This is a genomic window from Streptomyces sp. NPDC038707 (genome assembly GCF_040636485.1).
In the GTDB taxonomy this organism is placed as follows: domain Bacteria; phylum Actinomycetota; class Actinomycetes; order Streptomycetales; family Streptomycetaceae; genus Streptomyces.
On sequence record NZ_JBEZUP010000035.1, the window covers coordinates 1 to 83,432 of the forward strand.

Consider the following 83,432-nt stretch of genomic DNA (forward strand, 5'->3'; position numbering starts at 1 on the left):
AACAACGACGGCTGCGACCACCCCGTACGGTCCAGCACCGACGCATCCTCACCCCACATCACCCCCCGCACATCCGCACCCAACTCCGCGATCACAGCATCAAAAGCCTCCGCGAACACCGGGAACCGCGCATACAACCCACGCCCCATCCCCAACCGCTGCGAACCCTGACCCGTGAACACAACCCCCAACCGACCATCACCGGCTTCCCCTTCGATGCCGGTCCAGGACGCCAGCTTCGCCGCCAGGTCGGCGCCGTCACGGCCGACGAACGCGGCCCGGTGCGCGAGGTGTGCCCGGCCGGTGGCCAGGGTGAGGCCGACGTCCGCCGGGTGCGCACCCGTGTCCAGCCGCAGTGCCAGCTGCTCCGCCTGTGCGCGCAGCGCCGTCGGCGTGTGCCCGGACAGCACCCACGGCACCACTGCGTCGACCGGCGCTTCGGCGCGCGGCCCGGCGTCCGGCGCCTGCTCCAGGATGGTGTGCGCGTTGGTGCCGGAGATCCCGAACGAGGACACCGCCGCCCGCCGCGGCCGGTCCACCGCCGGCCACGGGCTCGCCTCCGCCGCGAGTGTCACCGCACCCGCCGACCAGTCGACATGGGACGACGGTGTGTCGGCGTGGAGCGACTTCGGCACGAGCCCGTGCCGCATCGCCATCACCATCTTGATCACGCCGGCGACACCCGCCGCCGCCTGCGTGTGCCCGATGTTCGACTTCACCGAACCCAGCAGCAGCGGCGTCTCACGGTCACGGCCGTAGGTCGCCAGCAGCGCCTGTGCCTCGATCGGGTCGCCCAGCTCCGTGCCCGTGCCGTGCGCCTCGACGACGTCCACATCGGAGGCTGCCAGCCCGGCGCTGTCCAGCGCCAGCTTGATGACTCGCTGCTGCGACGGGCCGTTCGGTGCGGTGAGTCCGTTCGACGCACCGTCCTGGTTCACCGCCGAACCCCGCACCACCGCGAGCACCGGGTGGCCGAGCCGCTGTGCGTCCGACAGGCGCTCCAGCACGAGCACGCCGACGCCCTCGGCCCAGCCGGTGCCGTCGGCGGCGTCGGAGAACGCCTTGCAGCGGCCGTCCGCGGAGAGGGCGCGCTGGCGCGAGAACTCCACGAAAGTGCTGGGCGTGGACATCACCGTCACGCCGCCGGCCAGCGCCAGCGTGCAGTCGCCGTTGCGCAGCGCCTGCGCGGCCAGGTGCAGCGTCACCAGCGACGACGAACACGCCGTGTCGACCGTGACCGCCGGACCCTCGAGCCCCAGCGTGTAGGCCACGCGGCCCGAGGCGACGCTGGGCAGGCTGCCGTTGGTGCGGTAGCCCTCGAAGCCGTCGTCGGCGAGCAGTTCCCGGTAGTCGCTGTACATCACGCCCGCGTACACGCCGGCGCGGCTGCCGCGCAGCGACACCGGGTCGATACCCGCCCGCTCCAGCGCCTCCCACGACGTCTCCAGCAGCAGCCGCTGCTGCGCGTCCGTCGCCATGGCCTCCCGCGGGCTCATCCCGAAGAACTCGGCGTCGAAGTCGCCCGCGTCGTGGAGGAAGCCACCGGACCGCGCGTAGGACGTGCCCACGTGCCCGGGATCGGCGTCGTAGAGGGCATCGAGGTCCCAGCCGCGGTCCGCCGGGAACTCGGTGACCGCGTCGATGCCGTCCACGACCAGTTGCCACAGGTCCTCCGGCGAGCGCACACCGCCCGGGTACCGGCACGCCATGCCAACGATCGCGATCGGCTCGCGTCCCTTCAGCTCCATTTCCTCGATGCGCTGGCGGGCGGTGCGCAGGTCGACCGTGACACGCCTCAGATACTCGACAACCTTTTCCTGCTGGCCGTGGTCATCCATCGCAGGTCCTCTTCTCCATCAACGAACGGGGGGCGGTGGGCGGGTTCAGTCCTGGGGGATGCCCAGCTCGCCATCGATGATCGTGAACAGCTCGTCGACCGAAACCGAGTTGATCTTGTCGGCATCGATCTCGTCGACGTGTCCGGCCGTGTCCGTCTGCGCCTGCCGCAGCCGCCGGCCGAGCTGCTCGAGCCGGTCGGCCAGCGTCGCGTGGTCGGCCGTGGGGCCGGCGGCCGCGAGGGCCGCCTCCAGCCGGTCCAGCTCCTGAAGGGGCGTGCCGGTCCCGGCCGCCTCGGGCCCGGCGGAGGGCGCCAGTTCGTCCCGCAGGTACTCCGCGAGTGCCGACGGAGTCGGGTAGTCGAACAGCAGCGTGGACGGCAGCCGGCGGCCGGTGACCGTGTTGAGCCGGTTGCGCAGCTCGACGCCGGTGAGCGAGTCGAAGCCGAGTTGCCGGAACTCGCGGGACTGCTCGATCGCGGCCGGCGAGCCGTGGCCCAGGACGGCGGCGGCCTCGGTCCGGACGGTGCCGAGCACCAGCCGGAGGCGTTCGTCGGGAGCCGCGCCGGCGAGGCGCGATGCGAAGGTGGCGACCTCCGCCGCCGCGGTGGAGGCGGTGGTACGGCGGCCGGTTCCGGCAAGACCCCGCAACACGGCCGGTGCGTCGCTCCTCGTGCGCAGCCTGGACGGCTCCAGCCGCATCGGCACCAGCACCGGGGCGTCGACGGCCAGCGCCGCGTCGAACAACGCCATGCCCTGCTCCGTCGTCAGCGGGGCCATGCCGTCGCGGGCCATGCGCGCGAGGTCCGCATCGGACAGCGTCGCGGTCATGCCGGCGCCCGGTGCCCACGCGCCCCAGGCCAGTGAGAGGGCCGGCAGCCCCGCCGAACGGCGGTGTGCGGCCAGTGCGTCGAGAAAGGCGTTGGCGGCAGCGTAGTTGGCCTGGCCGGCGCCGCCGATGACACCCATGACCGAGGAGAACGTCACGAAGTGGGCGAGTTGCCGGTCCTTGGTCGCCTCGTGCAGGTTCCAGGCCGCGTCGGCCTTCGCCCGCAGCACGGTCGCCAGCCGCTGCGGTGTGAGCGAGCCGACCACGCCGTCGTCGAGCACGCCCGCGGCGTGCACGACCGTCGTGAGATCGGGGATGCCCGCGACCAGTTCACGGGTGGCGTCGCCGTCCGCGATGTCGCAGGCGACCACCCGCACCTGAGCACCCAGGCCCGCCAGTTCCTCGCGCAGCCTTGTCACGCCGTCCGCCGCCGGGCCGCGGCGTGAGGCGAGCACCATACGGGCCACGCCCTGGCCGGCCAGATACAGGGCGAGCCTGCTGCCGAGGCCGCCCGTGCCGCCGGTGACGAGGACCGTGCCGCCGGTGGCGGGCCCGGCCGGCATGGTGAGGGTGATCTTGCCGATGTGCCTGGCCTGGCTCATGTAGCGGAACGCGTCGCGCGCACGCCGCACGTCCCACGATCGCACCGGGAGCGGCGCCAGTGCCCCGGCCTCGAACAGCTCACGCAGTTCGCCGAGCATGCCGGCGATGCGGTCCGGGTCCACCACCATCAAGTCGAACGGCAGGTATCTCACACCGGGCAGGCCGGCGGGGTCACGCAGGTCCGTCTTGCCCATCTCCACGAAACGGCCGCCCTCGGCGAGCAGGCCCAGGGACGCGTCGATGAACTCCCCGGCCAGCGAGTTGAGCACGACGTCGATCCGCTGCTCGCCCAGCACCCTGCCGAACGTCCCGGCGAAGTCGGGTGTCCGGGAGGAGGCGATGTGGTCGTCCGCGACGCCGAGGGAGCGCAGGGTGTCCCACTTGCCCTCGCTCGCCGTGGCGAACACCTCGGCGCCCAGGTGCCGCGCCAGCTGGATCGCGGCCATGCCCACACCTCCGGCACCGGCGTGGACGAGTACGCGTTCGCCGCCGCGCAGTCCCGCCAGGTCGACGAGACCGTGGTAGGCGGTGAGGAACACCAGCGGGACGGCTGCGGCCACTTCGTCCGGCCAGGCCCTCGGCACGGGCGTGAGCAACCGCTCGTCCACGACCGCCAGCGGGCCGAAGCCACCCGTGATCATGCCCATGACGCGGTCGCCGACGCGCACGCCCGTCACCTCGGGGCCGACCTCGACGACCTCGCCCATGCCCTCGGCGCCGGGCGCGCCCGGGTCGCCGGGGTACATGCCCAGGACGTTGAGTACGTCCCGGAAGTTGACGCCCGCCGCGCGCACCCGTACGCGCACGTGCCGGTCGGCCAGTTCGCGCTCGGCCTCGGGATACGGGACGAGTGCGATCTCGTCGATGCTGCCCCGCTCCGGGATGTCCAGCCGCCATCCGCTGCCGCCGGGCGGCAGCAGGCCCGCGTCCGCGCCGAGGCGCGCCAGCCGGGCGGCGTGCACGACGCCGTCCCGCACCCAGCCCTGCGGTTCGCCGGACGCCGCCAGCACGCCGTACGCCGCCGGGAGGTCCGCGCCCTCCGGCAGATCCAGCAGCAGGAAGCGGCCGGGGTTCTCGGTCTGAGCGGTCCGTACCAGGCCCCACACGGCGGCCGAGGCCGGATCGTCGCCCGACACCGCGCCGTGTGTCACGAACAGCAGCGGTTCCTCGCTGTCGCGGGACAGCCGCTCCTGCACGGCTTCGAGCGCCCTGGCCGCCGCCGCGTGCGCCGCCGCCGCCATGTCGCCGGTGGCCGGCCCGAACTCCAGCACCGCGGCGGGCTCGGCCGCCCCGGCCTCCGGCAGCGGCGTCCAGTCCAGCGCGAACAGCGAGTCGTACGCGAGAACCCCGGCGGGCGTGCCGGCCGCCCGCAACGTCAGCGACTCGACGGCCGCGACCGGTTCACCGAACACGTCCGCGGCCGTGATGGACACGCCCGGGCCGTTCGGGGCCAGGCGGACCCGCAGCGCTGCCGCGCCGGCGGCCGGCAGGGACACTCCCTCCCAGGCGAACGGCAGGGCACCGGGCGGCACGCCCATGCCGCCGAGGAACGCGACCTGCACGGCGGCGTCGAGCAGCGCCGGGTGCAGGCCGAAGGCGCCCTCCCGGTCGGCCACCGCCTCGGGCAGCGCCACCTCCGCGAACACCTCGGCGTCCCGCTGCCACACCGCGCGCACGCCCCGGAACGCCGGGCCGTAGTCGAGGTTCATCGCGGCCAGCCGCTCGTAGCAGTCGACCAGCGGCAGGGCCTGCGCGCCGGCCGGCGGCCACTGGTCCCGCGCGAACGCCGTGTCCGCCGCGGGAGCGTTTGCCGCGAGGTGTCCGGTGGCGTGCAGCGTCCAGGTGCCGTCGGCCCACGAGGACACCTTCACCGGGCGGCGGCCGTCCTCGGCCGCACCGACCGCGACCTGTACGGGGACCGAGCCGCGCGCGGGCAGCACCAGCGGTACGGCCAGCGTCAGCTCGTCCAGCCGTCCGCAGCCGGCCTCCTCGCCGGCGCGCAGCGCCAGCTCCACGAAGCCTGTGCCCGGGAACAGGATCCGGCCGCCGACCACGTGGTCCGCGAGCCAGGGTTGCACGGTGACGGACAGCCGGCCGGTGAGCAGCACACCGCCGCCGTCCGCCAGTCGGACGACCGCACCGAGCAACGGGTGGCCTGCCTGTTCGAGACCCGCGCCGACGACGTCACCGGTCTCGCCGTCGTCCGGCCAGAAGCGCTGATGACGGAACGCATAGGTGGGAAGGGCCACGGTTCGCGCCCCCGTGTCCGCCAGGAAGGCCGCCCAGTCCACCTCCGTGCCGCGCACGTGCAGCTCCGTCAGCGCGGTGACGGCCCGTTCCTCCTCGGGCCGGTCACGACGCAGCAGCGGGATCGCCCTGACGTCGGCGTCGCCGACGGCGTCGGGCACCAGGGCGCTGAGCGTGCCGTCCGGTCCGAGTTCGAGCACGGTGCGGACACCCGCGTCGGCCATCGCCCGTACGGCGTCCGTGAACAGCACCGGTTGCCGTACGTGCTGCACCCAGTAGATGCCGCTGTCCGGCGCGTCGATCCGTCCGGTGAGCGCCGACACGAACGGGATGCGCGGCTCCTGGAACGTCAGACCCTCCAGCGCCTCGCCGAAGGCTGCCAGCATCGGGTCCATCAGCGGCGAGTGGTAGGCGTGGGAGACCGGCAGCAGCTTCGTGCGGCGGCCCTGCTCGGTGAAGGTGTCGCGGATCTTCGCGACCACCTCGCCGACGCCGGCCACCACGACGGACGCCGGCCCGTTCACGGCCGCGACGGACACTCCTTCTATCAGCAGCGGGCAGACCTCGCGCATGGTCGCCTCTACGGCGAGCATCGCCCCGCCCTCGGGCAGGGCCTGCATCAGGCCGGCCCGGGTGAGCACGAGCGTCGCCGCGTCGGCCAGCGACAGCACACCGGCGACGTGCGCGGCGGCGATCTCGCCGACCGAGTGGCCGCCGACCATGTCCGGCTCGACGCCCCACGACTCCACGAGCCGGTACAGGGCGACCTCCAGCGCGAACAGCGCGGGCTGTGTCCAACGGGTCCGGTCGAGTTCCGCCGCGTCCTCGCCCCACATGACGTCCCGCACCTCGGTGCCCAGTGCCGCGATCACCTCGTCGTACGCCGTGGCGAACGCGGGGAACCGCTCGTACAGGCCGCGGCCCATGCCGAGGCGTTGCGAGCCCTGGCCGGTGAACAGCACGCCCAGCTTGCCCTGGACGACCGAGCCCTGGACCGCGTCGGTCGGGCCGGCCAGCGTGGCCCGCAGGGTGTCGCCGTCCCGGCCGGTCACGGCGAGACGATGCGCGAAGTGCGTGCGGGTGCCGGCCAGGGACAGCGCCACGTCGGCCGCACCGCCGGACGCGGTCGCGACCCGCGCCGCCTGCGCGCGCAGCGCCTCCGGCGTGGGCGCCGACACCACCCAGGGAACCAGGACACCGTTGGTCTCGGACGCGGGCTCCGGCTGGGCGGCCTGCTCCAGGATGACGTGGGCGTTCGTGCCGGAAATGCCGAACGACGAGACCGCCGCGCGTCTCGGCCGGTCCGTGTCGGGCCACGGTGCGGCCTCGGTGAGCAGGTTCACCGCACCCGCCGACCAGTCCACGTGCGACGACGGCTGTTCGACGTGCAGGGTCTGCGGCAGCATGCCGTGCTGCATGGCCTGCACCATCTTGATGACGCCCGCGATACCCGCGGCGGCCTGCGTGTGGCCGATGTTGGACTTCAGGGAGCCGAGCAGCAGCGGCGTCTCCCGGTCCCGGCCGTAGGCCGCCAGCAGGGCCTGGGCTTCGATCGGGTCGCCGAGCCTCGTGCCGGTGCCGTGTGCCTCGACCGCGTCCACGTCGGACGGACGCAGGCCCGCGTTGGCCAGCGCGGCACGGATCACCCGCTGCTGCGAGGGCCCGTTCGGTGCGGTGAGGCCGTTGGAGGCGCCGTCCTGGTTGACGGCCGAGCCACGTACGACGGCGAGTACCCGGTGTCCGTTCGCGCGGGCGGCGGACAGCCGCTCCAGTACCAGCACGCCGACGCCCTCGGACCAGCCGGTACCGTCGGCCGTGTCGGAGAACGACTTGCACCGGCCGTCGGCGGCCAGGCCGCCCTGCCGCGTGAACTCCACGAAGTTGTCGGGCGTGGACATGATGGTCACGCCGCCCGCCAGCGCGAGCCCGCACTCCCCGGCCCGCAGTGCCTGTGCGGCCAGATGCAGCGCCACCAGCGACGACGAACACGCGGTGTCGACGGTCAGTGCCGGGCCCTCCAGGCCGAGCACGTACGCCGTCCGGCCCGACATGACACTCGGCGTCGTACCGGTCATGACGAAGCCGCGGGCGTCGTCACGCCGGCCGAGCAACGATTCGTAGCTGCCGCCGAAGGTGCCGACGAACACGCCGGTCCGGGTACCGCGCAGGGAGGCCGGGTCGAGGCCGGCGCGCTCCAGCGCCTCCCAGGTGGTCTCCAGCAGCTGGCGCTGCTGGGGATCCATCGCCTTGGCCTCACGCGGCGAGATACCGAAGAACTCGGCGTCGAAGCCCGCCGCGTCGGGGAGGAAGCCGCCCGAGCGGGTGGCGACGGCGGGTGTGCCGTCCGGGCCGGGGCCGAACAGTGCGTCCAGGTCCCAGCCGCGGTCGGTCGGGAAGTCGCCGACCACGCACCGCCCCTCGGCGGCGACCCGCCACAGGTCCTCGGGGCCGGCGATGCCGCCCGGGAAGCGGCACGCCATGCCGACGATCGCGATCGGCTCGTCGGCGGCGACCGGGGTGCCGGTGGCTTCCTCGGTCTCGCCGGTGACGGAGGCGAGCAGGAAGTCGGCGAGCCGGTCGGGCGTCGGGTGGTCGTAGACGACGGACGTGGGCAGCGCGATGCCGAGTGCGGCGACGAGCCGCTCCCGGAGGTCGACGGCGGTGATCGAGTCGAAGCCGAGGGCACGGAACTCACGGGAGGTGTCGATCGCGGCCGCGTCCGTGTGCCCCAGCACGGTGGCGGCCTGTGCCCGGACGGTGTCGAGGAGCGCCGTGCGTTCGAGCGCCGGGACCTCGACCACGGCGGCGGGCTCCGGTTCGCGCACGGGCGCGGCCGTGGCACCGGGACCGGCCATCCAGTACCGGCGGCGGTCGAACGCGTACGTGGGCAGGTCGATCCGGCGGCCGCCCTCGTACAGGCCGGCCCAGTCCACCGGCACACCCCGCACGAACGCCTCGGCGAACGACGCGTACACGCGGTCCAGGCCGTCCTCGCCACGGCGCAGCGTGCCCGTCACGACGGCCCGCACGCCGGCCGCTTCGATCGCCTCGGCGATGCCGACGCGCAGCACGGGGTGCGGGCTGCACTCGATGAACGCGCGGTGCCCCTCGTCGAGCAGCGTGGCGATCGCGGGCCCGAAGTTCACCGTGCTGCGCAGGTTCCGGTACCAGTAGTCGCCGTCCATCGTCTCGGTGTCCAGCCACTCGCCGGTCACCGTCGAGAAGAACGGCACCTCCGCGGTGCGGGAGCGGACCGGTGCGAGCAGTTCGAGCAGTTCCTCCTGGATCTTCTCGACCTGCGCCGTGTGCGAGGCGTAGTCGACATCGATACGCCGCACTCGCACACCGTCGGCGGTCAAGGTGTCGAACAGCGTCTCCAGCGCGGCGGGCGCACCGGCGACGACGACCGAGGCCGGCCCGTTGACGGCCGCGATCTGCGCGGACCCGTCCGCGGGCAGCAGCGACTCGACGCGCTCCACCGGCAGCGGCACCGACATCATGACGCCCTCGCCCGCGATCCGGCGGGCGATGGCCCGGCTGCGCAGCGCGACCACCCGCGCACCGTCCTCGAGAGACAGTGCTCCGGCGACGACGGCGGCGGCGATCTCACCCTGCGAATGACCGACGACCGCGTCCGGACGCACACCCCGCGCACGCCACAAGGCCGCCAGCGACACCATCACCGCGAAGGACACCGGCTGCACCACGTCCACGCGATCGAGGTTCGGCGCGCCCTCGGCCTGACGCAGCACGTCCACCAGCGACCAGTCGGTGAACTCCGACAGCGCCGCCGCGCACGCGCCGATCCGCTCGGCGAACACCGGCGACTCGTCCAGCAGCCGTGCGCCCATGCCGGCCCACTGGGCGCCCTGGCCGGGGAACACGAAGACGGTCCGGCCCTCGGCGTCCGCCACACCGTGGACGGCAGCGGGTGTTTCCTCGCCCCGGGCGAACGCCTCCAGCCCGTCACGGTCGACGACCACCGCCCGGTGCTCGAACAGCGAACGCGTCGTCACCAGCGAATGTCCGAGGTCCCGTGGATCGGCCTCCAGCCCGACCAGGCCGGCGGCCTGGCCGCGCAACGCCGCGGCGGAGCGTGCCGACAGCACCAGCGGCAACGCGGCCGGGTCCGACACGGTCTCCCGTTGCGCCGGGGCGGGCGCGGGCGGGGCCTCCTCCAGCAGGACATGGGCGTTGGAGCCGCTGAACCCGAAGGACGACACGCCGCACCGTCGCGGGGCGTCACCGCTCGTCCAGTCACGCTGCCGTGTCAGCAGCTCGACCGCACCGGACGACCAGTCCACGTGCGGCGTCGGCGGTTCGGCGCGCAGGGTGGCGGGCAGGACGCCGTGCCGCAGGGCCTCGACCATCTTCACCACGCCGAGCACGCCGGCCGCGGCCTGGGTGTGGCCCAGGTTGGACTTGAGCGACCCCGTCCACAACGGCCGGTCGCGGTCCTGTCCGTAGGTGGCGATGAGCGCACGGGCCTCGATCGGGTCGCCGAGCGGGGTGCCGGTGCCGTGCGCCTCCACGGCATCCACCTCGGACGGAAGCATGCCCGCGTCGGCGAGTGCCGCGACGACGACCTCGCGCTGCGCCTCTTCGCTCGGAGCGGTGAGTCCCGCTGAGGCACCGTCGGAGTTGATCGCCGAACCCCGCACCACGGCCAGCACCTGATGCCCCTCGGCGCGTGCCGTCGACAGGCGCTCCACGAACAGCACACCGGCACCCTCGCTCCACGCGGTGCCGTTCGCGTCCGCGCCGAAGGGCTTCGGCCGCGCGTCGGGCGACAGTGCGCGCTGCCGGCTGAACGCGACGAAGGCGGCCGGGGTCGGCATGACCGTGACGCCGCCGACGATGGCCTGCGCGCATTCCCCGCCGCGTACCGACCGCACCGCGAGGTGCAGGGCGACCAGCGAGCTGGACGACGCCGTGTCGACGGTGAGCACGGGTCCGCGCAGGCCCAGTTCGTAGGCGATACGGCCGGAGGCGACGCTGCCCGCGGTGCCCGTGTGCAGATGGCCCTCGGCGCCGTGCGCATTGGTCAGTCCCGGCCCGTACTCATGCGCTTCCGCGCCGACGAACACGCCGGTGGCGGTGTTGCGCAGCGTCACCGGGTCCACGCCCGCGCGCTCCAGCGCCTCCCACACGACCTCCAGCAGCACTCTTTGCTGCGGGTGCATCGCCTCGGCCTCACGGGGTGAGATCCCGAAGAACGGGGCGTCGAACTCGGCGGCGCCGGCGAGGAACCCGCCCTCGCGCACGTAACTCCGGCCCGGCGCCGTGGGGTCGGGGTCGTACAGCGCGTCGAGGTCCCAGCCGCGGTCCGTCGGGAACGGGCCGAGGACGTCCTCACCGTCGCACAGCAGGCGCCACAGCTCCTCCGGCGAGTCGATACCGCCGGGAAGGCGGCACGCGGTACCGACGATGACCACCGGGTCGATCACTTCCGGGTTCTCGTTGCCGGCTTCGCTCATGACGCGGGACCACCTCAGACCGGTAGGTACGACAGGGACTCAGCGGTGGAGCGTAGGCGCGGCCCAACCCGTTTTTCCCTACAGGTGCGACGGCGGCGCGGGTGACCTGCGCCGCCGTCGCCGATCTAGGGAATTCCGGCCGCCGGCGATGGGATAAACGGGTTCTCGGGGGCGCAACACCGGTCCCGCCCGTGGATAAGCCCGCCCGAAAGGTATTGCTCATGTCATCCAGCTCGCGGCCGATCCTGTTCGTCAGCCTCCCCGAGAGCGGTCTGTTCAACCCGGTCCAGACGATCGCGGGCGAGTTCGCCCGGCGCGGTGTCCCGGACCTGTGGTTCGCCACCGACGAAGAACGCCGGGGCGACATCGAGGCGCTGGCCGGCGAGTCGACGGTACGGTTCGCCCCACTCGGCGACGTGGTGCCGGAGCTGTCGGCCCTGACGTGGGACGAGGACGTCTACGCCGAGGTCACGGGCCCCAAGCGGTTCGCCGCGCACGCCGCCATCATCCGTCACACCTACGATCCGGCGCTGCACGTCGACAAGTACAGGCGGCTCCTCGAGATCGTCGAGGAGATGAAGCCCGCGCTGATGATCATCGAAAGCCTCACCGCGTACGCCATTGACGTCGCGATCACCCGCAAGATCCCGTACGTGCTGGTCGTGCCGTTCCTGCCCAGCAACTACGTCACTTCCTACACCCCGTTCGGCAAGGCGTACACGAACGCCGACTTCCCGGTGCCGCACTCGGGGCTGTCCGTGAACATGACCCTGCGCCAGCGCATCGAGAACCGACTGTTCCGGTGGCGCACCATGGGGATCTTCCTCCGTCCCTCCATGATGCGGATGCTCAGGAAGGACAAGCTCACCCGTGAGGAGCTCGGTATCGACCCGGAGGCGCGTCGCTTCATGGCGAAGATCGACCGGGCCGAGCTCGTGCTGGTCACCTCGCTTGCCGAGCTGGACTACCCGTTCACGGTGCCGGACAACATGCGGATGGTGGGCGCACTGATCCCGCCGCTGCCGCAGGCTCCCGACGACGAGGGCCTCGGCGACTGGCTGTCGGAGCGCGAGTCCGTCACGTTCGTCGGCCTCGGCACGACCACACGCCTGACCGCCGCGCATGTCTCGGACGTGCTGGAGGTGGCTCGCAGGCTCGCCGATCGGACCCACTTCCTGTGGAAGCTGCCGAAGGGCCAGCAGCACCTGCTGCCCGACGGGCCGCTGCCGGCGAACGTACGCATAGAGAGCTGGGTTCCCTCACAGCTGGACGTGCTCGCGCATCCGAATGTGAAGCTGTTCGTCACCCATGGAGGCGGCAACGGCTTCCACGAGGGGTTGTACTTCGGGAAGCCGATGGTGGTCCGTCCGCTGTGGGTCGACTGCCACGACCAAGCGGTGCGCGGCCAGGACTTCGGCGTGAGCCTCACGATCGATCCGCACCGGACCGGCGTCGACGACATCGAGCGGGCCATCGCCCGGGTGCTGGACGAGCCGTCGTTCGGCGAGCGCGCACGCCACTTCGGCGAACTCCTGCGGGCGGCAGGCGGCGCGGCCGCCGCCACGGACCTGGTGCTGAATCTGCCTGCCCTGACCGGACATCCGGCCACCGACGAACAAGCGAGGACCTGATGGGAATCAAGTACCCGGTCTCCCGGCCGAGCATGACAGGGGCCGAACTGGCGTACGTGACCGAAGCGGTCGACAGCGGGTGGATCTCCGCGCACGGGGCCCACGTCCGGCGCTTCGAGGAGACGTTCGCCCGGTACAACGACATGGCGCACGGCGTAGCGTGCTCGTCGGGCACCGCGGCGCTCACCCTTGCTCTGCGCGCCCTGGGCATCGGCCCCGGTGACGAGGTCATCGTGCCGGAGATGACGTTCGTCGCCTCCGCGTGGGCGGTCACCTACACCGGCGCCACCCCGGTGTTCGTGGACTGCCGGGACGACCTGAACATCGACCCGGACCTGATCGAGGAGAAGATCACCTCCAGCACCAGAGCGATCATGCCGGTGCACGTCGACGGCCGGCGCTGCGCGATGGACCAGATCATGGACATCGCCTTCGAGTACAACCTGCGGGTGGTGGAGGACTTCGCGGAGGCGCACGGCATCATGCCGGTCGGCGACGTCGCGTGCTACTCACTGTTCGCCAACAAGATCATAACCGCGGGCGAGGGCGGCGTCTGCCTCACCAACGACCCCCGGCTGGCCGGACAGATGGCGCACCTGCGCTCCATGGCGTTCACCAAGGACCGCAGTTACCTGCACAAGAGGATCGGCTACAACTTCCGGATGACCGCGCTGCAGGGTGCGGTGGCGCTCGCCCAGGCGGAACGGATCGACGAGATCCTGAGCGCCCGCAAGGAGATCGAACGCCGTTACGACGAGGGACTGGCCGGCATCGACGGGATCACCCTGATGCCGCCGCGTGACGTGCTGTGGTTGTACGACCTGCGGGCGGAGCGGCGCGAGGAGCTGTGCCGGCACCTGGCCGCCGAGGGCATCGAGACCCGCGTGTTCTTCAATCCCATGAGCCGGCAGCCCATGTACCGCGACCCGGTGTGGCCGACGCTCAACGCCACCCGGTTCAGTCTGGACGGCGTGTACCTGCCGACCTACACCGATCTGACCGCGAGCGACCAGGAATTCATCGTCAGCCAGGTCCGTGCTTTCTACGGCGCCGGCTGACCGGCGCCCCGATCCCGATGAGACGAGTGCACATGACGCTGTCCGAACCCGAAGTGACGGAGTTCCCGGTACGGCTGCCCGGCGAACCCTTCCCGCCACGTCAGTACGCCGACTTCCGCGAGCGGCCCGGTCTGATCCGCTCGGTGCTGCCGACGGGCAGCCCCGTGTGGCTGGTGTCGCGGCACGAGGACGTGCGCACCGTGCTGACCGACCGCCGGATCAGCTCCAATCCCGCGCGCGAGGGCTTCCCCGACGTCGCGCGGACGGGCGGCGTGCCGACGCAGGAGCAGATCCCCGGCTGGTTCGTCGGCATCGATCCGCCGGAGCACGGCAGGTTCCGCAAGGCACTGATCCCCGAGTTCAGCGTGCGGCGTATCAGGGAGTGGCGGCCGCTCATCCAGGAGACCGTGGACCGCTGCGTCGACCACCTGCTGTCCCTCGGTGACTCCGCCGACCTGGTCGCCGAGTTCGCGCTGCCGGTGCCGTCACTGGTGATCTCGACGATACTGGGCGTGCCGTTCGTGGACCGGGAGTTCTTCGAGTCACGCACCAAGACGCTGGTGAATCTGAAGACCACCACCGAGGACGAGCGGAGTGCGGCCGTCCGGGAACTGCTGCGCTACATCGGCAGGCTCATCAAGGTCAAGCAGAAGCGGCCGGGCGACGACCTGGTCTCCCGGCTGTTGGAGTCCGCGGTACTGACCCCGCAGGAGCTGACCGGCGTCATCATGCTGCTGCTGATCGCCGGGCACGAGACCACGGCGAACAACATCGCGCTCGGTGTGGTGACCCTGCTGTCGAATCCGCAGTGGATCGGCGACGACCGCTCGGTGGACGAGCTGCTGCGCTACCACTCGGTCGCGGACCTGGTCGCGCTGCGCGTGGCGGTCGAGGACGTCGAGATCGGCGGCCAGCTCATCAGGGCCGGGGAGGGTGTCATCCCGCTCATCGCCGGCGCGAACCACGACCTGGACAGCTTCGAGCGGCCCGACGAGTTCGACCCGGGCCGGGCCGCGCGCCACCACGTCGCGTTCGGCTACGGCGTGCACCAGTGCCTCGGGCAGAACCTGGTGCGTGCCGAGATGGAGATCGTCTACCAGACGTTGTTCCGCCGGGTGCCGACGCTCGCGATCGACGCGGACGTCGCGGCCCTGCCGTTCAAGTACGACGGCACCCTGTTCGGCCTGCACGAGCTGCCCGTCCGTTGGTGAGTCCGCTGAGTCCGGGAGGAACGAAGTCATGAAGATCAATGTGGACAGGAGCCGGTGCGTCGGTGCGGGCCAGTGCGTACTGACGGCACCGGCGCTGTTCGACCAGGGCGAGGAGGACGGCCTGGTGGAGGTGCTGGACGCCGAGCCGGACGACACGCAGGCCGCCGCCGCGAAGATGGCGGCGCAGGTCTGCCCGTCCGGCACGATCACTCTCATCCGCTAGGGAGTTCTCCCACTCCCACGGCCGCGGCAGGGCCGGGGACCAGCGCGGCGGCCTGTGCTCCGCTTCCGGTCCCCGGCCCTCCTCGGTTCCCTGCCGCACAGCGTGCGCCCGCGTCTGGCTCGCGGGCGCACGCTGTGTCTTTCGTGCGGCTGTCTTTCCTGCGGCTGCCTGTCGTGCGTCGTGTGCGTCCGAGCCGTGGCGGAGTCCTCGACGAGCGGTGCCACGCGCGGACCGCGGTCGGCCGGGGCGCCGGCCACGGCGCCCCGGCCGACCGCGGTCACGGAGTCACAGTGTGGCCAGCCACTCCTTCATGACGGTCGCCGTGACGTGGGAGTCCCGCTGCGCCAGCGAGAAGTGGTCGGCGTCGATGGTGCGGACCGTCTCCGCGGGGACGAGCAACTCCTGCTGCCCGTGCTCCACGCTCGCGTCGGGGTCACCGAGCAGGGGCACGCTGCAACGCACCAGCAACGTCGGCGCGGTGGTCGGCGGAACCTCCAGGGCGGACATGCGGTTGAGGTAGTGCGCCATGGCCGACAGCCGGTTGCTGTCCACCGTCACGGTGGCCGAGTCCGTCTCGCCCATGAACCTCCTGGCCAGTTGCCGGTAGTCCACGCTGTCCCCGTGCTCGTGCCGCAGGCTGAGCGTGTCCAGCATGATCACGCCGTCGGCGCGCACACCCCACATGCTCTCCAGCAGCCCGGCCACCGCCAGGGCCAGCGCACCGCCCGACGAGTGACCGACCAGCACGAACGGGTTCCCGTCGCCGGCGTGCAGCACACTTTCCGCGACGGCCCGTGTGATGGCCTGTGCCGAGCCGGGCAGGCTCTCCCCCGCCGCGAACCCGACCAGTGGCAACGCCTGCACACCGCGGTCGCCGCGGAAGTGGGCGGCGATACGGGCGTACTGGTGCGCACCGCCGACGGACACGGGTGAGCTGATGCAGATCAGCCGCGGCCCGGCCGGCCCGTCCGCGAGGGTGACGGGCTCGGGCAGCTCCTCCAGTTCGGCGGGCGCCTCGAACAGCGGCCGGGTGAGGGCGATGGCCTTGAGCAGCTCCCAGCCCTCGTCGACCTTGCCCGCCCGGACCGCGTCGAAGTACACCTTGCCGACGGTGTCGCCGGACTGCCCGGACGTGGTCGCCGGGGCCGGGATGACGTGCTCGGCGAGCTGGCCACGCAGCCACCGGGCCAGCTCGGCAGGCGTCTTGTGGTCGAGTACGACCGTGCCGGGCAGCCGGAGACCGACCGTGTCGGCGAGCCGGTTGCGCAGCTCCACCGACATCAGCGAGTCGAAGCCGGCCTCCAGGAAGTCACGCTCCGGGTCCATGTCGCTCGCGTCGGCATGGCCGAGCACGGCCGCCGCGTAGTCGGTGATCAACTCACCCAGCACCGTTTCCTGGTCAGCGGCGGAGAGCCCGCTCAGCCGGTCGCGCAGCGTCGCCGTGGACACCTCGGACGCGTCCGCGGCGGCGCGGCGGCGCGGTGCCCTCAGCAGGCCGCGCAGGATCGGGTGCGTGGCCGGTCCGCCCTTCGCGCCGGGCTTCACCGCGAACGGCACGAGCAGCGCCTCGTCGGTGGCGGACGCTGCGTCGAACAGGGCCATGCCCTGCGCCACGGTGAGCGGCATCGAGCCCGAGTTCGCCATCCGCCGCATCTCGGCCTGCGACAGCGCTTCCGTCATGCCGGCGTCCTGCGCCCAGGCGCCCCATGCCAGCGACAACGCGGGGCGTCCGGCGGCGCGGCGCCGGGCCGCGATGGCGTCCAGGGCGGCATTGGCGGCCGCGTAGTTGCCCTGGCCGGCGCCGCCCATCACGCCCGAGAGCGAGGAGTACAGCACGAACACGTCCACGTCGCCGACGAGTTCGTCGAGGTGCTGCGCCGCGTCCACCTTCGGCCGCAGCACGGCCGCCAGCCGCTCCGGCGTCAGCGTGTCGAGCACGCCGTCGTCCAGCACGCCCGCCGTGTGCACGACCGCCCGGACCGGGTGCCCGGCCAGGAGGGCGGCCACCGCGTCGCGGTCGGCCACGTCGCACGCCGCCAGCGTGACGTCGGCGCCCTGCTCGATCAGCTCGTCCGCCAGCTCCCGCGCTCCCGGCGCCTCCGGGCCGCGCCGGCTGACCAGCAGCAGCTTGCGCACGCCCCGTTCCGCGACGAGGTGCCGGGCCAGCGCACTGCCGAGGCCACCGGTGCCGCCGGTGATGAGGACCGTGCCGTCCGGATCCCACGCCCGGGGCTCCGGCGCGGTGCCGAACCGCGCCAGCCGTGCGACGGCGGCCGCGCCGTCGGTGAGGACGGCCTGTCTCTCACCGTCGTCCAGCAGGCCGGGCGCCGCGGCGACGAGCAGCCGTGACGCTTCCGTGTCGTCGACGTCGAGCAGCAGGAACCTGCCCGGGTTCTCGGCCTGGGCCGCCCGCACGAGGCCCCACACGCCCGCCGCGGGAACGTCCGCGCCGGCCACCGCACCGGAGGTGACCAGCACGAGCGGCACGTCGTCGGCATGCTCGTCGGCCAGCCAGGACGTGAGCAGGCCGAGCGCCGCTGCGGTGGCCTCCTGCACCGAGTCACCCGTGACGGGCGCGAGCACGAGGTCGGGCCGAGTGGCCAGTGCTGCGTCAACGGTGTCGCCGTAGCCGACGACGTCGCAGCCCGCGCCCACCAGCGCGGCACCGAGGCCGATGGTGTCGGCGCCGAGCACCGCCCATCGCCCGCCCGTCACCGGGGCGACATCGACCGGCGTCCAGTCGAGGCGGAACAGCCAGTCGGACTCCGGCCGCACCGGCCCGGCGGCGACGTGCTCACGCAGTGCCAGCGACGCCACGGACACCGCGGGGCGGCCGGTCGCGTCGACCGCCGTGACGGAGACGGCGTCGCCGCCGAGTGACGTGATCGCCACGCGCAGCAGCGCCGCCCCGGAGGCGTGCAGCGTGGCGCCCTCCCACGAGAACGGCGCCAGCACGCGGCCGGCGGCCTCCGGCAGGAACGCGACCGCCTGCACCACGGAATCGAGCAGTGCCGGGTGCACGCCGAAGTCCGCGGCGTCCCCGATCGAGTTCGGCAGCGCCACCTCGGCGTACACGGTGTCGCCGGCCCGCCGGACCTCGCGCAGGCACTGGAACGCCGGGCCGTAGCCGGAGCCGTCGTAGTGCGCGCCGATGTCCACGGGTTCGGCGTCGCGCGGCGGCCACGCCACGGTCGCGCCGTGCACGCCGCCGGAGGTGAGGGTGCCGGTGGCGTGGGGCAGCCACTCGCCGCCGATCGCGTCCTGGCGGGAGAACACGCCTATGCGGCGGCGTCCCCGCTCGTCGGCCGCGGCGACCCGTACCTGCACCGCGACCGCGCCGGTCTCGGGCAGAGCGAGCGGGGCCGCGATGGTGAGTTCCTCGACGGTGTCGCAGCCGGCCTCGTCGGCCGCACGGAACGCCAGCTCCGCGAAGGCGGTGGCCGGGAGCACGACGGTGCCGGCCACGACGTGATCCGCCAGCCACGGATGGGTGCGCAGGGACAGCCGTCCGGTCAGCAGGGTGTCACCGTCGGCGAGTCCGACGGCCGCACCGAGGAGCGGGTGGGCCACCGAGTCGAGACCGGCGCCCGTGACGTCGGCCACGCCGGAGCGGGCCTGTGGCCAGTAGCGGACGTACTGGAAGGGGTAGGTCGGCAGATCCACCGGCCGCGCCGGCGGCAGCACCGCGCGCAGATCGACGGCGACGCCGCGGGTGTGCAGGGTGGCGAGCGCGGTGACGGCCGACTCCTCCTCCGGACGGTCCCGCCGCAGCATCGGCACCGTGGCGCCGGCGTCGACCGTCGCCGCGATCATCGCGGAGAGTGTGCCGTCGGGCCCCAGCTCCAGGAAGGTGGTCACGCCCTCCTCGGCCATGGCGGTGACGGTGTCCGTGAACCGGACCGGCTCCCGGACGTGCCGCACCCAGTAGCCGGGGTCGGTCGGGGCGCCGGATACGAGGCCGGTCGTCGGCCGCGCGAACGTGATGTCGGCGAGGGCGGCGGCGAAGCCGTCGAGCATCGGGTCCATCAACGCCGAGTGGAACGCGTGCGACACCGGCAGCCGCTTGTGCTTCCAGCCCTTCTCGGCCGCCGCGGCGGCGACCCGCTCCACCGCTTCCGTCTCGCCCGCTACGACGGTCGCCGCCGGCCCGTTCACCGCCGCGACGGTCGCCCCCTCGCCGAGCACGGCGACCACGTCGGCCTCCGCCGCCGATACGGCGAGCATCGCGCCGCCCTCCGGCAGCGCACCCATCAGCTCCGCCCGCGCGGTCACGAGGCGGCAGGCGTCGGCCAGCGACAGGACACCCGCGACATGTGCGGCGGTGATCTCGCCCAGCGAGTGACCGCCCAGGGAGTCAGGGCGCACGCCCCACGACTCCACCAGCCGGTAGAGCGCCACCTCCAGCGCGAACAACGCCGGCTGCGACCAGCGCGTGCGGGCGAGCACCTCGGCGTCCTCGCCCCACATCACGTCGCGGACCTCTGTGCCCAACTCCTTGACGACGGCGTCGAACGCCTCGGCGAAGACCGGGAAGCGTTCGTACAGCTCGCGGCCCATGCCCAGGCGCTGCGAGCCCTGTCCGGTGAAGACGATCCCCAACCGCCCGCGCGCCACCGTGCCGGCCACGGCGCCCCGCGCCGCGCCGCCGGCGGCCCACTCCGAGAGCGCCTCGGCCAGCTCGCGCCGCGTGCGGCCGGTCGTCACCACGCGGTGTTCGAACCGGGTGCGTGCGGTGAGCGCCGCCGCGACGTCCGCGGCGTTCCAGTCCGGCTCCCGCCCGACGCGCTCCACCAGCGCGGTCGCCTGATCGCGGAGTGCCGCGGCGGTCCTCGCCGACAGCGCCCACGGGATCACCGGCGTCTCCGGCGCGCTCTCCGGCGTGTCCTGCGTGGCCGCGTCCTCCGTGGGCGCCTGTTCCAGGATCGTGTGCGCGTTGGTGCCGCTCACGCCGAACGACGACACACCGGCCCGGCGCGGACGTCCGGTCTCCGGCCACGGCGTGGCGGCCGTCGCCAGCTCGACCGCGCCCTCCGTCCAGTCCACGTGGGACGAGGGCGCGTCCACGTGCAGCGTCCGCGGGACGACGCCGTGCCGCATCGCCATGACCATCTTCATGATGCCGGCCGCGCCTGCCGCGGCCTGCGTGTGCCCGATGTTGGACTTCACCGAGCCGAGCAGCACCGGCCGCTCGCGGTCCTGGCCGTAGGTGGCGAGCAGGCTCTGCGCCTCGATCGGGTCGCCGAGCCGGGTGCCGGTGCCGTGCGCCTCGACCACGTCGACATCGCCGGCGGACAGGCCGGCGGCGGCCAGCGCCTGCTCGATGACCCGTCGCTGGGACGGGCCGTTGGGAGCGGTGAAGCCGTTGGACGCACCGTCCTGGTTGACGGCGGAGCCGCGCACCACGGCCCAGACCGGGTGGCCCAGCCGCTGCGCGTCGGACAGCTTCTCCACCACGAACATGCCGACGCCCTCGGACCAGCCGGTGCCGTCGGCGGCGTCCGCGAACGCCTTGCAGCGCCCGTCCGACGCCAGCGCGCCCTGGCGGGTGAAGCCGGCGAACCGGAGCGCGGTCGACATCACGGTGACGCCGCCGGCCAACGCGAGGTCGCACTCCCCCGCCCGCAGCGCCTGCGCCGCCAGGTGCAGCGCCACCAGCGACGACGAGCACGCGGTGTCCACGGTGACCGCGGGGCCCTCGAGGCCGAAGGTGTAGGACAGGCGGCCGGCGATCGCGCTCGCCGCGATGCCCGTGCCGGCGTGCCCCTCCGCATCCTCGACGGAATCGAGCACCAGCGAGGCGTAGTCCTGTCCGTCGGTGCCGGCGAACACCGCGGTGCGGCTGCCGCGCAGCGACGCCGGATCGATGCCGGCCCGCTCGAACGCCTCCCACGACGTCTGCAGCAGCAGCCGCTGCTGCGGGTCGAGCACCACGGCCTCACGCGGCGAGATACCGAAGAAGCCCGCGTCGAATCCGGCGACGTCGTGCAGGAAGCCGCCACGGAGCGTGGCGCTGTGCCCGGGGCCCTCGCCGGAGAGCAGGTCCAGGTCCCAGCCGCGGTCGGCCGGGAAGGGAACGATCCCCTCGCGGCCCTCGGCGACCAGCTCCCAGAGCTGCTCGGGGGTGGTGACGCCGCCGGGGAACCGGCAGGCCATGCCCACGATGGCGACGGGCTCGTGGTGGCCGGACTCGGCCTCTTCCAGTCGGCGCCGGGTCCGGTGCAGATCGGCCGTCACCCATTTCAGGTACTCGACCAGCTTTTTGTCGTCCGCCATCGCGATGGCTGCCTTTCGGTGCGGAGTGAGGGGTGTTCACCGGTCGTTGATCCGGCCGAGCTCGTTGTCGATGAAGGCGAAGATCTCGTCGGTGCTGGCCGAGGAGATCTGTTCCGTGACGGCCTCGCCGCCGGGTGCCGCGTCGGCCGTGGCCCACTGCGCTGCAAGGCCCCGCAGCCGGGCCGTGATGCCGGCGCGGGTGATCGGGTCGGGATCGGCGCCCGCGAGCGCGGACTCCAGCCGGTCCAGCTCCGCGAGCAGGTTCGGGGCCTGCGCCTCGGCGGTGGCCGTGCCGCCGAGCCGGGACAGCAGGTGGCCGGCGAGCGCGGCGGGGGTCGGGTAGTCGAACACCAGGGTCGCGGACATCCGCAGCCCGGTGGCCGCCGCGAGCCGGTTGCGCAGTTCCACGGCGGTCAGCGAGTCCATGCCCAGGTCGCGGAACTCGCGGTCGTCGGCGATGTCGTCCGTGGAGTCGTGCGCCAGCACTGCCGCCACCTCGGCGCGCATCAGGTCCAGGACGAACCGCGTACGCGCCTGCTCGTCCAGCCCCGCGAGCCGGTCCGTGACCGGCACCGGCGGTGTCGCGTCGGCCGCCGGGCGCCGGCGTCGCGTGCGCACGAGGTCACGCAGGAGCGGATGCGGCGCGCCGCCGTGGGCGCCGGGGCGTACCGCCAGCGGCACGAGCACCGGCTCGTCGGCGGCGACGGCCGCGTCGAAGAGGGCGAGCCCCTGCGGCACGGTGAGCGGCGCGGAGCCGGAATCCGCCATGCGTTTGATGTCGGCCTCGGTCAGCGCACCGGTCATACCGGCGTCCTGCGACCACGGACCCCACGCCAGCGACAGCGCCTTCAGACCGTCCGCGTGCCGCTCGCGGGCGAGCGCGTCGAGGGCGGCGTTCGCCGCTGAGTAGTTGCCCTGGCCGGAGCTGCCGAGCGTGCCCGCGACGGAGGAGAACAGCACGAACGCGTCCAGGTCGGCCGTCAGCTCGTGCAGGTGCCGGGCGGCGTCCACCTTGGGCCGCAGCACGCCGTCGAGCCGCTCCGGGGTGAGCGCGGTGACGACGCCGTCGTCCAGCAGACCCGCGGTGTGCACCACGGCGGTGACGGTGCGTCCCTGGAGGACGGCGGCCAGGGCGTCGCGGTCCGCGACGTCGCAGGCGACGATGTCGACGTCCGCGCCGTGCCCGGTGAGCTCGGCCGCCAGCTCACTCGCACCCGGCGTCTTCGGGCCGCGCCTGCTGAGCAGCAGCAGCTTCCGCACACCGTGCTCCGCGACGAGGTGCCGGGCCAGCTGCGCGCCGAGGCCACCGGTCCCGCCGGTGATGAGCACCGTGCCGTCCGGGTTCCACTCGGAGGGCCGCTCCTCACCGGCGAACCGGGCCAGCCGGCCGGCCTTCACGGTGCCGTCCTCGATGACGGCCTGGGTCTCCCCCGCCGCCACCAGTTCCGGTGCCACCGCGAGCAGCGGCCACTCCTCGGCGGCGGCGTCGAGCAGCACGAAGCGTCCCGGGTTCTCGGCCTGTGCGGTCCGCACCAGGCCCCACACCCCGGCGCCGGGGACGTCCGCCCCGGACACGGCGCCGTCGGTGACGAACACCAGCGGCACGTCCTCGGCGCGCAGGTCGGCGAGCCATTCCTGGACCAGGCCGAGCGCCCGCGTCGTCGCGTCGAGCACGGAAGCACCCGTGAGCGGCGCGAACACCACGTCCGGTCCGGCGGCGAGCGCGGCGTCGACGGTGTCGTGCCGCACCGCGCCGGCGAGTCCACCCGGCTCGGCGCCGAGCACCACGAAGGTACCGGTCACCGGCCGGACGGCGAGCGGTGTCCAGTCGACGCGGAACAGCCAGTCGGGACGGTGCGCCGTGTCCTCCTGCGACGGCGCACGGAGCACCAGCCTGCCCACGGACACCACGGGCCGGCCCGCGCCGTCCACCGCCTCGATGCCGACGGCCTCGTGGCCGCCGCGGGTGAGCCGCACGCGCAGCGTGGTCGCGCCCGTGCGGTGCAGGGTCACGTCCTCCCACGAGAACGGCAGCACGCCACGGCCGCCGTCCGCGGACTCGACCCAGCCGACGGCGTGCAGCACGGCGTCCAGCAGCGCCGGGTGGATGCCCATACGGTCCGCACCCCGGGCCGTGGCGGGCAGCGCCACCTCCGCGAACGCCTCGCCGTCCCGCCGCCACACCGCGCGCAGTCCCTGGAAGGCGGGCCCGTAGTCACCGCCGTCGTAGAAGCCCGCCAGGTCGACCTGGCCGGTGCCGGGCGGCGGCCACGCCGCCGCGAAGTCCGTACCGGTGCCGGGCCTTGTGGCGCCGAGCGTGCCCGCGGCGTGCCGGAGCCACTCGCCGGCGTGCTCGGCGTCGCGGGACCAGACGCCCACCGAACGCCGGCCGTCCTCGCCGGCGGCGCCCACCCGCACCTGGACGGCGACGGCGCCGTGCCGGGGCAGTTCCAACGGCACCGACAGGGTCAGCTCCTCGACGACGCCCGCGCCGACCTCGTCGGCGGCGCGCAGCGCCAGCTCGGCGAACCCTGTGCCGGGGAACAGGATCCGGCCCAGGATGACGTGGTCCGCCAGCCACGGCTGGGTGGCCAGGGAGAGCCGGCCGGTGAGCACCACGCCGCCGTCGCCGGCCAGTTCCACGGACGAGCCGAGCAGCGCGTGGCCGAGCGCCGACTGCCCGGCCGACGCGACGTCGCCTCCCACACCGCCGTCCGGCCAGAACCGGGAGCGCTGGAACGCGGAGGTGGGCAGGTCCACCGGACGCGTCCCGAGCGGCGCGAAGAACGCGTCCCACGCGACGTGCTCACCGCGTGCGAACAGCCTCGCGAGCGCGCCCACCACGGTGGTCTCCTCGTCGCGGCCCGCACGCAGCACGGGTATGGCGGTGACGGGATCCGGCGCGATGCCCTCGACCAACGCGCACAGCGTGGCGTCGGGGCCCAGTTCCAGGAAGGTCGTCGCCCCGGCGGCGAGCAGCGCGCGGACGCCGTCGGCGAACCGGACCGGCCGCCGCACGTGCGCCACCCAGTAGGCGACGTCGCGGATCCGCGCCGCCTCGGCGACCGTTCCGGACACCGACGACACCAGCGGGATCCGTGCGTCGCCGAACTCGATGCCCGCGATGGCGTCGGCGAAGTCGCTCAGTATCGGGTCCATGTGCGCCGAGTGGAAGGCGTGCGACACCGTGAGCCGCTTGTGCTTCCACCCTCGCTCGTCGGCCGCGGCGGCGACGCGCTCGACCGCGTCCTCGTCGCCGGCGACGATCACCGCCGTCGGACCGTTGACCGCCGCCACCGACACCGCGCTGTCCAGCAGCGGCGCGACCTCCTCCTCGGTCGCCGCCACGGCGAGCATCGCGCCGCCGTCCGGCAGCGCACCCATCAGCACGGCGCGGGTGGCGACCAGCCGACAGGCGTCGGCCAGGTTCAGCACCCCGGCCACGTGTGCGGCGGTGATCTCGCCCAGCGAGTGGCCGGCGACGAGGTCGGCCCGCACACCCCAGGACTCGACGAGCCGGTAGAGCGCCACTTCGACGGCGAACAGGGCGGGCTGCGACCAGTTCGTGCTGTTCAGGGTGTCGGCGTCGGCGCCCCAGGAGACGTCACGGACCGATCCGGGCAGGTGCCGGTCCAGCTCGGCGACGACCTCGTCGAAGGCCTCGGCGAACACCGGGAACCGGGCGTGCAGGTCGCGGCCCATGCCGAGCCGCTGCGAGCCCTGGCCGGTGAACAGCACGGCCAGCTTCCCGGTCCGCGCGGCGGTGTCCGACACCACGCCCGGCGCGGGGTCGCCCGACACCCACGCCGACAGCGCCGCCGCGAGGTCCGCGGTGTCACGGCCGACGGCGGCGACACGGTGTTCGTGGGCGGTGCGGCCGGTGGCCAGTACGGCGGCCACGTCGGCGGCGCTCGTCGTCGCCCCGACGTGCGCGACCAGCCGCGCGACCTGTTCCCGCAGTGCGGGCGGCGTACGGGCGGACACGATCCACGGCACCACCGCGTCGGGCACGGGGCTCTGCCCGGCCGGCGGCGGCTCGGGCGCCTGCTCCAGGACGGCGTGCGCGTTGGTGCCGGAGATGCCGAACGCCGACACGGCGGCACGGCGCGGCCGTCCCGTCTCCGGCCAGGGCGTCTCCTCGGTCAGCAGCTCGACCGAGCCCGCCGACCAGTCCACGTGCGAGGACGGATTGCGGGCATGCAGGGTGCGCGGGAGCACGCCGTGCCGCATCGCCTGCACCATCTTGATCACGCCTGCGACGCCCGCGGCGGCCTGGGTGTGCCCGAGGTTCGACTTCACGGAGCCCAGCAGCAGCGGGCGTTCCCGGTCACGGCCATAGGTCGCCAGCAGTGCCTGCGCCTCGATCGGGTCGCCGAGCGCGGTACCCGTGCCGTGCGCCTCCACGGCATCGACGTCGTCCTCGGTGAGCCGGGCGTTGGCCAGCGCCGCGCGGATCACCCGCTGCTGCGACGGCCCGCTCGGCGCGGTGAAGCCGTTGGACGCGCCGTCCTGGTTGACGGCCGAGCCGCGCACCACCGCGAGCACCCGGTGGTTGTTGCGGCGGGCGTCGGACAGCCGCTCCAGCAGGAGCATGCCGACGCCCTCGGCCCACCCGGTACCGTCGGCCTCGTCGGCGAACGCCTTGCAGCGCCCGTCCGGAGCGAGGCCGCCCTGCTTGGAGAACTCGACCAGCGCGCCGGGCGTGCTCATCACGTTCACACCACCGGCCAGCGCCAGCGTGCACTCGCCGGCGCGCAGGGCCTGTGCCGCCCAGTGCAGCGCCACCAGCGACGACGAACACGCCGTGTCCACCGTGATCGACGGCCCCTCGAGGCCCAGCGTGTAGGAGAGCCGGCCGGACATGGCGCTGGCCGCGATGCCGGTGCCCACCTCACCCGTACTCTCCGCGGGTGAGCGCACCATCAGGTACGCGTAGTCCTGGCCGTTGGTGCCGACGAACACGCCGGTCCGGCTGCCGCGCAGTGACGCCGGGTCGACGCCGGCCCGCTCGAACGCCTCCCACGAGGTCTCCAGCAGCAGCCGCTGCTGCGGATCCATCGTCAGCGCCTCGCGCGGCGAGATGCCGAAGAAGGCGGGGTCGAAGTCGGCGGCGTCCGGCAGGAAGCCGCCGAGCAGCGTGGTGTCGCCGCCCGTCAGTTCCCCGATGTCCCAGCCGCGGTCGGCGGGGACCGGCGTGATGGCGTCGTCGCCGGCGGCGACGAGCCGCCACAGATCCTCGGGCGACGCGACGCCGCCCGGGAACCGGCACGCCATGCCGACGATCGCGATCGGCTCGGTGGCGGCCGAGACCAGCCGCTGGTTCTGCGTACGCAGCCGCTCGGTCTCCTTCACGGCCGCCCGCAACGCCTCGACGACCTTGTCGGTGCTGTCCTTGGGTGTGGTCACCGAAAATCTCCCTCCCTCAGTCGAGCGTCAGGTCGGACGAGCCGTTCAGCGCGGCTCGGACCAGGTCGTCCACGGTCATCTCGTCGACATCCACCTTCTCGGCGGCGTCGTCCGGCTCGCTGCCGCCCGCCGGTCCGGTGCTCTGTCCTGCCAGTTGCAGCAGGGGTTCCAGCACACCGATCTCGCGGAGCCGGCCGAGCGACACGGAGGCGAGCAGCGCGCGGACGGCCGCCTCGTCGCCGTCGGCCACCGCGCCGTCGGTCTCCTCGTCGAGCCCGAGCTCGTCGAGCAGGTAGGCGGTCATCGCCGAGGGCGTCGGCTGGTCGAACACCAGCGTGGACGGCAACGTCAGCCCGGTAGCGGCGGTGAGCCGGTTGCGCAGTTCCACGCCGCTCAGCGAGTCGAACCCCAGGTCCCGGAATGCCCTGTCGGGTCCGAGCAGTTCGGCGTCGGCGTGGCCGAGCACCGCCGACGCGCTGTCCTGCACCAGCTGCAGCATCTCCTCCCGGCGCTGTACCGGCGTCAGGGCGGCGAGCCGCGTCAGCAGCTGCGGCGCCTCCTCCTGCCGCGGCGCCGGGGCCTCGAGGGCCTCGCTGCCGGGCAGTTCCTGGAGCAACGTCCGCAGGCGGGACCCCGTGGCGCCGCGCAGGAACGCCGCGGCTGTCACCTGGGCCACCACCGCGGTCGCCACCGGCTCCGCGACAAGCTGCCGCAGCGCCAGCACGGCCGACGCCGGGTCCATCGCGCCGACGCCGGTACGCCGCGCGCCCTCGTCGGCGCGTGCGGTGGCGGCCATGCCGTCGCCGCCCCAGGCGCCCCACGCGATCGACGTGGCCGGGAGGTTCTCCGCGCGGCGCCGGTCGGCCAGCGCGTCGAGCACGGCGTTCGCGGCGGCGTAGTTGGCCTGGCCGCGGTTGCCCACCGCGCCCGATGCCGACGAGAACAGTACGAAGCCGCTCAGGTCGAGATCACGTGTCAGCTCGTCGAGCAGCAGCGCTGAGGTCACCTTGGCACGGAACACGTCCTGGAAGCGGTCCGGCGTCAGGGCGTCGACCACGCCGTCGTCCAGCACACCCGCCGTGTGCACGACCGCGGTCAGCGGGTGCTCGGCCGGGATACTGTCCAGCAGCGCGGTCAGGCCGTCGCGGTCGGCCACGTCGCACGCCGCGAGGGTGACCCGTGTGCCGAGCCCCTCCAGTTCCGCCCGCAGTCCGGCGGCGCCGGGCGCGGCCTCGCCGCGGCGGCTGGCGAGCAGCACGTGCGGCACGCCCTCCGCGGCGAGCGACCTGGCGACGTGCCCGGCCAGCGCGCCGGTGCCGCCGGTCACCAGGACCGTGCCGTCCGGCGTCCACAGGCGGTCCGGATCGGCCGCCGGCGCCGCGACGAGCCGGCGGCCGAACACCGCGCCCGGCCGCACCGCGACCTGGTCCTCGCCGCCCTCGCCGGACAGCGCTCCCGGGAGCCGGGCGGCCGCGGCCCCGTCCAGCGGGGACGGCAGGTCCACGAGACCGCCCCAGCGGTCGGGGTGTTCGAGGGCCACGATGCGCCCGAGGCCCCACACCGCCGCCTGCACCGGGCGCGCCGGCGGCTCGCCCGCGTCCACCGACACCGCGCCACGGGTGGCGCACCACAGCGGCGCGGTGATGCCGGCGTCGCCGAGGGCCTGCACGAGCGCGGTGGTCAGCAGCACGCCGTTCGGTACGGCGCCGACCATCGTCTCGTCCAGCGCCAGCAGCGAGAGGACGCCCGCGATGTGCGTACCGTCCACGACCTCGCGCAGCCGTGCGGCCACCCGCTCACGGTCGGTGTCGCCGATCTCGACCCGGACGGTGTCCGTGCCGAGCGCGCCGACCACGCTGTCCGCCCAGGCGTCGTCGGCCGGGCCGGCCGGCAGCACCGCGAGCCAGGTACCCGTGACGGCGGCACGGCGTCCGGCGACGGGGCGCCACACGATCCGGTGCCGCCAGCTGTCCACCGTGGCCTGCTCGTCCTTCGCGCGCCGCCAGTCGAGCAGCTTCGGCATGACCTTCGCCAGTGCCTCGCCGTCGACGTCGAGCAGGGACTGAAGCGATGCGAGGTCGGTGTCCTGGACGGCCGCCCAGAACCGGTCGTCGTCGCGCCGGCCGGCGGGCAGGGCCGTGGTCGCCGTGGTCTGCGGCCAGAACCTCTCGTGCTGGAAGGGGTACGTGGGCAGCCCGATCCGGCCGGCGCCGGCGTGCACGCCGGCCCAGTCGATGCGGACGCCGCGCGTGAACAGCGTGCCGAGGGCCGCGGCCAGTGCCGTGTCCTCGTCCCGGTCGCGGCGCAGCGAGGCCACCGCGACCGGTCCCGCGCCGTTCATCGCGATGGTGTCCTGCGCCATCGCGGTGAGCACGGCGTCGGGGCCGATCTCCAGGAACGTCGTGACACCACGGGCCAGCAGGGTCCGCACCCCGTCGGCGAACCGGACCGCGTCGCGGACGTGCCGGACCCAGTACGCCGGGTCGGTGACGAGGCCACCCGGCTCGACGACCACGCCGGTGAGCGTGGAGACCAGCCGTGTCGTCGGAACGTGGTAGGTCACCCGGTGGGCGACGCGCTCGAAGTCGGCGAGCATCGCGTCCATGTGCGGGGAGTGGAACGCGTGGCTGACGTTCAGCCGCCTGGTCCTGCGTCCCTGCCGCGCGAAGTGCGCGGCGAGCGCCTCGGCCGCGTCGGCGTCACCGGCGATCACCACCGCCTGCGGGCCGTTCACCGCCGCGATGGACACGGCATCGGTGAGCAGCGGGATCACCTCGTCCTCGGACGCCTGTACGGAGACCATCGCGCCGCCGGCCGGCAGCGCCTGCATCAGCCGCCCGCGGGCAGTGACCAGTGCCACCGCGTCGGCCAGCGAGAACACGCCGGCGACGTGGGCCGCGGCCAGCTCGCCGACGGAGTGCCCGACCAGGAAGTCGGGCCTGACGCCCCAGGACTCCACCAGCCGGTACAGGGCCACTTCCAGCGCGAACAGCGCGGGCTGGGTGAACTCCGTACGGTCGAGCGCGCCGTCCGTGCCTTCCCACATCACCTCACGCAGCGGCCGTGCCAGAAGCGGGTCCAGCTCCGCGACGACCTCGTCGAACGCCTCTGCGAACACCGGGTACAGCTCGTGCAGGCGACGGCCCATGCCGACGCGCTGCGCGCCCTGCCCGGTGAACAGGAACGCCACGTGGCCGCTGCCGGCGCGGTCCGTGACCACGGCCGCCGACCGCGTTCCCTCGGCGAGGGCGGTGAGTCCGGCCCGCAGGGCGTCGACGTCGGCCGCGAGCACGGCGGCGCGCCGGTCGAACACGCTGCGGGTGGTGCCGAGGGAGAGACCCAGGTCCGGCAGCGAGGTGATGTCCGTGTCGAGCAGCCGGCGGGCCTGGTCGCGCAGCGCCGCACCGGTCACCGCGGAGAGCGGCAGCGCCAGCATGCCGTGCGGACGCTCGGGCACCGTCTCGGTCACGACCGGCGGCGCCTGTTCCAGGATCAGGTGCGCGTTGGTGCCGCTGGCGCCGAAGGACGACACCGCCGCGCGGCGGGCCCGGCCGGCCGCCGGCCAGGCCGTCGCCTCGGTGACGAGCCGTACCGCGCCGGACGACCAGTCCACGTGCGAGGACGGTGTGCCGGCGTGCAGGGTCCGCGGCAGCATGCCGTGCCGCATGGCCATCACCATCTTGATGACACCGGCGACACCGGACGCGGCCTGGGTGTGGCCGATGTTCGACTTCACGGAACCCAGCAGCAGCGGGGTCTCCCGGTCACGGCCGTAGGTCGCCAGCAGCGCCTGCGCCTCGATCGGGTCGCCCAGCCTGGTGCCGGTGCCGTGCGCCTCCACGGCGTCCACGTCGGACGGTGCCAGGCCGGCGGCGGCCAGCGCCCGGCGGATGACCCGCTGCTGCGCGGGGCCGCTCGGCGCGGTCAGGCCGTTGGAGGCGCCGTCCTGGTTGATCGCCGAGCCGCGCAGGACCGCCAGCACCTCGTGGCCGTTGCGCCGCGCGTCGGACAGCCGCTCCAGGACGATCATGCCCACGCCCTCGGCCCAGCCGGTGCCGTCCGCGGCGTCGGAGAACGCCTTGCAGCGGCCGTCCGGCGACAGCGCGCCGAGGTCGGTGAATTCCACGAAGTTGACCGGTGTGGACATCACCGTCACACCGCCGGCCAGCGCCAGGCCGGTCTCGCCGGACCGCAGCGCCTGAGCCGCCAGGTGCATCGCGACCAGCGACGACGAGCACGCCGTGTCCACCGAGACGGTCGGTCCCTCCAGGCCGAAGGTGTAGGCGAGGCGGCCGGACAGCAGGCTCGCCGACTGCGCGGTCTGCCAGTCGCGCCCGTCGGCGACGGGCCGGTAGTCGCCGCTGATGCCGCCGACGTACACGCCCGTGTCCGAGCCGCGCAGACCGGCCGGGTCGAGGCCGGCCCGCTCCAGCGCCTCCCACGCCGACTCCAGCACCAACCGCTGCTGCGGGTCCATGATGAGCGCCTCGCGCGGCGAGATGCCGAAGACCGCCGGGTCGAAGTCGGCCGCTCCGGGCAGGAAACCGCCGCCGCGCGCCACCGTGCGCGGCCGGCCGTCCGGTCCCGGCCCGAACAGTCCTGCCAGGTCCCAGCCGCGGTCCGTGGGCATGGGGCCGATGGCGTCGGCGCCCGCGACGATCAGGTCCCACAGATCTTCCGGCGAGCCGACACCGCCCGGGTAGCGGCAGGCCATGCCGACGATGACCACCGGGTCGTCGTCGGCGACGACGGCGCGCACCGGCGCAAGGTCCTCGGTCCGTTCCCCGAGCAGCTCGGCGAGCAGGTGGTCGGCCAGCGCGGCAGGCGTCGGATGGTCGAAGGCCAGAGTGGCCGGCAGCGGCAGCCCGCTCAGCTCGGTGAGCTGGTTGCGCAGGTCCACCGCGGTCAGCGAGTCGATGCCGAGGTCCTTGAACGGCAGGTCCGGCTCGATCGCCGTACCGCCCGCGTGGCCGAGCACCGCGGCCACCCGGTCACGGACCAGGCTGCGCACCTCGGGGGCGCGGTCCTGCTCGGGCAGGGCGAGCAGGCGGTCGCGCAGACCACCCGCCGGTCGTGCGACGGCGGCCTCCGGCAGCTCGCTGAACAGCCCGCTGCGCCGGGTGCGCAGGAAGGCGGGAGCGAAGGTCTCCCACGCCACGTCGGCGACCGTGACATCGACGGTGCCGCCGAGCACGCCGTCCAGGGCGGCGAGCGCCCGGCCGGGTTCCATGGCCGGCAGGCCGTTGAGCTCCAGGTGCCGGGCCATCCCGTCGCGCTCGCTGCCGGCCCAGGCACCGAACGCCACGGCGACACCGGCCAGGCCGCGGGCCCGCCGCTCGGCGGCGACGGCCTCGCGCCGCGCGTCGGCGGCGGCCTGCCCGGCCCGGTCACGCACGCCCCAGGTGCCGGCGACCGATCCGAACAGCACGAACGCGTCGAGCGGGGTGTCGTGCAGCAGTGCGGCCAGGTGGTCGGTTCCGGCGTCACCCGTGACGAACACCGTCGAGACGGCGTGCTCGGCAAGCAGTGCGGCCAGCGCGTCCCGGTCCCCGGGGTCCACGTCGGACGCCGTGACCGGCACGCCCAGGTCGCCGGGGTCGCCGCCGAGCAGCAGCAGGCCGGGCACACGACGGTCGGCCAGCCAGCGCGCCACGCGGGCCCCCTCGGGGGTGTCCGCGCCGGTGACGAGCACCGTGCCGGTGGCGGTCCACTCCGCGGTGAGGCCCGCGGCACGGACCAGTCTGCGGGCCAGGACGCCGGGCTCGCGCACGGCGACGTTGTCCTCCGCGCCGCCGAGCGCGGACCTGAGGTGTCCGGCGGTGGTGGTCGTCACCGGGCCGGCCAGGTCGAGCAGGCCGCCCCAGCGGTCGGCGTGGTCGAGGGCCGCGACCCGGCCGGCACCCCAGAGCGCGGCGCGGGCGGGCACCGGTCGCTCGCCGTCGTCGACGGCGACGGCCCCGCGCGTCACGAGCCAGACCGGCAAGCCGGTCCCCTCGGACGCGGCCAGCAGCGCCTCGGGCCACGCCTCGTCGGGCACGTCGTCGCCGTCGGTGGCGGCGAGCAGGGACACGATCCCGGCGAAGCCGTCGGTGTCGGGCAGGTCCGCGCCCGGCACCACGGGCACCGCGTCCAGCGCCGCCACTGCGGAGGCCACGGTCCCGTCCGCCTCCCAGCCCGCCGGCACGAGTGCCAGCCACCGCCCGTCGCCGGGTTCCTGCCGGACGGGACGCCATGTGACGCGGTAGCGCAGGCCGACCGTGGCCGCGCGGTCGCGCCGGCGGCGGCGCCACTGCGACAGCGCCGGCACCACCGCGGACAGTTCCGTGCCTTCGAGCTCCAGGGTCGACGCCAGCGTGTCGAGGTCGGCGCGCTCGACCGCCGCCCAGAACTCCGCGTCCACGGGATCGGTGGCGGTGACGGGCGCCGCGGTCGGCCAGAACCGCTCGCGCTGGAAGGGGTAGGTGGGCAGGTCGACGGTGCGTGCGCCGCTGCCGGCGAAGAACGCCGACCAGTCGATGTCGACGCCCTGCGTGTAGAGGCGGGCCAGCGCCGTGACGACAGCGCGTTCCTCACCCCGGTCGCGGCGCAGCGCCGCCACGACGGTGGCCTCGGCGCCCCGCTCCAGCACGGTCTCGGCCGCCATCGCGGACAGCACCCCGTCCGGGCCGAGTTCGAGCAGGGTCGACACTCCCGCGTCGAGCAGTGTCGCCACGCCGTCGCCGAACCGCACCGCCTCGCGGACGTGCCGGACCCAGTACCCCGGCGTGGCCAGCTCGTCGCCGGCGATGCCGCCGGTCACGTTGGACACCACCGGGATCTGCGCCGGGCCGAAGGACAGTCCCTCGACCACGGAGCGGAACCCGTCCAGCATCGGGTCCATCAGCGGCGAGTGGAACGCGTGCGACACCCGCAGTTCCCGGGATCTCGCGAACCGCGCCGCCACCGTGGCGACCGCCTCGCTCTCACCGGCGACGACAACGGCCCGCGGGCCGTTGACCGCCGCGATCGCCGTACCGTCGACGAGCGCGGCGCGCACCTCGTCCTCGCCGGCCTCGATCGCCGTCATACCGCCACCGGCCGGCAGCGCGGCCATCAGCCGCGCCCGTGCCGACACCAGCGCCGCCGCGTCGGCCAGTGACAGCACACCGGCGACGTGGGCCGCCGCGATCTCGCCGACGGAGTGACCGGCGACGAAGCCGGGGGTGATGCCCCATGACTCGATCAGGCGGTACAGCGCCACTTCCACCGCGAACAGCGCCGGCTGCGTCCACCCGGTGTCGTTCAGGGCGTCGGCGTCCGAGCTCCACATCACCTCACGGACATCGGCCTCCAGCTCCGCGACGACCCCGTCGAGCGCCGCCCGGAACACCGGGAACCGTGCGTACAGCTCACGTCCCATGCCCAGCCGCTGCGAACCCTGGCCGGAGAACATGACCGCCAGTGAGCCGCCGCCTGCCATGCCGGTGACCGTCTCCGCGACACCGTCCGGAGTGGACAGCAGCACCGCGCGGTGGGCGAGGTGGGCGCGGGTGCTGACCAGCGACCACGCCACGTCGACCCGCTCGTGCCCGGTGGCGAAGGCCGCCAGCCGCTCCCGCTGCGCGTCCAGCGCCTCACGGGTGCGCCCCGACACCGGCCACGGCAGGACCTCGGGGCTGACGGAGTCGGCAGCCGGCTCCGGGGCCCGCTCCGCTTCCGGAGTCTGCTCCTCCTCCGGCGCCTGCTCGATGACCACGTGCGCGTTGGTGCCGGAGATGCCGAACGCCGACACTCCGGCCCGGCGCGGACGGCCGGTCTCCGGCCACGCGACCGGGTCGGTGACAAGCTCGACCGCGCCGGACGACCAGTCGACGTGCGAGGACGGCGTGCCCGCGTGCAGGGTCGGCGGCACGGTGCCGTGCCGCATCGCCAGCACCATCTTGATGACGGCGGCGGCACCCGCGGCGGCCTGGGTGTGACCGAGGTTCGACTTCACGGAGCCGAGCAGCAGCGGCGTCTCGCGGCCCTGGCCGTAGGTGGCCAGCAGCGCGTGCGCCTCGATCGGGTCGCCGAGCGAGGTGCCGGTGCCGTGCGCCTCGACCGCGTCCACGTCCTGTGCGGTCAGACCGGCGTCGGCGAGCGCGGCGCGGATCACCCGCTGCTGCGACGGGCCACTGGGCGCGGTCAGACCGTTGGACGCGCCGTCCTGGTTGATGGCCGTGCCGCGCACCAGGCCCAGCACGTGGTGGCCGTTGGCCCGCGCGTCGGACAGCCGCTCCAGCACCAGGACGCCTACGCCCTCGGCCCAGGCGGTGCCGTCCGCGTCGTCGGCGAACGACCGGCACCGGCCGGTCGGCGACAGCCCGCCCTGGGTGGTGAACTCCATGATCGAGTCCGGTGTGGACATCACGGACACGCCACCCGCCACCACGAGCGAGCATTCGCCGGAGCGCAGCGCGCGCGTGCCCCAGTGCAGCGACACCAGCGACGAGGAGCACGCCGTGTCGACGGTGACGGCCGGGCCCTCCAGCCCCAGCGTGTACGACAGGCGGCCGGACAGGACGCTCGCCGTGTTGCCGGTGGCGGCGTGGCCGCGCACGTCCTCGGTGGCGGTGCGCAGGACGGTCAGGTAGTCCTGTCCGTTGGTGCCGACGAACACGCCGGTCTGCGAGCCGCGAAGCGCTGTCGGGTCGATGCCCGCGCGCTCCACCGCCTCCCACGCCGTCTCCAGCAGCAGCCGCTGCTGCGGGTCCATCGCCAGGGCCTCGCGCGGCGAGATGCCGAAGAACGCCGCGTCGAAGTCGGCGACGCCCTCGAGGAAGCCTCCCTCCATGGTGGCCGACGCGCCCGCCGCGAGGGCGGCCAGGTCCCAGCCGCGGTCCGTGGGGAACGCTCCGATGCCGTCCCTGCCGCCGGCGACGAGCTGCCACAGTTCCTCGGGCGAGTCGACGCCCCCCGGGAAGCGGCAGGCCATGCCGACGATGGCGATCGGTTCGTCGTCCACGGGGCGCGTGGCGACCACGGCCGCCGGCACCTCCGCGGTGCCGAGGATCTCGGCGAGCAGGAAGTCCACCAGCTCCGCCGGTGTCGGGTGGTCGTAGACGAGCGACGCGGGCAGCGTGGTGCCGGTCGCCGCGGCCAGGCCGTTGCGCAGCTCCAGCGTCGTCACCGAGTCGAAGCCCAGGTCCCGGAACGCGCGGTCGTGTTCGATCCGGCCCGCGTCGGAGTGCCCGAGCACGGCGGCGATCTGCGCCCGTACCAGCTCCAGCAGCACCTTCTTGCGGTCGCTCTCCCTGCGGCTCAGCAGGTCCGCGCGCAGGCCGGACTCGGACGGCCGCTCGACGGCCGGGCCCGTGCGCAGCGCCCTGACCGCCGGCAGGTCCTCGACCAGCCGGGTGGGCCGCATGAGCGCGAACGCGGGCACGAACGTCGCCCAGTCGACATCGGCGACGGCCACCGCCACGTCGTCCAGCTCGATGGCCCGGCGCAGCGCGCCGACACCCGTCAGCGGGGGCAGCGGCTCGAACCCGCCGCGCCGCACCCGGGCGGCCAGCCGGCCGTCGGCGGCCATGCCCGCCTCGGCCCACGGGCCCCAGGCGATCGAGGTCGCCACCCGGCCCTGCGCCCGCCGCCACTCGGCGAAGGCGTCCAGCCAGGCGTTCGCGGCGGCGTAGTTCGCCTGCCCCGGCGCGCCGATGGTTCCGGTGGTGGACGAGAACAGCACGAACGCGTCGAGTTCCAGCCCCGCGGTGAGCTCGTCCAGGTTCCGGGCCGCCGTCGCCTTGGCGTGCAGCACGGTCGCGAACGACTCCGGCGTGAGCGCGTCCAGCACGCCGTCGGCCAGCACGCCCGCGGTGTGGAAGACCGCGGTCGGCGTGACGTCGGCGAGCAGCGCGGCCAGCGCCTCGCGGTCGCCGGCATCGCAGGCGGCGACGGTGACCCGCGCGCCGAGTTCCTGCAGTTCCCCGGCGAGTTCCACGGCACCGGGCGCGTCCGGGCCGCGCCGGCTCGTCAGTACGAGGTGCTCGGCACCGGCCCCGGCCAGCCAGCGGGCGACGTGCCCGGCGATGCCGCCGGTACCGCCCGTGATGAGCACGGTGCCACGCGGGCTGTACGACTGCCCCGCGCAGGTGGTGGCGTGGGCGAGCCGGCGGACGAACGCACCCGCCACGCGCACGGCGATCTGGTCCTCGCCGTCCCCGGCGAGCACGCCGCCCAGCCTCTGTGCGGTGACGGCGTCGAGTCGTGCCGGCAGGTCGATCAGACCGCCCCAGGTGGCGGGCTGTTCCAGCGCCGCCACCCTGCCGAGGCCCCACACCGCGGCCTGGTCGGGGTCGGGGATCTCCGTGCTGTCGACGGCGACGGCGGCGCGCGTGACGCACCACAGGGGTGCGGTGATCCCGGCGTCGCCGAGCGCCTGCACGGCGACGGTGGTCAGCGCCAGGCCCGCGGGTACCTCGCCGTCGCCGGGCGCGGTGGCCGACAGCAGCGACACCACGCCCGCGAAGCCGCCCCCGGCGGCCTGTTCGCGCAGCGCGTCGGCGAGCGCGGCCCGGTCGTGCTCCGTGACGTCGAGCCGGACGGTGTGCGTCCCGGCGGCGACGAGCCCGCCGATGGCCGCGGTGACCCACTCCGAGTCGCCGGGCGCGAGCACCAGCCAGGTGCCGCCGGGCGATGTGGAGCTGCCGGGCATCGGGGCCCAGACGACGCGGTAGCGCAGGGAGTCCGCGGTGGACTCCTCGTCGCGGCGGCGACGCCAGGCCGACAGCGCGGGCACCATCGCCGAGACGGTGCCGGCGGGCAGGCCGAGGTCGGTGGCGAGGGAGTCGACGTCCGCCTCCGCGACGGCCGCCCAGAACGCGGCGTCGACGGTGTCGCCGGGCGTCAGCGCCGGGTCGGCGTCCCGCTCGGGCCAGAAGCGCTCGTGCTGGAACGCGTAGGTCGGCACGTCGATCCGGCGGGCACCGCTGTCCGCGAAGAACGCCGTCCACTCGACGGGGACGCCGTGGACGTGCAGGGCCGCGACCGCCGCGCCGACGGCGGCGGTCTCGGAGCGGTCGCGCCGCTGTGAAGCCACCACCGCGACGCCGTCCTCGGGCAGGCTCTCCCGCGCCATGCCGGTCAGCACCGCGTCCGGGCCGAGCTCCAGGAAGGCGCGTACGCCCTGTCCGGCCAGCCAGGTGACGCCGTCGGCGAACCGCACCGCGGCGCGCACGTGCCGCACCCAGTACTCGGGGTCGCAGACCTGCTCGGCGGTGACCGGCTCGCCGGTCACGTTGGACAGGACCGGGATGCGCGGCGGCCGGTACGTCAGGGTCGCCGCGACCCGGCGGAAGTCGTCGAGCACCGCGTCCATGCGCGGCGAGTGGAAGGCATGGCTCACCCGCAGCCGCCGCGTACGGTACCCGTCGGCCTCGAAGCCCTCGGCCAGTGCCAGCACCACGTCCTCGTCACCGGCGATCACCACGGACTCCGGACCGTTGATCGCGGCGAGGGACACGCGCCGCTCGTCGAGGCGCGGCGCGACGACCGCCTCGGACGCCCGTACGGAGACCATCGCGCCGCCCTCGGGCAGCGCCTGCATCAGCCGTCCGCGCGCGGCGACGAGCTTCGTGGCGTCGGCCAGCGACAGCACGCCGGCGACGTGCGCGGCGGCGAGCTCGCCGACCGAGTGGCCGGCGAGGTGGTCCGGCCGTACGCCCCAGGACTCCACGAGCCGGTAGAGGGCCACCTCCACGGCGAACAGCGCCGGCTGGGTGTAGCCGGTGCGGTCCAGCTCCGTGGTGTCGTCCGCCCACATCACGTCCCGCAGCGGGCGGTCCAGCTCGCTGTCGAGGTGCAGCAGCACCTCGTCGAGGGCGTCGGCGAACACCGGGAAGCGCTCGTACAGTTCACGGCCCATGCCGCCGCGCTGCGCGCCCTGGCCGGTGAACAGCACGGCCAGGCCGCCGCGCTCCGCCGAGCCGCGCACCACGCCCGCGCCCGGCACCCCGTCCCGCACGGCCGTCAGGCCGCTGCCCAGCTCGGCCAGGTCCGTCGCGACGACGGCGGCGCGCCGCTCGAACGCCGAGCGGCCGGTCGCCAGCGAGTACGCGAGGTCGGCCGGGTGCGTGTCGGGCCGGGTGCGCAGGAGGTCGAGCAGCCGCCCGGCCTGCGCCCGCAGCGCGGCGTCGGTCCGTGCGGACAGGACGAACGGCACCGCGCCGTCGGTGCGCGGCGCGGCCGGCTCCTCCACGACCGGCGCCTGTTCCAGGATCGCGTGCACGTTCGTGCCGCTGAGCCCGAACGACGACACGGCGGCGCGGCGCGCCCGGCCCGTCTCCGGCCACGGCACCTGCTCGGTCAGCAGGCTGATGGCACCACTGGACCAGTCGACGTGCGTGGACGGCGTCTCCGCGTGCAGGGTCCGCGGCAGTACGCCCTGCTGCATGGCCAGCACGAGCTTGATCACGCTGGCCACGCCGGAGGCCATCTGGGTGTGGCCGATGTTGGACTTCACGGAGCCGAGCAGCAGCGGCCGCTGCGGATCGCGGTCCCGGCCGTAGGTCCCGAACAGCGCCTGCGCCTCGATCGGGTCGCCGAGCGCGGTGCCGGTGCCGTGGCCCTCGATCACGTCGACGTCGGACGCCGTCAGCCGGGCGTTGGCCAGCGCCGCCCGGATGACCCGCTGCTGCGAGGGCCCGTTCGGCGCGGTCAGGCCGTTGGACGCGCCGTCCTGGTTCACCGCCGAGCCCTTGAGCACGGCGAGCACCTTGTGCCCGTTGGCCTGCGCGTCGGACAGCTTCTCCAGCAGCACCACGCCGACGCCCTCGGCGAGGGTCATGCCGTCGGCGTCGTCGGAGTACGCCTTGCACCGTCCGTCCACGGCGAGCGCCCGCTGCCGGGAGAACCCGATGAACGCACCCGGGTTGGACATGATGCTCACGCCGCCGGCCAGCGCCATCGTGCTCTCCCCGTTGCGCAGCGACTGCGCGGCGAGGTGGATCGCCACCAGCGACGACGAGCAGGCGGTGTCCAGCGTGACGGCGGGGCCCTCCAGGCCGAGCAGGTACGCCAGGCGGCCGGACAGGATGCTGCCCAGCGAACCGGTGACCATGTGGCCCTCGGAGCTGTCCGCGGTGCGCGACACCGACGCCGTGTAGTCCTGGTAGCTGGCGCCGATGAACGTGCCGGTGAGGCTGCCGTGCAGAGCGTGCGGGTCGAGGCCGGCCCGTTCGAAGGCCTCCCACGCCGTCTCCAGCAGCAGCCGCTGCTGCGGGTCCATGGCCAGCGCCTCACGCGGCGAGATGCCGAAGAAGTCCGCGTCGAACTCCGCGGCGTCCCGCAGGAAGCCGCCCTGCACCGAGTACGTCTTCCCGGCGCGGTCGGGGTCCGGGTCGTACAGCTCGTCCGCGTGCCAGCCGCGGTCCGCGGGGAAGCCGCTGATCGCGTCGACGCCCTCGGTGACCAGCCGCCACAGATCCTCGGGCGAGTTGGCCCCGCCCGGGTAGCGGCAGCTCATGCCGATGACGGCGATGGGCTCGTCGACCGCGGCCGCCGAGGCGGCGGTGCCCGTGGCCGCCGGCGCGTCGCCGGCGATCTCCGACAGCAGGAACTCGGTCAGCGCGACCGGGTTCGGGTAGTCGAAGACGATGGTGCTGGGCAGCGTGAGGCCGGTCGCGTCGGCGATCCGGGTACGCAGGTCGATCGCCGTCACGGAGTCGAAGCCGGCGTCGCGGAACGCCCGCTGTTCGCCGAGCGCGTCGCCGGAGGTGTAGCCGAGCACGGTGGCGGCCAGGCCGCGCACCAGGTCCAGCAGTGTGCGCTGCCGCTCCGCGGCGGGCAGCGCCCGCAGCCCGGCGGCGAACTCGCCGTCGGCACCCTCGGTCGCGGTCTGCTGTTCCCGGACCTCGGTGAGCGCCTTGACCTCAGGGATCTCGTCGAACAGCGTCGTCGGCCTGGTGGCGGTGAACACCTCGTGGTAGCGGTCCCAGTCGATGTCGGCGATCGCGAGTGCGGTGGCGTCCCCGTCCAGGGCGTTCCGCAGTGCCGCCAGCGCGAGCGGCGGCTCCATGAACACGAGGCCGCTGCGCAGGATCTGCTCCGGGTCGACCCGGCCGAGCTTCATGTCGTCCGCCCAGATGCCCCACGACAGGGACCTGGCCGGCAGTCCGCGGGCGCGGCGGCGCTCGGCCAGCGCGTGCAGGTACGCGTTGCCCGCGACGTACGCGGCGTGCGCGCCGGAGCCCCACATGCCCGCGGTGGACGAGTAGAGCACGAAGTCGTCCAGCTCGTCCGCGGCGAGCAGCTCGTCGAGGATGCGGGCACCGGTCACCTTCGCGTCCAGCACCCGCTCGAACTGGTCGAGGGTGGTGTCGGCGATGGTGTGGAGCTCGATCACCGCGGCCGTGTGCACCACGGTCCGCAGCGGCGGCCCGTCGGCACGCAGCCGGTCCAGCAGGGCGGCCACGGCGTCGCGGTCGGTGATGTCGCAGGCCACGACCTCGGCGACGGCACCGCGCTCGGTCAGCTCCGCGACCAGGTCGGCGGCGCCGGGGGCGGCCGGGCCGCGGCGGCTCGTGAGCACGATGCGCTCCGCGCCCCGGTCGGCGAGCCAGCGGGCGAGGTGCGGGGCCAGGGTGCCGGTGCCGCCGGTGACCAGGACGGTGCCGCGGGCGGTCCAGCCCGAACTGTCGGCGGTCTTCGGCGCACGGACGATCCGCCGCGCCAGCGTGCCGGCGGAACGCACGGCGAGCTGGTCCTCTCCCGTCGCGCCGGACAGCACGGCGGCGAGCCGGCCCGCCGCGCGGGCGTCCAGTTCGACCGGCAGGTCCACGGTGCCGCCGATCCGCTGCGCGTGCTCGAGCGCGGCGGTCCAGCCGACGCCGAGCACCTGTGCCTGGCCGGGGTTGCGCACCTCGTCGGCACGGCCCGTCGACACGGCGGCACGGGTGAGGAACCACAGCCGGGCGCCGATGCCGGCGTCACCGAGGGCCTGCACGAGCGCCACGGTCAGCGCGAGGCCCTCGTTCAACGCGGAGCGGCCCCCGAGCGGGCGCTCGGCACCCGCCACCAGCGATACCACTCCCGTGACCTCGTCGAAGCCGTCGAGGCGCCCGGCGAGCACGGCCCGGTCGGCACATGCGGCGTCGAGGACGAGCCGCTCCGGCGTGGCACCGTGTGCGGCCAGCGCGGAGACCACGTCCTCGTCGGCGACACCGTCGGCGGTGACCACGAGCCAGCGTCCGGTCAGCCGCGCGGTGCCCGTACTCACCGGCGTCCACGACACGCGGTACCGCCAGGCGTCCACGGTGGACTCCTCGCGGCGGCGGCCGCGCCATGCCGACAGCCCGGGCAGCACCGACGCGAGAGCGTTCTCGTCCACGGCGAGGTCGGTGGTGAGCGAGGCCAGATCGCCGCTCTCGACGGCCTGCCAGAAGTCCGCCTCGACCGGGTCCGTGCCACCGGCGACCGCGGGTGACGGCACCGGGATCCACAGGCGTTCGTGCTGGAACGCGTAGGTGGGCAGGTCGATCCGGCGGCCACCCTCGTACAGCGCGGCCCAGTCCACGTCGACGCCCCGTACGAACGCCTCGGCGAACGACGTGAGGACGCGGTCCAGGCCGCCCTTGTCACGGCGCAGCGTTCCGGTCACCACGGCCCGCACGCCGGCCGCGTCGACCGCCTCGGTCATCCCCACCCGCAGCACCGGGTGCGGGCTGCACTCGATGAACGCGCGGTGACCCTCGCCGAGCAGGGTGGTGACGGCCGGGCCGAAGTTCACGGTGCCGCGCAGGTTGCGGTACCAGTAGCCGGCGTCCATGACCGTGGTGTCGAGCCACTCGCTCGTCACGGTCGAGTAGAACGGCACCTCGGCGGTCCGCGGCCGGATCGGGGCGAGGAGTTCGAGCAGCTCGTCCCGGATGTCCTCGACCTGAGCGGAGTGCGAGGCATAGTCCACGGCGATCCTCCGCACGCGGACGCCATCTGCGGTGAGCGTGTCGGACATGGTCTCCAACGCGGCGGGAACACCGGCCAGGACGACCGATCCAGGCCCGTTGACGGCCGCGATCTGCACCGAACCGTCCAAGGGCAGCAGCGGCTCGACGCGGTCCGCGGGCAGTGGCACCGACATCAAGCCGCCCCTGCCCGCCAGCCGCCGCGCGATCACCTGACTGCGCAGGGCGACCACGCGGGCACCGTCCCTGAGGGAGAGCGCACCGGCGACCACCGACGCGGCGATCTCACCCTGGGAGTGGCCCACCACGGCGTCCGGGTGCACGCCCTGCGACCGCCACAGTGCCGCCAGCGCCACCATCACCGCGAACGACGCGGGCTGCACGACATCGACGCGCTCGAGGCCCGGCGCGCCCTCGGCCTGCCGGAGCACGTCCAGCAGGGACCAGTCCGTGAACTCCGACAGCGCGACGGCGCATTCTTTGATGTGCTCCGCGAACACCGGCGATTCGTCGAGCAGCTGCGCTCCCATGCCGGCCCACTGCGAGCCCTGGCCGGGGAACACGAACACGGTCCGGCCCTCGACGTCCGCCACGCCCCCGACCACCTCGCGCGACGCCTCGCCACGGGCGTAGCCGTCCAGGGCGTCGCGGTCGATGACCACGGCCCGGTGCTCGAACAGCGAGCGCGAGGTCACCAGCGAGTAGCCGAGGTCGACCGAATCCGCGTCCAGGCCGACCAGGCGGGCTGCCTGGTCCCGCAGCGCGGGCGCGGACCGCGCCGACAGCACGAGCGGCAGTACGGCCGGGACGGGCACGGCCGCGCGCTCGGCCGGTGCGGGCGCGGCCGGTGATTCCTCCAGCACGACGTGGACGTTGGTGCCGCTGATGCCGAACGACGACACGGCGGCGCGGCGCACCCGCTCCCCCGGCTCCCACGGCCGGGCCTCCTGCAGCAGCTGGACGGTGCCGGCGCTCCAGTCGATGTGCGAGGACGGCGTCCCGGCGTGCAGCGTGGGCGGCAGCACGCGGTTCTGCAGAGCCAGCACCATCTTCATGACACCGGCGACGCCCGCGGCGGACTGCGTGTGGCCGATGTTGGATTTCACGGAGCCGAGCAGCAGCGGCCGCTCCGGGTCCCGGTCCACGCCGTAGGTGGCCTGCAGCGCCTGGGTCTCGATCGGGTCACCCAGCGCGGTGCCGGTGCCATGCGCCTCCACGACGTCCACGTCGGACGGTGCCAGCCGCGCGTTGGCCAGCGCCTGCCGGATGACCCGCTGCTGCGAAGGCCCGTTCGGCGCGCTGAGGCCGTTGGACGCACCGTCCTGGTTGACGGCGGAGCCGCGGATCACCGCGAGCACCGGGTGGCCGTTGGCCTGCGCGTCGGACAGCTTCTCCAGCAGCACCATGCCGACGCCCTCGCCGAGCGCCATGCCGTCCGCGCCCTCCGCGAACGCCTTGGACCGGCCGTCGCGGGCGAGCGCCCGCTGCCGGCTGAACGCCGTGAACGGCCCGGGGCTCGGCATCACGGTCGCGCCGCCGGCGAGTGCCAGCGTGGTCTCGCCGTTGCGCAGTGACTGGCAGGCCAGGTGCATGGCCACCAGCGAGGAGGAGCAGGCGGTGTCCACGGTGACCGCCGGGCCCTCCAGCCCGAACACGTAGGCGAGGCGGCCGGACAGTACGCTCGGGATGGTGCTGGTGACGACGTGCGTCTCCAGGTCCTCGACGTGCTGGGCGCCGTACTCCTGGAAGCTGGACCCGACGAAGGTGCCGGTCATGGTTCCGCGCAGCGTGGCCGGGCCGATGCCGGCCCGCTCCAGCGCCTCCCACGAGGTCTCCAGCAGCAGGCGCTGCTGCGGATCCATGGACAGGGCCTCACGCGGCGAGATGCCGAAGAACGCCGGGTCGAAGTCGCCGGCGTCGTGCAGGAAGCCGCCGCGCGTGGTGTAGGTGGTGTGGGGTTTGTCCGGGTCCGCGTCGTACAGCGCGGCCGCGTCCCAGCCGCGGTCCACGGGCCATTCGCTGCTGGCGTCGACGCCGTCCTCGACGAGGGCCCAGAACTGCTCGGGGGTGGTGGCACCGCCCGGGAACCGGCATGCCATGCCGACGATCGCGATGGGCTCGTCGAGGGAGCCGGTCGCGGCGGTCACCTGCGCGGCGGCGCCACCGGCGTCGAGCAGTTCCTCGGCCAGGAAGCGAGCCAGTGCCGACGGCGTCGGGTAGTCGAACACCATGGTGCTGGGCAGCGCCTGGCCGGTGACGCGGCTGAGGCGCTTGCGCAGTTCGACGGCGGTCAGCGAGTCGAATCCGCCGTCGCGGAAGGCCCGCTGCTCCGGCACGCCGTCCACGGAGTCGTGGCCGAGCACGGCGGCGGCCTCGGTGCGGACGAGGTCGACGAGCTGCCGCTCTCGCTGCTCGGCGGGCAGTGCGGCGAAGCGGGCGGCGAACTCCGTGCGGCCGCTCGCGTCCTCGGCCCGTGCCGCCGCCTCAGGCAGCGCCGCGAGCAGTGGGCTGCGACGGGAGGCGGTGAAGACCGGCGCATAGCGCGTCCAGTCCACGTCGGCGACGGTGACGGTGGTGTCGCCGCGCACGACGGCGTTACGGAGCTCGGCGATGCCGGCGGCCGGCGCGATGAACCGCAGGCCCTGCCGCAGCAGGTTCGCGGTCATGGCGTCGTCGGTCGCCATGCCGGCCTCGGCCCACGGTCCCCACGCCACGGACGTGGCGGCCAGGCCGCGTGCGGCACGGGTCTCGGCGATGGCGTCCAGGTAGGCGTTGGCTGCGCTGTAGGACGCCTGGCCGCCGCTGCCGATCGTTCCGGCGACGGAGCCGAACAGCACGAAGAAGTCCACGTCGCCGACCAGGGCGTCGAGGTTGAGGGCGCCGGCCACCTTCGCCGACAGCACGGACTCGAACTCGGCGAGGCCGGTGTCCGCGAGCGCCTTCATGTCACTGACACCCGCGGTGTGCACCACACCGGTCACCGGGTGCTCGGCGAGCACCGCGGCCAGCGCGGCCCGGTCGGCCACGTCGCAGGCGATGATCTCGACGCGTGTGCCCAGTTCCCGCAGCTCGGCGCGGAGCTCGTCGGCTCCGGGCGCGTCGGGACCGCGCCTGCTGGTCAGTACGAGCTCGGCGGCGCCGGAACGGGCGAGCCAGCGCGCGACCTCGCCGCCGAGGCCACCGGTGCCCCCGGTGACGAGCACGGTCCCGCGCGCGGTGAACTCGCCGGCGGCGGGCACGGGAGCCGTGTACCGGACGAGACGCCGGCCGCTGCGCCCGGCCGACCGGATCGCGACCTGGTCCTCGCCGTCGGTACCGGCCAGGGTGGCGGCGAGGTGGTGTGCGGCCCGGTCGTGCGACGCCGCGGGCAGATCGATCAGGCCGCCCCAGCGGTCGGGGTGCTCCAGCGCGATGCTGCGGCCGAGGCCCCACACGGCGGCGTGCGACGGGCGGGTCACCGGGTCGTCGGGGCCGGTCGACACCGCTTGGCGCGTGAGCACCCACAGGGGGGCGGTGATGCCGGCGTCGCCGAGTGCCTGTGCGACCGTGACGGTCAGGGCCAGCCCGAGCGGGAACGTCTGCGGCTCCTCCTCGGACGGCGGCACCCACACCACACCCGTGTGGTCACCGGCCTCGGCGAGCCGGGCGGCGAGCGTGGCACGATCGCTGTCGGCCACCACCAGGGTGCGGACCTCGGCGCCGTACGCACGCAGCGCCTCGGCGACATCGGCGTGCTCGCTCGTGCCGATGAGCAGCCAGGCGCCCGTCAGCGTCGCCGCGTGCTCCGCCAAGGGGGCCCACTCGACGCGGTAGCGCCAGGTATCGAGTCTGGTCCGCTCGTGCCGCTCCCGGTGCCACGACGACAATGCGGGCAGCAACGCGTCCAGCGAGCCGCGCTGGTCGTCGCCGAGGCCGAGGAGTTCGGCGAGCCCGGCGGCGTCGCCCTCGTCGACGGCCGCCCACAGCCGGTCGTCCGCGGGGTCGCCGGGCCGCTCCGTGCGGGCCTCGGGCCAGTAGGACTCGCGGGAGAACGCGTAGGTCGGCAGGTCGACGCGGCCGGCGCCGGTGCCGGCGAAGAACGCGGCCCAGTCGATGGCCAGGCAGAACGTGTCGAGCCGCGCCAGCGCGGTGACGGCGGCCCGCTCCTCGTCCAGGTCGCCCCGCAGCATGGCGACGGCGGCGGCATCGGCGGCGTTGTCCTCGACCATCGCGGAGAGGGTGCCGTCCGGCCCCAGTTCGACGAACGCGCGTACGCCACGGTCCATGAGGGTCCGCACGCCGTCGGCGAACCGTACCGCCTCCCGGACGTGCCCGACCCAGTACTCCGGCGTGGCCAGCTCGTCGCCTGCGACGGCGCCGGTCACGGTGGACACCACCGGAATCCGCGCCTCGCCGAAGGACAGGTTCTCGACCACGGTCCGGAACTCGTCCAGCATCGGATCCATCAGCGGCGAGTGGAACGCGTGCGACACCCGCAGCGCCTTCGTGCGGCAGCCCCGCTCGCGGAACACCGTCTCGATCCGGGCAAGCGCGTCGAGTTCACCGGCCACGACGACCGACCGAGGACCGTTCACCGCAGCGATGGACACGCCCTCGACCAGCTCGGCGGCGACATCGTCCGCGCCGGCCTCGATCGCCGTCATGCCACCGCCGGCCGGCAGTGCCTGCATGAGCCGACCACGCGCCGAGACCAGCGTCGCCGCGTCGCTCAACGACAGCACGCCGGCGACGTGCGCCGCCGCGATCTCGCCGACCGAGTGCCCGGCGAGGAAATCGGGCCGTATGCCCCAGGACTCGACCAACCGGAACAGCGCCACTTCCAGCGCGAACAACGCCGGTTGCGCCGAGCCGGTCTGGCTGAGCGCCTCCGCGTCCTCGCCCCACATCACCTCGCGGACGCCCTCGCCCAGCTCCCCCGTCACCGCGTCGAACGCCTCGGCGAAAACCGGGAACCTGGCGTACAGCTCACGGCCCATGCCCAGCCGCTGGGCGCCCTGACCCGCGAACAAGAAGGCCGTGCGGCCGTGGACCGTCTCGCCCTCGAACAGCGCCGGGTCGGGCCGGCCGGCTGCCAGCGCGGCCAGCGCCCGTCGCAGTGTCCCGGCATCCGGTGCGATCACCGCCGCCCGCTGCTCGAACCGCGAACGGGTGGTCGCCAGCGAGAAGGCCAGGTCCAGTGGAGGAGCCGAGTCGACGTGCCCCAGCAGCCGCTCCGCCTGCGCCCGCAGCGCATCCCGGCCGCGCCCGGACACCAGCAACGGTACGACACCCGGAGCGTTCACCGGCTCCGGGGCGGACTCCACCACCGCGGGCGGAGCCTCCAGGACGGTGTGCGCGTTGGTGCCGCTGAAGCCGAACGACGACACAGCCGCGCGCCGCGGCCGGCCGGTGACCGGCCACGGAGTCTCCTCGGTGAGCAGCCGCACCTCACCGGCTGCCCAGTCGACCTGCGTCGACGGCTCGTCCACGTGCAGGGTGCGCGGCACGACTCCGTGCCGCATCGCCAGCACCATTTTGATGATCCCGGCGACACCCGCCGCCGCCTGGGTGTGGCCGATGTTGGACTTCACCGACCCCAGCAGCAGCGGCGTCTCGCGCTCGCGGCCGTAGGTCGCCAGCAACGCCTGCGCTTCGATGGGATCGCCCAGCGCCGTGCCGGTGCCGTGCCCCTCGACGACGTCCACCTCGGACGCCGACAGGCCGGCGTTCGCCAGCGCGGCCCGGATCACCCGCTGCTGGGACGGACCGTTCGGCGCGGTCAGGCCGTTCGAGGCGCCGTCCTGGTTCACCGCGGACCCGCGGACCACGGCAAGGATCTCGTGCCCGTTGCGGCGGGCGTCGGACATGCGCTCCAGCACGAGGATGCCGACGCCCTCGGACCAGGCCACGCCGTCAGCGGCGTCCGCGAAGGCCTTGCACCGGCCGTCGGCGGCGAGGCCACGCTGCCGAGAGAACTCGAGGAACGACGTCGGGGTCGACATGACCGTCACACCGCCGGCGAGGGCGAGGGAGCATTCCCCCGCCCGCAGCGACTGTGCGGCCAGGTGCAGCGCCACCAGCGAGGACGAGCACGCCGTGTCGACACTGACCGCCGGGCCCTCCAGACCGAGCGTGTACGACACCCGGCCGGAGGCCACACTGGGGGACGTGCCGGTGCCCTGGTACCCCTCGAACTCGCCGCCGCCGAGCGCGTGGACGTAGTCGCTGTACATGACGCCGGTGAACACGCCCGTGCGGCTGCCGCGCAGCGAGACGGGAGGGATGCCGGCCCGCTCGACAGCCTCCCACGACGCCTCCAGGAGCAGGCGCTGCTGCGCGTCGGTGGCGAGCGCCTCGCGGGGGCTCATGCCGAAGAAGGCGGGATCGAACTCGCCCGCGTCGTGCAGGAAGCCGCCGGAGCGCGCGTACGACGTGCCGATGTGGTCGGGATCCGGGTGGAACAGGGTGTCCAGGTCCCAGCCGCGGTTGGTCGGGAAGCCCGATATCGCGTCGGCACCCTCGCTGACCAGCCGCCAGAGGTCCTCCGGCGAGGAGACCCCGCCCGGGTAGCGGCAGGACATGCCGACGATGACGATCGGGTCGTCGGTGACAGCCGCCGGACCGGTGACCGCGTCGGCGGACTCCTCGGTGCCGAGCAGTTCGTCCAGCACGTACGCGGACAGCGCGCCGGCGGTCGGGTGATCGAAGACGAGCGTGGCCGGCAGCCGCAGCCCGGTGGCGGCCGCGAGCTGACCGCGCAGCTCAACGGCTGTCAGGGAGTCGAAGCCGAGGTCGGCGAAGGTCCGGTCGGCGTCGACACGATCGGTGCCGGTGTGGCCCAGTACGGACGCCACCTGCGCCCGTACCAGCTCCAGCACGGTGTCGGCGCGCTCGACGGCGCTCAGCCGCGTGAGCCGCTGCGCCAGGCCGCTCGCGGCGGCGCTCGCCGCCGTGCCGCGCCGGGCCCGGGGCCGGACGAGCCCGCGCAGCACGGGCGGCACCTCGTCACGGGCGCGCAGCGCAGGCAGGTCGAGCCGCACCGGGACGGCCACGGCGTCGGGGCCGGCGACCGCCGTGTCGAACAGCGCCAGACCGTCGTCGACGGACAGCGGCAACGTGCCGGTGCGGGCCAGGCGGCGCAGGCCGGACGCGCCGAGGGAGCGGGTCATGCCCGTCTCCCGCGTCCACGGCCCCCAGGCCAGCGACACTCCCGGCAGGCCCTCCGAGCGCCGCTTCGTGACCAGTGCGTCGAGAAAGGCGTTGCCGGCCGCGTAGGCCGTCTGCGCCGCCGCGCCCACCACGCCCGCGACCGAGGAGAACACCACGAACGCCGAGACGTCGCCGGCCAGTTCGTGCAGGTTCCAGGCTGCGTCGGCCTTCGGCCGCAGCACCGCGTCGATCCGGTCGGCCGTCAGGGAGGGCAGGACGCCGTCGTCGAGGATGCCGGCGGCGTGCACGATGCCCGTGACGGGCGCCTCGACGGCGAGCGCGGCGGCCAGCGCTTCCGGGTCGGCCGCGTCCACGGCGGCGAACGTCACCCGCGCACCCAGCTCGGTGATCCGGGCTGCCGTCTCGGCCGCGCCCTCCGCGGCACCGCCCCGACGGCTGGCCAGGATCAGGTGGCGCACGCCATGGTGCTCGGCGAGGTGCCGCGCCACCAGGGCACCGAGGCCGCTCGTACCGCCGGTGACCAGGACGGCACCGTCACCCCAGTCGACGGCATCGTTGTCGGCGGCCTGCACTCGGGCGAGGCGGGCGGCGAACACCTCGCCGTCCCGCACCGCCGTCTGCGGCTCGCCCGTACCGAGGGCCGGGCCCGAGAGACCGTCGATCGCGCCGAACAGTCCGGGGTTCTCCGCCTCGGCCGCGCGCGCGAAGCCCCACACGGCCGCCTGGGCCGGGTCGACCGTGTCCCCGGGCCGCACGGCCACGCCGTTGCGCGTGAGGAACAGCAGACGGGAGCCGCCGCAGCGCTCGTCCGCGAGCCAGTCCTGTGCGAGGCCCATGGCCCAGGCCGCGTTCGCGTGCGCGTCGGCGACCGGGTCACCCGTGCCCGCCGGCACCGGCGCCAGCACGATCGGCGGCACCGTGCCGGGCAGGTCGGCGACACCGGCGGCGACCAGCACCTCCACGCCGGGCAGCACGGGGGCGTCCGGCCCCAGGACCGCGACGGTCGCGGGCACCGGTCCGCCGGACACCGGAACCCAGTCCAGACGGAACAGCGCGTCCCTGCCTGGCTCGGCGGTCAGGCGCTCGTCCCCGAGACGCCGTAGCGCCAGGGAAGCCACCGACATGAGCGGCGCGCCGGCGGCGTCCGTGACCTCGATCGACACAGCGGAATCGCCGAGCGGTGCGAGCAGCACGCGGGCCGCCGTCGCGCCGGTGGCGTGCAGGCGCACGCCCTCCCACGAGAACGGCAGCATGGCGGTGCCGTCGCCGAGACCGGTGAAGGCGACCGCGTGCAGGGCGGCGTCCAGCAGCGCCGGATGCATGCCGAAGGACGATGCCTCGACCGCGACGCCCTCGGACAGCTCGACCTCGGCGGCGACCGTGCCGTCCGAGCCGACCCGCCAGGCGGCGGCGAGGCCGCGGAACGCCGGTCCGTACTCCAGCCCGGCCTCGGCCGCGCGCTCGTAGAACCCGTCCAGGCCGACCGCCTCCGCCCCGGCCGGGGGCCACACGGGGGAGTCGGACGAGGCGACCTGCTCGCCGGGGGCCAGCACGCCGTCGGCGTGCCGGGTCCACGGGCGGTCCTCGCCCGGGTCGGAGGCGTCGCCCGCGTCGGGCCGCGAGTACATCGTGAGGGTGCGGTGGCCGCGGGCGTCCGGGCTGCCGATCCACAGCTGCACCTGCACACCGCCCTGGCCGGGCAGCACCAGCGGTGCGGCGAGCGTCAGCTCCTCGATCCGGCCGCAGCCGACCTCGTCCCCGGCACGCACCGCGAGTTCGAGCAGCGCGGTGCCGGGCAGCACGGCCGTGCCGCGGACGGCATGGTCGGCGAGCCATGCGTGTGACGCCACCGAGAGCCGGCCGGTGAGCAGCACGCCGTCCGAGTCCGCCAGGGACGCGGCAGCGGCCAGGAGGGGATGGTTGGCCGAGCCGAGGCCGGCGGCGCGCAGGTCGCCCAGGGAGGCGGAGGCGTCACGCGGCCAGTAGCGGCGGCGCTGGAAGGCGTACGTCGGCAGGTCGACGCGGCGGGCGCCGGTGCCGGCGAAGTAGTCGGCCCAGCGCAGCGGGACACCGAGCGCGTGCAGACCCGCGGCCGCGGACGCGAGGGCGGCGCCCTCGGGCTGCGCCCCGCGCAGCGTCGCGAGCGCGTCGGCGTCCGGGAAGTCCTCCCGCACCATCGCGGTGAGCACTCCGTCCGGGCCCAGCTCCAGGAACGCGCCGACTCCGTGCTCGCGCAGCCAGCCGACAGTGTCGTGGAACCGCACCGGACGGCGCACGTGGTCGGTCCAGTAGTCCGTGTCGGTGAGCTGCTCGACGGTCGCCTGCTCGCCGGTCACGGTCGACACGACCGGCAGCAGCGGCTCGCGGAACACCAGGCCCTCGGCGACCGCGCGGAAGGCGTCCAGCATCGGGGTCATCAGCGGTGAGTGGAACGCGTGCGACACGCGCAGCCGCTTCGGCTTGTGCCCGCGCTCGACCAGTGCCGCCTCGATCTCGGCGACCGCGTCGGCCTCGCCCGCGACGACCACCGATCGCGCGCCGTTCACGGCCGCGATCGACACGGTGTCGGCATGTTCCGACACTAGTGGCGCGACCTCGGCCTCGGACGCCCGCACGGACGTCATCACGCCGCCGGCGGGCAGCGCCTGCATCAGCCGCCCGCGTGCCGCCACGAGAGCCGCCGCCGCGGTCAGGTCGAGGACACCGGCCACGTGCGCGGCGGTCAGCTCGCCGATGGAGTGCCCCGCGAGGTAGTCCGGCTTGACTCCCCACGACTCCACCAGCCGGTAGAGCGCCACCTCGACGGCGAACAGCGCCGGCTGGGCGTATTCGGTGCGGTTGAGGGTGCGCGCCGTGCTGGCCCACATCACCTCGCGCAGCGGGCGGTCGAGGTGGACGTCCAGCGCCGCGCACGCCTCGTCCAGCGCGGTCGCGAACACCGGGAAGCGGTCGTACAGCTCGCGGCCCATGCCGACGCGCTGCGCGCCCTGGCCGGTGAACACCACGGCCAGCTTGGGTTTGCCCCGTGTGACACCCGAGACGAGTCCGGCCGGCGTCTCGCCGGCGGCCAGCGCCGCCAGCGCGGCCCGGGCCTGCTCGTGATCACTCGCCACGACGGCGGCGCGGTGCTCGAACGCGGCCCGGGTGGTCGCGAGCGAGAAGGCCGTGTCGGCCAGGGCGTCGGAGTCCACCGTGGACAGCAGGCGCGCGGCCTGTTCCGTGAGAGCGTCACGGGTGCGCGCGGACACCACCAGCGGCACCGCGCCGGCCGCGATGTCACCGGCGGGCGCCTCGTCCGCGTCGGCGGGCGCCTCGTCCGCGTCGGCGGGCGCCTCGTCCGCGTCGGCGGGCGCCTGCTCGATGATGGCGTGCGCGTTCGTGCCGCTCAGGCCGAACGAGGAGACGGCGGCGCGTCGTGGACGGTCCGCCTCCGCGGGCCACGGCGTGTTCTCGGTCGCGAGCGCCAGCGCCCCGCTGGACCAGTCGACGTGGGACGTCGGCGCGTCCACGTGCAGTGTCCTGGGCAGCATCCCGTGCCGCATCGCCAGCACCAGCTTGATGACGCCGGCCACACCGGCGGCGGCCTGCGTGTGGCTGATGTTGGACTTCACCGAGCCGAGCAGCAGCGGACGGTCGGCGGGGCGGTTGCGGCCGTAGGTGGCGAGCAGCGCCTCCGCCTCGACCGGGTCCCCGAGCGTGGTGCCGGTGCCGTGCGCCTCCACCACGTCGATCTGGTCGGCGGAGAGCCGCGCGTTGAGCAGGGCCTGCTCGATGACACGGACCTGTGAGGGCCCGTTGGGGGCGGTCAGGCCGTTGGACGCGCCGTCCTGGTTGACGGCCGAGCCGCGTACGACGGCGAGGATCCGGTGGCCGTTGCGCCGTGCGTCGGACAGCTTCTCCAGCACGAGCACGCCGACGCCCTCGGCCCAGCCGGTGCCGGACGCGGACTCGGCGAAGGAACGGCAGTGTCCGTCGGCGGCGAGACCGCCCTGTTTGGAGAACTCGACGAAGGTGAGCGGGCTCGACATGACGGTGACACCGCCGGCCAGCGCCAGGTCGCACTCCCCCGCCCGGAGCGACTGGGCCGCCAGGTGCAGCGCCACCAGCGAGGAGGAGCACGCGGTGTCCACGGTGACGGCCGGACCGACCAGGCCGAAGCAGTACGACAGACGGCCCGAGATCACGCTGGAGGTGTTGCCGGTCAGCCGGAAACCGTCGATGTTGTCGGCCGGGCCGACCCGGTACTCCTGCGGCATGGCGCCCACGAACACGCCGGTCTGACTGCCCCTCAGGCCGGTCGGGTCGATGCCCGCGCGCTCCAGCGCGTCCCAGGTCGTCTCCAGCAGCACCCGCTGCTGCGGGTCCATGGACAACGCCTCGCGCGGTGAGATCCCGAAGAAGTCCGCGTCGAACGTGGTGGCGTCGTGCAGGAATCCACCGGACAGCGTCGAGGACGTGCCCAGTGCCTCCGGGTCCCAGCCCCGGTCGGCCGGGAAGTCGGTCACGCCGTGGCCACCGCGCTCCAGCATCGCCCACAGGTCCTCGGGGCCGCGCACGTCACCGGGGTAACGGCAGCCCATGCCGACGATGGCAATGGGCTCGGACGCCGCCTCCTCCAGTTCCTGCACCTTCTGCCGGGTGCGTCGAAGGTCGACGGTCGCCCGCTTCAGGTAGTCCCGAAGGCGCTGCTCGTTGCCCATCGCACGATCCATGTCGGTTCCATTCACTCGCGGACACCCTCGTGCAGTGTCGATCTCGGAGCAGCCGGAATTTCCTAGTGTCGGGACGGAAGAATGTTCGGGGGCACTAGGGAATTACCGATCCGGGTCGGGTGACGCTGCCCGCGCCGGACGCACGCGCCCGGCGGTCAGCCACTCCCGACTCCCGGAGTACCGCGTGCTCTTACGACTGCTCAGGACATGCCTTCGCCCTTACCGGACCTGGGTCGCGCTGACCGTCGCCCTGCAGATCGTGCAGACGCTCGCGCTCCTCATGCTCCCCACGCTGAGCGCACAGGTCATCGACCGGGGGCTGCTCGTGGGGTCGCTGCGGGGAATCGTCTGGCTGGGCGCGGCGATGCTGCTGGTCGTCGTGGTCCAACTCGCCGCGCGGCTCGGAGCCGAGTACTTCGCCGCGCGCGCCGCCACCGCGGTCGGCCGCGACCTGAGGTCGGCGATGTTCCGTCACGTGCAGCGATTCTCCGCGCACGACGTGGGCCGCTTCGGTACGTCCTCGCTGGCCACCAGGACACTCAACGACGTGCAGCAGGTCCAGACCCTCACGTCCGACGGACTGAGCAGCATCATCACCGCGCCGATCATGTGTGTGGTGAGTGTGGTGCTCGCGCTGCGCCAGGACGTGCCGCTGGCGCTGGTCGTGATCGTGCTCATTCCGGTGACGACGGTCGTGGTATCGGTGATCCTGGTCCGGATGAGCCGGCTGTACGACCGCATCCAGGGCGCCATGGACAACATGAGCCGGTTGTTCCGCGAGCAGATCACCGGCGTGCGCGTGGTGCGCGCGTTCGTGCGGGACACGCACGAGCAGGAGCGGTTCGGGGCGGTGAACACCGAGATGTTCCTGCTGACCCGCAGGGTGCGCCGACTCGCGGCCGGCATGTTCCCGTTGGTGTGGCTGCTGGGCAACGGGTTCACCGTGGTGGTGGCATGGATCGGCGCGAAGCGGATCGCGTCGGGCGCTCTCCAGGTCGGAGCGCTGAGCGCGTTCCTCGGCTACATCGTCCTGGTGCTGACCTCGATGGTCATCGCCATGTACGTCATGCTCACGGTCCCGAGGGCGGCGGCCGCCGCGCGGCGCATCCGTGACGTGCTCGACACCGCACCGGAGATGGCCACGTCCTCCCGGCCGATCGCGGACCGGCCGCGGCCGGGACACCTGGAACTGCGCGGCGTCGGGTTCCGTTACCCCGGCGCGGAGGAACCGTTCCTGCACGGCATCGACCTGATCGTCGAGCCCGGCCGGACCGTTGCGGTGATCGGCGGTACCGGGAGCGGCAAGACCACCCTGCTGAACCTGGTACTGCGGCTGTTCGACGCCACGACCGGGACGGTGCTCGTGGACGGGGTCGACGTGCGTGATCTGGACGACGACGCCCGGAGTCTCGCGGTTGGTCTGGTCGCGCAGCAGCCTTACCTGTTCGCCGGAACAGTCGCGTCCAACCTGCGCTGGGGCAACGAGAACGCCACCGACGCGGATCTCTGGCACGTCCTCGGGATCACCCAGGCCCGCGAGTTCGTGGCGGCGATGCCGGGCGGCCTGCAGGCGGAGATCACCCAGGGCGGCACCAACGTCTCGGGCGGGCAGCGTCAGCGGCTCGCCCTCGCCCGGACCCTGTTGCGACGGCCCGGGATCTACCTCTTCGACGACTGTTTCTCCGGCCTGGACGCCGCGACGGATCTGGCGGTGCGCAGCGCTCTGGCGCCGGAACTCGCCGACGCGGCAGTGGTGATCGTCGCGCAACGGGTGGGCACCATCCGGCACGCCGACCTGATCCTCGTGCTGGAGGACGGCCGCGTGGTCGGCCGGGGCACACACGATCAACTGCTGACGGAGAACGGGACGTACCAGGAGATCGTGCGCTCACAGCTCGACAACGCGGAGGAAGCGGTATGACCGAGAAGCAGCAGGCCGCCGACCCGAAGGGGGCGCTGCGGGCGATCGCGCGGCTGATGCGCCCGCACCGGACGGTCCTCGTCGCGACCTTCCTGGTGAGTCTCGCCGGTGTCGTGGTGAACATCATCGCCCCGCTCTGCCTCGGCCACGCCACGAACCTGATCGTCGCCGGCGTGGCCGGCGAGTCTCTGCCGGCCGGGCTGACGAAGGAACAGGCACTGGCCCGGCTTCGCACGGAGGGCCACGGCACCCTCGCATCCGTGTACGACACGGTCGACTTCGTACCCGGTCACGGCATCGACCTCGCGGCGGTGGCGTCGGTACTGTCGCTGGTGCTGGCCTTGTACGCGGCCGGGTCGGCCGCCAACTTCGTGCAGGAGCGCATCGCGGCGAACGTCGTGCAGGCGGTCACCCGGGACGTACGGACCCGGGCGGAGGCGAAACTGGCCCGGCTGCCGCTCGGCTACTTCGACGGTCAGCCGCGCGGCGAGCTCCTGGGCCGCGTCACCAACGACGTCGACAATCTGCAGCAGGTGCTCCAGCAGACGTTCAGCCAGCTGGGCACCGCCGTACTGTACGCGACCGGCCTCACCGCCGTGATGTTCGTGATCTCTCCGCTGCTGGCGGCTCTGCTGCTGCTGAGCCTTCCGGTGTGCGCCGTGCTCGCGGCGAAGCTGAGTGCCCGGGCACGGCCGCGGTTCGCCGAGCAATGGGCCGCCACCGGAGCCCTGGCCACACACGTCGAGGACATGTACACCGGACACACCCTTGTCCGGGTGTTCGGGCGGCAGGCCCACAGCGAGGCGGAGTTCGACAGGCACAACGAGAAGGCGTACCAGGCGGGCTCGGCCGCGCAGTTCTTCGCGGCGACCATCGAACCCGCGCTGAGCTTCGTGTCGAACCTGAACTACGTCGCCGTGGCCGTCATCGGCATGTTGCGGGTCGCCTCGGGCGCGCTGTCCATCGGTGAGGTGCAGGCGTTCCTGCAGTACACCAGCCAGTTCGGCAACCAGGCCGGCCAGATCGGAGCGGTGGTCGGCAAGTTCCAGTCCGGCCTGGCCTCGGCCGAACGCGTCTTCGCCCTGCTCGACGCCGACGAGCAGCCGGCCGACTCGGCCGACCCGGCCACGCTCGCCACCGTGTCCGGCCACGTGGAGTTCCGGGACGTCAGCTTCCGCTACCGGCCGGACCGCCCGCTGATCGAGGACTTCTCCCTTTCGGTGCCGCCGGGGACGACGGTCGCGATCGTGGGACCGACCGGCGCGGGCAAGACGACACTCGGCAACCTCCTGATGCGCTTCTACGAGCCCGACTCCGGGCGGATCCTGCTCGACGGCGTGGACATCGCGGCGATGCGCCGCGAGGATCTCCGCTCACGCACCGGCCTGGTGCTCCAGGACACGTGGCTGTTCGAGGGGACGGTGGCGGAGAACATCGCGTACGGGCGCCCGGGCGCGACGCGCGAGGAGATCGTGGCCGCGGCCAGGGCGATGCGCGTGGACCACTTCGTGAAGACGCTGCCGAACGGTTACGACACGGTGCTCGACGAGGCGGCGGGCATCAGCGTCGGCGAGAAACAACTCATCACGGTGGCGCGGGCGTTCCTCGCCGCTCCGTCCGTGCTGATCCTCGACGAAGCGACCAGTTCGGTCGACACCCGCAGCGAACTGCTGGTGCAGAAGGCGATGGCGCGGCTGCGCCGGGGCCGCACCAGCTTCGTGATCGCGCACCGGCTCTCCACCATCCGCGACGCGGACCTGATCCTCGTCATGCACCGGGGCCGGATCGTCGAGCAGGGCACGCACGACGAGCTCCTCGCCGCCGGCGGCGCCTATACCGACCTGTACACCTCTCAGTTCGTCACCACGCCCTGATGAGGCCGCACCGCAGCGGTTCCGCCAGGTGATCCAACGGTCACTCACGAGGTCACACAGGGCAGGACACACGAAGGCGTGCCCTTCCGGCAGTCCGAGACGGTCATCGAGCAGACCGACATCGGCACGCTGCCCGGGAGGGCACGCCCGTGCTCACCGCGAGGAACGGCGGCGCCTGCGCACGTCACGGCTTCTTGGCCGACGGGTACCGTCGAGGGTGCCCGCCGGGGCGGTGTCTCCGCCCCGGACCTGGCCTCACCAGGTGATCTTGAGCTCGGGCATGGTCGAGAACAAGCGGTCGGCCTCGCGGTTGAGCTCGTCGAGCGGCACCGCGAGCCGGATGGAGGGCGCCCGCTCGAACAGCGTCGTGTAGACGGTCCGCAGCTCCATCCGGGCCAGCGGCGCACCGAGGCAATGCCAGATCCCGTGCGCGAACGCCAGATGCTGGTTCGGGCTGCGCGTGATGTCCACGACCTCCGGGGCCTCGAAGGCCCGCGCGTCGAAGTTGGCCAGCGCGAAGTCCGGCAGCACGAGGTCTCCGGCCCGAATGGTCACCCCTGCGATCTCGATGTCCGCGTTGGCGTAATGGGGTTGGGCCCCGCCACCGTGACTCGCGGTGCGCAGCATCTCCTCGACCGCCGGCTCGACCAACGCGGGGCCCTGGAGCACCGCCTCCCGCAGCGCGTCATCGGTGGCCAGCCGAGCCACGCCGAACCCGATGTGCGTGGCGACGCTCTCGCCGCCGGCGAACAGCAGCATCGCGACCAGCGTCGCCACCCGCTCATCGGTCTGTCCCGCGGCGACCAGCCCGGAGATCATGTCGTCGCGCGGTTCGACCCGCCGTTGTGCCGCGATCCCGGCGAGATAGGTGTCGAGGGTGGCGTCGCCGTCACCCGCACCGAGGCCGGCCATCCGGTGCAGAAGGTCGCCGACCAGCTCCTCGTCAGCCACGGGGATGCCGACGAGCTCGCACAGTACGCGCATGGCCAACGGCCGTGCCAGCACCTTCTGCAGCTCCGCCGGCCGTTCGCCCGCCAGCATCTTGTCGACCAGTTCCGCCACGGTCGCTTCGACCTTCGGCTGGATCGCCCGCATGGATGCGCGCGAGAAGTACGGTGTGAGCAGCGCCCGGAGCTCGGCATGGCGTTCGAATTCGGTCATGATCTGCTCGAACACCGGACTCGGCGCATATTTCGGTGCGCTGCTCGGGTCGGGGTGCGAGCGGCCCAGCCTCCGGTCGACGAGCAGCCGCTTGATCTCCGGAGCGCCCATGACCAGCCAGGCCTCGTCGCCGGTGTAGGTCCGGACCTTCCAGATCGGCCGTTCCGCCTGCATCGCCCGCAGTTTCTCGTTGACACCGAGCAGCGGCGCGGTCAGGGACGCCATCGAGGGAATATTGTCTTCGGCCATGTTCATGGCTCGCGTCCTCTCCGCGTGAAGGCCGGTAGCACCGGACAGTCTCACGGCACCGTCAGCCGGAAATCCCTAGACAGCCGGATCCCGGACGATGCGATGACATCCGCAGGAATCCGTGACACCAGTCACGTCGAGTTGTACCATGGATGAATACCCAACTAGCCTTCAGCGCAAGCGGTAAATGACGTATGCCGTTTCATCGGTGTTACAGCGCAGGCAACGCCGCAGGGGTTCCATCGAAACTGAAGCCCGGGTGGTTCAGGACGTCCTGACACAATTCAGGACGGCAACCAACTGACAGAAGAGCGGCGAGCGGCACCAGTCAACGTTGACGAGCCTCCAGCGCAGTCGCCTGAAACCTTTTACGAGGGACATCATGCACGATGCAATAGATCGTCCGACGGAGCGCTCCCACACTGATATGCGTCGCTCTGTGTCGCGCCAAGGCACACCGCCCCGGTCGGGGGCCATGTTCCATTCCCTGTTCGAGCGCTCCGGAGTCGGGATGGCGGCCCTGGACTCGCGCAGCCGCATCCGGCAGGCCAACGATGCCATGCTCGCCCTGCTCGACCGCAGCACCTCCGAGGTCAGAGACATCGCGTTCGCCGACCTCTTACACCCCGACAGCCGGTCCCAGTTGCAGGTCAGCTTCGATCAGCTCCGCCTCGGCCGCACCGGCCGCTTCACCGAATACGTCAAGGTCCCGCGCCCGGACCATGCCGTGGGGGGCAGTCTGACGGCGCTGCGAATGCGCGCCGACGCCCGCACCAGCAGCCCGCTGCTCGTGCTGCTCCAGGCCGCCTCCCCGCCCGCCGAATGCCCGCAGGACGGTGCCCGGTCCACTCTGCTGAGCGAGATGGAGGCCAAGATCCTCGAGAGGGTCGCCGCCGGTGCCTCCACCGTGCAGTTGGCCGGCCATCTGCACCTGAGCTGCAAAGGCATCGAGTACCACATCAGCGCCATGCTCCGAAAGCTGGGCGTTCCCAACCGGCCGGCCCTGGTCTCCCGCGCCTACACGATAGGCATCCTCAACAGCGGCACTTGGCCGCCCCGGGTTCAGCCAGAACACGTCAAATGCCGTTGATGTGACCGGACGCCGGGATGCGCCGTCAGACTGACCCGGGACAAACAGGAACGGAACCGCCCGGCAGATCATTACGGGCGGTTCCGTTCCTTGTCGGCCCCTCAGTTCTGCACGTACGTCGATTGCACGATGGGTGGCCAGCTCTCCGCGTTCAAGACGCCCATGGAGTAGGCTTTGGAGGCCAACTCGGTCCGGTTGATGGCCTTGAACCTGCGCAGCAGAGCCGTTATCCGGTACTCCACCCCGCCTCGGCTCATGTGCAGAACGGCCGCCAGCCTGCCCGTGGACATCCCGGCGGCGACGCCCTCCAAAATCTTGGCATCCATCGGAGTGAGCAGCACTCCACGCTGAACGATCGCCTGGGCCTTGCCGACCCGGGAAGTCTGGCCCACCAGCACCAGAATGGCATCGACTTCACCGTCCGACCTGACCACCGAGACGGCGATCAGCTCACCGAACAGCAGCGCTCCGTCCTGTCTGACCGCGATTATCTTTCCGCCGGCACGGTCACGTTCACCGGCGCCGAGCAGGGCCAGATCACGGCCTATGGATCTCCGTACCGTCGGATGCAGCAGCGCCAGGAACGGACGACCGTAACTGTCCTGGGGATTCCGGTCGAACTGCGCGAGGAAATCAATGTTGGCCTCACGCAGACACAGAGCACGATCCAGCGTCGCCATGCAGAGCCCGGACTGATCGAACATCAGCCGGAATATCTCATCGTACTCCGACCTCTGTTTCGCCGCGATGTACGAGGCATGGGCCGCTGTCGTGCCACAAGAGTTGTCGATCACGGTAACGCCACTCCCGTCGAAGGCATCACGGCGCTGCCCGATGGCGCTCGTGCTCTGGTGCGGTCGGCTGAGAGATCACTTCCCGCGACCGGACACGGGCGCCGGGGCGCGGGGGGAGCCTGCGGGTCCACAGGCCGTTGTCGCTGAAGGGGGCGTTCACGCGATGTCCTCTTCTCGGTTCTGGTTCGTCCGCCCACCGTCGCGGGGCGTTTGTCGGATGAAGGGGGAGGCGGGGCACGGAGTGGCCCCGCCCGCCGCTCGTCAGGAGCCCGTGACGACGTCCTCCTTGATGATGCGCTCGACGTTCCGCTCCGCCAGCGCCGTGATGGTCACGAACGGGTTGACGCCGATGCTGCCGGGGATGAGCGAGCCGTCGGTCACGTAGAGGTTCTTGTATCCGGTGACGCGGCCGTAGTTGTCGGTGGCCTTGCCGAGGACGCAGCCGCCGAGCGGGTGGTAGCAGAAGTCGTCGGCGAAGGCCTTGATCTGCGGGCCGAAGAGGTCATACCGGTAGATGGTGCTGTTCGCTTCGTTGATGCGGTCGAACAGCGATTTCGCGGCAGCGACCGCGGGCGCGTTCTGCTCCCGGGTCCAGCGCAGGTCCGCCCGGTCCTTGGCGGCGTCGTAGACGAAGGTGCCGCGCTCCGGGTTCTTGGTGATGGCCAGGTAGAGGCTGACCCAGGTCTCCAGGCCGGCCGGCATGGGGGCGATCTCGGCGAAGACGGGACTGTCCGGGTTCTCCCAGTCGTCGATGCCGAGGGCGGGGATCGACGACTGGTTGCTGCCCGTGGGATTCCACACGTGGTTGGCGCGGGCGGTCATGATGTTGCCGTTGGGGCCCCAGCCACGACCGATCTCCGAGCTGAGGTTCGCGAGCGTGCCGGTCTCCCGGGCGCGCAGCAGCAGTTCGGTCGAGCCGAGGCTGCCGGCGCCGAGGAAGAGGTGCCGGCAGGAGATCTCCTTGGTCCCGATCAGGCCGCCCTGGGCGTCCTTCTGCTCGACGGTCAGCAGATACGTTCCGTCGTTCCGCTGACGGATCGTCCTGACCTGGTGCAGGGTCTCGATGGCGACCTTGCCGGTGCCCAGGGCGTCCGCCAGGTAGCTCTTGTCGAGTGAGACCTTGCCGTGGTTGTTGCCGTAGATGACCTCGGCGGCCAGCGCGGATTTGGGCACCGAGCCGTCCGCCTCACGGCGCATGTAGTCCCAGTCGTAGACGTTGGGCACGAAGGTGGTGCTCAGCCCCGCTTTAGCGGCCTGGTCGCGCCCGACGCGCGCGTACTCGTACCACTCGGTCTGCTCGAACCATGCCTTGTCGATGTTTTTCACCCGCAGGCCGGAGTTCGCGCGCGGGAAGTACGTGCTGTACATCTCATCGGCGTCGACCTGGGGCAGCACCTCCTCGAAGTACGAGCGCCGGGGCGTGACCGCCATGCCGCCGTTGACGAGCGAACCGCCGCCGACACCGCGTCCTACGTACACGGACATCTGGTCGAAGTTGACCCGGTCCAGCACACCCGCGTAGGGCTCGATGTCCCGGTTGGCGAGGTCGAGCCACAGGAAGGAGCCGAGCGGGGCCTCGGTGCGGGTCTTGAACCAGCTGGAACGCTTGTCGGGCGCGAGTGTCCCGCAGAATATTTTGCCGTCAGGGCCGGGCTGGTTCCACAACTGGCCCATCTCCAGCATCAGGGTGGAGATTCCCGCCTCGCCGAGCCGCAGGGCGGAGACGGCCGCGCCGTACCCGGTGCCGACCACGACAGCGGGGACGAACGTTTCGCCGGATACACCGGACTCGGTGGCAGCGGCCGCCCTGGGGGCCGCGGTGATCGTGGTGTGCCCTGCGATCGCGGCGGCGCCCAAGGCGGCGAGGCCGAGCATGCGGCGGCGGGACAGGGGCTGATGTGCGTTCATGCTGTGCTGTGCTCCTGAGCTTCGTGGGCAGGGGAAGGAAAGACGAATCGGAGAGCCGGCCGGAGCGGCACGGCCTGGGGACTGGGCGGACTCGGTGCGACGGCAGTCTCCTACATCCGCATCGGGCACTCGCTCGGCCCGGCGCACGCCCCTGAGACACCCGTGAGCGCTGCGCGGCCCGCGAGCACGCCGTACCTCGCACTTTCTTCCGCGCACCGGGTGACCGAGCCCGCTCGGCCCGGCCTCCACGAGGTCGGTGTCCCGAGCCGTCCCGCCCGGTGCCCGCGCCGACGGGTGGCCGGCGCGACACGGTCGGGCGGGAGCAGCGTCCGCGGCAGGCAGATCACATGGCACTCGACGCCCTGCCGGCTGAAGCAGCCGGCGGCGATGCCCTCGATGATGCGCGCGTCCATCGCGGAGGGTCCTCTCGCGTTCGGGCGGCACACGTGCCCCCTCGCCGCCCCCGGCCATGGGCATCACGACCGGTGTCCTGGTCCTGTCGGACAGGCCACCGCACGCCGCCGGCCTCGGTGAGGAAGACGGTGGAGGCGGACTTCCCGCCGGACCACACGGCGGTGACGGGCACGACGTACTGCTGGTGCCTGCCTTGCAGTGTTGCGGGGAACCGACGCACCGACGACTGCTGCACGCTCGGGTGCGGCAGGTCGCGGAAATCGCGGCCGTATACGTTCTCGGACGAACCGATGAATTCCCGGTTTCCCTGCTGAACGGTCAGTGTAGTATCGCGACTTATCATGCACAGGCCCGCAGCTGCAAGTGCTGGACTCAGCAAGAAAGGGCTCCCTGTCGGAAACGTGAGCGCGAGATCGATCCGAAGGCTGGCGGGCGGTCGTCGAGACCGTCAGCAGGGGCGTCATCGGCCCTGGACCAGCAGTATCTCCAGACGCCGGAATATCGTGCGCCACCTACCTTGCGGAGTCCTGGACGATTCGCTGGTGCCCCCTTGCCGTCACCCGTCGGCGTTTCACGGGCCCCTTGCCGAGAACTTGCCCTGTACCTGCCGTTCGCTTGCCGATCGAGGGAATCGCTGCGGGGAGGCCCCTTCCCCCTGCCACGAGAGGTGTGGATTCGGCTCCGGCTCCGGCTCCGGATTCAGGAAATGGCTCCGCGGTGGCGCCGCATCGGAGTCGGCCGAAGGCGCCGTTGAGGCAGGCGGCGCAGACGTCGGCGGGCTCGCACCTCGCGCCGTGCGGGCGGGTGTGTCCGGCCCGGCGGTGATTCCGGGGCCGCCCGGCGCGTCAGCCGCCACGCGGGCCCCCGTCTCGCGCCGCACCCGGACCGCGGCCTCCCGTGCCTCCGGTTCCCCGAACGACGAGCCCCCGGAGTACCGCCGTGTATCGGCTGGTTAGCACCCATGCACGCGTAATGACCACCTGTTACGGACGCCGACAACACCATTACGGTGCCATCGTGATCAGTTCCACGCTGAACCCGCTCCCCCGCAACGCAGTCGGACCTCGCCTCACTCTCCGGAGGGGCGAAGCGCGCTGGAGGGCCCGTCCCTCCCCGGCCGGGCAGCTGGACGGCCTTCCGCGTGGATCGACGGTGAGACCGCCGACCGGAACCGGGTCCGAGGGGGTACCCGTCGTCCAGGACAGGATCCTCCGCGCCGGACCAACCCGCGACACGGCCTGACGCAACAGCACCTCACCGCCCCCTCACCGCTCTCGCCCGCTGGATACAGCTCCGACCAAAGCTGATGACCGCCCGGCAGAGCCCGACCCTTCCCTGCGGAAGATCCGGGCCCACCGAAAGGACCGATGGGAACCGTCATGCCCGTACCTCCGACCGCGAACGGGTCACCCGTGACCACTGGCCAGACCGAGTTCTTCCTGAGCGTTCTGGGGCCCATGTCCGGGCAGCTCAACGGGCTCGACCTCCCACTCGGCCCGCCGCGCCGGCGGACGCTGCTCGCCCTGCTGATCATCCGTCTCGGCCGCGTGGTGCCCACCGAACTGCTCGTCGAGGAACTGTGGGGTGACGAGGTACCCCGTCACGCCGTTGCCACCCTGCAGAGCCATGTCTCCCATCTGCGCCGGGCCTTGCACACGGCGGCGGGAACGGGTCACCTCTCGGTGCTGCGTCACAGGACGCCCGGTTACGTCCTCGATCTCGACCCCGAGCACGTCGACGCCTGCCGCTTCGAGCGTCTGGTCACCGACGGACGGCGGCTGCTGGAGCAGAGCGATCCGCATACCGCGGAGGCCCGGCTGACCGAGGCCCTCAGGCTGTGGCGCGGCTCGCCGTACGCGGAGTTCGACAGCAATCCGCCGCTCAGCGACGAGTGCGCCCGACTCGAACAGATCCGGCTCACCGCCGTGGAGTCCTGCGCGGAGGCGCGGCTGGCTCTCGGCGCGGCCGAAGAGGTCGCCGCCGATCTGGACGGGGAAGCACGCCGTCATCCCACACGGGAGCGACTGGTCGGCCACCTCATGACAGCACTGTCCCGACTCGGCCGGCAGGCCGAGGCGCTGGAGGTGTACGAGCGGACGCGCAGCCATCTGGTCGAGGAGTTCGGTGTGGACACCGCGGCCGAACTGCGCCAGGTCAGAGACATGATCCTGCGCCAGAGACCAGGAGTGGACACCCCGTTCGAGAAGCTGACTCCCGCACCACTCATGTCCATCGCCGCATCATCTGTGTCACCCCTGACGAAAGAGACCGCTGATGGCGCGCCGTCGGACTCCGCAGACTCCGACGGCTGGGACGGCGGCCCGGCCGTCACGGCTCGCGGGCACGGCGCGGCGGTGGCAACCGTCGGCGCCCACGCGACAGCCGGCTCGGTCGCGACCGTCGGCCGCGCCGGGGCCACGGGGACCAGCGCGCGCCCGAACACGCGAGCCGATGTGCGGCCGAAGGCGCGGGTGGCCAACGCCGGCGCGCAGGACGGGACAGCCCGGCGGCGGGCATTGTCCCGGCCGGCGCACGGGCCGGCGACCGCCCCGAGAGCCGACAGACCCCCGGAGACCGAGCAGGGGTGGACGGCTGCCCCTTCGCCGTTCACCGGCCGCGGCCAGGAACTCGACCGGCTGACGACCGCCGCCGCAGGCGCGGCCGTGGGCCACGGCCATGTGGCCGGCGTCCTCGGTCCCCCGGGAGTCGGGAAGACCCGCCTGCTGCTCGAACTCGCCGCACGCCTGGAGAGCATGGCGACGCAGGAGAAGGACGCCGGGCCGGAGGTCGTCTGGAGCCACTGCTTCCCCGGCGAGGGCGTTCCCGCCCACTGGCTGTGGACCCAGGTTCTGCGACGACTGTCCGCCACCCGGCCGGATGCCTTCCGCGAAGCGACGCGGCCGTACGACACCCTGCTCGGCCCGCTCATGCCCGAACGGTCGGCGGCCCGGACCGCCGGCCCGAGCTTGTCCTCCTACGGGCCCCAGGCCCGCTTCCTCGCCCATGACGCGGTCTGCGAGGTGCTGCTCGACCTGGCCGGGCAACGCCCGCTCGTGCTGCTGCTCGAAGACCTGCAATGGGCGGACACCGCCTCCCTCGACCTGCTCAGGCTGTTACGCACCCGGTGCCAGGGCCGTCCGCTCGGGATCGTCTTCACGGCCCGGGAGTTCGAGGCCGAGTCGGACGCGACGCTGCGCCGGATGGTCTCCGAGGTGTTACGCGGCCCCAGGACCGAGACGCTGCGGCTGTGCGGACTCTCCCCGGACGCCGTCGCCGCTCTCGTCGAGGCACATGCGGGGCCCGGTGTGGACCCGAAGGTCGTCGAGGTGCTGCACCGGCGAAGCGCGGGCAACCCGTACTTCGTGATGCAGTTGCTCTCCCTCGTGGGCGATGCGCGCAGCCTCCGCCGCCCGGACGCGGCCGACGCGCTCCTGGTCCACATTCCCACCGGTATACGCGAGGCGATGCACCAGCGGTTCGCCGCGCTGCCCGAGCCGGTGCTGCGGTTGCTCCGGCTGTGCGCGGTCATCGGCGCCGAGGTGGACACCGACCTGCTGAACCGGACCGCCACGCCTGATGAACCGGTCGTCGCCGGTCTCGAATCGGCCCTGCGTGCCGGTCTGCTCGAGGAGGACCCGCATGATCCGGGGCGGCTGCACTTCGCTCACGCCCTGGTCCGGGAGACACTCGTCGACCAACTGCCCCGTGCGGACCGCCACCGCCTGCACGCCAGGATCGTCGACGCACTGCGCGCACGCCGGCGCGGACAGGGGGGCGACGAGGAGATCGAGCGGATGGCGCATCACAGCTGGCATGCCAAGAGCGCACTGCCCGCCGCCCAGGTGCTGCCCCGGCTGCTGCTCGCCGCGGAGCACGCCGAGCAGTCCGTGGCGTACGAACAGGTGGAGATGTGGCTGCGGCGTGCGCATCACCTGATCGGCTTCCTGCCGCCGGACGATCCCGCCACGGTGCGGCTGGAGCAGAAGCTGCACATCGAGCTCGGCCAGATACTCGCCACCACGCGCGGCTACGGCCACCGCGAGGCCGAGACGGCCCTGACACGCGGTCGCGCCCTGCGCACGGCCGCTCAGGACCCCGAGGACCCGTCGGTGCTCTGGGCGCTGTGCGCGGCGCACCTGGTCACCGGCCGTTACGACGCCTCGCGGCAGTTCTCCGGCCTGCTGCGAGACATCTCGCGCGGGACCCGGGAGCCCGTGGCGTCGCTCGGTGCGGCGTACGGCGAAGGCATCGTGCTGCATGTGCGCGGAATGCTGCCGCAGGCGCTCGCCGAACTGGAGCGCTGCGTCAGCATGGCGGACCGTCTGGCCGACGAGGGGCATGCGCTGGCACGTACCTTCCAGCACGACCCGCGCGTCTCCTGCCGGTCCTACGACACCTTCACCCACTGGCTCCTCGGAAACCGGCAGACCGCCGGTGCGCGCCGAAGTGAGCTCCTGAGCATCACCGAGTACGGGAGCAGGCCGTCCGACCGCTCCTTCGCACTGTACGTGGACGGGGTCGTGGCGGCTTGGGAGGGTGACACCCGCACCGCGCTCGCCTCGAGCGACGAGGGTGTCCGCGTTGCGGGCGAGCACGGACTGCTCTACTGGGAGGCGATGCTGGGTGTCGTCAAGGGGTGGGGCCTGGCGCACGCGGGAGACCACGACGAGGGCCTCGCCCTCATGCACACCTCGCTGGCCGAACTGGGCCGATCAGGGACGTACTTGCGTCACCCTCTCCACCTGGGCCTGCTGGGCGAGGCGCAGTTGCGCAGCGGGCGGACCGAGGAGGCGAGGAGCACCTTCCGGACGATGCTGGCCGTTGTCGGACAACGCCGTGAGCGTGTGTACCTCCACCCGGCGCTGCCCGCGACCCCGCTGCTCCACGAACTGCTGGGCCCGGGTGCCGACGACTGGCCCGACCCGACTGGTTCCCCGTCCCCGTGAGACACCACCACGGTCGCGGACCCAGGTGACGGGCGGGCCCTGTACGGGGGTGCCGCGGCGCTGACGGGGCGCCGCGGCACTGTTCCGTCCTCGGGTCACCGCGGCTGCGAGGGCCGTACAGACAGCTTGCCGTCGGCCACGAGCCCGCACGCCCACCCTGCCAGTCGACCCCCGTCCACTTCATTCGGAGCAGCACCTCGCTTGTGCAGCAGTCGGTCGTCGTCCACCTGCCGGCAGCGGCATCGAGCTGCTGGAGCCGTTCATCACCGCGCCGGGATACGGCCGGCGCACGGTGCCGTCGATCGCTCCGGTGACCGCTTCGGTGGTGTCCCGGCGGCGCGCCTCGTGGAGCGCTCGGGCGCCCGGCAGATACCGCTGCCGCGTGCCTCGGTGTCCCGCGCAGTCTCCTCCCGGTGAGAGCGGCCGGTGCCGGTCATGGAATACGAGCCCCCCAGGTACGGCCCGGCTCGCGGACGATCGCACGCTTCGCCTCCAGCTCGACCAATCGGCAGTCCACCGAGGCCCGGCTGCGCGGAACGGATGCCGGCCGGGCCCACGTCGCGTCATGCGGCTCGCCGGGCCCGTCGACGTCGTCGAACCGGCCTCGGGCGCTGCGTGGTGCGGCGGCGCCCGTACGGGCGGGGCAGCGGCCACCGCCAGGCGGTGGGAGAAGCAAGTCCAGGGCCGCCACGCCGGGAACCGCGAGGGCCGCCTCCGCCGCGGCAGGGGAACGCGGCCGGCCGGGCGGAGGTCATCGCGCATCGCCACCGCTCACCGGACCGGGGCGCGGGGACGGCTCGGGCGCCAAGAGGTCGACGACGGTGATGTCGACGGCCGTCAGCGCGAGTCCCAGGTCCTGTCCGGCCGAGTGAAGGACCGACCGGCGCACCTCACCGGCCCGGTCGGGCAGCGGGCGGTCCGCGGCGGCGGCCACGGTCATGGCCGCCCGCACGCCGGTGCTTTCGCCCTCGGGCGCGAGCCGGCAGGACGCGGCCCGCGCACCGGGAACCGCGTCCGCCGCCTCCCGCAGCACCCGGGCGGCGGCGCACTCGGTGATCCGCAGGTCCTGGTCCGGGTCGGCCAGGGGCAGCAGCCGTACCTCCGCCCTGACGGTGTCCATGACGCGACCGGCGAGCGCATGGTGAGCGGCGGCGGCCTCGGCGCGCAGCGCCCGGGTGGCCGCGTCCATCGTGGCCAGTCCGTCGACGGCCTCGCGGCAGTGCGGACAGGAGACGATGTGCGGGTCGGCAGACGGCGCCGCGTCCCGCGCCTGCTCCCAGACGCGGCTGAGCGGCCGGCCGCAGGGCAGCACTCCGTCACCCGCGAACAGCGGCGTACCAGCAAGGGGTCCGGCGGCCCCGGAAGGTCCAGCGGGTCGGGCGGTGGCTGCGGGGCGCGCCCGCGCGTCGTCTAGCGCCATGGGCCCATCGCCTCCTGGAGGGATCGGCGTGCCCGGAAGAGTCTGCCGCGCACGGTCTGTTCGCTGGTCCGCGTCATCTGGGCGATCTCCTTGTAGGACAGGCCCTGCACCTCGCGCAGGATCCAGCACAGCCGCTGCCCGGTCTGGAGACCGTCGAGCGCGCGGGACAGGGCGGCGACGGCAGCGTCCTGCTCGGCACAGCGGGCGGGCTGGCTCCGGGCGTCCCGCGCCGCGGGTTCGGCGGCCGTGTCCAACGGGAGGGGCGGCGGCCGACGCCGGCGCCGTGCGGCCAGGCAGCGGTTGACGGTGATCCGGTACATCCAGGTGCGGAACTCCGCGGTGCGGCGGAACTCCGGCAGCCGCCGCCAGGCGCTGACGAAGGCGTCCTGAACGGCCTCCTCGGCGTCCTGGGGGTTGCCGAGCATGCCGCGGGCCAGGGCGAGGAGCGGCCGGCCGTGCCGCTGGACGAGGACGGCGAAGGCGTCCTCGTCTCCCTCGGCCGCCCGTACGGCCAGAAATCTGTCCGGCAGGCCGTATTCCGGCGATGGGTAAGCAGTGCGTTCGGTCATGGCGTTCCCGCGCAGGGCTGGGCCGTCCGGGTAACCCGAACACCACACTGTGATGCACATCACATCGCATGCGCGTGAGAAATACCCAGCCTGCCGTATCCAACCTTTCGAGGGCGCCACACCGGTGTCCGACCGACCGATCGAGGCGACCGCCATGACGGAGAACATCACCAGCGTCGGCGGGGGCAGCCGGCCCGACGCGGGCGTGAGCGCGCTGAAGGGACGTACCGGGGCCGGGGCCCCGGCCGAGACGCGGGGGAAGACCATCATCGCGGACGGCGTGGTGGCCAAGATCGCGGGCATGGCCGCCCGCGAGGTACCGGGCATCCACAGCCTCGGGGCGGGCATGGCCCGCGCCTTCGGCGCCGTGCGTGACCGCGTGCCCGGCACAGGCGGCGGCGCGGGGGTCACGCGGGGAGTGAAGGTCGAGGTCGGCGAGCGGCAGGCCGCCGTGGACCTGGACGTCGTCGTCGAGTACGGCGTCTCCATCGTCGACGTCGCCGGTGACGTGCGTACCAACGTGATCGGCGCCGTGGAGCGGATGACGGGCCTGGAGGTCGTCGAGGTGAACATCGCCGTCGACGACGTCCACCTGCCCGACGAGGAAGAAGAAGCCGAACCGGACGAGGGCCGCGTACGGTGATCCACCCCCGCGTCCCGGGCGGGCGCGGGCGAGACGGGTGAGTGCGAGATGAACGCAGCGACGACCGGCCTCGTGGCCGGCATGGCCCTGGGCTTCGCCGGTTATTTCGGCGGCTTCTGGGCTTTCCTGCTGGTCCTGGTCCTCGGTGCGGCGGGGTTGATCGCCGGCCTCGCCGTACAGGGCGACCTCGACCTCGGGACACGGAGGCAGCGGTGAGGAGCCGGGCCGGTTCCGCAGGCGAGGGGCCGGGCCCGGCGCCGGCCACCGGTCTGCCGCCCCCGGCCGAGCGGGGTGCCACCGTCATCCCGGACCGAGTGGTCGCGCGCATCGCCGCCCGGGCCGCCCGCACGGCTCAGGCGCGGAGCGCGGCCGTGCCGCCCGGCCCGGGTACGCCGGCGGCGCCGAGCGTCACCGCCGCGGTGCGCACCGGATCGGTGCGCCTGCACCTGGCCATGGACCTGCCCTACCCGGCTGACCTCGCCCACGTCTGTGAGCGCATCCAGCGGGACGTGGCCGAACGGGTGGCCCACCTGACCGGCCTGCGGGTGGGAGAGGTCACCCTCACCGTCCGGCGGCTGGTGACCGCCGCCGACCCGGGCCGGGGGCGGGTCCGGTGAACGGCCACGTGCCCCGGACCGCCCGGCCCGCCGCACGGGAAGGGAACCCGCGATGACACCCGACCCCGGCCCGCCCGGCCGTGACACCGCACCCGGCCCCGCCCCGCCCGGGCACGCCGGACCCGAGCCGGACACCACGGCCCAGGAGCGCGGCGGAGGCCGCCGGACCCACCGCCCCTGGTCCACGCGCCGCCTGCCGGCGGCGCTGGTCACCGCGGTGACCCTGGTGGCGGCGGTCGCGGCGCTGGCCGACGTCGTCGCCGTACGGGCCGGACGCCCCTCGGCGGCCTGGCGGCGGCGCCTGACCGACGCGCTGGCCACCCGCCCCGTGGACGACGTGTGGATGCTCACGGGAGCCGCCGCGGCTGCGGCCGTCGGCCTCTGGCTCATCGCTCTGGCCCTCACCCCCGGGCTACGGCACTGGCTGCCCCTGCGCTCCACCGCCGGCTGCCCCCGGCTCCGGGCCTCACTGGACCGCGACGGCGCCGCCGACCTGCTGCGCGACGCCGCCCTGCGGGTCCCCGGCGTCGGCGCGGCGCGCGTCCGGGTGCGCCGCCACCGCGTCAAAGTCCGTGCGGACGTCCGTTTCCGCGGTCCCCGCCAGGTGAAGGACGACCTCACCGCCGTCCTCGTCGAGGAACGCGACCGGCTCGCCCTCGCGGCCCCTCCCCGCATCGTCGTACGGGTGCGGCAACGCACCGGCTGACGCAGAACCCGGAGCCCGCGCCATGACCCCCCGATCCGCACTCAACCGCACTCTGCTGGCCCTCGCCGGACTGATTCTGCTCGGCGGCGGGCTGCTGATCCTCTTCGCCGGGTTCGACGTCTACCGACGGCACGATCTGGGCCCGCCCGCCGGCTGGCCCCTGACCGCCCCGGACGACGTTCTGCTCGGCTCCGCCGACCGGGCCCGCTGGAGCGGCCAGGGCTGGTGGTGGTGGCCCGCGGTCATCGCCGCGCTCGCCATCGCCGCCCTGCTCGCCCTGTGGTGGCTGCTCACCCAACTGAGCCGGCGCCGCCCCGGCGCGCTGCCCGTCGGCGGCAGGCCCCCGCTGGAGGGCGTCGAACTGCGTGACCGCGCCCTCAGCGACGCGATCGCGGCCGAGGCCGGTGCCCTGCCGGAGGTCCGGCACGCGGCCGTACGCATCACCGGCCGCCCCGCCCGCCCGCGTGCCCGCGTCGGGCTCACCCTCACCCCGCACGGCGCCCCCGGTGCCACCCTCGGTGCCCTGTGCGACGGCCCGCTGCGGACCGCTCACCGGTCCACCGGCCTGCCCGACATGCCCACCGAGGTCCGCCTGAAGGTCGCCCGCCACCCACCGCACCGCACGGAATGAGCCGCGGAGACGGTCGCGACCGGCGCCACCCCCGGACCGGCGCGTCCGATGGCAACTGACAGCCGCCTCTCCCGCGGCAAGACCCGCTGAAGCACGCCGACGCCCTGCCCCTCCGTATACACCCCAGGCCTTCTGTGCCCCGCCCTGGAGCGTCCGTGGGCCGGCCGGTGGACAACGTCCGCCGGCCCGGCTTCACCGCGGCGCTCCTCTTCGCCGGACCCGAGACCATCGGCTTCGCCTGACCGAGACCATCGGCTTCGCCTGACCGAGATCATCGGCTTCGCCAGCGCCTGGACGAGCGCGGCCCCCTTCCCCAGTGGAGTGGCTGTGCGGCGCCCGCAAACCGGCGAACTCGCGGTCCGCCCGGCGGCCCACGGCACGGGGCCGGCTGCCGGACTGCTGGAAGCGGTCACCGGGGACGCCCCGAGGGCCGCTCCTCGCTGCTCCCTTCCGTCCGCTCTCCGCGCGCGGTCACCTTCCACCGCCGGCAGGGCTGGACCCAGGCCACCCTCCCCTCACCCGAGGGCACGGGCATCGTGGTCTTCCGCACCCGCCGCCACCCGGCACGCTCGCTCTCCGCCCTCCCGCCCTGAAGATCCGGACCTGCGGAAACATCGCGTTCACGTCAACGGGAATCGGTGGTAACAACCACTTTCTAGCGTGGCGGGCCGTGGGATCACCGTCGTGTCCGGGGCTGCCGGAGACAGTTTCTGACGGCCCGTCGGCTTCCCCGTTCCGCCGATGACGCCACGCGGGGCTCCCACCGCATCACCGCACCCGCACCCGCACCCAGGCACCCAGCCCCACCGGGAGACGTGGCATGACTACCACCGAGTCACCGCAGACGACGCCAGAAGCGGCGAAGCCCGCCGCCGGCCAGGCGGTCAAGGAGACCCTGGAGGACTACACCCTCCGTTTCGCGCCGCGCAGTCACCGCCGCTGGACTCCCATGGTCGTGGCCACCACGGCACTCGGCGGCATCGCCTACATGGCCGACTTCTCCATCGGCGCCGGCATCGGCCTCGCGCACGGCACCGGCAACGCGCTCGTGGCGATCGCCGTGGCCGCCGTGGTCATCTTCGTCACTGGCTTCCCCCTCGCCTACTACGGCGCCCGCTACAACATCGACATGGACCTGATCACCCGCGGCTCCGGCTTCGGCTACTACGGCTCGGTGCTCACCAGCGTCATCTTCGCCAGCTTCACCTTCATCTTCTTCGCCCTCGAAGGCTCGATCATGGCGCAGGGCCTCAAGCTGGGCCTCGGTCTGCCGCTGTGGCTGGGCTACCTGGTCTCCACGCTCATGGTCATCCCCCTGGTGGTCTACGGCATGAAGGCGCTCAGCAAGCTCCAGGTCTGGACGACCCCGGTCTGGCTGCTGCTGATGGTCGGCCCGCTGGTCTACCTGATCTCCACCGACCCCGGCACCGTCGACCGCTTCCTCGCCTACGCCGGCACCGACGGCGACGGCGACGGCGGTGTCGACACCGCCTCCGTGCTGCTCGGCGCGGGCGTGTGCCTCTCGCTCATCGCGCAGATCGGCGAGCAGATCGACTACCTGCGCTTCATGCCGCCCAAGACCGAGGAGAACAGGCGCACTTGGTGGACCGCCGTCATCATGGCCGGCCCCGGCTGGGTGGTACTCGGCGCGCTCAAGCAGGCCATCGGCGTCTTCCTCGCCGTCTACATCCTGGCCGAGGTCGGACCGGGCGTCGCTCCCGAGCCGATCCAGCAGTTCAAGGGCGCATTCGACGCGATGATGCCGTCCTGGCTGGTGCTCCCCCTGGCCGTGGCCCTCGTCGTGATCAGCCAGATCAAGATCAACGTGACGAACGCCTACTCCGGCTCACTCGCCTGGACCAACTCCTTCACCCGCATCACCAGGCACTACCCCGGCCGCATGGTCTTCGTCCTGGTCAACCTCGGTTTCGCGCTCGCCCTGATGGAAGCCGACATGTTCAGCTTCCTCAACAGCATCCTGGGCTTCTACTCCAACTGCGCCATCGCCTGGGTCGTCACCGTCGCCACCGACATCGGCGTCAACAAGTACCTGCTGAAGCTGTCCCCGCGCCGGCCCGAGTTCCGCCGCGGCATGCTCTACGCCGTCAACCCGGTCGGCGTGGTCGCCTTCGTCGCCGCCGCCGGCCTGTCCATCGCCATGTACTTCCACGCCCTCGGCGACTCCCTCCAGTCGTACTCCCCCGTCGCCGCCGCCGTCATCGCCTTCGTCCTCACCCCGCTGATGGCGATCGTCACCAAGGGCCGGTACTACCTGCGCCGCGCCGACGACGGCATCGACGAGCCGATGCTCGACGCCGACGGCAACCCGAGCGCGGTCATCCTCGACTGCCACGTCTGCCACCAGCCCTACGAACGCCCCGACCTCAGCGCCTGCGCCACCCATGACGCGGTCGTCTGCTCGCTGTGCCTGAGCACGGACAAGGTCGGCGACCACGTCCTGCCCGCTGCCGTGTAGGCCTGCCGAGCGGGACCGCGGACGCCGAGTGGGCCGTCCTCGAATCGCTGCTGCCTGCCCCGGTCTGCCAGTCGCCCGCGGGCAGCGGGTCCGCGTCCCTCGCGCGGCGGCCACGACGCGGCGGCCGATGCGGGCGGGGCCGGCCGGGCCCCTGACCGGCCCAGCCCGTGGCGCGGCCGTCACCGCCGCACGGCTCGGGTGCGATGCGCGCGGACATCATGGTGGTAGCGAACCTGCCGAGCGGGAGCCGGGCGTCCGCGCCCAGGCCCCCGTCGCGGCGATCACCAGGAAGCGGTGGTGACGAGGACTGCGTCGGCGGCCGCCCCGGGGGAGCCGGAGGCTGTACCGGCCGCTACCGCGTGAGCAGCTTCTCCAGGACGTCCGCCCCCTTTGACGCGCCGCCCGCCCCGCGCACGATCCGGCTCAGGGCCGCCGCGCGGGGGCGGCAGGAACGGACGGCCTGGACGGCGTCGCGCAGGCCCTGCGCGGTCGGCTCGGCGAGCGTCCTGCCGACCCGCAGTTCCTCCGCCCGCCGGGCGACCGCACGCTGCTCCGGGATCTGCGGCACCGCCACGAAGGGCACCCCGTGGTAGAGGGACTCCATCACCGAGTTCATCCCGGCGTGGCTCAGGAACACCTCGGTGTACCGCAGCACCGCCACCTGCGGCACGTGCGCGTGCACCTCGACGTTCGCCGGGACGGGGCCCAGCGACTCCTGGTCCAGCCCGCCCACCGCCATGACGACCTGCCAGTCGCTGTCCCCGAACGCCTCGACGCAGGTCCGGTAGAACTCGGGGCGGTCGTTGAAGACGGTTCCCAGCGATATCAGCAGCACCGGGGCCCGCGACCGGGGGCTCCACTCCTCGGCGGTCTGCCGGCTGCTCAGCGACGGCCCGACGAAGTGGAAGCGCTCGTCGAAGGTCTCCCCCGACAGCTGGAACTCGCGGGGGATGAACACCAGGCTCGTCGGGGCCACGTAGCCGAACATCAGGTTCGGGTCCTCGAGGAAGGCGTGGCCCTGCGCGAACTTCCCCATGTCCTGGATCGCGGCCACCAGCCGGGGGTCGGTGTGGTCGAAGTCGGCCGGCAGGTACACCTGCGCCGCCGAGAAGGACTCGTTCTCCGCGAAGGTCGGCACCAGGGAGACCTCGCGCACCCCGAGCAGGTTCGCCAGCATCCTCCCGGTGAAGGTCACCGAGTCGTAGCACACCGCGTCCGGCGGGTCGGCCGAGAAGTGCTCGGCCAGGACGGGGAAGGAGGCACGCGCGTCGTCGAGGTAGTACTCCATCGTCACGGCGAGCTGTTCCGCCGTGAACTCGCCCCGCGCCGCCATGCCGGGCGGCAGTCGCGAGGGCAGGGTCACCGGCGACGCCCCGGCGGCGACGGGGCCGTCCATGGTGGCCGGTCCCGTGGCGTAGCTGACCCGGTGACCGCGCCGGACCAGCTCCTCGACCAGCGGCAGAGTCGGGTTCACATGTCCGGACGCGGGCGCGCTCACGAAGGCGAAATGGGCCATCAGCTGTCCTCCAGGATGACCGGCAGGGTCTTGTGTCCGTTGGTGAAGAAGGAACCCAGCGGCTCCAGTTCGGACGACGGGACGGCCAGCTTCAGCCGGGGGAACCGGGAGAACAGCGCGGACAGCGCCGTCGTCGCCTCCAGCTTCGCCAGGGGGCTGCCGAGGCAGTAGTGCACGCCGTGCCCGAAGGTGAGGTGGTCGGCCCGTGACGGCCGAGTGACGGAGAAGTCCTCCGCGTCGGCCCCGTGCTGCGCCGGGTCGCGACCGGCCCCGCCGTAGGACAGCAGGATCGCCTCGCCCTTGCGGATCCGCACGCCGTCCACGGAGAGGTCCTCCACGGCGTACCGCAGCGGCAGGTTCGGCACCGGCGCCTGCCAGCGCAGGGTCTCGTCCACCACGTCCTCCCACGTGCTGGTCCCGGAGCGGACCAGGGCGAGCTGGGACGGGTGCGTGGCCAGCGCGTGGACGGCGTGGTCGAGCAGGTTGACCGTCGTCTCGAAGCCGGCGGAGATGGTCAGCAGCAGGGTGTCCAGCAGCTCCCGCTCGGACAGGCGTGTGCCGTCCGCCTCCCGCGCGGCGATCAGGTCGCTGGTCATGTCGTCGCCGGGATCGCGCCGTTTGGTGGCCACGAGGTCCTTGAGCAGCATGTACAGCTCCCCGGAGGCGGCCTGCACGCCCGCCGGGTCCGCGTCGAGGCTGAACACCGCGTCCACCAGCCGCCGCAGGTCCGCGCCCGTCTGCGCGGTCACCCCGAACAGTCCCGTGATGACCTGGATCGGCAGCGGGAACGCGAACCGTGCGCGCAGGTCGACCGCCTGCCCCGGCGGCACCGCGGCCAGGTCGGCGATCAGCCCGGCCGTGATCTCCTCGACGCGGGGCCGCGTCGCTTCGATGCGGCGCGGGGTGAACGCCTTGGCCACCAGGCCGCGCAGCCTGGAGTGGTCGGAGCCGTAGGCGGTGAACATGTTCTGCATCGCGACCCACATGATCAGCGGCCAGTCCGGCGGGATGTCGCCGTCGCGCCACATGGGCCAGTGTCTGTTCGCGTCCTTGGAGACCCTTGGGTCGAGCAGCAGCTTCTTCGCCAGGTCGTGCCCGGTGACGGCCCAGGCCGACACTCCGCCGGGCAGTTCGACGGGCGTGGCCGGGCCGCGCTCGCGCAAGGCGGCGGCCTCGCCGAAGATGTCGCCGCCCGAGGGGTCGATGACATACGCGTCGGCGGGCGGGGCCTGTGCGCGCACCGGCTCGGTGAAGGTGGTGGTCGTACGGGGCTTGGGCGGCTCGGTGACCTCCAGCAGGGACGCGGTGAACCGCGACCCCATGCCGAGGCCGATGGACATGATGGTGTCGCCCGGTCTGAGGGTCTCGTCGTGCAGCAGGTGGTCGATGCCGAGCAGTTGGTCGCACGGCCCGACGTGGCCGAGCTCGCGCAGCATCGGCCAGGTGGTGCGGTCCAGGTCGATGCCGAGCGGTTCCAGCACGACGACCTCGAGTTGGGCCAGGCCCAGACCGGTGACGACGAACCTGGTGATGTCGGCGACGCTGACGCCGGCCTCCTTGGCGGCCTGCTCGACCGCGGTGACCAGCGCCCCGCTCATCAGCGTCAGGTACGGGGCCAGGCCGGTGACCTCGATCGGCGTACGGTTGCGGTGGCCCTCGGGGTCCGGGATCGTCGGGGTGGCGAGGACCTCCATCTGGGTCGCGGAGCTGTTGGCGGTCGCGACCAGCCGTGCCCGGCCGCCCTCGCGGTTGAGCACGGTCGCGACCGCGCCGTCGGCCAGGAAGATCCCGATGGTGGGCTGCCAGCGTTCCCAGCGCGGCGGCAGGAACCGGGCGGTGGCCGTGGCCAGGGTCGCGGTCGCGGCCGGGTCGGCCACCAGGTGCGCGGCGGCGGACTGCAGCGCGGCCGAGCCGCCGTTGCTGGTCGCCTCGACCTCGTAGACGAGGGCGTGGCCGAGGCCGAGGACGCGCTGCAGGTGGCAGGAGGACGCCATGTGGTCCTGGTGGTCCATCTGGGCGTAGGCGGCCATGGAGATGTCGGCGCCGCTGAGGCCGGACTCGCGCAGGGCTGCGATCGCCGCGTGCACGGCCATCGCGTGCTCGGTGACGTCGTCGGAGCGGGTGAACGACACGAAGTCCGACAGCGCGAGCAGCCGCCGCATCGTCTCGGTGTCCGGCACGGCCCGCGTCGCGGGCGTGCGGGGCGGCAGATAGCGCCCCGTTCCGCCGATGTAGACGTTGTCCCAGATCATGCATCGTCCTTTCCCCTGAGTGCGGACAGCCCGGCCCCGTATCCGCTGAAGTCGAGGAGCCACGTGCTGATGGCCAGCGCCGTGGCCGCGGAGTGCTCCTCCAGCACCGTGAAGTGGTCGCCCGGGACGGTGAGTTCCTCCTGGGCGGTGGTGGACAGCCGGGGCCACGAGCGCTTCCCGGTGCCCACCAGCAGCACCGGCGCGGTGACGGGCTCCGGGGCGCCAGCCAGATCGAGGTAGCGGCCCATGGCCACCAGCCGGTCGTCGTCGACCGGCTGGACCTGGTGGCCGGCGTCGAGCATGCCGGTGAGCACACCGGGCAGGTCGTCGGGGTAGCCGTCGATCAGCACCACGGCGCTGGGCCGGGCCCCCCGCCGTTCCAGTTCCCCGGCGGTCGCGAGCGCCAGCCACGCGCCCACCGAACGGCCGACCAGCACCGGCGCGGCGACGGCCGACGCGGCCTCGGCGAGTGCCTGGACCAGGACGTCGGCGTCCGCGGGCAGCGGGTCGCCGGCGAAGCCCGGCAGGGTGACCGCGGTGACGTCGCGGGCGGCCTCCAGCGCCGCGGCGAACCGCCCGTACTCCTCGATGCCGCCGGACGCCAGCGCGGACGGCAGGCAGACCAGCGACGGCTGGAGGAAGCCGGCCGCGAGGGCGACCGTCTCGGCCTTGGGCGCGTCGGTGGCCGGGCTCAGCCGGGACGCCGTGGCCAGCAGGTCGAGGCCGTCCTGCGGGCGGCCGACGTCGACGGCCTTGCGCAGCAGGCGCTCCATCGGCCCGGCGTCCCGGTTCTCCGGGGAGCACAGCTGCCCGTAGAGGTGGTTGACGAGCTGTTCGGGCGTCGGGAAGTCGAAGACGAGGGTCGCCGGGAGCTGGAGACCGGTGGCCGCGTTGAGCCGGTTGCGCAGCTCGATGGCGGTCAGCGAGTCGACTCCGTGGTCGCGGAACAGCTGACGCGGGTCGTCGATCCGGCCGGGGGCCATCCCGAGGATGCCCGCGCTGTGCGTGACGACCAGGTCGAGCAGCAGGGCGCGCTGTCCGGGTTCGGGCAGGGCGTCGAGCCTGGCCCGCAGGTCGCCGGGGCCGGCCGCCGGGGCCGGCGCGCGCCGCGGCCGGGCCAGTCCGCGCAGCAGCGCGGGCGGGGTGTCGATCGCCGCGAGGTCGAGGCGGACCGGCACCAGCGCCGGGCGTTCGCCGGCCAGGGCGGTGTCGAACAGGTCGAGGGCCTGCCCGGTGGCCAGCGGCAGCATCCCGGTCCTCGCCAGCCGGCGGTGGTCGGCCTCGGTCAGGTTCCCGGTGATGCCGCTGGACTCGGCCCACTGGCCCCAGGCCAGGGAGGTGACCGGCAGGCCGCGGGCGTGCCGGTGCTCGGCGAGCGCGTCGAGGAACGCGTTCGCGGCGGCGTAGTTGGCCTGCCCGGGGGCGCCGAACACCCCCGACGCCGAGGAGAACAGCACGAAGGCGCGCAGGTCCAGGTGCTCGGTGGCCTCGTGCAGGTGCCACGCGGCATCGGCCTTCGAGCGCAGCACCGTGTCGATCTGCTCCGGTGTCATCGATCCCACCACGGCGTCGTCGACGACCCCGGCGGCGTGCACGACGACCCGCAGGTCGGGGATCGAGGCGACGAGATCCCTCAGGGCCGCGCGGTCACCGGCGTCGCAGGCGACCACGGTGAGGGCGGCGCCCAGCTCCTGCCGGAGCCCGGGCGGCTCGACGCCGCGGCGGCCGGCGAGCACCACGTGCGGGGCGCCGTGCCGCGCGACCAGGTGCCGGGCGACCAGGACGCCGAGGGTGCCGGTTCCGCCGGTGATCAGCACGGTGCCGTCCAGGGGCGCGCCGTCCAAGGGCCCGGCCGGGGGGGCCGGGGCGGCCGGGGCGGCCGGGGCGGCCGGGGCGGCCGGGGCGGCCGGGGCGGCCGGGGCGGCCGGGGTGGCCGGGGTGGCCCTCACCAGTCTCGGCACCAGGGCGGTTCCGTCGCTCAGCCGGACCTCGGGTTCGCCGTCGCGCACGGCGGCGCGCACCGCGGCGGGGATCGCCCGTCGTGAGGCGTCCGTGCCGTCGTGCCGGACGGTCAGGATCCGCCCGGGGTGCTCGCTGTGCGCGCTGCGCAGGAAGCCGCGGGCGGCGGCCGAGGCCAGGTCGTCGCCGGTGAGGACCACGAGCCGGGCCGGTGTGTCGGTGGCCAGGAACTCCCGGACCGTGCCGAGCAGTTCCCGGGTCACCGCGTGAGTGGCCGCGACCGGTTCGCCCTCGCCGGCGACCTCGTGGAGGACCGTCTCGGTGTCCGGGCCGTCCGGTGCCGCCATCGGGGTCCAGTCGACGGCGAACAGCGTGTTCGGCCGGCGCCCGGCTCCGGGACCCGCCGCTTCGACGGGCCGCAGGACGATCTCGTCGATGCTCGCGACCGGTGTCCCGGCGGTGTCGGTGATCCGCACCGCGCAGGTGTCCGGCCCGGTCGGGTGCAGCACCACGCGGACCGTCGCGGCCGACCCGGTGACCGCCACACCGGAGAACGAGAAGGGCAGCCGCGCCGGGTTTCCGCCGGCGCCGCCGTCGTCGGCCGCGAGGCCGGCGAGCAGGGTCAGCGGCTGTATGGCGGCGTCCAGGAGGGCGGGGTGGACGCGGTAGCCGGTGAGCTGCGCGGGGTCCGCCGGGAAGCTCACCTCGGCGTGCAGGTCCTCGCCGTGCCGCCGGATGCCGGTGAGGCCCTGGAAGGCCGGCCCGTAGTCGTAGCCTGCTTCTGCGAGGCGGTCGTAGAACGAGCCGATGTCGATCGGCGCGGCCCCGCCATCGTCTGTCCCAGGCGCGGCCTCGCTGTCGTCCGCCCCGGGTACGCCCGTCCGGTCGGCCCGTGTCGCCCGGTCCGCCGGCGGACCGAGCACGCCGGTCGCGTGGCGGGTCCACTCGTCGGGCTCGGCGGAGGTGCGGGAGTGGACGGTGACGGGCCGGTGTCCGGTGTCGTCGGGCGCGCCGACGGTGACCTGCACGTGCACACTGTCGTGCCCGGAGAGCACGAGCGGCGCCTCCAGGACCAGTTCGGACAGTACGGGGCTGGCCGTGTGCTCGCCGGCGTGGACGGCCATGTCCACGAACGCCATCGCGGGCAGCAGCGTCGAACCGAGCACGGTGTGCTCGGCCAGCCACGGGTGGACGGACGCGGAGAGCTTCCCGGTCAGCACCACACCCTGCCCGTCGGGGAGTTTCACCAGGGACCGCAACAGCGGGTGGTCGGGCGTGTCGAGGCCCTCCGACGGGGTGGTGGGCTGGAGCCAGTAGTGCTGGTGCTGGAAGGGATACGAAGGCACCCGCACGCCCGTCCGGGTCCCCCTGGTGACGGGTGGCGTCCAGCGGGCCGCACCGTCCGCCCACAACCGGCCCAGCCCCGCCAGCAACCGCTCCGGAGAATCCCCACCACGCCGCATCAACCCGTTCCCCACCAGCAACGGATGCGGACCCACCTCCACGAACCCCGTAACACCCTGACCCGCCAGCCACTCCATGGCATCGGCGAACCGCACCGGCTCCCGCACCTGCCGCACCCAATACCCGGCCTCCCCCATGTCCACCGGACGACCAGCCACCGTGGACACCACCGGAATCACCGGCTCACCGAACACCAGACCCCCCGCCACCCGGCCCAGCTCCTCCAGCACCGGATCCATCCGCGCCGAATG

The 83,432-nt window shown here is 73.4% G+C and carries 27 protein-coding genes; 14 read left to right on the forward strand and 13 right to left on the reverse strand.

The window, feature by feature from the left end:
* Window positions 1–1,838, reverse strand: a 1,838-nt coding sequence (locus AB0E62_RS32635) for a type I polyketide synthase (protein ID WP_362202058.1), incomplete at its 3' end; no start/stop codon positions are given.
* Between the two features lie 45 nt (window positions 1,839–1,883).
* Window positions 1,884–10,991 (reverse strand): type I polyketide synthase, encoded by a 9,108-nt coding sequence (locus AB0E62_RS32640; protein ID WP_362202061.1) that lies wholly within the window; start codon window positions 10,989–10,991, stop codon window positions 1,884–1,886.
* 221 nt (window positions 10,992–11,212) lie between these two features.
* On the opposite strand from AB0E62_RS32640, the gene AB0E62_RS32645 reads away from it, so the two are divergent.
* From AB0E62_RS32645 to AB0E62_RS32660, 4 genes are read left to right on the forward strand one after another with little or no spacing between them, the layout of a single operon-like run.
* Window positions 11,213–12,622 carry a glycosyltransferase gene (locus AB0E62_RS32645; protein ID WP_362202064.1) on the forward strand — a complete coding sequence of 470 codons (1,410 nt, stop codon included), beginning with the start codon at window positions 11,213–11,215 and terminating at the stop codon, window positions 12,620–12,622.
* Window positions 12,622–13,680, forward strand: a complete 1,059-nt coding sequence (locus AB0E62_RS32650; RefSeq protein ID WP_362202067.1) for a DegT/DnrJ/EryC1/StrS family aminotransferase — start codon at window positions 12,622–12,624, stop codon at window positions 13,678–13,680. Before AB0E62_RS32645 ends, AB0E62_RS32650 begins: the two co-directional genes overlap by 1 nt.
* A gap of 32 nt (window positions 13,681–13,712) precedes the next feature.
* Window positions 13,713–14,891 carry a cytochrome P450 gene (locus AB0E62_RS32655; protein ID WP_362202070.1) on the forward strand — a complete coding sequence of 393 codons (1,179 nt, stop codon included), beginning with the start codon at window positions 13,713–13,715 and terminating at the stop codon, window positions 14,889–14,891.
* Window positions 14,892–14,919: 28 nt separating this feature from the next.
* Window positions 14,920–15,114 carry a ferredoxin gene (locus AB0E62_RS32660; protein WP_081238288.1) on the forward strand — a complete coding sequence of 65 codons (195 nt, stop codon included), beginning with the start codon at window positions 14,920–14,922 and terminating at the stop codon, window positions 15,112–15,114.
* A gap of 285 nt (window positions 15,115–15,399) precedes the next feature.
* Here AB0E62_RS32660 and AB0E62_RS32665 read toward each other — a convergent pair whose 3' ends face one another.
* The 3 genes from AB0E62_RS32665 to AB0E62_RS32675 are packed head-to-tail and all read right to left on the reverse strand — an operon-like array spanning window position 15,400 to window position 54,559.
* Window positions 15,400–21,387, reverse strand: coding sequence for a type I polyketide synthase (locus AB0E62_RS32665; protein WP_362202074.1), 5,988 nt, complete (start codon window positions 21,385–21,387; stop codon window positions 15,400–15,402).
* 36 nt (window positions 21,388–21,423) lie between these two features.
* The gene (locus AB0E62_RS32670; RefSeq protein ID WP_362202077.1) at window positions 21,424–26,793 is read right to left on the reverse strand and encodes an SDR family NAD(P)-dependent oxidoreductase; all 5,370 of its coding nucleotides are present in this window, start codon (window positions 26,791–26,793) and stop codon (window positions 21,424–21,426) included.
* Between the two features lie 16 nt (window positions 26,794–26,809).
* Window positions 26,810–54,559: a type I polyketide synthase gene (locus AB0E62_RS32675; RefSeq protein ID WP_362202131.1), complete on the reverse strand. Its 27,750-nt coding sequence runs from the start codon at window positions 54,557–54,559 to the stop codon at window positions 26,810–26,812.
* Window positions 54,560–54,755: 196 nt separating this feature from the next.
* Between AB0E62_RS32675 and AB0E62_RS32680 the strand changes: the two genes are divergently transcribed.
* Window positions 54,756–56,492, forward strand: a complete 1,737-nt coding sequence (locus tag AB0E62_RS32680) for an ABC transporter ATP-binding protein (protein WP_362202080.1) — start codon at window positions 54,756–54,758, stop codon at window positions 56,490–56,492.
* Entirely contained in the window at window positions 56,489–58,366 is a 1,878-nt protein-coding gene (locus tag AB0E62_RS32685) for an ABC transporter ATP-binding protein (RefSeq protein ID WP_362202083.1), read from the forward strand. The genes AB0E62_RS32680 and AB0E62_RS32685 overlap by 4 nt, the downstream gene beginning before the upstream one ends.
* Before the next feature lie 255 nt (window positions 58,367–58,621).
* Here AB0E62_RS32685 and AB0E62_RS32690 read toward each other — a convergent pair whose 3' ends face one another.
* Entirely contained in the window at window positions 58,622–59,782 is a 1,161-nt protein-coding gene (locus AB0E62_RS32690; RefSeq protein ID WP_362202086.1) for a cytochrome P450, read from the reverse strand.
* Between the two features lie 469 nt (window positions 59,783–60,251).
* Between AB0E62_RS32690 and AB0E62_RS32695 the strand changes: the two genes are divergently transcribed.
* Window positions 60,252–60,866, forward strand: coding sequence for a LuxR C-terminal-related transcriptional regulator (locus AB0E62_RS32695; RefSeq protein WP_362202089.1), 615 nt, complete (start codon window positions 60,252–60,254; stop codon window positions 60,864–60,866).
* Between the two features lie 101 nt (window positions 60,867–60,967).
* Here AB0E62_RS32695 and AB0E62_RS32700 read toward each other — a convergent pair whose 3' ends face one another.
* Both AB0E62_RS32700 and AB0E62_RS32705 read right to left on the reverse strand, forming a co-directional pair.
* Entirely contained in the window at window positions 60,968–61,660 is a 693-nt protein-coding gene (locus AB0E62_RS32700) for a LuxR C-terminal-related transcriptional regulator (RefSeq protein ID WP_362202092.1), read from the reverse strand.
* A 261-nt stretch (window positions 61,661–61,921) separates the two neighbouring features.
* Window positions 61,922–63,568 (reverse strand): GMC oxidoreductase, encoded by a 1,647-nt coding sequence (locus AB0E62_RS32705; RefSeq protein ID WP_362202095.1) that lies wholly within the window; start codon window positions 63,566–63,568, stop codon window positions 61,922–61,924.
* Window positions 63,569–65,394: 1,826 nt separating this feature from the next.
* Here AB0E62_RS32705 and AB0E62_RS32710 point away from each other — a divergent pair.
* A complete protein-coding gene (locus AB0E62_RS32710; protein WP_362202098.1) occupies window positions 65,395–68,928 on the forward strand; it encodes a BTAD domain-containing putative transcriptional regulator in 3,534 nt (1,177 codons plus the stop codon).
* Between the two features lie 751 nt (window positions 68,929–69,679).
* Here AB0E62_RS32710 and AB0E62_RS32715 read toward each other — a convergent pair.
* Both AB0E62_RS32715 and AB0E62_RS32720 read right to left on the reverse strand, forming a co-directional pair.
* Entirely contained in the window at window positions 69,680–70,348 is a 669-nt protein-coding gene (locus AB0E62_RS32715; RefSeq protein ID WP_362202101.1) for a hypothetical protein, read from the reverse strand.
* A complete protein-coding gene (locus AB0E62_RS32720) occupies window positions 70,339–70,917 on the reverse strand; it encodes an RNA polymerase sigma factor (protein ID WP_362202104.1) in 579 nt (192 codons plus the stop codon). Before AB0E62_RS32720 ends, AB0E62_RS32715 begins: the two co-directional genes overlap by 10 nt.
* A gap of 154 nt (window positions 70,918–71,071) precedes the next feature.
* Between AB0E62_RS32720 and AB0E62_RS32725 the strand changes: the two genes are divergently transcribed.
* The 6 genes from AB0E62_RS32725 (at window position 71,072) to AB0E62_RS32750 (ending at window position 75,990) form a co-directional block, all read left to right on the forward strand.
* Entirely contained in the window at window positions 71,072–71,560 is a 489-nt protein-coding gene (locus tag AB0E62_RS32725; protein ID WP_362202134.1) for an Asp23/Gls24 family envelope stress response protein, read from the forward strand.
* A gap of 48 nt (window positions 71,561–71,608) precedes the next feature.
* A complete protein-coding gene (locus AB0E62_RS32730; protein WP_362202107.1) occupies window positions 71,609–71,776 on the forward strand; it encodes a hypothetical protein in 168 nt (55 codons plus the stop codon).
* The gene (locus tag AB0E62_RS32735; RefSeq protein ID WP_362202110.1) at window positions 71,773–72,177 is read left to right on the forward strand and encodes an Asp23/Gls24 family envelope stress response protein; all 405 of its coding nucleotides are present in this window, start codon (window positions 71,773–71,775) and stop codon (window positions 72,175–72,177) included. Before AB0E62_RS32730 ends, AB0E62_RS32735 begins: the two co-directional genes overlap by 4 nt.
* 52 nt (window positions 72,178–72,229) lie before the next feature.
* Window positions 72,230–72,883 (forward strand): DUF6286 domain-containing protein, encoded by a 654-nt coding sequence (locus AB0E62_RS32740; protein WP_362202113.1) that lies wholly within the window; start codon window positions 72,230–72,232, stop codon window positions 72,881–72,883.
* Window positions 72,884–72,905: 22 nt separating this feature from the next.
* Window positions 72,906–73,514 (forward strand): alkaline shock response membrane anchor protein AmaP, encoded by a 609-nt coding sequence (locus AB0E62_RS32745; RefSeq protein WP_362202116.1) that lies wholly within the window; start codon window positions 72,906–72,908, stop codon window positions 73,512–73,514.
* A gap of 820 nt (window positions 73,515–74,334) precedes the next feature.
* Window positions 74,335–75,990 (forward strand): allantoin permease, encoded by a 1,656-nt coding sequence (locus AB0E62_RS32750; protein WP_362202119.1) that lies wholly within the window; start codon window positions 74,335–74,337, stop codon window positions 75,988–75,990.
* 352 nt (window positions 75,991–76,342) lie between these two features.
* Here AB0E62_RS32750 and AB0E62_RS32755 read toward each other — a convergent pair whose 3' ends face one another.
* The 3 genes from AB0E62_RS32755 to AB0E62_RS32765 form a co-directional block, all read right to left on the reverse strand.
* Window positions 76,343–77,506, reverse strand: a complete 1,164-nt coding sequence (locus AB0E62_RS32755) for a macrolide family glycosyltransferase (protein WP_362202122.1) — start codon at window positions 77,504–77,506, stop codon at window positions 76,343–76,345.
* Window positions 77,506–79,758, reverse strand: coding sequence for a cytochrome P450 (locus AB0E62_RS32760; RefSeq protein ID WP_362202125.1), 2,253 nt, complete (start codon window positions 79,756–79,758; stop codon window positions 77,506–77,508). The genes AB0E62_RS32755 and AB0E62_RS32760 overlap by 1 nt, the downstream gene beginning before the upstream one ends.
* A partial coding sequence (locus tag AB0E62_RS32765; RefSeq protein ID WP_362202128.1) for an SDR family NAD(P)-dependent oxidoreductase occupies window positions 79,755–83,432 on the reverse strand: 3,678 nt, incomplete at its 5' end. The genes AB0E62_RS32765 and AB0E62_RS32760, both read right to left, overlap by 4 nt.

Coding starts and splice junctions, on each gene's coding strand:
- AB0E62_RS32665 (WP_362202074.1), bottom strand. CDS start 21,387: ATGGCGGACGACAAAAAGCTGGTCGAGTACCTGAAATGGGTGACGGCC.
- AB0E62_RS32755 (WP_362202122.1), bottom strand. CDS start 77,506: ATGGCCCATTTCGCCTTCGTGAGCGCGCCCGCGTCCGGACATGTGAAC.
- AB0E62_RS32730 (WP_362202107.1), top strand. CDS start 71,609: ATGAACGCAGCGACGACCGGCCTCGTGGCCGGCATGGCCCTGGGCTTC.
- AB0E62_RS32745 (WP_362202116.1), top strand. CDS start 72,906: ATGACCCCCCGATCCGCACTCAACCGCACTCTGCTGGCCCTCGCCGGA.
- AB0E62_RS32685 (WP_362202083.1), top strand. CDS start 56,489: ATGACCGAGAAGCAGCAGGCCGCCGACCCGAAGGGGGCGCTGCGGGCG.
- AB0E62_RS32750 (WP_362202119.1), top strand. CDS start 74,335: ATGACTACCACCGAGTCACCGCAGACGACGCCAGAAGCGGCGAAGCCC.
- AB0E62_RS32695 (WP_362202089.1), top strand. CDS start 60,252: ATGTTCCATTCCCTGTTCGAGCGCTCCGGAGTCGGGATGGCGGCCCTG.
- AB0E62_RS32720 (WP_362202104.1), bottom strand. CDS start 70,917: ATGACCGAACGCACTGCTTACCCATCGCCGGAATACGGCCTGCCGGAC.
- AB0E62_RS32645 (WP_362202064.1), top strand. CDS start 11,213: ATGTCATCCAGCTCGCGGCCGATCCTGTTCGTCAGCCTCCCCGAGAGC.
- AB0E62_RS32690 (WP_362202086.1), bottom strand. CDS start 59,782: ATGAACATGGCCGAAGACAATATTCCCTCGATGGCGTCCCTGACCGCG.
- AB0E62_RS32640 (WP_362202061.1), bottom strand. CDS start 10,991: ATGAGCGAAGCCGGCAACGAGAACCCGGAAGTGATCGACCCGGTGGTC.
- AB0E62_RS32675 (WP_362202131.1), bottom strand. CDS start 54,559: ATGGGCAACGAGCAGCGCCTTCGGGACTACCTGAAGCGGGCGACCGTC.
- AB0E62_RS32655 (WP_362202070.1), top strand. CDS start 13,713: ATGACGCTGTCCGAACCCGAAGTGACGGAGTTCCCGGTACGGCTGCCC.
- AB0E62_RS32660 (WP_081238288.1), top strand. CDS start 14,920: ATGAAGATCAATGTGGACAGGAGCCGGTGCGTCGGTGCGGGCCAGTGC.
- AB0E62_RS32740 (WP_362202113.1), top strand. CDS start 72,230: ATGACACCCGACCCCGGCCCGCCCGGCCGTGACACCGCACCCGGCCCC.
- AB0E62_RS32760 (WP_362202125.1), bottom strand. CDS start 79,758: ATGATCTGGGACAACGTCTACATCGGCGGAACGGGGCGCTATCTGCCG.
- AB0E62_RS32715 (WP_362202101.1), bottom strand. CDS start 70,348: ATGGCGCTAGACGACGCGCGGGCGCGCCCCGCAGCCACCGCCCGACCC.
- AB0E62_RS32725 (WP_362202134.1), top strand. CDS start 71,072: ATGACGGAGAACATCACCAGCGTCGGCGGGGGCAGCCGGCCCGACGCG.
- AB0E62_RS32705 (WP_362202095.1), bottom strand. CDS start 63,568: ATGAACGCACATCAGCCCCTGTCCCGCCGCCGCATGCTCGGCCTCGCC.
- AB0E62_RS32650 (WP_362202067.1), top strand. CDS start 12,622: ATGGGAATCAAGTACCCGGTCTCCCGGCCGAGCATGACAGGGGCCGAA.